This is a genomic window from Paraplanobispora takensis (assembly GCF_016863195.1).
Lineage (GTDB): Bacteria > Actinomycetota > Actinomycetes > Streptosporangiales > Streptosporangiaceae > Planobispora > Planobispora takensis.
Genome location: NZ_BOOK01000010.1, coordinates 171,546 through 285,299, shown reverse-complemented (window position 1 = coordinate 285,299; position 113,754 = coordinate 171,546). Strand labels below are relative to the sequence as shown.

Here is a 113,754-nt window from a genome sequence, read left to right as displayed (position 1 = left end):
GTCGAAGCGGAGCGGCGGCCCGGGCAGCTCGATGGGGCCCAGCACGGGATGGTCGACCTCGACCAGCAGCCCCTGGGAGCGGGTCTGCTCCCAGGCGTAGACCTCGTCGATGGAGCGGATCGCCCCGGCGGGCACGCCGAGCCCGCCGAGCACGGTCAGCCAGTGCGCGCGGTCGTGTTTGGCGAGCGCCTGTTCCATGTCGGCGATCAGCTCATCCCGGTGTACGAATCTTTCCCTGTTGGTCGCATATTTCGTAATTTCCGGATCGATGTCCAGAAGGGTGGCCACCTTCCGCCACTGTCCCTCGTTGGCCACCGCGATCTGGATCATCCCGTCGGCGCAGCGGAACGCGCCGTAGGGGGCGATCGAGGCGTGGTGGTTGCCGTTGGCCGCGGGCACCTTGCCGCCGACCGTCCAGGCGGTGCCGTGGTAGGAGTGCACGCCGGTCACCGCGGCCAGCAGCGAGGTCCGCACGACCTTCCCCCGCCCGGTCCGCTCGCGCTCGTAGAGGGCGGCGGCCACGCCGTACGCCCCGTGGATGCCCGCCAGCAGGTCGGCGATCGAGGCGCCCACCCGGTACGGCTCCTGCGCCGAGGGGCCGGTCAGGCTCATCAGCCCCGCCTCGCCCTGGGCGATCTGGTCGTAGCCGGGCCGTCCCCCCTCCGGCCCGTCGTGGCCGAACCCGGTGATCGACAGCACGACCAGGCGGGGGTTGAGCTCGTGCAGCCGTTCCACGGAGAAGCCCAGGCGGTCCAGGACCCCGGTCCTGAAGTTCTCGATCAGCACGTCGCTCTGCCGTACCAGGCGCTCGATGAGGACCTTGCCCTCCGCGGACTTGAGGTCCACGGTGATCGAGAGCTTGTTGCGGTTGGCGGCCAGGAAGTAGGTGGAGATGTCATGATCGGGACCGGCGAAGGGCGGGCCCCAGCCCCGCGACTCGTCGCCTCCGCCGGGATGCTCCACCTTGATCACCCGCGCGCCCAGGTCTCCGAGCATCTGCGCGGCGTGCGGCCCGGCCAGCGCGCGGGACAGGTCGAGGACGACGATGTCGCCAAGGGCTCCCTGCAAGATCAACCTCCGGGTGAGAGTCGCCGATCCTAGCCCAAGCCGGCCGGAACGGCACGGGGGCGCACGGCAAGCGTGCCAGGTCCGGGCCCGGAACGATACCCAGGGGTAACCCTGATCCCCCCGGCCGGTGACCCGGAGCCGGGACGCCGTGCCGCGCCGGATGACACGCCGTGCCGGATGCCATGCTGGAGACGTGGCGGACGTGATCTCCTTTCCGGACCTGGCCGCGGCGGTCCGGGCGCTGCCGCCCTCGTGCGGGCCGGTGCGGGTCGTCGCGGTGGACGGGCCGGCCGGGTCGGGCAAGACCACCTTCGCCGGGCGGCTCGCCAGCGCGCTGGGCTGCCGGGTGGTCCACGGCGACGACTTCCCCGTGCCGTGGGACGAGCCGCCGCAGGCGTGGTTCGAGCAGGTGGAGGACCGGGTGCTCGGCCCGCTGTCGGCGGGCGCGCCGGGCGGCTACCGGCGCTACGACTGGAAGCGCGGCGCCTTCGCCGAGTGGGTGGAGGTGCCGGTCGCGCCGGTTCTGGTGCTGGAGGGGGTGAGTACGGCCCGGCGCGGCGCCCCGACGGCCTTCGCCGTGTGGGTGGAGGCGCCCAGGCGGCTGCGGCTGGCCCGGGTCCTGGCCAGGGACGGCGCGGCGCTCGAACCGCGGTGGCACGCCTGGATGCGCGCCGAGGACGAGTGGTTCGCCGCCGACGAGACCCGCTCCCGCGCCGGCCTCCTGGTGGACGGGGCCGCGGTCCCGGGCGAGTTCGCCGTGCTCTGACGGCCCGGTTCCCACCGGCGGGGGTCACCCCATCGCGCCGCCGTACAGCACCAGCGCCCAGGCCAGGCAGGCGAGCGCGGCTGTGGAGAGCAGCGTGCGCACGAGGTTCCAGCGGACCCAGCGGGCCTCGAAGGCGGCGCGCACCGCCGCGTGGTCGGCGATGGCCGCCGGGTCACCGGCCGCGTCGAGGGCGTTGTTGAGCGGTACGTTGATCGCGGCGGTGATCACGAAGGTCACGCCGTACAGGACGAACCCGGCCGCGGTCCAGGGGAGCGCGGGCCGCCCGCCCCCTCCCAGGAGCTGGAGCACCCCGGCCAGCAGGGTCAGCACCGGCGCGCCCCCGAAGCTCAGGGCGAACCAGCCGTTGAGGATCCTCCGGTTGATCCGCTGCATCACCTCGACGAAGGTCCGGTCGTCCGTCTCGGACAGCCCCGGCATGACCGAGACGGAGAAGGTGTAGAACAGCCCCGCCGCGAGCCCCATGGCCACGGTGGCCGCGACCAGCGTGATCGTCTGGAACAACTCAAGCATCGTCTCTCCGCCTCCGGATCCTCGCGGGCGCCGCCGGTTCCCGGCCGTTTCCCGGTGATCCGAGTCAAGTGGGCCGGGGCGGGAAAGGCCATGCGCGAGGCTCTCGACCAGATCTTCGGGCGTCCAGCGCCCGCCGGCCTCAGGGTGCGGGGTCGGCGACGCAGGGGGCGTCGCCGCAGACGTTCACGACCAGGCCGTGCCGCAGGAAGTACGCCTTCTGCGTGCGGGCCTCGGGGTCGTGGCGCGGATCCTCGTGGGAGTCGCGGCCGTACTCCGGGCCGAGCGGCGGGGTGTTGGTCGTGGGCGGCGGGGGGGTGCCGCTGTCCCACACGACGATCGCCGAACCGGGGTAGGGCCAGTCCGGCAGCGGCCGGATGCCCCAGAAGGGCGTCACGTCGGGGCTGCGTCCCGCGGCCAGGGCGGGCCGGTGGATGCGGGCCCCGACCGTGCGGGCCTCCACCTCGGCGGTCACCGTGGAGACCTGGTGGTCGCCGAAGGCGACGTGCAGCAGCACCCGGTGGCGGGGCGAGCCGGGCAGCGGGTCGCCGGTCATGTGCTCGGCGTACCCGTTCGCCTCGGCGCGGTCCCAGAGCATCTGCAGCAGCGCGAAGCAGACCTGCTGGGTCAGCTTGTCGGGATAGCTCTGGTCCATGAGCTGCTGGAACGGCTGGAAGTCGACGCTGCGGTTGAGCAGCGTGCTGTAGTTCATGCCCGGCACGCCCAGTACGGCGTTGCGGACGTCGGGTGAGACGGCGACCAGCGCGCCGCCGGCGATGCCGCCCTGGCTGTTGCCGTCGAAGGCAAGGCCTGCCCGCCGGTCGAGCAGCGGCCTGCCCCGGTCGTCCCTGAAGGCCTCGTGGCTCGTCAGGCCGTCCTTCTCGATCATGGCGCGGCCGAGGAAGACGAAGTTGAGCAGACTCTGCTGGAGCCGGTCGGTGACGGTGCCGAAGCGGGAGAAGTCACTGAAGACGCTCACGACGTTCTGCACGTCCTCGTCGGACATGCCGATCCACTTGGTGGCGCAGAAGACGAAGTTGTGCTCCCCGGCCATCGCGCGGACGTTGCCGGCCCGGACCTCGGTGTGCCGGCCCAGCAGGCCGTGGCCGTACAGGGAGGGGTGGGCCGGCCGGGTGAAGGCCGAGCGCGGGATCTCGCACTGGTACTGGGCCCTGACCACGTCGCCGAGCGGCCGGGGCAGCCCGTCGGGTCCCCGGTTGAGGTTCGAGCCGGGCGGGCCGCCGGGCCGGTCGAGGTAGTTGGGGACCTCGATCTCGCCGGTGACCTCGCGAGCTACGTTCGGGTCCTGCTCGGGGGTGAAGTCCGTGACGCCGGTGACCGTGAACTCCGGCGAGTGCCCGCGCAGGCCGCGCAGCGCCTGGTCGCGCATGCTCAGCACCGGCCCGGCGATGCCCCGCTCGCCGGCGACGGTGAACTCCCAGGCGAGGTGGAGGCCCCGGGTGTCCACTCCGGCCCGGGACAGGTCGCCGAGGGTACGGCGCAGCGCGCGCTGGCGGTCGGCGAGCGGGTCGCCCGCCGGGAGCCGCTCGCCCAGGAGCCGGGCGAAGGTCTCGGAGGCGGCGATCTCCTGCCCGTCGGCGTCCTTCAGCCGCCGCAGGGCGACGGCGTAGCGGTGGCCCTGCCTGAAGTTCTTCGCCGGCCTGACGATCAGCGCCCTGCGGTCCGGGTCGGCGGCGTTCGCGTCGAGCTCGGCCCAGTACGGCCAGCGCTCCCCCGTCCGGGTGTCGACGATCACGATCGGGGCGTCGCGGCGCAGCGACCAGCCGATGTCGGTGACGGGCGCGGCCCCGGTCTCGGCGAGGTCGACGCCGGGCACGTGGGCCAGGAGCATCGAGCCCGGGGAGAATCCGTCGGCGGCGTTCCACTGTTGCGGGTCGATCGGCTTGCCGGCCGCGTTCTTCGGCATCGCCCCGGCCGCGAAGTCCACCCGCAGGCCGGTCGCGGTGCGCGCGGAAACGGTGAACCAGTCGTTGGGGAAGGGCAGCAGGCACTCGGTCCCGGCGATCGGGTCGCACCCGGCCACCGCGGGCGCGGCGGAGGCCGCCGGGGCGGGATCGGCCGCGACGGGAGCCGTGGGATCCGCCGCGGTGGCGCTGCCGGCCGCGGCCTCGGACAGGGCGGCCGTGACGGGAGCCGTGGGGTCGGCCCAGACGGGCGGGGCGACCGCCGAGGTGACGGCCAGCGTGAGACTCGCCACGATCACGCGCAGACGCATGCGTCTCCTCCTCGGACCTCCCCCGACGAAGATTCCCACAGCAGACCGCAGAACCCGGCGTTCGTCAATAAAGCATGCGGAATCGTGTTCTGAGCAGTGCTGTTCCGTGTTCTCCCCAGCCCCGTGGAGTCCTCGTGGAGTCCTCGTGGCCGGTCCGCATTGGACCCGCCGGGGGCGCCGTCATTGGACCTGTCGGCCGGGCCGGAGGGACGGCAGGGTGGACGGCGTGAGCATCGCGCTCCGGTGACCGCGCTCCGGCGGCCACCCCGCCGGTCGTCGCGTCCTCCGCCGGCCGCGCTCGTCGACCGCGCTCGTCGGCCGCGCCGACCGGCCGTGCTCACCGACCGGCAGACCCCATTCGTGACAGAGGATCCCGCCATGTACTTCCAGCACTCCGACGCCCTCTGGTCGGACCACCCCGGACTCGTCGCCGGCGCCGTCTTCGCCACGGGGATCACCCCGGCCGTCTCCGCCGGCGCCCGGGTCGCGGAGTTCTCCGCGGTCGCCGGGTCGCGGCTCGCGGCGGGCCCGGAGGCCGAGTTCCCCGAGATCCGGGCGTGGCGGCGCGCCTTCTCGGCGATGGGGCTCAAGCCCACCCAGTACCGGTGCGCCGCCGAGTCGCTGCTGCGGCGTTTCAGGAAGGAGCACGCCCTTGCGCGGCTCCACCCGCTCATCGACCTGTGCAACGCGATCTCGCTCGCGTACGCGATCCCGGTGGCCGTCTTCGACGTCGACCGGGTCGACGGGGGCCTCGAGGTACGGCACGCCGCCGGCGACGAGAGCTACCTGACCTTCTCCGGCGAGACGGAGAACCCCGAGCCGGGTGAGGTGATCTTCGCCGACGCCGCCGGGCGGGCCCACGCCCGGCGCTGGACGAACCGGCAGAGCGGCCACTCGGCCGTACGCGACACCACGGGCACCGTCCTGATCGTCGCCGAGGCGATGCACGAGGCAGCGGCCTCGGACGTCCCGAAGCTCGTCAGCGTGATCGCCGGTGAACTGAACGCCCTCTGGGCGGCCGTCCCGCAGACCGCGACGCTGAGCCGCTCCGCGCCGCGCTTCGAGTTCCCGGCGTAGGCCGTGGACCCGGCATAGCCCGGCGCCGGGCCACCGGGGCTTGACTTTCCGGGGGATCATCCTTCACCCTTTCACTACTTAATTAGTGAAAGGGTGAAGGGTGATCGAATTCCGCCTCGACCGAGGCTCGGGAGTGGCGACCTACCTCCAGCTCGTCCACCAGGTCAGGCACGCGCTCCGGCTCGGCACGCTGCGCCCCGGCGACCGGCTGCCGACCGCCAAGGAAGTCGTGTCCCGGCTCGCGATCAACCCGAACACCGTGCTGAAGGCCTATCGGGAACTGGAGCGCGAAGGTCTGGTCACCGGCCGGCCGGGGCTGGGCACGTTCGTGGAGCGGTCGCTCGGCCGGACTCCGCCGGGCGAGCGGGCGCGGCTGCACGGGGAACTGGTCCGGTGGCTGCGCGGCGCCCGGCTGACCGGCCTGGACGAGGAGGACCTGCGGGCGCTGTTCGCCTCGGCCCTGGCGGAGGCCTCTCAGGAGGAGATCGCATGATGTCCCTCTTCCGGTCCGGCCCGCCCTCCGGCGAGGAGGACGACGCGCCGTTCCCGGCGGGAACGGGACTCCCGGCCGAACACGATCCGCACGACCCGTGGCCGGGGCGCCGGGCCCCCGCGCTGGAGACGACCGGTCTCGGCAGGCGCTACCGCGGGGCCTGGGCGCTGCGTGACTGCTCGCTGGCCGTACCCGCCGGACGGGTGGCGGCGGTGGTCGGGCCGAACGGGGCGGGCAAGACGACCCTGCTGCGCACGGCCGTGGGGCTGCTCGCACCGACCACCGGCCAGGTGCGGGTCTTCGGCCGCCCCGCCGGGGAGAGCCCGGCCGGGATCGCGTTCCTGGCCCAGGGCAAGCCCCTCTACCCCGGCTTCCGGGTCCGGGAGATGCTGAGGTTCGGGCGCGGGCTCAACCCCCGGTGGGACGAGGAGGCCGCCCGGCGGCGGCTGGCCGGGCTGGGCATCCCGCTGGAGCGCAGGGTCGGCTCACTCTCCGGAGGCCAGCGGACCCAGGTGGCGCTGACCCTCGCGCTGGCCAAGCAGCCCGACCTGCTGGTGCTCGACGAGCCCCTGGCCGACCTCGATCCGCTGGCCCGCCACGACGTGATGCGCAGCCTGATGGAGGCGGTGGCCGAGACCGGCCTGAGCGTGCTGCTCTCCTCGCATGTGGTCTCCGAACTGGAGGGCGCCTGCGACTGGCTGCTGGTGGTCAACGGGGGCCGGGTCCAGGTCAGCGGCGACATCGACGATCTCCTGACCGGGCACCGTGTGCTGACCGGCCCCGCCGAGGCGGCGGACGCGCTGGCCGCCCGGCTGCCGGTGATCTCACGGGAGGAGACGGGACGGCAGGCGACCCTGCTGGTCAGAGCCGCCGCATCCCCGCCCGACCCGCGCTGGAGCTCCCGCCCGGCGCCGCTGGAGGAGATCGTCCTGGCCTACCTGCGGTCCCCCGGCCTGTCCTCCCTGCCCCGCCCGTCCCTGACCCCGGCCCGCTGACCCCGGTGTCTGTCGGCCCCGGTGTCTGTCCATCCGCAACCCCGTCCCTCGGCCCCGGCCTCCGGCCCGCCCGGCGGCCGGGGCCCCGTCTCCTGTGAAAGGACCCTTCCCGTGCTCTGGCTCACCTGGCGGCAGCACCGCGCGCAGATCCTGGTGACCGGCGGGCTGCTGCTCGCCCTGGGCCTGCTGCTGCTCGTCTCCGGCCTGCGGGCGGGCGCCTACGCCGCCGAGCACGCCCCGCCCGGCTGCCCGGGTCCCGCCGCCGCCTGCCTGGAGGTGAACACGGCGCTCTACGAGGACTTCTACAACCCGGTCTATCTGGTCTTCGGCCTGCTGCCCTTCCTCGGCTCGGGCCTGATCGGCGCGTTCTGGGGCGCCCCGGTGCTGGCCGCGGAGTTCGAGCGCGGCACCGCCACGCTGGCCTGGACCCAGTCGGTCTCCGTCGGGCGCTGGCTGGCGGTCAAGCTCGCCGTACTCGGCGCCGTGGTCGTGACCGCGGCGCTGGCCCTGTCGGCGATGATCGGCCTGTGGCTGACCGTGTTCAGGGACGCGCTCGGCGACCGGAGGTTCCACGACGGCGTGTTCTCCATGGTCGGGGTCGTCCCGGCCGCGTGGTGGCTGTTCGCGTTCATGCTGGGCGCCGCCGCCGGGACCTTCTTCCGCCGGACCCTCGCCGCCATGGCGGTGACCGTCGCGGTGATCGCCCTGACCGTCCCGGTGGTCTTCTTCTCCCGCGACGCCTACGCCGAGCCGGACAGGACCGTCACCGCCGAGTGGTCGGCGCTGTTCAACGGCGACGGCAAGGTGGTCGGCCAGGCGTGGGTCGACCCCGCCGGCCGCGAGAGGCCGGACCGGCCCTCCGGCGTCTGCCCGCCGCCCTCCGGCGTGCCCGCGCAGTCGGAACGCGCCCAGACGCTCGTGGAGGAATGCCTGATCGGCAAGGGCTACCGGATGGCCGTCTACCACCATCCGCCCTCCCGCTTCTGGCGCTTCCAGTGGACCGAGACCGGCATCCTCCTCACCGCCGCCCTGGTGCTCGGCGGCCTGACCGCCGTGCGCACCCTCCGCCGCCGGAGCTGAAGCCCACCGGCCCGGCGGGCGGTCAGACGATGTCCACCTCCGCGTGCGGCAGGCCGCCCGACAGGGACGGGAACCCGGGACCGCGGTCGAAGAACGGGCGTTCTTCGGGCAGGAGGGCACGCAGCTCGGCGCGGCGGAGCTCGGTGGCCTCGGCGTCCACCCGCAGGTCGTCGCGCGGGCCGTACAGCACGACCCCGTAGTCGTCGCGCGCGCCCTCCGCCGACACCTTGCCGTCGCGCACGTCGGCGGCCACCGCCTCCGGCGCGCGATCCAGCGGGTCGCCCCATCCGCCGCCGCCGGTGGTGCGCACCCGGATCACCTCGCCCGCGCGGACCGGGGAGTCGTCGACCAGGCCCTCCATCTCCCGGCCCTCGATCTCGACGGTGAACGGCCGCCCGGCCCGGCCGCCGTTCACTCCCCAGCACGACAGGATCGAGCGGTCGGCGATGGACATGAACGAGGCGTCGCGGAGCATCCGGATGTGCTTGTCGTAGCCGAGACCGCCCCGGTACAGGCCCGGCCCGCCGGAGTCGGCGGCCAGGCCCAGGCGCTCGACCCGGAACGGCCAGCGGGACTCGGCGAACTCGACGGGGATGTTGCGCGAGTCGGGCACGACGTGGATCGTGTCCTCCCCGTCGGCGTACCAGCGCCCGCCGGAACCGCCGCCCAGGACCTCCCGCATCAGGTACGGCGCGCCCTCGGCGTCCTCGCCGTAGACGCCGGTGTAGCGGATCGTCTCCTGGTCGGCGGGCATCCGGCCGCCGGTCGCCTTGGCCAGCACCCCGGCCAGCACGCCCAGCAGCCGCAGGATGACGAACGTGCGGGCGTTGGTCGGCGCCGGGAAGATCGGGGTGAGCAGCGTGCCCTTGCCCGGGAAGCGCATCTCGATCAGCGGGACGACGCCCTCGTTGACGTCGAGCTCGGCCATGCGCTCGGGGGTGTCGGCGAGGTTGCGCAGGATCGGGGCGAGCCACTTCTTCAGGAACACCCCGCCCGCGTAGTCGCCCGCGTGGTTGATCGGCCCCTTGGCCTGCGGCGAGGTTCCGGTGAAGTCGACGACCAGCGGGACCTCGGCGGAGTGGTCGACGGTCAGGGTGATGCGCTGGGTGTGCAGGCGGGGCTCGTCCACGCCGTCGTGCTCGGCGTAGTCCTCCCACACGTGCGTGCCCTCGGGGATCTTGGCCAGCAGCTCCCGGCGGAACGTGTCGGTGGTCTTGGAGATGATCGCATCGAAGCACGCCTCCACCGCCGCGCGCCCGTACCGGTCGAACAGCTCGCCCAGCCGCCGCGCGCCCATCAGGCAGGCCGAGCACTCGGCGTCCAGGTCACCGGCCAGCGAGTCGGGCATCCGGGAGTTCCGCGTCATGATCGTCAACGCGGCGCGGTTGGGCGTCCCCCGGTCCCAGAGCTTGATCGGCGGGACCATCAGCCCCTCCTCGAACACGCTGCGCGCGTGCGAGGGCATCGAGCCGGGGACCGCCCCGCCGATGTCGTCGTGGTGCCCGAACGCCTGCACGAACGCGACCACCGCGCCGTCGTGGAAGACCGGGACCGTGACGCACAGGTCCGGCAGGTGGCCGATGCCGCCCTCGGACAGATAGACGTCGTTGTGGAAGAACACGTCGCCGGGGTTCATCTCCTCGATCGGGAAGTCCCGGACGATCGGCTGGACCAGCGCCGAGTAGGACCGGCCGGTCAGCTTGCGCAGCCGTACGTCGTGGATGCCCGCCCGGAAGTCGTGCGCGTCGCGGATCATCGGCGAGCGGGCCGTGCGCGCGATGGCGGTCTCGACCTCCTTCTCCACCGACGCGAGCGTCCCCTCGACGATCTCCACCAGCACCGGGTCAGCGGTCATCGCGGCGCACCTCCAGATTGCCGAACTCGTCCATGGTCGCCGTGAAGCCCGGGTGGACCGGGAGGGTGGAGCCGTACTCCTCGATGACCGCGGGCCCGCGGACCACCGCGCCGGGGCCGAGATCGGCGCGGCGGTGGATGGGGGCCGGGGCCCACTCGTCGTAGAAGACCTCGCGGGTCCGCGCCGGTCCGGGGTCGGCCGTCCCGTACGGCCTGCGCCGGATCGCCGGGCGGGTGATCGGGCCGATCCCGGAGACGCGGAGGTTGACCCACTCGACGCCGTGCCGGGGGTCGTCGCGGTAGCCGTACCCGTAGAGCTTGTCGTGCTCGCGGTGGAAGCGGTCCAGCACCTCATCGCGCCAGGCCTCGTCCAGCGGCCCGGCCGGGGCGGGGACGCGCACCTCGTAGGCCTGGCCGTAGTAGCGCAGGTCCGCGCTGCGGGCGAAGACGTGGTCGGTGAAGCCCTCGCGGTCGAGGGCGTCGGCCGCCTGTGACTCCAGCTCGCCGAAGATCTCGGCGGCGGCGGCGAGGGACAGGTCGCGGGTGACGAAGGTGCGCACGTAGTCGTTCTTGACGTCCACGGTGAGCAGGCCGAACGCCGAGACGTTTCCCGGGTCGGGTGGGACGAGCACCGCGGGCAGGCCCAGGATGTCGATCAGGCGGCAGACCAGCAGCGGTCCCGAGCCCCCGAAGGCCACCATCGGGAAGTCGCGCACGTCCAGGCCGCGCTTCACGGTGATCTGGCGGATGGCGTTGGACTGGTTGAACGCGCTGATCTCCAGGATGCCGGTGGCGGTGCGCTCGGGGGTCAGTCCCAGCTTGCCCGCCAGCGCCTCGACGCCCTGCCGGGCGGCGTCGGCGTCGAGCGGGATCTCCCCGCCGAGCAGGTGCGGCGGGACCCGGCCGAGGAAGACGTGCGCGTCGGTGACGGTGACCTCGGTGCCGCCCCGGCCGTAGCAGAGCGGTCCCGGGTCGGCCCCGGCGGACTTCGGCCCGACCTTGAGCGTGCCCTCCGGCGAGACCCACGCGACGGAACCGCCGCCCGCGCCGACGGTCACGATGTCGATCATCGGGATCTTGCAGGGATAGCGGCCGATGCCGCCCTCGGTGGTCAGTGAGGGCTCGCCGTCGACGACCACCGCGACGTCGGTGGAGGTGCCGCCGCCGTCCAGGGTGATCACCGAAGGGTGCCCGGCGGTGGAGGCGATCAGCGCGGCGCCGAGCGCGCCCGCGGCCGGGCCGGACAGCACGGTGGTGATCGGCTGGTGCACGACCTCGGCCGCCGACAGCACGCCGCCGTTGCTCTTCATCACCGAGAACGGCATGCCGAGGCGCTCGGAGAGGTTGGCGATGTAGCGGCGCATGGTCGGCTTGACCGCCGCGTCCACCAGCGTGGTCACCGACCGCTCGTACTCCCGGTACTCGCGCAGCACGTCGCCGGAGATCGAGACGACCGCCCCGGGATGCTCGCGCGCCAGCACCTCGCGCATGCGCAGCTCGTGGTCCGGGTTGGCGTAGGAGTGCAGGAAGCACACCCCGATCGCGGTGATCCCCCGCTCGCGGAACCAGCGGGCGACCTCGACCGCCTGCGCCTCGTCGAACGGCCTGACCTCGGCGCCGGTGTGGTCCATCCGCCCGCCGACCGTCCTGACCCGGTGCACCGGGACGATGCGGGGCGGCTTGACCCAGAAGTAGGAGTTGCCGTAGCCGTCGGGCACGCTCTGCCGGGCGATCTCCAGGATGAACTCGAAGCCCTCGGTGGTGACGAAGCCGAGGTCGGCGACGCGGTCCTCCAGGAGCTGGTTGGTGGCGACCGTGGTGCCGTGCACCACCGCCGACACCCTGACACCGGACGGGACGCCGGACGGGACGCCGGAGGTGATGCCGGACGGCGCGGTCTCCGGGCCGTCCGCGCCGAGGACCTTCGCGATGCCCGCCATGAAGCCGTCGGCCGGGTTGGCGGGGGTCGAGGGGGTCTTGGTGGTGGTGATCTCACCGGTCTGCTCGTCCACCGCGACCACGTCGGTGAACGTGCCTCCGGTGTCGACGCCGATACGGACGCTGCGCATGACCCCGTGTCTACCCAGTCGCGCCGATCGGGCAAATCGGCGGACTCTGCCGAAGCTCGCCTTGATCCTTGGCAACCTCGGCGATCCCCGGCGATCTCCGGCGGCGCCTTGAGGAACTCCCGTCCCGCCGCGCGCGTCTTTGATGGTGCGACGTCCCGCATGGTGCGACGTCCCCACCGACCCCGAAAGGCAGCCTCCGTGCTCAGCTCGTTCTTCGGAAACCTGGACCAGGGCCAGGCTCCCGGCCACTTCGCCCAGCAGAACAACAAGATGCTGCGGGTCCAGCTCAACGGGGAGGTGCTCGCCCGGCAGGGGTCGATGGTCGCGTTCCAGGGCCAGATGGACTTCGACTACGAGGGCTCCGGCGGGATGGGCCGGTTCCTGAAGAAGATGGTCACCGGCGAGGGCACGCCGCTGATGCGCGTGCGCGGCCAGGGCATGCTCTTCCTCGCCGACAAGGCCCAGGACGTGCACCTGTTCTATCTGCAGAACGAGGCACTCACCGTCAACGGGAGCAACCTGCTGGCCTTCGACCCGCAGCTCACCTGGGACATCCAGCGGGTGCAGGGCGCCGGTGTCGCCGCCGGCGGCCTGTTCAACACCACGATCACCGGCACCGGCTGGGTGGCGGTCACCGCGTACGGCGCGCCGGTGCTGCTGGACACCTCCCAGGCGCCGACCTTCGCCGACGGCCAGTCCGCGGTGTGCTGGAGCGCCGGGCTGCAGGTGGGCGTCAACCGCACCTTCAAGGCGGGCGCGCTCATCGGCCGCGGGAGCGGCGAGGCCGTACAGCTCGCCTTCCGGGGCCAGGGCTTCGTCCTGGTCCAGGCCAGCGAGGGCCCGATCGTCCCGCAGACGGCCTGACCGTCCCGGCCGGGCTCTCGGAGGACATGGACGAGCAGGGTGACGAGCCGGGTCTCAGGGCTCAGGGCTCAGAGTGAGAGGCTCTGCGCCTCCCAGGTGAACCTCGCCGTCAGGGTCCGTCCCGCGGCGGCGTTGTCGTCCTGCAGCTGCCAGGAGAACCGGTAGGACCGCTGGTCATTGGGGGCCGCGTTCCAGGAGCCGGCGCCGGTGGCGTAGTCGTGCGCGACAGCGCTGAAGCCGGCCACGGTCTTGGCGGTGTCGCTCATGCCGGCGGTGTTGTAGACGGTACCGGTGCGGACGAAGTCACCGCAGTCGGCGCTGCCGCCGGTGCCCTCGTCGATCCGCAGGGTGACATGGGAGGCCAGGCCGTCCCCGCCCAGGTCGGCGCCCTTGAGATAGAGGCGTACCTGGGCGGGGAGGCTGCCGGTGGAGGTGACCCGTGTGCAGGTGCTGCCGAAGCTGCCGGGGATGGCGCCCTCGATCGACAGCTGCAGCGAGGCCGGCGCCACGCTGAGGTCGACGGTCCCGGCCGTCCAGGTGTTCGGCTCGGTGGCGGTCAGCACCTCGAAGCCGGCGTAGGACCCGCGCGCCGACAGCATGGCCGCGGCCAGCGCCACGGCGACGGCGATCCTGCCCGCGGCCCTTCGCCCTGCCCGTGGTTTCCGGTGCGCACCGGTCGGCTGCCTCATAACGAGATTCCATCGGCCGGGGAAGACCCGACGTGAGAGTTCGCTTCAGTTCGGCGACGTCACGGCCGATGGGACACCGCCGCCCACCCGACAAGAACGGTGAGATCGTGACGACACACGCAGCATTCCCCGCGACCGGCCGTCCGGACGTGCGCGCGCTGGTCGGGGCGGCGTGGCCGGCGGCCGCTCTCGCCGTGCGGACGGTGCGCGGTGTGATTGTGATCCTGATGCTGGCGTCGCTCGTCCCGATGCTGTTCGGGTGGCACAGCCAGGTGATCCTGTCGGGCTCGATGACGCCGAAGCTGCACCCCGGGGACGTGGTGCTCGTCCAGCCGGCGGACGCCTCAGCGGTCAGGCCCGGGCAGATCGTGCTGGTGGACGATCCGGCCCGTCCCGGCACCACACTGATCCACCGGGTGGTCGCCCTGGAGCCGGGGGGCTCCCTGACGACCAAGGGGGACGCCAATCCCGGCCCCGACTCCACACCGGTGCCGGCCTCCTCGGTCATCGGCCTGCCCCGGCTGCTGATCCCCTACGTCGGGCTGCCTTCCTTGTGGCTGCACGAGGGCGCCCTCGGAAAGCTCGCCCTGGCGGCGCTGCTGGCGCTGGCTCTGGCGTCCTTGCCCACACCGGCGGACGATTCCCGCCCCGGTGCCTTCAGCCGGGGCCGGCGCCGCCGATAACAGAGGTATGGACACCGACTCCGGTCGCGAGAAGAACCCACTGCCCGACGAGCCCCGCCGCCGCCGATCCCGCAGCGCCGTGGTGGCCCTGAGCGTGCTGATCAGCACCGGCCTGGGCGGATGGGACGGCGCCACGCGGAACACCGCCAAGTGATACCGGCTGTCGTGGCTGCTACCCGCCGATGTCAGCGACGACGCCCAGGGCCAGGTCGCGCAGGCGATCTTCACCTGGGAGGCCCGGCGCGCCGCCTGAGGCCTTCCCCCGCTGGGGAACCGGCCGGCGCCATCTCATCCCGGGCTCAGGAGATCCCAACTGGAGGCAGGAGCATGTCCACATTCGCCGGTCGGCACCGCAGGCCCGTACGTCCGTCGGGTGCGCGGGCTCGTCGTGCGCCACTCGCCGCAGTGGTCGCCGTCGTCCTGCTGACGGGACTGCTGATCGGCCTGCGCGGCACGCACGCGTCCTTCACCGCCACGGCCGGCGCCACCTCGGCCGGCGACCGGGCGACGGCGTCGTTCCCCACCTACCCCACCCTGGTGAGCGGCGACGGGCCGGACCTCCACCACCGCAGCGGGGAGGGCCCCTCGGGCGCCTCCGCCTCCACCGCCGACGACGCCGGCGCCGCCGACCGGCCCGGCACCTACAACGGCCCCACCAACGGGCCGATGACCTGGTGGCAGTTCGACGAGTCCGCCGGCGCCACCGCCGCCGATTCCTCCGGCGGGGCCAACGCCGGCACCCTGATGAACGGGACGGCCACCGCCTCGCCCCCGGCCACCGGTCCCGCCTGGACCGCCCCCGGCCGGCGCGGAGCCGGCGCGATCAGTCTGGACGGCGCCGACGACGTCGTGGTCGGCACCGACCCGGCGGTGCGCACCGACCGGAGCTTCACCGTCTCCGCCTGGGTGTACCTGGAGGACAAGGCCGAGGACCGCTACGCGGTCAGCCAGGACGGCGAGCGCCAGAGCGGCTTCGCCCTGCAATACTCCGCCTCCCTCGACCGCTGGGCGCTGCGCATGACCAGCGTCGACGCCGACACCGTGACCGCGATCCGCGCCTACTCCTCCAGCGTCCCGCGGGTGGGGATCTGGACGCACCTGGTCGCCGTGCGCGACCGGGAGAACGGCAAGCTCTCCCTGTACGTCAACGGCGTCCAGGAGCACACCGTCGACCACACCGCGTCCTGGAACGCCGCCGGGCCGCTGACCGTGGGACGGGTGCTGAGCGGCGGCGCCTACGCCCGGTACTGGAAGGGCATGGTCGACGAGGTCCGCGTGTACAGCCGCGCGATAGGCTCCAGCGAGATAACCGGGATCCACCGGGACTCGATGAAGACCCGATGGGAGTTCGACGAGTCCGCCGGCGCCGCCACCACGGCCGACTCCTCCGGCTACGGCAGCACCGGCACCCTCACCGGCGGCACGTTCGCCGCGGGCCGCAACGGCAACGCGATCTCCCTCAACGGCACGGGCGACCGCGTCTCCGGTGCCTCGCCGGTGCGCACCGATGAGGACTTCACAGCCGCCGCCTGGGTCAACCTGGCCGACATCACCACCGACCACCACGCGCTGGCCCAGCAGGGCACCCAGAACAGCGTGTTCGCCTTCCAGGCCGTCGCCGCCACGAAGAAGTGGCGGCTGCGCATGGCCACCTCCGACACCGGCACCGGTGTCAGCGCCGCCGAGTCCACCACCACCATTCAGACCGGCACCTGGGTCCACCTAGCGGGGGTGTTCGAGGCGACCGCCAAACGGATGTCGCTGTACGTCAACGGCACGCTGGAGAGGACCGCCACCTTCGGCGGCACCCCCTGGAACGCCGCGAACGGCCTGGTCGTCGGCTACCGGCTGATCGGCGGGAGCCCGACCGGCTACTGGCAGGGCCTGGTCGACCGGGTCCGGCTGTATCAGGCGGCGCTGCCCGCCGTCCAGATCCGCGACCTGTACCAGGATCGGGAACCCGCCGGCGAGGTCGTCCCCATGGGCGCCCGGGCGATCGGCGCGCTGCAGGGAGCGCAGCAGGGGCTGGGCACCGGCACCGCGATGGCCTTCACCGGCGTCCACAACGCCTACGCCGCCTACAATCCCACCCCCTTCGCCGGCCCGGCCGCCTTCACTCTGGAGTGCTGGGTCAAAGCCGCCGGGGGCTCGGGCGGGCAGGTGATCGGGTTCAACACCGCCATGAAGCCCCTGCCGGACGGCACCAGCGACCGGGTGCTCTACGTCGACAACGCCGGACGGCTCAGCTTCGGCGCCGGCAGCGCCTACACGACGATCCGCAGCCCCGCCGCGATCACCACCGGTGCCTGGACGCACGTGGCGGCCAGCCTTGGCACCGGCGGCATGAAGCTGTACGTCAACGGCGTCCTGGTCGCCTCCCGGGCCGCGGTCACGCCCGTGTCCGTTCCCACCGGCTACTGGCGGTGGGGCGGCGCCTCCCTGGCCGGCTGGCCGAACCGCCCGGCAGGCGACTATCTGACCGGGAGCATGGACGAGGTGGCCGTGTATCCCACCCAGCTGAGCGACCAGCAGATCTCGTGGCATTACCACGCCGACCACTGATCCGGCCGCCGCGGCCCGGAAGACGCCTTCTCGATCAGGAGGTCAGCGGCGGCGGACACCCATGGTGGAGTTGATCACCGCGTCGGCGTCGTGCGCGTGGATCTTGGCGGCGAGCCGGATGGCCATCTCGTTGGCGCGGCGCAGCTCGGCCTCGACGCGGGCCTTGCCGGACTGCCCGACCTGGACCCCGAAGTAGGCGCCGATGATCGCACCGGAGACGCCGACCAGGCCGGCGAACGGGGCGCTTCCCTCGCCGCCCTGCATCGCGATCACTACGAAGCCGACCAGGATGACGATCAATCCGGTCAGCACCACGTAGAACCCGTACCGCCAGCGGGCCGCCTCCGCCTGGGCGGCGACAGCCTCGTCCTCGGTCATCATCGCGGCGAGTGCGGCGGGCATCTCCGTGCTCTCATGGGAGGACGCGGGCGCCGGGGCGGGCGGGACCGCGGCGGGCACCGCCCCCGACGGGACGGGCTTTGCGGCGGCGGATGCGGCGGCGGGGGCGGAGGTCTTGGTAGTCGTCACGGGTTCTCCCAGGTTCGGTCGGGCAAAAAGAATCTCCCACGCTTTACGGAAACAAGCCACGCTGAACCTTGACCGGCGTGGGAACTGTGATTCCTACCAAGGGCACACGTGCTCAAACACCTGCGGCGGACCCGCTAAGCTGGCGCCCCGTGACCGAATTGTCTGCGCTGTCCGCTGTCCCCGCCGGAACCCGGCACGGGGTGCTGCGCTTCTACTTCGGCCCGATGGACTGCGGCAAGTCCACCCTGGCCCTGCAGATGAACTACAACCACGGCCGCCAGGGCAGGCGCGGGCTCGTACTGACCAAGCACGACCGCTCGGGCGGGGCCCGGGTCACCAGCCGGATCGGCCTGGGCAGCGAGGCCGTGGAGGTCGAGGACGGCCTCGACCTGGTGGGGCTGGTGCTGGCGCACAAGCCCATCGACTACGTCATCTGCGACGAGGCCTGCTTCTACGGCGTCGAGCAGATCGAGCAGCTGGCCGACCTCGCCGACGAGCACGGCATCGACGTCTACGCCTTCGGTCTGGCCTCGGACTTCCGCTCGCAGATGTTCCCCGCGGCCCAGCGCCTGTTCGAGCTGGCCGACGAGATCAGCCGCCTGCAGGTCGAGGTCCTGTGCTGGTGCGGCCGTCCCGGCCGGCTGAACGCCCGGGTGGTCGAGGGCAGGATGGTCCGCACCGGCGAGCAGGTCGTCATCGGCGACACCGGCGCCGACCCGATCCGCTATCAGGTGCTGTGCCGGCGCCACTATCGCGCGGGCGACCTCGGCGACGCCTGACCCGGTCCCGCCTGGCCCCGCGGGAGCCGTACCCCCTCGCGGCGGGCCGCCCAGATCCCCAGCGCGGCCACCACCGCGACCTCGGTGACGGCCAGTCCCCGCTCCACCAGCCCGAGCGGCATCACCTGCCACCAGGCCAGCCCGCTGCGCTCGGCGAACACGATCGCCCCGGCGATGCCCAGCAGCCAGAGCACCGAGCCCAGCCCCAGCGCGGACACCGCCAGGGAGGGCAGGCGCCATTCGGGATGGCGCCGCCAGGGCCTGGCGATGATCAACGCCGCGATGGGCAGGCTGAGGAACGCCACGATGCTGCCCGCCCGGTGGATGCTCCCGCTGAGGCTCGGCCCGACGGACCAGTCGTGCTTGGGGAACCAGGCCGTCACCAGCAGCCCGGCGCTCCACGCGAGCAACCCGAGGCTCCCCAGCGACCGGATCGCCGTCAGCCTGCGGCCCACCAGCGACGCTCCGATCGCCAGCGAACCCGCGGCCAGCAGGCCGACGCCCAGGGAGAAGAGCCAGCCGTGCTCGCCGAGCCCGTGCTCGCTGATCGTCCGCCGCATCGGGTTGACCTCGGCCAGGTAGGCCAGGTCCAGGCCGAGGACGATCATCGCCCCGGCCCCCACGGCTGTCAGCCCTGCCTGCGCGGCTCGCTGCACGGTCGTCCTTCCCCTCGTCGCTTTCCGCTCATCACAACGGGAGGGGCCCGCCGGCGATTCCGGCGGGCCCCGGGCAGGGAGGCATCCCGGTCCGGGCCTTACACGTCCCGGGACCGGGCCCGGGTCCGGGGGGCGTCCCGGGCGGGCGTCCGCGCGGCTCAGACCGCGCAGTGATCGTCGTCGCAGCCGTCCCCGGCCTGCGCGGCCGGGGTCTGCCCCGTCCGCTCGGCGACCTCCTCCAGCGCGGCCAGCAGGACGTCCTCGGGCTGGGCGCCGGAGACGGCGAACCGGCCCTCGAACAGGAACAGCGGGACGGAGGTGACGCCGATGGCGCGGGCCCCGGCCAGGTCCTCCCTGACGTCCGCCGCGCCGTCCCGTCCGTCCCCCGCGCCGGAACCGGAAGCGGAGCCGGTCCGGACGCCGAGCTCGCCGGCCAGTTTCTCCAGTACCTCGGCCGAGCCGATGTCGAGCCCGTCGGTGAAGTGGGCGCGGAAGAGGCGTTCGAGCATCTCCTCTCCCCGGCCCTGCTCGGCGGCGAGCCGGATGAGCCGGTGCGCCTCGAAGGTGTTGGCGTGCACCGCCCGGTCGAAGTTCAGCTCCAGGCCGTCCTCGGCCCCGGCGGAGACGACCCGCGTCATCATCTGCCCGGCCCGCTCCGGCCCGCCGAACTTGGCGGCCAGCCAATCGATCAGCGGCTCTCCCCTGGACTCGGCGTCCGGCGCGAGCTGGAACGGCCGCAGCACCACCTCGACCTGCCCGCCCTTGGCCCGGTAGCGCTCGGCGGCGCGGGCGAATCGGGTGTGGCCGATGTAGCACCAGGGGCACACGACATCGGAATAGATCTCAACCTTCACGTAGGCGTGCAACCGCGGCGGGGGCCCGCTCATTCCGGGCCCCCGCAGGTCACCGGCCGGAAAGCTCAGGCCTTCAGCTTCCTGAACGTGCGCGCGGACAGCGGGAGGAAGACGGCGGTGATCAGCACCGGCCACACGATCGCCATGAGCACCGCGTTCTGCTCGACCCAGGAGTCCGCACCCATGCCGGGGTTGGCGAACAGCTCGCGGGTCGCCGACGCCGTCGCCGTCAGCGGGTTCCACTCGGCGATCGCGCCGAGCCAGGCGGGCATGGTGTCGGCGTCCACGAAGATGCCGGACAGGAACCCGACCGGCCAGACCAGGATCTGGACCGCGCTGACCGTCTCCGGTCCCCCGGCGGCCAGGCCGACGAAGATGCCGACCCACAACAGGGCGAAGCGCAGCAGGAGCAGCAGCCCGACGGCGGCCAGGGCCGCACCGGCCCCGCCGTGCCAGCTCCAGCCCAGCAGCAGTCCGGCGGCCGTCATCACCGCGAGGCCGACGACGGAGTTGAGCATGTCGGCGGCGCACCGGCCCAGTACGACGGCCGAGGAGCTCATCGGCAGCGAGCGGAACCGGTCGGTCACCCCCCGGGCGGCGTCCGTGGTCACCGCCATCATGGTGGTCTCCAGGCCGAAGAGCATGGTCATCGTGAACATGCCGGGCATCAGGAACTCGAAGTAGTCGCCCCCGCCCGGCACCTCGATCGCCCCGCCGAACAGGCCGCCGAAGATCAGCACGATCATGACGGGGAAGACCCAGCCGACCACGACCGTGCCGGGCCGCCGGGCCCAGTGGGTCAGGTCGCGCAGAGTGATCGTCCAGGAGTCCGCCAGCGCCCGGGCGAACCTGAGCGGCGGCGAGTCATCGGACCGGGCCGGGAGCGGGCCTGCGGACCGGGGCTGAACGGCCGCGTTCATACGCGCGCCTCCGTCCTGTCGTCCCCCGTCAGGCGGAGGAAGACCTCGTCGAGGGTGGGACGCCGGAGCGTGATGTCCTCCGGCTCGATGCCCGCCTCGTTCAGGGCGGTCGCGACCCGGACCAGAGCCCTGGTCCGCTCGGCGACGGGAACGCCGACGCGGTACGCGGCCGTCTCGACGCTCAGCTCGCCGGACGCGGCCCGCGCCAGGACGGGCAGGGCCGCCTGCGTGTCCGCGGGGCCCGAGAACACGATCTCGATCCGGTCCCCGCCGACGGCGGACTTGAGCTCCTCCGGGGTGCCCTCCGCGGCGACCCTGCCCGCAGCGAGCATGCAGACGCGGTCGGCCAGCCGGTCGGCCTCCTCCAGGTACTGCGTGGTCAGCAGCACCGTGGTGCCCGCGTCCACCAGCTCGCGGACGGCCGTCCACACCTCCTGGCGGGCCGCGGGGTCCAGGCCGGTGGTCGGCTCGTCGACGAACAGCACCGGCGGTGAGACGACCAGGCTCGCCGCCAGGTCGAGCCTGCGGCGCATGCCGCCGGAATAGCCGCCGACCGGCCTCGTCCCCGCGCCGGTGAGGGCGAACCGCTCCAGGAGCTCGTCCGCCCTGCGCCGGGCGGCGGGAGCGGGCAGGCGGTTCAGCCTGCCGAACATCACCAGGTTCTGCCGTCCGGTGAGGATCTCGTCGACCGCGGCGTACTGGCCCACCAGCCCGATGCGCTCGCGGACCCTGCGTCCCTGCGTCCGCACGTCGAACCCGGCGACGCTCGCCCGGCCCCCGTCCATCTCCAGCAGCGTGGACAGGATCCGGATCGCCGTGGTCTTGCCCGCGCCGTTCGGCCCCAGCAGCCCGCAGACCGACCCCGCGGCGACCCGCAGGTCGAACCCGTTCAGTCCCGCCTCCGGCGGGGCGCCGGGATAGCTCTTGCGCACGTCCCGCGCAGTGATCGCACTCTCCTCGTCTTCCACCTTCGCCCTTCCTTCCACCGGCCGCCCCGTCGGCGCGCGCCGTACGGCCGGCATCGGCACGACTCCACCGTACTCTGTACGGTACATCGTACGGAACACGATACGATACGTATGACGCCGAGGGTGGGGAGTTTGTTCCGGTGGACGGGAAGAAGAGTTCGGGCGGCGACCCGGCGCGCAGCGTGGCGCTGCTGTGGGGCTCGCACACCAAGGCGGGGCGTTCGGGCCTGACGGTGCGCGCGATCGTCGAGGCCGCCCTCGGGATCGCCGGCGCCGAGGGCCTGGACGCCCTGTCCATGCGCCGCGTCGCCGAGCGGCTGGGAGTGGGCACGATGTCCCTCTACACGCACGTTCCGGGCAAGACCGAGCTGACCGATCTGATGATCGACACCGCCTACGGGCAGCTCTACGACGACGTGGACGCCCCGGCCTCACAGCCCGGCGGGTGGCGCGGGGCGATGGAGTTCGTCGCCGCACGCAACTGGGACCTCTACCTGCGCCACCCCTGGATGCTGCAGATCGTCACCGCCCGGCCGGTGGTGGGCCCGAACGCGTCCCTCAAATACGAGGCCGAGCTGCGCCCGCTGGAGGGCATCGGCCTGTCCGACATCGAGATGGACTCCGTACTGACCCTGATCCTCACCCACGTCGAGGGCACCGCCCGGGTCCGGGCGAGCCTGGAGCAGGTCCAGCAGAACACCGGGATGAGCGAGACCGAGTGGTGGCTGGCCAGCGCGCCCGCCCTGGAGAAGGTCATGGACGCCTCCCGCTTCCCGGTGGCCTCCCGGGTCGGCCAGGCCGCCGGCCAGGCCCACAACGGGGCCACCGACCCGGCGCACGCCCTCGACTTCGGCCTGGCCCGCATCCTCGACGGCGTCGCGGCCCTGATCGCCCGCCGCTAGACCGGCCCCTCAGGACGCCGCGGCGATCTCCTCTAGGCGGGCGGCGAGCTGGAGGGGGTCGCCGTCGACCAGCGCGGCGACCCCGCGCCACCAGGCGAACCACTCGCCGCTGCGCCACATCCAGTCGACCCGCTCGATCGCGGCGACGACGTCGCCCTTGACCCGCCACTCCCGCCCGGTCTGCTCGGCGGTGGCGCCGTGCCGCAGGGCCCAGACGCGCAGGGCGTCGGCCGCGGCGGGGTCCACCGGCTGCGCGTACGGGTCGGGGTCCTCCCGAAGGGGGTGCGGGCCCAGGCCCGCGGCCACGCCCCAGCTCCACTGGGCCTCGGCGGGCGGGGAGTAGCGCAGCGAGTTGAAGTCCAGGTTCGAACCGAGGTCCTCGTCGGGGCGGCGGATCACCACGGCGTCGAGCCGCCCGCCCGCGTCGAAGGCGACCACGATCCGCTGGCCGGGTACGGAACCGGCCGGAAGCGCGATCTGGTCCTCGGCCTGCCAGGAGTTCAGGTCGGTGACCGCGCCCGGCCTGCCCCAGGTCTCGTCCGCGGAGTCGTCGGCGATCCAGGCGGCCAGCATCTCCAGCACGGTCAGGTCGGCCCAGGGATCGACGGCGGTGGCGGCGCGCAGGACCTCGTCGGGCGCGGGCCGCTTGCCGTCCCTGGCCTGCCGCCACCACTGCTCCCCCAGCTCGCGGGTGCCGACCAGCAGCCCGGCCAGCGAGGCGAGCTCGGCGGACCGACGGGTCAGCGGGGCACCGCGGGCGAGCTCGGCGCAGCGCTCGACGCGGTCCGCGCCCAACTCGGTCGCGGCCTCACGCAGCAGGACGCCGGCCGATGGCCGTTCCTCTCCCAGAAGATCACGAATCAGTCGTCTGGCCTCGTTCCGGGCATCCTCAGCACGTGCCTCGCGCATACCCGTCACGTTACGCCGGAAGATCCCCAATCGCGAGGGCCGGTCCCGAGGTCAGCGCCTCCGGCCGGCGCGGCCCAGCAGCCAGCCGATCACCGCGCTGCCGAGTGCGATGCCCGCGCCCATCCCGAACGCCGTCACGACCGTCCAGGCCGGCACGCCCTGGCGCGCGGGCGGGGCGGGGCGCTCGAAGACCCGCACCTGCTCCGCGGGCGCCTCGGGCGCGGCGGCCGCGCGGGCCGCTCCGGGTACGGCGAGGGCCGTCTCGGGCACCGGGGCCTGCCCACCGGAGACGCCCGAGACGTCGGAGGTGCCGGAGACGCCGGAGACGCCGGAGACGCCGGAGACCAGGTGGCTCTCGACGGCGGAGAAGAACTCCCCCGCCGTCTTCTTCGCCACCGTGCTGAGCATCCGCTGGCCCACGCCGCCGATCATGCCGCCGACCACCGCGTCGGCGTCGTAGTCGATCCGGGTGCCGCCGTCGACCTCGCTGAGGCGCACCTCCACGGTGGCGTCCACGGTGCCGGGCGCGCCCTGGCCCCTGGCCCGGAGCACGAAGCGCCGGGGGGCCTCGGGCTCCGACAGGGCGACCTCGCCCTGGTAGACGCCCTTGATCGAGGCCACTCCCGCGGTGACCGTCATCCGGTAGGTGTCGGGCCCCGTCTCCTCCAGGCGCTCGCACCCCGGGATCGTGCGCACCAGCACGTCGGGGTTCTGGAGCGCGGACCACACACGATCCCTGTCGATGCCGAGCACGGCGCTGCCTGCGACCTTCACGCCCAGCACTCTAGAGAGTTCCCGGCCACGGGGATAAGAGCAACATCTGCCCTCCGGCGTGTCCGGGGATTGTCAGCCCTGGGGTGTGTCCGTCGGATCTTCCCGCCCGTCCCTGCCGCCCGGACGGCGCTCCCGGACCGCCGGGCTCACCGCTTGCGGCCGACTCCGGCGTACACCGCGGTGGGGAAATCGGGGATCTCCTCCTCGGGACGCCACCGGTAGACCTCCACCACGCCGGGGTCGACGATCTCGAAGCCGTCGAAGAGCCGGCTGATCTCCCCGTGGGTGCGCATGGTCATCGTGGCCGAGGCGCGGTTGTAGACCTGGAGGGTGCGCCGGACCGCCTCGGGGCTGAGCAGGTCCTGGCTGACGTGCGAGACGACCAGGTAGCTTCCCGCGGGAACCGCGTCGGTGATGCGCTTGACCAGGCCGATCGGGTCCTCGGAGTCCTTGATGAACATCAGGACGGCCACGAGCAGGATGCCCACCGGCCGGTCGAAGTCGATGGTGGAGCGCACCTCGGGGTGATCGATGATGCTCTCGGGGTGGCGCAGGTCGGCCTGGACGTAGGTGGACCTGCCCTCCGGTGTGCTCGTCATCAGCGCCCGTGCGTGGGCCAGGACCATGGGGTCGTTGTCGACGTAGGCGACGCGCGCCCCGGGCAGGGCCCGCTGGGCCACCTCGTGGGTGTTGCCCTGCGTGGGGATGCCGGTGCCGATGTCGAGGAACTGCGTGATCCCGTTCTCGACGAGGTGGCGCACGGCCCGTCCCAGGAAGGCGCGGTTCTCCCTGGCGGTGTCGCGGACCTCGGGGACGGCGGCGATGACCTGCTCCGCCGCCACCCGGTCGGCCTCGAAGTGGTCCTTGCCGCCGAGCCAGTAGTCGTAGATCCGCGCCGGATGCGGCACGGTGGAGTCGATCTTGGGGATCTCCCCCTCCGGCGGGGTCCAGGGCAGGGGGTTCGTCTCGGCCATGAAGGCTCCGTCTCGGGGGAAGTGCGGGCGGCCAGGCGTGATCATAACCAGACGGGCGGCGTCCGCGGGCGGAAACCGAGAGAACGCCGTTCGGTTACCCCGGTCCGGCCCGGCCTGCCCCGTCCCGCCTCGATCCGGCCGATGCGCCGGGCGGTTCAGCCCGCCGCGATCCGGCCCCCGCCCGCCTCAGCGCTCCGCGACGATCTGGGCGTAGACGGACAGCGCGATCTCACCGGGCGTGCGGGCGCCCAGGTCGAGCCCGGCCGGGGCGTGCACCCGCTCGCCCCCCTCCACCTCCGCGAGCACGGCCGCGGCGCGGCGCCGGCTGGCGATCAGGCCGACGTACGGCACGCCCGCGCGCAGGGCCGCCGTCAGCACCGGGATCTCCCCCACCCCGTGCGAGGCCACCACCACGGCCGCGGTGTCCGGCGCCGGCGGGCCGCCGGCCGGTTCGGCCTGGTAGCCGAGGGCGGCGCCGACCCGCCGCAGCGCCAGCGCGATCGGGCCCTCCCCGTGCACCCGGACGAGCGGTGGCGGCAGCACCGCCTCCAGGAAGATCTCCAGAGTCCCGCCGGACAGGCAGGGCTGGCCGACCGCGACCAGCCCCTCCTCCTCGTACGGCTCCGCCGCCGCAGGAGTGATCCGCAGCAGGGTCGAGCTCCCGTCCTCCAGCAGCCGCAGGCTCTGGGCGCGAACGGTGGAGGTGGCGCAGTGCCCGCCCACGAAGCCCTCGATGGTCCCGTCGGCCAGCACCAGCGCCCGGTCACCCGGCTTGGCGCTGGTGGGCCGCGCGGCGCGCACGACCGTCGCCATCACGTACGGCTCCCGCCCGGCGCGCAGCGAGTCCGCCCGCTCCACCAGGCCGGACGGCCCGAGCGGTCCGGTGGAGGAGGACGCGCCGGACGGAACGTCGCGCCGGCCGTTCTCCCCGCCGGGCGCGGCGTCCCGGTGGGCGTGCCCGGCCGTGCGGGCGCGCGGCTCCGGCATGCCCAGGAACTCGCTCACGGGTCCTCCTCCGTCGGTCGCGTCCGCGAAGCCGTCGCGCCCCCGATCAGGTGATCGCCAGGTCGGTGCGGAGCGGGCTGCCCCGCAGAGCGCTCCACACGTTGGCCGGGGTGAGCGGCATGTCCGCGTGGCGCACGCCGTACGGCCGCAGCGCGTCGAGCACCGCGTTGACCACCGCGGCGGGCGAGCCGACCGTGGCCGACTCCCCCACGCCCTTGGCGCCGATCGGATGGTGCGGGGACGGCGTGACGGTCTCGCCCAGCTCCCACGACGGGCACTCCAGCGCGGTCGGCAGCAGGTAGTCCATGAAGGACGCGCCCAGGTGGTTGCCGTCCTCGTCGAAGGCCATCAGCTGCATCAGCGCCATCCCGACCCCGTCGGCGAGACCGCCGTGGATCTGTCCTTCGACGATCATCGGGTTGATCCGCACGCCGCAGTCGTCCACGGCCACGAAGCGGCGGACCTTGACCTGCCCGGTCCGCGGGTCGACCTCCACCACGCAGACGTAGGCACCGAAGGGATAGGTCAGGTTGGGCGGGTTGTAGACGGTCACGGCGTCCAGGTGGCCCTCGACGCCCTCGGGCAGCTCCAGGTTGGAGTGCGCGGCCATCGCGATCTCCTGGATGCTCCTGCCGTGCCCGGCCGAGCCCTGGACCGACCAGCGGCCCCCGGTCTCGGAGACCGACCACTCCAGGTCCTGCGGGGAGGCCTCCAGCATCGCCGCGGCGACCAGCCGGGCCCGCTCCCTGACCTTCCTGGCCACGATCGCGGTCGCGGCGCCGGAGACCGGGGTGGAGCGGGAGCCGTACGTCCCCAGCCCGAAGGGGGTCTGGTCGGTGTCGCCGTGGACCACCTCGACGTCGTCCGGCGGGATGCCCAGCTCGGCGGCCACGATCTGGGCGAAGGTGGTCTCGTGCCCCTGGCCCTGCGACTGGCAGGAGACGCGCAGCACGGCCTTGCCGGTCGGGTGCACGCGCAGCTCGGCGCCGTCGGCCATGCCCAGGCCGAGGATGTCCATGTGCCTGCGCGGGCCGGCGCCGACGGCCTCGGTGAAGAAGCTGATCCCGATGCCCAGCTGCGGCCCGTCCCCGCGGCGGCGCTCGGCCTGCTCGGCTCGGAGCTTGTCGTAGCCGGCCATGTCCAGGGCCAGGCGCAGGGCCCGGGGATAGTCGCCGGAGTCGTACTCCCAGCCGGTGGGCGAGGTGTAGGGGAAGCGCTCGGGGCGGATCAGGTTCCTCATCCGCAGCTCGGCCGGGTCGGCGTCCAGCTCGCAGGCGAGCACGTCGATCATGCGCTCGACCAGGTAGACGGCCTCGGTGATGCGGAAGGAGCAGGCGTAGGCGACCCCGCCGGGGGCCTTGTTGGTGTAGACGCCGGTGACCTCGCAGTGCGCGGCCTCGATGTCGTAGGAACCGGTGAAGACGCCGAAGAAGCCCGCGGGGAATTTGGTCGGCTGGGCGGTTCCGTTGAACGCGCCGTGGTCGGCGACGACCTTGACCCGCAGGGCCAGGATCCGGCCGTCCCGGGTCGCGGCGATCTCCCCGCGCATGTGATAGTCGCGGGCGAAGGCGGTGCTCATCAGGTTCTCGGAGCGGTCCTCCATCCACTTGACCGGCCTGCCGGTGACGATGGAGCCGACGATCGCGCAGACATAGCCCGGATATATCCCGACTTTTCCGCCGAAGCCGCCGCCGATGTCCGGGGAGATCACCCGGATCTTGTGCTCGGGCAGCCCGGCCACCAGCGCGTACAGCGTGCGGTGGGCGTGCGGGGCCTGCGTCGGGCACCAGACGGTGAGCTTTCCGGTGACCTTGTCGAAGTCGGCGACCGCCCCGCAGGTCTCCAGCGGCGCGGGGTGCACGCGCGGGTAGAGCATGTCCTGCGCGACCGTCACCTCGGCCCGCTCGAAGATCGCGTCGGTCTGCGCGCGGTCGCCCGCCTCCCAGTCGAAGATGTGGTTGCCGGTCCTGCCCTCCAGGTCGTCGCGGATCACCGGGGCGTCCGCGTCCAGGGCCCGGCGCGCGTCGACGACCGGCTCCAGCGGCTCGTACCCGACGTCGATCAGCTCCACCGCGTCGCGCGCCGTGTAGGGGTCCTCGGCCACCACGAACGCGACCTCCTGCCCCTGGAAGCGCACCTTGTCGGTGGCCAGTACGGCCTGCACGTCGGCCGAGAGGGTCGGCATCCAGGCCAGGTTCAGCGTCTCCAGGGTCGCACCGGTGATCACCGCCCTGACCCCGGGGTAGGCCTCGGCGGCCGAGGCGTCGACCGACAGGATCCGGGCGTGGGCGTGCGGGCTGCGCAGGATCGCGCCGTGCAGCATGCCGGGCAGCCGGACGTCGTCGACGTAGGTGCCGCGGCCCCGGATGAAGCGCGCGTCCTCCTTGCGGTGCATCCGGCCGAAGCCCATGGGGGTCGTGGTCCCGCTCGTGTCCTGGGTCATGTCCTCGTCCCCTCGCGCGCGCCCTCGCCCGCCGCGGCGCGTCCCGCCTCGTGCCCGGCCGCCCAGCGGACGGCGCGGACGATGTTCTCGTAGCCGGTGCACCGGCACAGCTGGCCGGAGATCGTCTCCCGGATGCGGCCCTCGTCCGGGTCGGGATCGTTGTCCAGCAGCCAGCGGGCGGTCAGCATCATGCCCGGCGTGCAGAAGCCGCACTGCAGGCCGTGGCACTCGGCGAAGCCCTTCTGCACGGCGTCGAGCTCGCCGTCGCGCTCCAGCCCCTCGACGGTGGTGACCTCGTGCCCGTCGCACATCACGGCGAGCACGGTGCACGACTTGACGGGTGTCGCGTCCAGATGGACCACGCACGCGCCGCAGTTGGAGGTGTCGCAGCCCCAGTGGGTACCGGTCAGCGCCAGGTGGTCGCGCAGGAAGTGCACCAGCAGCAGCCGGGGCTCGACGTCCCGGGTGTACGGCTGCCCGTTCACGGTCACGGTGATCTGCATGCTCACTCCCCTGCCTGCCGGTCCCCGGCCCGTCCGGCGGCCCGTCCGGCGGCCCGGGTCAGGACGCGGCGGACGAGCTCCCCGGCCAGGTGCCGCTTGTAGGCCACCGGCCCGCGCTGGTCGGCCTGCGGGTTGCAGTCCTCGGCGGCGATGCGGCCCGCCTCGGCGAACGCCTCCTCGCCGGGGGCCCGGCCGGTCAGGTACTCCTCGGCCCCGGGCGCGGCGAAGTGCTCGGCGCCGACGGCGGTCAGCCCGATCCCGGCCTCGGCGATCACCCCGCCGTCGAGCCGGAGCTGCGCCCCGGCCGCGGCGACCGGCCAGTCCCCCACCCGGCGCTCGACCTTCTCGTAGGCGCTCCCCGCACCGGGGCGCAGCGGCACCCGCAGCCGGGTGAGCAGCTCACCGGGCTCCACCGCCGTCTCGTACGGCCCGCGGTGGAACTCCCGGATCGGCACCTCGCGCTCGCCGTCCGGCCCCTGGATCACGGCCGTGGCCCGGACCGCGGCGAAGGCCGCCGACAGGTCCTCCGAGGGGTCGGCCTGGCAGAGCGAACCGCCGACCGTGCCCCGGTTGCGGACCACGGGATCGGCGATCACCCGCTCTGCATCATGAAATATCGGGAAAAATCGCCCCACTGTGGGGTCGGCGAGGAGCTGCGCGTGCCGTACCAGCGCGCCGACGACCAACTCGTCCCCCTCGACCCCGAGGAAGGACAGCTCGGCCAGGTCGTTGATGTCGATCAGCACCTCGGGGCGGGCCAGCCGGAGCTTCATCATCGGGAGCAGGCTGTGCCCGCCGGCGATCACCCGGGACTCGGGGCCGTGCCTGTCCAGGAGGGCGAGCGCGTGGGAGACGCTCTGCGCCCTTTCGTACTCGAACCGTGCGGGAACTTGCATCGAGGCCTCCCGGGACGCGTTGTGCCCATCCTCATCCGCCGGGCCCCTGCGGACAATCCACAATCAAGCATTTGCTCGATCAGAGGTCGCCGCGCCGGACTTCCCCCGCGTCCCGTCACCGCCGCAGCAGGCGCGGCGGGGTGTGGATGTCGAAGTGGATGCGCTCCTGGGCCAGGATCGAGTGCGGCGTCGAGGAGGGGGTGGTCAGGCCGAGCTCCTCGAAGAGGCGGAACCCGGCCGACGCGGCGGCCAGGTGGCGCGGGCGCATCGGCGGGTGCCAGATGCTGTAGGTGCCCACGCGGCCGTCGCGGCGGCGGTACCAGCCGACGGTCGGGTGGGTGAGCATGGCCATCCAGTGGCTCTCGCCGGTGAACCCGTCCAGGCTCCCGGGCGGCGCGTCGAGCTCGGCGGCCTCGCAGTGCGCCCCGTCGCCGGACAGCCGCCAGCGGGCGGGCGGGGCGTCCCACTGCGCGGAGATCCGGATGCGGGCGCGGCGCCACGGCATCCCCCACACCCGCCGCGGCACGGCGACCAGGGGGTGGTCCAGGCTCGTGCCGAAGAACCACACGCCCTCCCGGCCGCCGGCCGTGACGTAGGCCCGGTAGTTGATCTGGCCGCAGTCGATCGCCGCCGGCGGGAAGAAGCGGAAGTGGAAGTCCCGGTCGCGGAAGGCGACCGCGGAGACCATGGCCGCCGTCTCCCCGTCGGCGAAGGCGAACTCCACCGGGGCGAACCCCTCGGGCAGCAGCCGGGCGAGCGCGCCGGTCGGCACCCGGTAGCTGACGATCGCGAAGTCGTCGAGGTCGGTCTCGGCGTGGTACCAGCGCAAAGGCGGTCTCGGAGTGCCGCTGAAGCTCATGGCAGCGAGGATACGAGCGCCGGAGGGATGCCGGACCAGTGTTCCGTTCCTGGCAGGATGGTCGCCCGTGGCTGGGGAGAAATCATGGCAAATCGGGCTGGCGGCCGTACTCGTGGCCCTGTCGTCGGCCGGGTGCGCGATCGGCGCGGAGCGCGGCTCCGGGGCGGCCGTCGAGAGGTCGCCGCAGGCCGCCGGAGGTTCCGGCCGGCCGTCCGCCTCGCCGTCCGGGCCCGCGGGCCCGCCCGGCGCGCTGCCGCAACCGGGTGAGGTGGGGCGGATCCCCCGGCCCGCCGACGGGCTGCCGCCGGTGATCAGTTCCATCCCGACCGAGCGGAAGGTCGTCTTCCTCACCATCGACGACGGGTGGGAGCAGGATCCCGGCTTCGTCAGGCAGGTCCGCGACGGGCGGATCCCCGTCGCCGCCTTCGTCACCCGGGACGCCGTCGAGGCGCGGGGCGCGGCCGACCCGACCGCGCAGGGCGGCAGATACCTGGGCGCCGGGAAGTGGGACTACGTACGGGGCCTGCGCGAGGCGGGCGCGACGGTGGAGAACCACACGCTGACCCATCCCGACCTGCACGCCCTCGGCTACGAGGGGCAGCGGGCCGAGATCTGCGGCGCCTCCAGGCTGATCCGCGGGCAGACCGGGACCGCGCCGCAGCTGCTGCGCCCGCCGTTCGGCAACCACAACGCGCTGACCCGGCGGGCGGCCAAGGCCTGCGGCCTCAAGGCGCTGCTGCTGTGGACGGCGACCGTGCAGCCGGGCGGCAAGATCGCCTATCAGGTCCCCGACAAGAGGCTCCGCCCCGGCGACGTGCTGCTGCTGCACTTCCGGCCGAACCTGTCGCGGGACTTCCGCGTCCTCGTCAACAAGATCAAGCGCCGGGGCTTCGAGATCGGCAACCTCGACGCCTATCTCAAGGCGGCCGGCGTCATCCGCTGACGATGCCGCCCGCGGAAATGGGCCGCGGCCCGTTCCCCCCTCCCTGGGAACGGACCGCGGCCGGGATCTGTGTGATCACTCGCTCTCGGCGGTGTAGAGGTACTCCCAGTCGCCGCAGCGGGTCGGGTACTTGCTGTACAGGCCGATCTGGCAGACCTTCGCCCGGACGCCGTCGACGTCGTGGCTGGAGAAGTGGAACTTCTTGTAGCCGCCGGCGCCGCAGTACTTGTAGTACTCGCTCTCGGCCCAGTAGCCGTGGTGGTCGTCGAAGCGGTGCGCCTGGATCTTCACGTAGGCGCACTTGCCACCCTGCCCGTAGGTGCGGTGGTCGAGGTCGTACAGCTTGCCCCGGACGTGCACCTCGTTGGACTCCTGGTGGTGGTCCCACTCGACGCCGATCCAGCCCTTGGCCTTGGCCTTGTAGTTGTGCGAGTAGACGGGGCCCCAGTAGTCGTCGTAGTCGTAGCCGGACGAGCTGGCCGTGGCGGACGCCGTGGCGGGCGTGGCCGCCTGGGCGGAGGCCGGCATCGCGAGCGCGAAGGTCGCGGCGGTGGCGGTGGCGGCCAGCAGGCCCATGGTCAGTCGCTTCATTGTCGTTCTCTCCCTCACGCCCCTCGGACCGGCTCCCTGCCGGATCCCCCCTGGGCGTGACTCATTGATAACGGGGTGTGCTTGCAACCCCCTTGTCGGTCCTTTATCCGCGCTTTATGGGCGCTTACAGCGCTCCGTAACCGCACTTGCAAGCCGAGTGATCATGTCCGCCGTCCGGCCTACCCCGGAATCACCCGAGCGGCGGACGCGCCGCCCGTACCGTCTGCACCACCATGAAGTCACGCGCTTCCGGGAGCCTGGCGGACCCGGAAGCGCCCTCCCGGCAGGCGGAGCCGCCAGCTCTTTTCGCCGGGACGGCCGGGGCGCGCCCCCGGCCCAGGGAAGAAGGACCGGTGCCGCGAGCCGGAGGGGACGATCTGGCCCGCCAGAGAAGTGCGGTCTCGAAACGGGCCGTGTGACAAAGATCGCATCAGCTCGCGGCACCGCTCCCGCCCATTGCTCTACAAGCCGTAGTACTACTAGGAGTAGAACTACGGCTTGTAGAGCTTCAGACCCGCGGGGGTAAGCATGGAGGCGCTTGACCTGGCACGGTGGCAGTTCGGGGTCACCACCGTGTACCACTTCCTGTTCGTACCGCTGACGATCGGCCTCGGTGTCTTCGTGGCCGGACTGCAGACCGCCTGGCACCGTACGGGCAAGGAGCAGTATCTGAGACTGACGAAGTTCTTCGGGAAGATCTTCCTGATCAACTTCGCGATGGGCGTGGTCACCGGCATCGTGCAGGAGTTCCAGTTCGGGATGAACTGGAGTGAGTACTCGGTCTTCGTCGGCGACGTCTTCGGCGCCCCGCTGGCCCTGGAGGCGCTGCTCGCGTTCTTCCTGGAGTCGACCTTCCTCGGTCTGTGGATCTTCGGCTGGGACAAGCTGCCCAAGCGCGTGCACCTGGCCACGATCTGGGCCGCGGTGATCGGTTCCAACCTCTCGGCCTACTTCATCCTGGCCGCCAACGCCTGGATGAAGCATCCGGTGGGGTACGAGGTGACGGGCGGCCCAGGAGGCGACAGAGCCCGGATGACGGATCTGTGGGCCGTACTGACCAACTCCACCGCGCTGGCCCAGGTGCCGCACGTGGTGGCGGGGGCGTTCGTGATCGCGGGCACGTTCGTGCTGGCGGTCTGCGGCTACCGGGTGCTGAAGGAGCGCCGGACCGCCGACCCCGACCGGACCGTCCCGATGCGGCGCGGCGCCGATCTCACCGTGAGCATGTGGCGCACGCCGATGCGGGCGGCCCTGGTCATGACGGCGCTCGCGGGCGTGGTCGTCGCCGGCAGCGGCGACCTGTCGGGCAAGCTCCTGTACGAGCAGCAGCCCATGAAGCTGGCCGCCGCCGAGGGCCTGGAGCGCGACACGGCGGGCGCCGCCTTCTCCCCGGTCCCGGGGGTCGAGGTGCCGATGCTGCTCAGCTTCCTGGCCACCAACGACCCGAACGCGGTCGTCCGCGGCATCGAGGACCTCCAGGAGGAGTACACCGAGCGGTTCGGCCCCGAGGACTACCGGCCCAACCTGCCGGTGGTCTACCTGTCCTTCCGCGTGATGATCGTCTTCGGCATGACCGCGGTGGGCCTGTCGGTCCTCGGCCTGTGGCTCACCCGCCGCCGCTCCTCCACCTCCTCCGATGGGCACCCCGCCCCGCGCGGGCGGGCACTGCGACGCCGCGCCGCGGGGCCGCCGCGCGAGGTCCCGGCCTGGTTCGCCCGGGCCTGCCTGCTGGCCCTCCCGCTGCCGTTCATCGCGATGATCGCGGGCTGGCTGCTCAGCGAGATCGGCCGCCAGCCGTGGACCGTCCAGGGCGAACTGCTCACCGCGGCGAGCGTCTCCCCCGGCGTCAGCCTGACCGAGGTGGCCGTCTCGCTGGCGGTCTTCACCCTCCTGTACGGCCTGCTCGCGGTGGCCGAGGCCGTACTGATCGTCCGCCACGTCAAGGCGGGCCCCGAGCGCGCCCCCTCCGTCCCGCCCGCCTCCCCCACCGGGACCGGCGGTACCGGTGACGGCGACAGGACGGCCGTCATGCTCCAGCCGACCCTGATGTACTGAGGCGGTAACGATGGAACTCACCACTTTCTGGTTCGCGGTCATCGCGTTCCTGTGGACCGGCTTCTTCGTCCTGGAGGGCTTCGACTTCGGCGTCGGCATGCTCGCGCCGGCGCTCTCCCGCGACGAGGCCGAGCGCAGGCAGGTCCTCGGCACGATCGGGCCGGTCTGGGACGGCAACGAGGTCTGGCTGATCACCGCGGTGGGCGCGATGTTCGCCGCGTTCCCCGCCTGGTACGCCGGGCTGCTCAGCGAGTTCTACCTGCCGGTCGTCCTGGTCCTGGCAGGACTGATCATGCGCGGCGTCGGGCTGGAGTGGCGGGGCAAGGTGCACCACGCCTCCGACCGGGCCTGGTGCGACCTGGGCATCCTGGCCGGCAGCGCCCTCCCGGCCTTCCTGTGGGGGGCGGTCTTCGCCGACCTGCTCCGCGCCAGCGCGCCGGCCGCGCTGGCCGGCGGGGTCTTCTCGCTGTCGGTGTGCCTGCTGCACGGCGCGGTCTTCGTCGCGCTCAAGACCTCCGGCCCGGTGCGCGCCCGCGCCCGCCGTACCGCCATGATCGTCTCGGTGGTGGCGCTGCCCGCCGGGGTGGTGGCACTGTCCGGCATCCCCTCGGCCGGTACGGCCGTCGCCGAGGGGGGCGCCTCCCCCTGGCTGTGGGGCTGCGCCCTGGCCGCGATGGCCTTCCTGGCCGCCGCCGTGGCCCTGACCTGGCGCGGCCGGGAGGGCTGGGCGTTCACCGCCACCGCCTCGTCCATCGCACTGACCGGCGCCGCCCTGTTCGGCGCCCTGTGGCCCGCGCCGCTACCCGGCCTCACCGTCGCCGAGGCCGCCTCGGGACCGTACACGCTGGGCATGCTCACCTGGATCGGCCTGATCGCGCTGCCGTTCGTGCTGGGCTACCAGGCCTGGTCCTACTGGGTGTTCCGCAAGCGGCTGGTCGCCGAGGTCTCCTGAGTCCCGCCGCCGATCCCTTCTTCCGCGAGCCCTCTGGGCCCGTTTCGCGAGGCGATATCGCCCGTCTCCGCCGATACCGCCTCGTCGGCGGATGCTCTGAAGCCGTTGCCCTTGTCGGCGTGACCTGCCATGTCTAGCGTGTCGGGTGGTGTTTTCTCCGAGCAGGGGGTCCGGGAGGGAGCGGAGGCCGCCATGACCGAGCCGATGGTGCCCAACCCGCGCCATCTGCGACTGCGGGAACTCCTGGCGGAGGCCGAGCAGCGGGCGGCCGAGGTCCGCACGGCCTACCGGCGCGTCGTCCAGGCGATGCAGTCGGGGAAGGTGTGGACGGGCCCCGCGGCCACCGCGTGGACGGAGCAGGCGGACGACCGGCACCGCCGGCTGGCCCGCCTGGCGCAGCGGGTGGTGGACGCCGTCGAGGACGAACTGCGCCGCCACCCTCCCCTGGTGACCCGGGCCCAGGCCGACGCCGCGCGGCGGGAGCTGGCCGGGCGTCTGTGAGCACGCGACCGTCGAAGGAGGTCCTCACCGTGGCGCCGACCGACGAGTTCTGCGGCATCGACCCCGGTGAGATGAGCCGGATGGCCGCGGACCTGCGGGACGCCTCCGCCGGGCTGACCGCCTTCTGCGCCGAGTTCGAACGCAGGCTCGGCGCGAACGGGGTCGGCACCGCGGCGCTGCGGGAGATCTCCGAGATCGCCGAGTGGGGCCGCGGCCAGGTCTCCGCGCTCCGCGACCGGGCCGACCTGATCCAGGCCCTGAACGGCGGGGACGACCGGGCGTTCGTCAGCCTCCCCGGCGATCTGGAGTCCTTCGAGACCGCCCGGGGCCTGGCCCGGATGTACGGCCACGACATCTTCGTGAACTTCAGCGGCGAACTGCAGGCGGGGCTCATCCACGAGCACGCCGACGAGGTCGCCCGGCTGGCCGGCCACCCCCAGGCCGCCGCGGCCTTCTTCGCCCTGCTGCCCCCGCATGTCCGCGACTCGCTGGCCACCCGGATCGCCCGCACGGGCAGCCAGACCGCCAAGGCCGACCTGTCGGCCTTCGGCAGGGCCCTCGGCGCCGCCCTGAGCGCTCCCCCTGCCGTCCCCGCCTTCGCCGAGGTCAGGAACGACCTGCTGAAACCAGCAGACAGGGCCACCGCGTGGAACCGGCTCGCCCTGCTGCAGGGCGTGAGCCTCCCCGCGGCCGTCCGCAGCGCGGCGGCCCGGTCCCTGGCGCTGGACGGGTTCACCGGGGCGCCCCGGCAGGACTGGCGGGCCGCCGGGCCCGTCGAGACGAGGGCCTACGACCTCTCCCCCGACCTGGTGGCGCTGGGCCTGGGACTGCTCGCCGGGGACGGGACGGCCGCGCGGGAGGCGTTCACGAAGATGGGCGGGGCCGACGTCAGGCTCGGCCGGGCCGACAAGATGAAGCAGATCCTGGACTACGCCCTGACGATCGACACCGGAGACGACGTCGCCGCCGCCTTCGGCCGGGCCGTGGAGGCCGGCACCGGCGTCACGACCGAACGCCCGGGCGATCACCGCCCGGCCGCCGCGGCCTTCGCACTGGACACGATCCTGGCGGCGGGCTCCCTCGGCGAGAAACTGCCGGAGGCGGCCCGGGGCTCCATGAGCACGATCGCGAAGTCGTACGTCCACGAACTCGCCTCGGGCGGCCGCTTCGACAAGGCGGTCTACCGCACCTCCGGCATGGACCTCCCCGACAACTGGATCGCCGTCCCCGGCGTGACCCCCGCCTTCTACCTCAGCCCCCGCGACACGTTCGGCTTCCTGCGGACCTTCGCCGGAGACAAACGCCTGACCGACGACTTCGACACCACCATGGCCCGCTTCCGCTACGACACCCTGACCACCGCAGCCCGCCTCGACGCCCAGGGAACAACCAGACACTTCGAGGACGCAGCGAGGATGTTCGGTGACATCGGCGGTCTCGAGTTCAAGGCGGCACTGGAAGTACGGGGCGATAAGGATGCCACGGACGACCTGATCCGCGACGTCATCAAGAACAGTGCGTCACTCGGGATCGACGGCATTCCCCTCGCCGACCCGTTGGCCCAAGTGGGTTGGGAGATCGCCAAGGCCTACGGAGTCAGTTCCTTCCTCGACGGCTGGGCCGACAGCTTCGAGACGCGGGTCGAGGAGCTCACGGCCGCCCGGTCGGACTTCGTCCTACGTCAGAAGTATGACCTGGCCCATCTGCTCCACAGCGCCGGCTATCCAACCGCGGACATACCTGCGGAACTCATCAGCGAGAAAACCGGTGACCTCAAGACCTATGACGAGCTCGTCGCCGAGGCCAGACGCGAGGCCGCAGGTAAAAATAAGCGTTGGGAGCAGATTCTCAGTGAGAATCTGACACCTTACGAGCGCTGGATGGACAGCGACGACAGGCTGGACAAAAAGATCGAGTACTCTTCCCGCTTCCAAAGCAACGAGCAGGCGAGAGAACTCATGAAGATCTGGGGCTGACCTGGTTCGATTTCAGCCCGGCAGGCATCTCGTCTCCGCGCGCAGCCGCCACGTAGGAGGTTCCGGCATCACGTCCACAGCGATGGTGATGCCAAAATTCTCCTTCGCTCCCCGAACCAACCGTCCGCTCTCACTATCCGCCTGGCTGAAATCGTGCTCCAGTTTGTAACCGAAAAATTGAGAAAGAGTGTTCTCCATCACCCCCTGAGCCCGGTCCAGGTGAGCGTCTAGCGGTTCATCCGCGCGTTCGTCATCAGCGGTAGCCCTCAACACTCGTTTGAACGTGCCGTCGCCACAGGGGATGTCCTTGGCCGGACGCTCCAAAATCTGGAGTTTACTGAGTGGATTCTTGAAAAGCTCGTCGGTCTCCAGGCGTTGGGTGTCCTTCTGCAGCTCCGCCGCCGCGTCCTCCAGCGACGGTCCCGAAGCGCAGCCCGTCATCACCGCCAGCGCCGAGACGACGGCCAGCATCCGGGCGACGCGCATGCCGTACCTCCGGATCGGTGTGAACACCGGGACCCACCAATCTTGACCCACCGCCGTCTCCCCGTCAGAGCTTTCCCGTACGGGCTCCCGCTCCTTGCCGCGGCGGCGGCGGAGTTCCGGCCTGATGGTCCGGCGGATGGGGGTTGCGGGAAGACTGCGATCATCGCCACGATACCCGGATGACTTCCGCCAGCCTGTTCCGGCACCGGAACTTCATGCTCCTGTTCGGTGCCGACACGATCAGTCAGATCGGCACGCAGATCAGCCTGCTGGCCCTCCCGCTCGTGGCCGTGGTGGCGCTGAAGGCGAGCCCGTTGGAGACGGGGCTCCTGGTGGCGGCGGAGACCGCGGCCTTCCTGCTGGTGGGGCTGCCCGCGGGGGTGTGGGTGGACCGGATGGCGCGACGCCGGATCCTCCTCGCCGCCGACCTGGTCCGGGGGGTGCTGCTGGCGTCGGTCCCGGTCTCCTGGTGGCTGGGGGGCCTGAGCATGCCGCAGCTGTACGGCGTGGCGCTCGGAACGGGCCTGGCCACGGTCTTCTTCGACATCGCCTACCAGAGCTACCTGCCGAGCCTGGTCAGCCGTGACCGGCTGGTGGACGGCAACGCCAAGCTGGAGATCGTGCGCACGACGGCGGGGGTGGCCGGCCCGGCCGTGGGCGGCGGGCTGGTGCAGTTGCTCACCGCGCCGGTCGCGGTGCTGGTGGACGCGATCAGCTTCCTCGGCTCGGCGCTGTTCCTGGGGCGGATCGACGCCACCGAGCAGGTGCCGGACCGCGCCGGGCGCCGCGGGCTGCTCAAGGAGATCGGGGAGGGCCTGCGGTTCGTGGCCGCGCACCGGATCCTGCGGATGGTCGCCGCCTCCACCGCCACCGGGAACTTCGCCAACGGCGTCTTCGTGGCCGTGGAGATGATCTTCCTCGTCCGGGAGCTCCGTCTCGTCCCGGGGCTCGTCGGCCTGCTGTTCTCGGCGGCCGCCGTCGGCGGCCTGGTCGGCGCGGTCGTCGTGAGCCGGGCCGCCCGCCTGGTCGGCTCGGCGCGGCTCATCTGGCTGTCCATCCTGGTGACCCAGCCGTTCATGTTCCTGGTGCCGCTCACCGAACCCGGATGGCGGCTGGGGCTCTTCGTCGTCGGCAGCTTCATGAACTCCATCGGCGTGGTGCTCTACAACGTCAGCCAGGTCAGCTTCCGCCAGGCCGTCACCCCCGAACGCATGCTCGGGCGGATGAACGCCACCATGCGCTTCGTGGTGTGGGGCACCCTCCCCCTCGGCGGCCTCGCCGGAGGGCTCCTGGGCGAGGCGTTCGGCGCCCGCACCACGCTGTGGATCAGCGCGGCGCTCACGTCGCTGTCGGCGGTGCCGCTCCTGCTCTCCCCTCTGCGCGGCATGCGCGATCTCCCCGACCCCGAGACCGCCGAGACCTGACCCGCGGACCCCGGCGCGCCGCGGACGCCGCCGGACCGGCGGAACACGGTCACCGTTTGCCCCTGACCCTTCGCCGGTTGTTATCGTTGCAGGTTGAGGCGCCTGCTACCGGGGGGAGCGATGGCGGATCAGAAGGCCGCGCCGGAGGAGGGCACCGGACACGCCGCGCGGCAGATGGCACTGGTTTTCGTCATGGGGGTGGCCCTGACCCTGGCTGGACTGCTGATAGCGCCGCCCGGGGATCGAGGGGCGGTCATAGTGATCGCGGCCGCCCTCCTGGCCCTGGCCGCGGGGACGTGGCTGTTCCCCTGGGAGCGGTTCGATCCCCGGCTTCCCCTGGTGCTGTGCCTGCCGGTGCTGGGGATCCTGGGCTATTGCACGCTGGCCTTCGAGGGGAGTTCGGTCGGCACGGCGCCGTTCTTCATGCTGTTGTTCGTCTGGGTGGGCCTGCACTTCCCGACGACGGCAGTCCTGGCCATGGGGCCGCTCACGGCGCTCGCCTACGTGGTCCCGCTGGCCGTCGACGACCGGGGGGCGGTGGTGGTGATCGGTGCGACCCTGTTCGTCCCCACGGCGATGGCGGTGGGCGCGCTGATCTCCCGGCAGGTCAACCGCCAGCACCGTGCCCGCGAGACCATCCAGCGCATGGAACGGTGGCGCGCGGCGCTGACGGCCACGCTGGCCCACGACGTGCGCTCCCCGCTGACCTCGGTCCAGTTCGCATTGGAGACCCTGGACGAGGACGGCGACGTCCTGCCTCCGGAGCAGCGGCACGCCATCATCGCCTCGGCGCTGCGTCAGACCAACCGGATCCGCCGGCTGGCCACCAGCCTGCTGGACGCCGAACGCATCGACAGCCGTGGCCTCCATCTCGATCTGCGGCCCATCCGGCTGCACGCCGCGGTCGAGGACGCCGTCAGCTATCTGACCGCCCCGGTGGGGATGGCGGTCGACCCCGACCTGACGGTGCGGGCCGATCCGCAGCGGCTGGAGCAGATCCTGGTCAACCTCACCGCCAACGCCATCCGCCACGGCGCCCCGCCCATCATCGTCAGCGCCGAGCCCACCACCGGGGGCATGGTGGCCGTCCACGTGCGCGACCACGGTCCCGGTGTGCCCGAGGAGAAACGCGAGGCCCTGTTCTCCCGGTTCAGCAGCGCCGACACCAGCCCCGAGTCGGTCGGGCTGGGACTGTGGATCACCCGGGAACTGGTCCGCGCGCACGGCGGCGACGTGCAGCACAGCCCCGCCGACCCCGGCACCCGCTTCACCTTCACCATCCCCGCCGCCTGACCCCGCGAGCCGATCCCGCGGCGCCGTTTTCCGCTCGCCCGCAGACAACGGAATCTCCTTCGGCTAGCCTGAGTTCAAAAATCGAACACAGGGAGCCCGAATGGACTGGAAGCCCACCGCCTGTGTGCTCTGCGCGTGCAACTGCGGGATCGAGATCCGCCTCGACGGGCGGAGGTTCGACCGGATCCGGGGCGACAGGCGGCACCCCTCGTCCCGGGGATACACCTGCGAGAAGCCGCTCCGGCTCGACCACTACCAGAACGGCGCCGACCGGCTGACCCACCCGCTGCGCCGCCGTCCGGACGGCACCTTCGAGACCGTCTCCTGGGAGATCGCGATCACCGAGGTCGCCGGGCGGTTCGCGGCCGTGCGCGACGCCCACGGCGGGGAGTCGATCTTCTACTACGGCGGCGGCGGGCAGGGCAACCACCTGGGCGGGTCCTACGCGGGGTCCTTCATGCGCGCCCTCGGCGCCCGCTACCGCTCCAACGCCCTGGCGCAGGAGAAGACCGGCCAGTTCTGGGTCGGGGACCGGATGTTCGGCAACGTGGCCTTCGGCGACGTCGAGCACTGCGAGGTGGCGCTGTTCATCGGCAAGAACCCCTGGCAGTCGCACGGCATCCCGCGGGCCCGTCCCGCGCTGCGCGAGATCGCCCGCGACCCGGACCGCTGCCTGATCGTGGTCGACCCCCGGCGCACCGAGACCGCGGAACTGGCCGACATCCACCTGCGGGTACGGCCCGGCACCGACGCCTGGCTGCTGACCGCCCTGGCGGCCGTCCTCGTCCAGGAGGAGCTGGTCGCCACCGAGTGGCTGGCCCGGCACGCCGTGGGGCTCGACGAGGTCACGACGGTCCTTTCGAAGGTCCCGGTGGCGGAGTACGCGGCCGGCTGCGGCGTCCCTGAGCAACTGGTCCGCGGCGCCGCCCGGCGGATCGCCGCCGCCGACGGCGTCGCCGTCCACGAGGACCTGGGCGTGCAGATGTCCCCGCACTCCACCCTGAACAGCTATCTCGACAACCTGATCTACCTGCTCACCGGGAACTTCGGCCGCACGGGGACGAACAACCCGCCCATCCCGTTCGCCCCGATGGTCTCCTTCTCCCACTGGGGTCCCCGGCGCGACCGCCTCAGCCCGGTGGCCGGGGCCCGCATCATCTCCGGCCTGGTCCCGGGCAACGTGATCGCCGAGGAGATCCTCACCGACCATCCCGCCCGCTACCGGGCGATGTTCGTGGAGACGGCCAACCCCGTGCACTCGCTGGCCGACTCGGCGCGGATGCGCGAGGCCCTGCAGGCGCTGGACCTGCTGGTGGTGGTCGACGTCGCGATGACCGAGACCGCCCGGCTGGCGGACTACGTGCTCCCCGCGCCCACCCAGTTCGAGAAGTGGGAGGCGACGTTCTTCAACTTCGAGACCCCGTCGAACTACTTCCACCTGCGCGCCCCGGTGCTGGACCCGCCGCCGGGCTCGGACCTGCTGCCCGAACCCGAGATCCACGCCCGGCTCTGCGAGGCGCTCGGCGCGGTCCCGGACCTCGTCCCGCTGCGCGAGGCGCTGTCTGCGGGCCGGGCCGCGTTCGCCGAGGCGTTCCTGGCCGCGGTGTCGGCCGACCCGGCGCTGGCCACGGTCGCCCCGGTCGCGCTGTACCGCACCCTCGGTCCGTCCCTGCCCGACGGCGCCGCGGCGGCGGCGTCCCTGTGGGCGCTGGCGCACAAGGTCGCGTTGGCCCATCCGCAGGCCGTACGGCGGGCCGGGATCCCGGGCGAGGGCCTGGAGCTGGGCGACAACCTCTTCGACGCCGTCCTGAACGGCCGCTCGGGCGTGGTGTTCGCGGTCGACGAGCCGGGCGACGCGCTCGCCCGCGTCGGCACGCCGGACGGGAAGATCCATCTGGAGATCCCCGAGCTGCTGGAGGAGATCTCCCGGCTCGGCGGGGTCCCGCGCTCCGACCCCGCGTTCCCGTTCGTGCTCTCCGCCGGGGAGCGCCGCGCGTTCACGGCCAACACCATCGTGCGCGACCCCGCCTGGCGCCGCCGCGACGGCGCGGGCGTGCTGCGCGTCAACCCGGACGACGCCGCCGATCTCGGCCTGGCCGACGGCGGGGCGGCCCGGCTGACCACCCGCCGGGGCAGCGCCGAGGTCACCGTGGAGCTGACCGACAGCCTGCAGCGCGGTCACGTCTCGCTGCCCAACGGCCTCGGCCTGGACTACGGGGGCACGGTGACCGGTGTCGCCCCCAACGAGCTGACCTCCGCCGAGGACCGCGACCCCTATGCCGGCACGCCGTGGCACAAGCACGTCCCGGCCCGCGTGGAGGCGCTGCGCTGACCCCTCGGGACCGTCTCCGGGTCCGGGAGACCGGTCAGGGCTTCATCGTCCGCCAGGACGCGTAGTGGTGGACCGCGATGCCGGCGAAGGCCGGGTGGGCCCGGGCAGCCGAGTCGACGCCGGCCAGGACCGTGGCCATGCGCGCGGCGCCCTCCTCGTGGAAGGTGCAGTGCGGGCAGTCGGACAGCGGGCCGGTCTCGGCGGACAGCCGGACCGGCTTGCCGGCCTTCGTGCCGCGGGCGAGGATGTCGGCGCTGACGTCCGTCATCGAGTTCGGCCCGGTGGCGGTGTCGCGGTAGCTCATGACGGTGACCGCGTCCACCCGCGCCAGCACCCCGTCGGCCAGCGTGGCGCCCGAACCGGTGGGGATCGTGTGATACCAGAACGGGATGTCGGCCTCCAGCGGGCGCGAGTCGTCGGCCTGCAGCAGCCGCAGCATCTCCACCAGGCCCGCGGCCAGCGCGGCCTGGTCGGTCTGCCAGGCGGGCAGGGCGTACGGCTCCACGTCGACGTGGCTGCCGGCGAACAACCCGGTGCCGAGGACGGCCCGCTGCCAGGCCCGCGCCGCGGCGTGGTCGGTGGCCCACGCCGGGTCGCCGCCCAGCGCGCTCAGCCGGATGCGGGCCTTGTCCGCACCGCGCTTCAGCTCCCGCAGCCTCGTCATCCGGGCGGTGTCGGAGGGCAGCCCCGCCGCGGCGTGGACGAAGATCTCCTTCACGCCCCGGGCCTTCGCCCAGGCCAGCACGTCCGCCGGCTGCGCCGTACCGATGTCCCACAGCCACATCGCCCGCGTCCCCGCCGCCGCGGGCTTCAGCCCGGTCGCGGCCGAGGCGGGGGCGGGGAGGATCACGCCCGTCAGCAGTGCGACGGCGAAGAGGAGGAAGAGGGACCAGCCGGTCCTGACCGCCGCGCTACTCGATCCACTGCTCATCACGCCCTGCCCTTCCCCGGGTTCCGGCCGCCGATCCGTGGCGGCAGCCGAACCCATCGGGCCCGGTGGGCGTGACCTGAGGTTTTCCGCACCCCTTCCGCAACAATTCGCCACCCGGGGCGCAACCTCCCGGGCGGCCCGGCCCGGCGGACCCGGGAGGCCGCGCGGTACGGCGGGCTCAGGAGGCGGCGCGGCGCAGGTCGAACAGCTCCGACGGGGAGATGGGCATCTTGTCGATCGCGATGCCCTCGGCGTCCTCGACCGCCGAGGCGATCACCGCCGAGACCGGGATGACCCCCGCCTCGCCCGCGCCCTTGATGCCCAGCGGATTGAGCGGGGACGGGGTCTGCAGGTGCGCCGTCTCCACGTGCGGGACCTCCGTGGCGTACGGCATCAAAAAGTCCATGAACGAGGCGTTGAGCAGCTGGCCGTGGCCGTCGTAGACCATCCGCTCGTACAGCGCGCCCCCGACGCCCTGGGCGACGCCGCCGTGGATCTGCCCCTCGACGATCATCGGGTTGATGAGGTTGCCGCAGTCGTGCACGACGGCGTAGCGCAGGATGCGGATCTCGGCGGTGAGCGGGTCGGTCTCGACGATCGCCGCGTGCATGCCGGAGGCGAAGGTCGAGCGGATCGGCGAGTAGTAGTCGCGCCCCTCCAGGCCCGGCTCGTCGCCCTCCGGCACCGGCGGTTTGTCGAAGGAGGACGCCCCCGCGAACTGCGTGGCGCGGGCCGCCTCCTCGTCGAAGGCATAGCGCAGCGGGTTGGACAGCACGGCCACGGTGGCCAGCGGGATGGCGGCGCCGGGCGTGCCGGCCACGTGGACCATCCCGTCGGTGATCTCCAGGTCGCGGGGGTCGGCCTCCAGCGCGTCGGCGGCGATCCGCAGCGCCTTCTCCCTGACCTTGCGGCAGGCCAGCGCGATCGCGTTGCCGCTCATCACCGCGGCGCGCGAGGCGAAGGTGCCGACCGCGTAGCCGAACCTGCGGGTGTCGCCGGTGACGACCGAGACCCTCTCCAGCGGCACGCCCAGCTCCGCCGCGGCGATCTGCGCGAACGCGGTCTCGTGGCCCTGGCCCTGCGAGGTCAGCCCGGTCGAGACGTGCACCCGGCCGTCGGAGGTGACCTGGACGTGCCCGCCCTCGTACGGCCCGACGCCGGTGCCCTCGACGTAGCAGCCGATCCCGATGCCGATGCGCCTGCCCTCGGCCGCGGCCCGCTCCTTCTCGGCGGGGAAGGAGTCCCAGCCGATCAGCTCCTTCAGCATGCGCAGCGACTCGGGGTAGTCGCCGCTGTCGTAGATCAGCGGGCGGCCGTCCTGGAAGATCAGCCCCTGGTCGTAGGGGAACTCCTCGGGCTGGATGAAGTTGACGGCGCGCACCGCCGTACGGTCCAGCCCGAGATGGTCGGCGATGCGGTCCATCGTGCGCTCCATGCAGAACACCGCCTGCGGGCGGCCCGCCCCCCGGTACGGCGTGACCTGCACGGTGTTGGTGTAGACGGAGGAGAACTCGACCCGGTAGGACCCGATCTTGTACGGCCCCGGCAGCTGGGTGGAGGTGATGATCGGCACGATGATCCCGTACGGCGTGTAGGCGCCGTGGTCGTGCAGGATGCTCACCTCCAGGCCGAGCACCCGCCCGTCGTCGTCGAAGCCGACCCGGACGAACTGCACCTGGGCCCGCTCGTGCGCCGAGGAGACGAAGTGCTCGCGCCGGTCCTCGGTCCACTTCACCTCGCGGTCCAGCAGCATGGCCGCCCACGGGAGCAGGACCTCCTCCGGCCACGGGTGCACGATCTTCACGCCGAACCCGCCGCCGACGTCCGGCGCGATCACCTCGACCTTGGGCAGCGGCAGGCCGAGCTTGGCGGCCACGGCCATGCGGACGCTGGTGGAGGTCTGGGTGCTGGAGTAGACCCGCAGGGAGGAGTCGTCGGCGTCCCAGCGGGCGTACACCCCGCGCCCCTCCAGCGGCGTGGACGCGCTGCGCTCGATGTCCAGCCGGAAGGCCAGCGTGTGCGGCGCGTCCTCGATGACCTCGCGCACGTCGAGCCCGCCGGCCGAGGGCACCTCCTGGACCATGTGCGCGCCGACGTTGCCCGGCACGTCGTCGTGGACGAGCTGCGCCGACTGGGCGGCCTCCTCCACCCCGACCACCGGCTTGAGGAGCTCGTAGTCCACCCGGATCAGCGCGCAGGCGTCCTCGGCGACATAGCGGTCGCGGGCGACGACCATGACGACCGGCTCGCCCACGTGCCGCACGCGGTCGCGCGCCAGCGGGTAGGCCGTGCGGCCGTGGGTCAGGGCCGGGTGCGGGATGAGCAGCGGCAGCGGCTCGGCGAGCCGGTCCGGCAGGTCCTCCCAGGTGTAGATCGCCACCAGCCCGTCCACGTCGAGCGCGGCCGACACGTCGATGTCGCGGATCACGGCGTGCGCGTGCGGCGACCTGACGAACGCCGCGGCCAGCGCGTCGCGGCCGAGGTCGTCGAGATAGCGGCCGCGGCCGGTGAGCAGGCGCGGGTCCTCCCGGCGCCGGACGGGCTCTCCGAACAGCTTCGTCGTCACCGCTCCGCCTTCCGCGCGCCCGGTCGACTCCGGAGGACCGCCGCGGTGCGCGGCCGCCGCCCGGTCACGACTCCTCCGCCATGATCTCGGCCGCCCGGTGGACGGCCTTGACGATGTTCTGGTAGCCCGTGCACCGGCACAGGTTGCCGGAGATCCCCTCCAGCACCTCCTCCTCGGTGGGCACGGGGTTGTCCCGCAGCATGGCGGTGACCGTGCACAGGAAGCCGGGGGTGCAGAAGCCGCACTGCAGGCCGTGGCACTCGGCGAAGGCCCGCTGCACCGGGGACATCCGCTCGCCGTCGGCCAGGCCCTCGACCGTGGTGATCTCGTGCCCGTCCACGGTGACCGCGAACGTCAGGCACGAGCGGACCGGCTCGCCGTCCAGCAGCACCGTGCAGCACCCGCACACCCCGTGCTCGCATCCCACGTGCGTGCCGGTCAGGCCCAGGTCGTGCCGGAGGCAGTCCGACAGCAGGCGCCGCCCGGGGACCGCGGCCCGCCTGACCGTCCCGTTGACCACCAGCGTGATGTCGTGCGTCCGCTCAGCCATTCAGGGCCTCCCTCGCCGCGTCGCGCAGCGCCCGCTCGGCGAGCACCCCGACGAGGTGCCGCCGGTAGCCCGCGGTCGCGTGGATGTCGTCCTCCGGCTCGGCGCGGTCCTGTACGGCGCGCGCGGCCCCGGCCCAGCCGGCGGAGGCGGGCGGGCGGTGCCCGCACTCGCCGGTGACCTCGACGAGCAGCGGGACGGGACCGGCGCTCACGCACGCCACCGCGGCCGAGGTGATCCGCAGGTCGTCGTCCAGGACGACCAGGGCGGCGACGCCGGCCAGCGCGTAGTCGCCGTGCCGCCTGGCCACCTCGCGGAAGGCGGTGCCCGAGCGCGGGGGCAGGGCGGGGAAGAAGGCGGAGACGGCCAGCTCGCCGGGACCGGCCGCCGACTCCAGCGGGCCGGTGAAGAAATCGCCCGCCGGAACGTCCCGCACGGTGAGAGAACCGCCCGCCGGGACCTCCGGTGAGACGGAGACGCCCGCGGCCGGGGTGCCGGGCCCGCCGCGCCGCGCCAGCCGTACCGAGCCGCCGAGCAGGGTGAGCACCGCGGGGAGCTCGGCGGCCGGGTCGGCGTGCACGAGGCTGCCCACGACGGTGCCCCGGTTGCGGACCACCGGATGGGCCACCAGCCGCAGCGCCTGGCGGAGCAGGGGCTGGGCGGCGGCGGCCGGTTCGGAACGCTCCACCTCGGCGTGCCGGGCCAGCGCCCCGATCCGGACCCCGTCCGGCTCCGCCTCGACGCCCGCCAGCTCGGTCAGGCGGTTGATGTCCACCAGGTGCCCGGGAGCGGCCAGCCGCATGTTCAGCAGCGGGATCAGGCTCTGGCCGCCCGCGAGCACCTTGGCCCGCTCCCCCTCCGCCGCCAGGACGTCGAGCGCCTCGGCGACGGAGCGGGGGGCGTGATAGTCGAAGGGGGGTGGCTTCAACCGGTTGCCTCTCGTTCGGGGTGGTCGTCGCGCGGCCCGGGGTAAGCGTCGCGGCGGGAGAGGGCCCGGAGCAGGTGATAGCCGCCGAGCACCACGATGGTGCCCAGCGCGATGCCCGAGAGCGTGAAGTCTTCGGTGATCACCATGTCGACCGGGCCGATCGCCATAATGATGCCCGCGCCGATGGGCACCATGTTGACCGGATCGGAGAAGTCGACCCGGTTCTCGATCCAGATCTTGGCGCCGAGCAGGCCGATCATCCCGTAGAGGATGACGGTGACGCCGCCGAGCACGCCGTTGGGCGTGGCCGCGACCAGCGCCCCGAACTTCGGGCACAGGCCGAACAGGATCGCGATGACTCCGGCGATGTAGTAGGCGAGGGTCGAGTAGACCCGGGTGGCCGCCATGACGCCGATGTTCTCCGCGTAGGTGGTGGTGGGCGAGCCGCCCGCGGCGCTGGCGACCATGGTGCCGACGCCGTCGCCGATCAGCGCCCGGCCGACGTAGGGGTCGGCGTCGACGCCGGTCATCTCGCCCACGGCCTTGACGTGCCCGATGTTCTCCGCGATGAGCGCGATGACGGCGGGCAGCACCAGCAGGATCGCCGAGGCCTTGAAGTCGGTGGGCAGGTGGAAGTCCGGAAGGCCGATCCAGGGGGCGTCGGCCACCGCGTCGAGGCTGACCCTCGGGTGGGTGTCCACCTGGCCGGTGGCGGCGTTGTAGGCGGTGATGTTCCCGAAGATCCGGTCCGCCGCCCAGGACAGGATGAAGCCCGCCACCAGGCCGATCAGGATGCCGATCCGGCCGATGAAGCCCTTGAACAGCACGATCACCACGAAGGTGACGAGCATGGTGATGAGGGCGATCCACTGGTCGGCGGGCCAGTAGAAGCGGGCCACCACGTAGGCCAGGCCGAAGCCGATCAGCATGACCACCGCGCCGGTGACCACCGGCGGGAAGATCCGGTGGATGATCTGCACGCCCAGCCGGTGGATGAGGTATCCGCACAGGGCCAGTACGGCTCCCGCCACCAGGATCGCGCTGGTGACCGTCACGCTGTCGCCGCCGCCCGCGCGGATGGCGGCCACCGCTCCGACGAAGGACGCCGAGGTGCCGAGATAGCTGGGGATCTTCCCGTTCACGATGAGCAGGAAGAGGATCGTCGCGATGCCCGACATCATGATCGCGACGTTGGGGTCGAGTCCCATGACGACGGGGAAGACGAACGTCGCGCCGAACATCGCGATGACGTGCTGGGCCCCGAACCCGACCATGCGCGGCCAGGACAGGCGTTCCTCAGGCTTGACGACCTCCCCCGGCGCCAGGGTGCGTCCGTCTCCGTGTTTGGTCCATCCTGCAACCATCAAGCCCACCTTTCCCGGGCCGTCGGTCGGTGGCCGCCCCGCAGGCTCCCTCCGGCGGATCTTTCACTGCTGCCGTTGCGGGCACATTAGGACCGTGAACCCGCCCTCACATCGTCATGATCTGCCAAATCTGAGCCGCCGACCAGAGGACGGCTTACGCACAACCGGCGGGGACACCCGGTGAGGGACCCGGTCAGCCTCCTGCAGCGACCACTTCGATCTCGAAACCGTCACCGGTGACGACCTGACCGGCGCGGATCTTGCAGGTCTTGCGGAGCTCGACCTCGCCGTCCACCATGACGTTCCCCTCGGCGATGAAGTGCTTGGCCTGGCCGCCGGTGTCGGTGACGGCGCAGTACTTCAGCAGGTCGCACAGCGGGATGTAGTCGGTCGTCAGTTCAAAGGTCTCTCGCACGCCCACAGCTTAGGACCCGGCCCCCCTGCCGGGCCTCAGGCACCGCGTGTCAGCGGTGGTCAGATGCCGCGCATCCGCAGGACGTGCAGCGCGAGGGTCAGGTTGAGCCGCAGGTGGGCGTCCTCGGTGAAGTTGCCGAGCATGCGCTCCAGCTTGCCGATCCGGTAGCGCAGCGTGTTGTAGTGGAAGTGCAGCCGCCGGGCCGTCTCGGCGACGTTGAGGTTGGTCTCCAGCAGCACCTGGAGGGTGCGGCGCAGGTCGGCGTTCTCCGCGTCGTCGTCGGAGGCGAGCTGGCCGAGGGTCTCGCGGACGAAGGCGTGCAGCTCGGCGGTGTCGCTGACCAGGGAGAGCAGCCGATAGACGCCGAGCTGGTCGAAGTGGGCCACCGCGCCGGGCCCGTGGAGCTGACGGCCCACCCGGGCGGCCTTCAGCGCCTGGCCGTACGCCTCGGGAAGCGTCTCGGCCCCGGTGGCGGTACGGCTGGCGCCGGTGGAGAAGGTCGCCGGCAGGCACTCGGAGAAGGCGGCTGCCGCGTCCTTGGCCAGCCGTACGGAGTCGGCCGCGGCGTCCACGACGGCGACCACCTCGTGGGAGAAGCCGGCCACCGCGCCGCGCGGGTCGTGGCGGCGCAGCGCGGCGCTCCAGCAGGAGATCAGGCGGTCCTGGGCGGTCCGCTCGTCGCTCTCGGGGTCGAGCTCGGCCACCAGGACGACGACCGGGCGCTCCAGGTCCCAGCCGAAGGCCGCGGCCCTGGAGGCGACCCGCTCGGAGGTGCCGGCCCTGCCGGTGAGCACGTCGCGCAGGAAGTCGGCGCGGTACTTGCTCTCGACGGCGTTGACCGCCTCCTGCCGGGTGACCACGAGCGCCGCGACCGTGGCGGCGCGTTCCAGGATGCCGACGTCGTTGTCGTCGATCGCCCCGGCGGGGCCGTAGGCGACGATGCGGCCGTGGTGGTGCCCGCCCGCCACGACGGGCACGACGGTGCGGCGCTCGTCGGGGACCCCGCGCATGGCGGCCACGTACTCGGGCGGCCCGGCGGCGGCCAGCGTCTGACCGGCGCCGTCGACCACGGCCACGGCCACGTCGAGCAGCCCGGCCACCTCGGCGGTCACCTCGCGCAGCCCGCCCCCGGCCAGCACCACCTGCACCAGCGCCCGGTGCGCCTCCTCGGCCCGTGCGAGCACGGCGGCCTGCCGGTTGAGGATGTCGGTCAGGACCTGGTTGAGGATGTCGTCGAAGCCGACGTCGTCGGGGAGCTGGATCAGCGGGAAGCCCAGCCGGTCGGCCTGCTCCACCATCTCGTCGGGCAGCTCGTCCAGATAGCGGCCGAGCTTGATGGCCAGCGCGGCCAGGCCCCGGTCGTCCAGGTCGGTCACGAGCCGGTCGAGCGACTGGGGCGTGTTGCGCAGCGGGTAGCCGGTGGTGAGCAGCAGCTCGTGCGGCTTGACCCAGGCGAGGATGTCGGGGACCTCCATCACGTTGAGCCGTTGCACGATGCGGTCCAGGCCCCGCTCCCCCGCGATCAGCCGGGCCCCGGCCAGGGTCGAGACGCCGAGGACCTCGCCGACGGCGACGCCGTGAGTGATCGTTCCGGTGCTGGCCAGGCGCACGGGGGGTTCCATGGAGCGATTGTTACCGACGGAACCGTCTGTCAGGAAGAGCCAACCTTTGGGCGGACTGTTGGCAGCTTTCTCCGTACGGGGCTGATCGCGTGCCGTTCTACCGTCGGGCCATGGATGGTGAGGGCCGGTGACGGTCGGAACGCGCCCGCGAACACACCGGGCGCACACACGGGCACAGGCGACCGGTGCGGCCAGCGCGATCCTGCGCCCCGTGCTGGAGTCGCCCCGCCGTCCCGCGCGGGTGCTGGCGGCCTTTCCCGCCGGGGTCTACCTGGAGGTCCGCGCGGAGCTGGAACCCCACGTGGTGGCGGTGGTCACCGGGGAGGCCACCCGGCTGCCCAACGCGGTGGTCCTCAACGCCCCGCTGCCCCGGGTCACCGTGGGCGACGAGGCCTCGGTCGGAGACGGCTCGATCGAGGTCGGGCACCTCAGCCTGCGGGCCCACCGCTGGTGGGACCCGGCCCCGCCGCTCGGCCCGGTCGACCCGGTACGGCTGGCGCACGCGCTGCCCCAGCTGACCGAGCTGTGCGACAGGTCGGCCAGGCGCCCCGGGCTGGAGGGCAACGGCGCCGTCGCCCTGCTGGCCGAGGCGTGCGCCGAGGCCTCGCTGCTGAACGGCATCATGGCCTCCGAGCAGCTCGTCGGCCTGGGGCCCGGCCTGACGCCGAGCGGTGACGACGTGCTGGCCGGGCTGCTGGTGGCGCTGCGCCACCTGGGCGCGGCGGCCGGGGTGGACCGCGCGGTCTGGCTGGCCGACTGGCTGGCCGCCGCGGTGACCTTCGACGCCCGCGGCAGGACCACCCCCATCTCGGCGACGCTGCTGCACTGCGCGGCCCGGGGCGAGGCCAGCGGCGAGGTCCTCGCGGTCCTGCGCGGCCTGGCCGGACGGCAGGCCCTGGAGCCCGCGCTGCACCGGCTGCTCGGGCTCGGCCACACCTCCGGCGCCGACCTGGCGTGCGGGATGCGCATCGGCCTGGCCGCCGTGGCCGGTCTCGCGGGGCAGAACGGCGGCGGGTCCTCCCGCGCGGGATCTCCCCGCGGCGGCCGCCGCGACAAGGGCGATCGCGGAGGTGGGGGCAGGTGAGCAGCGATCTGGTCCAGGTCCGCACCGGGGTGTACCACGACTCGGTGAGCCTGATGCGGGTCAGCCAGGCGGTCACCGCACTGCCCGGGGTGGAGGTCGCGGTGGTCGCCATGGCCACCGGGCTCAACCTCGGCATCACCGCCGAGCTGGGCTTCGAGCTTCCCCCGGCGGGCCCGGCCGACCTGCTGGTCGCGGTGCGCGCCGCCGATCCCGGCGCCGCCGATCTGGCCGCCGCCGAGCTCGACCGGCTGCTGTCCGGTCTCGCGGCCCGCACCCGGGGCCCGGCCGCGGCCGAACATCCGCCCCGCACCGTCCGCGCCGCCGCCCGGCTCGTCGACGCACCCGGCGCCGCGGGGACGGGGGGCGGGGCTCCGACGGACTCCGCGGGGACGGACGACGGGAGGCGGGGCGCTCCGGGAGGGGCGGCGCTGGTCCTGGTCTCGGTGCCGGGGCCGTACGCGTTCGCCGAGGCGATGGACGCGCTCGACGCGGGCCTGTCCGTGATGATCTTCAGTGACAACGTCCCGGTCGAGCAGGAGGTGCTGCTCAAGCGGCGCGCGGGCGAGCTCGGCCTGCTGGTCATGGGGCCCGACTGCGGCACCGCCGTGGTCGGCGGGGCGGGGCTCGGATTCGCCAACGTGCTGCGGCCGGGACCGGTCGGGGTGGTCGCGGCCTCCGGGACCGGGGCGCAGCAGGTGACGTGCCTGCTGGACCTGGCGGGCGTCGGGACCGGCCACGTCCTGGGCGTGGGCGGGCGGGACCTGTCGGCCGAGGTGGGCGGGCTGTCCACGCTCCGCGCCCTGGAGGCCCTGGACGCCGACCCCGCGACGGAGCTGATCGTCCTGATCTCCAAGCCGCCCGCCCCCGGGGTGGCCGACGCCGTACGGCAGGCCGCCGGCAAGCTCTCCACCCCGGTGGTGACCGCCTTCCTGGGCCCCGGCCGGGACGACCTGACCGCCGCGGCGGAGTCCGTCCTGCGGGCGCTGGGGATCGAGCCGCCCGCGTGGCCGTCCTGGCCCGCGGCCGGAGAGGCCGACGAGACCGGCGAGGCCGGCTGGACCGGTGCCGCCGTGAACGCGGGGGGACCCGGCGCGAACGGGAACGCGGGCCCGCCGGGGGCGCACGGAGGCGGCGGCGCGGTCGTCCCGGAATCCGGTGACGCCGTGAGCGCGAGGGGACTGCGCGGGATCTACTCGGGCGGGACGCTCTGCACCGAGGCTCGGCTGGTGGCCGGGACCGGGGAGTTCACCGACTACGGCGACGACGAGTACACCCGGGGCCGCGCCCATCCCATGATCGACCCGGCGCTCCGGCTGGAGGCCCTGGCCGCGGTGCCCCCCGGCGACGTGGCGCTGCTCGACGTCGTCCTCGGCCACGGCGCCGACCCCGACCCGTCCGCCCGGCTCGCGCCCGCGATCACCGCGGCCGTCTCCCGGGGCGTGCCGGTGGTCGTCGCGCTGGTCGGCACCGAGGGCGACCCCCAGGGGCTGGCCGCGCAGGGGCGGGCGCTGAGCGCGGCCGGAGCCCGCGTGTTCGCCTCCAACGCGCAGGCCGCCCGGTACGCCGCGCGCCTGGCAGGCGCGCCCGTCCCCGTCAGGAGCACCCGTTGACGCTGCCCATGCTCTCCGGCGAACCCCAGGTGATCACGGCCGGGGCGGACCTGCTCGGCGAGGCGCTGGACGCGCAGGCCGTACCGCGGGTGCGGGTGGACTGGCGCCCGCCGATGCCCGGCACCGAGGATCACCTGGCGCGGGTGCTGGCCGATCCGCGCCGGGCCGCCGCCAACGCCCGGGCCGCCGGGAGGCTGACCTCCGCGCGTCCCCGGCTGGTCGCGGTGCGGCCCGCGCACGAGGTGCTGGACCTGCCCCCGGGCACGTTCCTGCACGCCGGGCCGCCGATCGAATGGGAGCGCGCGTCCGGGCCGATGCGCGGCGCGCTGATCGGCGCCATGCTGCTGGAGGGACTGGCCTCCGACGCGCAGGAGGCCGAGAGGCTGCTGGCCGCCGGCCGCGCCCGGCTGGACTCCTGCCACCACCACCGGACGGTGGGACCGATGGCGGGTGTGGTGAGCCCGTCGATGTGGATGTTCGAGGTGCACGACGCCGAGCACGGCGGCACCGCCTACTGCTCCCTCAACGAGGGGCTCGGCAAGGTGCTGCGTTACGGCGCCTACGGGCCCGAGGTGATCGGGCGGCTGCGCTGGATGGGCGAGGTGCTCGGCCCGGTGCTGCGGGCCACGCTGGAGCTGACCGGGCCGCTGGACCTGCGGTCGCTGATCGCGCAGGCCCTGCAGATGGGCGACGAGCTGCACAACCGCAACCGGGCCGCGACCTCGCTGCTGGTGCGCGAGCTGGCCCCGGCCGTGGTGGAGGCCGCCCCGGGGCACGCGGCCGAGGTGCTGCGCTTCGCGGGCGGCAACGACCACTTCTTCCTCAACCCGGGCATGGCCGCCTGCAAGGTGAGCGCCGACGCGGCCCGCGGCATCCCCGGCTCCACCATGATCGTGGCGATGGCGCGCAACGGCACCGACTTCGGCGTCCAGGTCTCCGGCCTGGGCGACCGCTGGTTCACCGGTCCCGCGGGCGTGCCCGACGGGCTCTATCTCGGCGCGTACGGCCCCGCGGACGCCAACCCCGACATCGGCGACTCGACGATCACCGAGACGGCGGGCCTGGGCGGTTTCGCGATGGCGGCGGCCCCGGCGATCGTCAGGTTCGTCGGCGGCGACGTCTCCGAAGCGGTGGCGGCCACCCGCTCGATGTACGAGATCACCCTCGCCGAGCACCCGGCCTACCAGATCCCGGGGCTCGGCTTCCGCGGCACGCCGGTCGGCGTGGACGTGACGCTGGTGGCCAGGACCGGCCTGCTGCCCACGGTGAACACCGGCATCGCGGGCCGGGTGGCCGGGACCGGGCAGGTCGGCGCGGGGCTGGTCAGCCCGCCCGCCTCGGCCTTCACCGCCGCCCTGGCCGCGCTGGCGGACGCCGCGCCAATGGGATAAGTGATCGTTTTTAATGAATCCCGGCGGAGTGAGCGCTCCCACGGGCACTACGTGTCCCCGCACGTCAAAGCTCATCTATCATGCAAGTCACACAAAGCACATCAGCATCTGACAAATATCACGGAACGCTTTCTTGGTGACCCAGCTTCCATTGCTGATTGTGGTCCCGATATCGTGTTCAACCTCACAAATAGGGCTTGGGCTGGGGGAGCGGGGTATGTCAGCGGATCGTTTGGTCGGCAGAGTGCCCCCTGGACCGGAGGGTGCGAACATCACCGGGAGTGCGCCGGAAGGCCAGGGACGACTGGTGGGCAGGCGTTACCGCCTGATGTCACCGGTCGGCCGCGGCGGCATGGGCATGGTCTGGCACGCGCACGACGTGCTGCTCGACCGGGACGTCGCGGTCAAGGAGCTGATCCTCCCCTACGGGCTGGACCACGCGGGCAAGCAGGTGGCCCACCGCCGGATGATGCGCGAGGCGCGCTCGGCCGCGCGGATAAGCCACCCGGGCATCGTGACCGTCCACGACGTCGTCGAGGAGGACGGCCGCCCCTGGATCGTGATGGAGCTGGTGCGCGCCTGGTCCCTGGAGCAGGCCGTACGGCAGAGCGGGCCGCTGCCGGTGAGCCAGGCCGCCGAGATCGGCATCCGCGTCCTGGACGCGCTGCGCCACGCGCACGCCGCCGGGATCCTGCACCGTGACATCAAGCCCGGCAACGTGCTGCTGACCGCCGACCGGGTGGTGCTCACCGACTTCGGCATAGCCGCCATCGAGGGCGACGTCACGATCACCCAGACCGGCCTGCTGATGGGCTCGCCCGCCTACATCCCGCCGGAGCGGCTGTCCGGGCAGCCGATCACGCAGGCGGCCGACCTGTGGTCCTTCGGTGCCACGCTGTACGCCGCCGTCGAGGGGCGGCCGCCGTACGAGGGGCCCGACGCGATGGCCGTCCTCGGCTCGATCCTCACCCAGGAGCCCGCCCGGCCGCAGCGCGCCGGGGCGCTGACCGGCGTCATCGACGGCCTGCTCCGCAAGAACCCGGCCGACCGCATGCCCGCCGCCCAGGTGTCGGACCTGCTGGAGCAGGTGCTGCGCAGCCACGGCTCCAACACCCCCAACCGGGGGCCCAACTCCCAGGTCCCGGCGGTGATGCCGGTCCCCGGCAACTCCCTGCCGATGCACCTCATGCCGCCGCTGGACGCGCCGTCGGGACCGATGCCCTCGCGGATCATCGAGACCCCCTCGGGCCCGGTGCGCGTGCCCTACGACCCGCAGAGCGGCCAGTCGGGCGGGTACCCGGCCGGCTACGACGCGCTGTCCGGCCCCTCGGGGGCGCACCGCACCGACATGCCGGCCTCCCCCGCGCCCTCAGCCGACCCGTTCGCCGCTCCGGGCAGCCCGCCCGGCGGCCCCCGGCGCGGCTACGACGCCCTGCGCAGCACCTCCGCGGAGCTGAACCGGCCCTCCGGCGACCTGCTCGACTCCGACCCGTTCGACTCGCTGCGCAGCGCCTCCGGCGAGTTCGCCCGGGGCGCGGCGGCCCGGCCCGCCCCCGGTACGGGCGCGCCCGTCCCGCCGATCCTGCCGGTGCAGGCCTCCGCCCGCGAGGCCCTGGACACCGCTCCGGCCCGGACGGGACGGGGGCGCGAGAGCGCCCGTTCCGAGGGCCGCAGGAGCACCCGCCGCCGGGACTCCTCCGGCGAGGACTGGATGCGCGACGGGCGCCCGACCACGCGCCTGATGCTGGTCGCCGGAGTCGGGGCGGTGGGCGTGGTGATCGCCACGGTGCTGCTCCTGACGCAGGGCGACTCCTCCGACGTCGAGACGCCCTCCTCCGCGTCCGCGATCTCCGCGCCCGCCGACCCGGCCGCATCGTCCCGCGCGCAGGCCGAGATCCCCAAGGGCTTCAAGAAGCTCAGCGGGGGCGGCGTCTCCGCCGCGGTGCCCGGCAACTGGACGGTGAAGGCGGGCGAGAACGGCACCGTCACCTTCTCCGGGCCGAAGAACAGCGGCCGGACCTTCGTCGTGACCGAGGTCCCCGTGGCCGACCCGGTCTCCGCGCTGGGCAAGGTCGACAAGACCGGCCTGGACGAGTACATCGAGGTCGGGGTGACGCCGGTCACCTATGGCGGCTGGAAGGCCGCCGACTGGGAGTACACCTACGTCCAGCCCGGCGGCATCGTCCCGATGCACGGCCTGACCCGCTACGTGGTGGTCAGCGGCGACAGCGCCTACCAGATCTCGATCCTGGTCAAGGACCTCGACTGGGAGAAGAGCCGGACGACGATCGACACCTTCTTCTCCACCTTCGACCCCGGGATCTGACCTCCGGACTCCGGAATGTGGGCGCGGGGCGGGGCTTGCGGTGTTTATCCACGGGAGAAGCGTCACGAGTGATGGCAGACTTCACTCGTGACCACAGCCCGTACACCCACCGGTTCACCCCCCGCGCACGTCGCCGCGGTGCAGCGGCGGACGCTCGGCGTCCTGACCGCCGCGCAGATCACCAGCGGGATGGGGGTCGCCGTAGGCTTCACCCTCAGCTCGGTGGTGGTCACCGACCTGTCCGGCTCCAAGGCGGTGGGCGGGCTGGCGGGCACCGCCACCGTGCTCGGCGCCGCGCTGCTCGCCCTGCCCACGGCCAAGGCCGCCGGCAGGGGCGGGCGGCGGACGGGCCTGACCCTGGCCTACGGCTGCGCGATCCTCGGCTGCCTGCTCGCGGTGCTGTCCATCACCATCGGGTCCTGGCCGCTGCTCCTGGCCGGGCTGGTGCTGTTCGGCAGCGGCAGCGCGGGCAACCTGGCCTCGCGTTACTCGGCCACCGACCTGTCCCCTCCGGGACACGCCGCCCGGCACCTGTCGTGGGTGGTGTGGGCCGCCACCATCGGTTCGGTCGCCGGCCCCAACCTCGCCCAGCCCGCCGAGGACCTCGGCCGGCGGCTGGGCCTGGCCCCCTACACCGGCCCGTTCGTGCTGGCCCTGCTGGCCTTCACCCTCGCAGTGATCATCATCTCCGCCGGTCTCCGCCCCGACCCCCTGGTCCTGGCCCGCTCCCTGGCCGCGCCGCAGGCGGAGGAGACGGCGGCGGGCAAGCCCAGGGGCACGCTGGGCACGGCCTGGCGGTCGCTGCGCGAGTCGCCGGCCGCTCTGCGGGCGCTGGCCGCGATCGCGGTCGGTCACACCTCGATGGTGTCGATCATGTCCATGACCCCGATCCACCTCCACCAGCACGGCGCCGGCTTCTCGATCATCGGGATGGTGATCAGCCTGCACGTCGTGGGCATGTACGTCCTGTCCCCGCTGGTGGGATGGCTCGCCGACCGGATCGGCCGGGTCCGGGTGCTGGTCCTGGGCATGGCGCTGCTGCTCGTCTCCGCAGTCCTGGCCGGTACGGCGGGCGAGCACGGCGTGGCCCAGGTGACCGCGGGGCTGATACTGCTCGGCCTGGGCTGGTCGTGCTGCCTGGTCTCGGGCTCGGCCATGCTCACCGAGGCCGTGCCCCTGGAGCGGCGTCCCTCGGTGCAGGGCCTGTCGGACCTGGTGATGAACGGCTGCGGCGCCGCCGGCACGGTCATCGCCGGGGTGATCGTGGAGGTCCTGTCCTACGGCACGCTCGGCGCGGCCGTGGCGGTCCTGGTCACGGCCACCGGCCTCTGGCTGGCCCTCGACCGCCGATGACCGCCGCCCTCCGGCCCGGTCCCGGGAAGCGCCACGGCTCCCCGGCTCGGCGGGGCCTGCGGTGCGGGCGCTGCCGGGGTGTGAGGGCCCTGCCGCGAGGGCTCTATTTCGCGTCGGCGTAACAGCGCACGGCGACGGCCCCCATCGGGAAGCGGACGGGGGTGGCGCCGAACAGCAGGCGGGTCGCCTCCTCGGCGGCCCGGCCGACCGCGGCGACCACCTCGTCCGCCAGCTCGGCCGGGCAGTGCACCATCACCTCGTCGTGCTGGAAGAACACCAGCCGGGCGGGATCGGGCAGCAGGCCGCGCAGGACGGCCATCAGCGCCAGCGCCCACTCCGCCGCGGTCGCCTGCACCACGAAGTTGCGGGTGAAACGGCCCCGGTCGCGGGCCGCCCGCATGCCTTCGGGGCCGGAGACCAGCTCCCGCCAGCGGGCCGAGGGCGGCGGGCAGGTGCGGCCCAGCCAGGAGCGGACCAGCCGGCCCTCCTCCCCCGCCCGCGCGGCGTCCTCCACGAACCGGTAGGCGGCCGGGAAGCGCTGCCGCATCACGGCCAGCAGCTTGGGGGCGTCACCGCTGGTCCCGCCGTACATCGCCGAGAGCATGGCGATCTTGGCGTGGTCGCGCTCGCCGCCGAACGCCTGGGCGAGCGCCTGGTAGAGGTCGATCTGCCCGGCCGCCCGGGCCAGCCCGCCGTCGCCGGCCATCGCGGCCAGCACCCGGGGTTCGAGCTGGGCGGCGTCGGCGACGACGAGCGTCCAGCCCTCGTCGGCGATCACGGCCCTGCGCATGGTCTTGTGGAGCTGCAGCGCGCCGCCGCCGCTGGTGGCCCACCGGCCGGTCACCACCCCGGCCACCACGAACTCCGGCCGGAAGCGGTCGTCGCGGACCCACTGGTCGGCCCAGGCCCAGCCGTGGAAGCTGTAGAACCTGGCCAGTTCCTTGTAGGCGAGCAGCGGCTCGACGCCGGGGTGGTCGATCCGCCGCAGCTCGTGCGCCCTGGCCGAGGAGACGGTCGTCCCCGCGGCCTTGAAGGCCTTGACGATCTGCTGGGAGGAGTCGGGGTTGAACGCCGTGCCGAACACGGCCGCGACCCGGTCGGCCAGCACCTGGAGCTTGGCCGGGCGCATGCCGTGCACCGGGCGCGGTCCGAGCATCTCCAGCAGCAGCGCGTCGTGCTCGGCCCGCCGCCACGGCATGCCGTCGTGGCCCATCTCCGCGGCGATCAGCGCCCCGGCCGACTCGGCCGCCACCAGCAGCCGGAACCGGTGCGGGTCGGGCAGCGCCTCGATCCGCCGGAGCTGGTCGGCGTGGACCTCGGCGACCATCTCGGCGTCGAGCGGGGGCGGCTCCTCGTCGAACAGCGTGGCCTGCCGCGCCTCGGGCGCGGTGTGGTCGTCGGGGACCGGCAGGCCGTGCAGCCGGGCGTGGGCGGCGCGGGCCGAGCGGGGCTCGCCGTAGCGGCCCTCGTGAGCCAGCAGCAGCCCCTCGGTCAGCGCCAGGTCGTGACAGCGCGACAGCCGTACGCCCCGCCGGAGCAGGGCGGGGTAGACCTCGCGGGTGTCGGCCCAGACCCAGCGCGGCGCACCGGCGCCGCCCTCCGCGCGCCCGGCGCCGCCGCCCTCCGCGGAGCGCCGCTGTCCACACCCGGTCTCCAGCTCCCGCACCGCGGCCGCCAGGTCCGGCACCGCCACGGCCGGCCGGCCCTCGGGACGCAGCAGGCCGCCGCCCTCGTTTCCCGGCACGACCACGACGTTCACGCCTCCAGCGTGCCACGCGCCACCGACGGTTTCGATCAGGCGAGCGGGATGCAGACCTCGTCCTCGAGCGGGGGTTCGAGCTCCTGGGGCAGGCAGCCGGTGGCGGCGAAGCAGCGGATCCGCAGGGTCTCCGGGGTGACCGAGACGTGCAGGAAGCTCTTGAAGAACGGCGGATCGTCCCAGTCGGACAGCTCCGACACGTATCGGTGGAAGACCTTGTCCACCGGCAGCCGGAGCGGGACCGGCAGCGGCATGGCGCCGAGCCAGCGCGCCGCCCACCGCATCCGCCGGGTGATCCTCACCCCGTCGATCGGCCGCGGCGGGGTGTTGCCGATGTAGCGGGACATCAGGCACATCGCCTCGTCCGGCGTGAGATAGAGCCAGCGCATGCCCAGCCGCTCGCTGTAGAGCTTGCTGTAGAACGACAGCGAGTCGCCGCGCAGCGGGTAGCACTTGTAGTCGTCCTCGTGCACGCCGCCGACCGTGATCCTGGGCGTCGTGTGAGTGGCGTGGGTGAAGGCCCCGGACCCGCCCGCCACGATGTACTGGATCGTCCGCTCGCCGACCTCGACCGGGAAGCGCTGGTAGTTGTGCACGTCGCCGCCGATGACCGCGACGTAGCCGTGCCGGGGATCGCGCACGATGTCGTCGATCGTGCCGCCGCCCTCCAGCTTCGACGGTTTGTACTCGTTGCGGGTGTAGATCGGCTTGCCGGTGATCAGCATCTTGGGCCGGGGGTCGCGCGAGACCTCCCTGAGCCAGTGGGCCTGCTCGCGGTCCAGTTCGCCGCGGATGCCGGTGTCGACCCCCACGATGAGCAGCGTCGGGGTCTCCATCGCCCAGTACGGCCCCGGCTGCGTGGCCTGCTGCTCGGGCAGCGCCCGGCGCTCGCGCGCCCTGGCCAGCCGTTCCTCGTCGATCTTCTCCGGTCTGCGCCAGAGCAGCCCGCGCAGCCCGGAGGGCGACAACTTGAAGCCCTCGCGCCGGGCCTGGAGGGCGTGGGCGTCGCAGAAGACCCGCATGAAGCCGCCGAGCCCGTCGTACCAGTCGTGGTTGCCGGGCACGGCGTAGATCGGCGCCCGGTAGTTCTGGTAGGGGCGGAAGAACTTGTCCTCGTACTCGTTGCCGGAGCCGGTGGGATAGATCACGTCGCTGGCGATGACCGCGAAGTCCGTCCCCTCGCCGATTCTGAGCATCCCGGGGACCACGGCGTACTGCGAGGCGTCGCCCTCGCCGGTGTCCCCCAGGACCAGGAAGGAGAACTCGGAGCCGACGTCCGCCGGGATCCGGAGGGACGGGTCGACGCCCCGGTCGCGCTGCGAGCCCACCCAGCGCGCCCTGACCTGGCCCGACGGATCACCGAACAGCGCGGCGAGGATCTCGTTGCGCGACCTCCAGAGCGTGCGCGGGTTGAGCCAGGAGAAGGACTCCGTGTTGGGCCGCAGGTCCTTGAACGTGCCCATCTCGACGCAGTCCCAGCCGGCCCCCTCCTGCGAGACCCGGGAGGAGACCTCACGCCCGCGTTCCGCGGCCTGCCCGACATCCACCATGGTCATATTCTGGCCGTGATCGGGCGATCACGCGGCCGTTCGGGAAGCGCCGGGGTAAAGATCCTCAGGGCAGGCGGCCGATCCGGAAGTCGTCGAAGTTCACGCGGACCTCCGTCTCGTCCTTGGGCCACTTGCCGGCAGCGAGCCCGTACTTGGGCTTGCCCCTGGCCTCGGCCGCGTCCTCGTCCACGACCTCGGCCACTTGCTCGTCGCCCGCCCACAGGCTCACCCTCACCCGGCCCTCCGCCCGCTCGCACTCCACCCGCAGCACCGCCCCGGCCTTCTTGAACCCCGGCACCGCGATGTCGGGCGTCAGGTTCACGGAGGTCGTGGAGGTGGACTTGCGGACGCTCGCACGCCCGTCGGGACGGACCTGCGCGATGTAGTAGGAGAACCGCTCGTCGTCGAGCCTGTACTCGCAGAAGACCCCGCCCCACGCGTTGTACGGGACCCCCGCGGCGAGGTCGGCCTTGACGCTGACCAGGGCGTGCTCGGGGAGCTCGGCGTTGACCGGCGCGGCGGCGTACCGGGAGTTGTTCGAGTAGTCGGAGGCGATCGTGTAGCGGCCGTCCCCGGTGTATCCGTGCACCACGTCCGCACGGGTGCCGTCGCTGTACCAGCCGGACTTGTCGTTGCCGAAGTCGTCCTGGTAGAGCACGTCGGTGATCTCCGGCGGCCCCTGCGGCAGCGCCCGCACGGCGAACACCCCGGCCGCCGCCAGCAGCAGCACCCCGGCCGCCGCACCGCCCACCAGGTACGGCCGCCGCGGAGAGCGGGCCCTCCCGGCCGGCTCCCCGGCGGACGCCGGCCGGGCGGTCTGCGGGACCAGGCCGGAGAGGTTGAGCCGGATCGTGCCCGCCACCCTGGCGGTGTCCTGCGCCTCCTGCTGCCCCACCATCCCGGACAGCAGGTCCCTGGCCGAGGGCCGGGCCCCGGGATCCTTGTCCAGGGCCGCCCCGACCAGTTCGCGCAGGCCGGAGTCGAGCTCCTTCAGGTCCGGGATGTCGTGGACGACCCGGTACAGCGCCTCCGGCACGGTCTTGGAGGCGAACGGAGAGGCGCCGCTCGCGGCGGCGGCCACCACGCAGCCCCAGGCGAAGACGTCGGCGGGCGGGCCCGACCTGCCCTCGGAGATCAGCTCGGGCGCCATGTACTCCGGGGTGCCGAGGATCTTGCCGGTGACGGTCTGCCCCCGTCCCGCGTCCAGGGCGCGGGCGATGCCGAAGTCGATCACCCGCGGGCCGAGCGGGGACAGCAGCACGTTGGCGGGCTTGAGGTCGCGGTGCACGACCCCGGCGCCGTGGATCGCGGTCAGCGCGGTCGCCACCCCGACGGCCAGCGCCTCCAGGTTCGACCCCGTCAGCGGCCCCTGCTCGCGCAGGACGCGGGCGAGGTCGGGACCGGCGACGTACTCGGTGACCACCCAGAGCGGCTCCCCCTCCATCCGCGCGTCCAGCACCGGGGCCGTGCAGAAGCGGCTGACCCTGCGGGCCGCGGCCACCTCGCCGCGAAAGCGCGCCACGAACTCGGGATCGGCCGCCAGGTGCGGGTTGATCACCTTGAGCGCCACCGGGCCCGCCGGGCCCTCGGCGAGATATACCGTGCCCATGCCGCCCTTGCCGAGGCGACCGGCGACGCGGTAGGGGCCGAGCTCGACCGGGTCGGCGGGATCCAGCGCGATCACGGGGGGGAAGTCCGTATGCGGTCACAGCGGACGATCATAAGTTGGGCTGATCACACCGGAGCGGAGATTTCCTCCAAAAGTGACACAGGTGTAAGCAAACGGCCTCCACTCGCCCGTCCGCCGGAAGATCGGCCGCCGCGGGCCGGGGGAGCCCGCCGTACGGCTCTGGAATATAGTTCTGTCCGTGTACGCGCACTGGGAGACCGTCCCCACACGGTGGAAGGACAACGACGTCTACGGCCACATGAACAACGCGGTCCACTACTCGCTGATGGACACGGTGATCAACACGTGGCTGATCAGGACCGCGGGCCTGGACATCCACGGCGGTGACGTCATCGGCCTGTGCGTGGAGTCGCACTGCCTCTACAAGGCCTCGATCTCCTTCCCCGAGGCCGTCAGGGTCGGGCTCAGGATCGGGAGGCTGGGCCGCTCCAGCGTCCGCTACGAGCTGGGCCTGTTCCGCGAGGACGGCGAGACGGTCGTGGCCGAGGGCCACTTCGTCCACGTCTTCGTGGACCGGGAGAGCCGCAGGCCCGCCGAGATCCCGGCGCCGCTGCGCGCCGCCATGCAGAAACTGGTGATCGACGAATGAGCACGTCCACCCGGGCCGCGGTCCTGGTCGAGTCGGGCCGCCCGGCCCCCTACGCGGACTCCCGCCCCCTGGAGGTCGTGCCGCTGACGCTCGACCCGCCCGGCCCCGGCGAGCTGCTGATCCGGGTGCGCGCGGCGGGGCTGTGCCACTCGGACCTGTCGGTGATCAACGGTTCCCGGCTGCGCCCGCTGCCCATGGCCCTGGGGCACGAGGCCGCGGGCGAGGTCGTGGCCACCGGCGAGGGCACCGAGTTCGCCCCGGGCGACCACGTGGTGCTGGCGTTCGTCCCGGCCTGCGGGCACTGCGCGCCCTGCTCCGGGGGCCGCCCCGCGCTGTGCGAGCCGGGCGCGGCGGCCAACGGCAGCGGCACCCTGCTCGGCGGCGGGCTGCGCTTCAGCGACGCCTCCGGCGGCCGCCCCCGGCACCATCTCGGCGTGTCGGCCTTCTCCGAGTACACGGTCGTGTCGGCGCGCTCGGCGGTCAAGGTCGACCCGGAGCTGCCCCCCGAGATCGCCGCACTGTTCGGCTGCGCCGTCCTGACCGGCGCGGGCGCCGCGTTCTACAGCGCCCGGGTCGAGCCCGGCGACGGCGTCGCGGTGTTCGGCCTGGGCGGGGTCGGGCTGGCCGCGCTGCTGGCGGCCAAGGCGGCCGGGGCGGCGACGCTGGTCGCGATCGACGTGGTGGAGTCCAAGCTGGAGCTGGCGCGCGAGCTGGGCGCGACGCACACCGTCGCGGGCGGCCCGGACGCCGTCGAGGCGGTCAGGGAGATCACCCGCGGCGGCGCCGGGAAGGTGATCGACACCACCGGGGTGGTCCCGGTCCTGGAGCAGGCCTACCGGGCCACGGCCCGGGGCGGCACGACGGTGACCGTGGGCCTGCCCGACCCCTCCCGCGAGCTGGTCCTGCCCGCGCTGAGCCTGGTCGCCGAGGAGCGCACGCTCAAGGGCAGCTATCTCGGCTCGTGCGTCCCGCGCAGGGACGTGCCGCGCTTCGTCGAGATGTACAGGGCGGGGATCCTGCCGGTGGACGCGCTGCTGTCGCACCGGCTCACCCTGGAGGAGGTCAACGAGGGCTTCGACCGCCTGCACACCGGCGAGGCCGTCCGCCAGGTGATCGTCTTCTGAGCTCCCCGGCGGATGACCGTCTTGCGGGGTCCCCGGCCCGCCCGCCCCGGACCGTTCCGGCGGGCGCCCGGCCCTCCGCCCGCTCCGCCCCGTGGAATCCGGCCCGCCGCCGGTCCGGGGCGGGCGGACATTTGACCCCGCGCCCAGGGGCGCTTTCCCTGCGGCCCGCGTGCCCGGCGCCCGGGCGGGTACGCCTGGCACGGCCGGCGGACCCACCCCGGCGCGGCGTCCCGGGGCCCGTCCGGGCGCGCCGTACCCGCGCCCCTGACCCGAGGACGGCGATGCAGACCTTCCTCCCCTATCCCGACTTCGCCGCCACCGCGGCGGTCCTCGACCCGCTGCGGCTCGGCAAGCAGCGGGTCGAGACGCTCCAGGTGCTGCGCGCGCTGACCGTGCCGGGGTACGGCTGGCGCAACCACCCGGCGGTGCGGATGTGGACCGGCTACGAGGAGGCCCTGGTCAGGTACGGCCTGGAGATCTGCGGGCACTGGTGCTCCGCGGGCCGGGCCGACACCTGCTCGGAGACGATGGCGCGGGAGCTGACCGAGCGGCGCGGCGTCGAGGCCCCGCGCTCCCAGGAGCTGCTCGGGCAGGCGGGCGAGCTGCCGCCCTGGCTGGGCGACCCCGCCTTCCACCTCAGCCACCGCTCGTCCCTGCTGCGCAAGCTCCCGGACCACTACCGTCCGCTCTTCGGCGACGAGCCGGACGACCTGCCCTACGTCTGGCCGGCCTCCGACCGCACTCCCCCTCCCCCGCCGCCCGGATGACCGGCCGGCGGGGACCCGGGTGGCGGGGCCCGGGCTGCGGGGGCCCGGGCTGCGGGAAGTCCGCCCTCAGGGGATCAGCACCCCGGGGTTGAGGATCCCCTCGGGGTCGAGGCGTTCCTTGATCCCGCGCAGGATCTCCACGCCCAGCTCGCCGATCTCGGCGGCGTACGGCCCGCGGTGGTCGCGGCCGACGCCGTGGTGGTGGGAGATGGTGCCGCCCGCGGCGACGATCGCCTCGTTCGCCGCGCGCTTGGCCGCCTCCCACTGCGCGATCGGGTCCTCGCTCTGGGCCGTGACGACCGTGAAGTAGAGCGAGGCGCCGGTGCCGTACACGTGCGAGATGTGGCACATCACCAGCGGCGAGCCGAGCGCGCCGTGCAGCGCCAGCCGTACGGCGTCGTACAGGCGCGGCAGGTCGGCCCAGAACCCGGCCGTCTCCAGGGTCTCCACCGTGGCCCCGGCCGCGAGCAGGGAGTCGCGCAGGTAGGGGGCCGCGTAGCGGCCGTGCGCCCAGGCCTGGCCGGGCCCGGTGCCCAGGAAGGTCCCGCCGAGCCCGGCCAGCACCGCGGCGGCCCGCTCACGCCGCGCGGGCACCTCCTCGGCGGCGCCCTCGTAGCCGGCCACGACCAGGCAGCCCGCCCCGGAGGCCATGCCGCCCAGCTCACCGAGCTCCGCGGGCTTGGCCAGGCCGATCATCGTCTCGGTCTCGTCCGACAGGCGCAGCACGGTGGGCACCGGGCCGTCCTGGGCGAGCTTGCGCAGCGCGGCCGACCCGGCCGCGAACGACTCGAACCGCCAGCCCTCGTAGACCCGGACCTGCGGGACCGGCCGCACCCGGAGCCGGAGCGAGGTGATCACGCCGAAGGCGCCCTCGGAGCCGAGGATCACCTGGCGCAGGTCGGGCCCGGCGGCGGACTTGGGCGCGCGGCCCAGATCGAGGGTGCCGCGCGGGGTGGCCACGGTCATGCCGGCCACCATGTCGTCGAACCGGCCGTAACCGGCCGAGGCCTGGCCGCTGGAGCGGGCCGCGGCGAAGCCGCCCAGCGTGGCGTACTCGAACGACTGGGGGAAGTGCCCCAGGGTGAGACCGTGCGCGGCCAGGAGCTCCTCGGCCTGCGGCGCGCGCAGGCCCGGCTCCAGCTCCGCGATCATCGACTCGGTGTCCACCGAGACGAGCCGGTTCAGCCGGGCCAGGTCCAGGGCGACGACCCCGGTGAACCCCTCCCGCCGAGGGGTCAGCCCGCCGACGACCGAGGTGCCGCCGCCGAAGGGCACCACCGCGACCCGGTGCGCGGCGCAGACCCGCAGCACCCGCAGCACCTCCTCGTGCGAGCCGGGCAGCACCACGGCGTCGGGGGCGTCGGAGCCGTCACCGGCGCGCATGCGCATCAGGTCGGGGGTGGACTTGCCCCGGGTGTGGCGGACCCGGTCCTCGTCACCGGAGCACACGTACCCCTCGCCGACCACGCCGGTCAGTTCGGTCAGCGCCTCGGGGGGCAGGGCCGTGACGGGCAGCCGCACCTCCTCCCAGCTTCCGGCCGGGCTCGCCGGCGGGCGCACGCCCAGCACCTCCCGCAGCAGCTTCGCGACCGGCTCGGGCAGGTCCGCGGCCTCGGCGGGATCGCCCCAGCCGGACCAGAGCATCGGTTCGGCGGCACTCGCCGGGGCCGCCGGGGTCTCTACTTCCGCACGGTGAGTTTCCACCTCTACACTGTGACATATGACGTCCATTCGTCACAATAAGGGCAGGGAGCAGCCCGAGGACTCCGAGGAGTCCCGGAGCGGCAGGCACGGCGAGGTCGTCCTCGACGCCGCGCGCGAGATGGTGCTGGCCGTCGGGGTGCGCCGCACCACGCTCACCGACGTGGCGCGGCGGGCCGGGGTGTCCCGGATGACCGTCTACCGGCACTGGCCCGACGTACGGAGCCTGGTCGCCGACCTGATGACCAGGGAGTGGGTGCGCGTGGCCGGGCGCTTCGCCACCGGCGACCCGGTCACCGCGGCCGTCGGGGTGGTCGGGGAGCTGCGCGGCCACCCGCTCTGGCGGAAGATCGTCGAGGTCGATCCAGAGCTGCTCCTGCCCTACCTGCTCGACCGCCGGGGCTCCAGCCACGAGGCCATGCTCGCCCTCGTCGAGCAGGCCGTCGCCCGGGGCCAGGAGCGGGGCACCGTACGGCCCGGCGACCCCGTGGCGATGGCCAGGGCCGTGCTGCTGACCGCCCAGTCCTTCCTGCTGTCCGGCCCCACCATGCTCGGCCCCGTCACCCGGGACGAGCTGGACGCCGAGCTGACCGCACTCCTGGAGAGGTACCTGTCGCCGTGAAGTCCTCCCTCAACGCCGCCCGCCGCTCCCGCGAGCTCGCCGAGCTGGCCGGCGGCCGGACCGTCGACGTGCTGGTGGTCGGGCTGGGCGCCACCGGCGCCGGGGCCGCGCTCGACGCCGCCTCGCGCGGCCTGTCGGTGGCCGCGATCGACGCCTGCGACCTGGCCTTCGGCACCTCGCGGTGGAGCTCCAAGATGATCCACGGCGGCCTGCGCTATCTCGCCAAGGGGCAGATCGGGGTGGCGCACGAGAGCGCGGTGGAGCGCGGCGTCCTGCTCGCCCGCACCGCCCCGCACCTGGTGCGGGCGCAGCCGTACCTGCTGCCGCTGACCCCGCGGGTCTCCGGCGCCCAGGCGGCGACCCTGATGACCGGCTACCGGCTGGGCGACGGGCTGCGCGCCGCCGCCCGCACCCCGCGCCGGCTGCTGCCCGGCCCCTCGCGGGTCTCGGCCGGGCGGGCGCGCGAGCTGGCCGCGCCGCTGAGCCCGCGAGGGCTGCGCGGGGCGCTGCTGTCGTGGGACGGGCGGCTGGTCGACGACGCCCGGCTGGTGGTCGCGCTGGCCAGGACCGCCGCCGCGCACGGGGCCCGGGTCCTGACCCGGTGCCGGGCGCTGGAGCTGGGCGGGCGGGAGGCGCGGGTGCGCGACGAGCTCACCGGCGAGACCTTCACGATCCGGGCGCGGGCCGTGATCAACGCCGCGGGGGTCTGGGCCGCGCGGCTCGACCCGGCCATCCGGCTGCGGCCCTCGCGCGGCACCCACCTGGTGCTGCGGCCGGAGACCCTGCCGGGGCTGCGCACCGGGCTGCACGTGCCGATCCCCGGCGAGGGCAACCGCTTCGCGCTGGTGCTGCCCCAGGCCGACGGGCGCGTCTACGTGGGCCTGACCGACGAGCCGGTGGAGGGGCCGGTCCCCGACGTCCCCGAGGCGCCGGAGGAGGACGTGAGGTTCCTGCTCGGCGTGCTCAACTCGGTGCTGGAGACCGAGGTGCGGCGCGAGGAGGTGGCCGGCGCCTTCGCCGGGCTGCGCCCGCTGCTGGCGGCCGAGGGGCGCACCGCCGACCTGTCCAGGAGGCACGCGCTGCTGACCTCCTCCGACGGGGTGATCACGGTCGTGGGCGGCAAGCTCACCACCTACCGGCGGATGGCCGAGGACGCGGTCGACCTGGCGGTCCGGACCCGCCGCCTGGGCGCGGGCGCGAGCCGTACGGCGCGCCTGCCCCTGGTCGGCGCCGTGCACGCCGGCCTCGCGCACCCGGGCGTCACGGCGCCGGCGCGACTGCTGGAGAGGTACGGCGGCGAGGCGGGGGCCGTGCACGAGCTGGCCGAGCGGGACCCGGCGCTGGCCGAGCGGCTGCCCACCGGCGTCACGATGGCCGAACTCCTCTGGGCGGTCCGGCACGAGGGGGCGCTGGACGCCGGCGACCTGCTGGACCGGCGGACCCGGATCGGCCTGGTCGCGGAGGACAGGCGGGCGGCGCTGCCCGCGGCACAGGCGGCACTGGATTATCGGGAGTAGATATTTTTCCCAGCTTTGGGCAGTTCTACACCCACAACGATTCCCCTGATCCGTTAGGTTAGTCTTACCTAACAACGGATAGGGGGAGTGTGTGACCACGGCAGGCGTTCCGGGCAAGGCGGCCAAGGGGTGCGAGCATCCCCCCGGCTGCCACACCGGCGAGCTGCCGGTGCACGCCAGTGCGACGGTCGGGGCCCGTTTCTGGTTGCTCATCGAGCATTCCGGGCCCTGGGCCTCTCATCTGGAGGACTGCGACCTTCCGGAAGAGATTCACACTCTTATCAAACGGGCGACGAGCCTCGGCATCCGCCCCCAGCTCATCCGCCGGCCGGGACGCAGAACCCCCGGCGGGGACGGCATTCACGTCATGGTCGCGGACTCCACGGCGGCCGAACCCTGGCTCGCCGAGGGCGTCGTCGACGACCCGGATGATCTTGACCTGGAGGCTCTCCGGGCCGGAGTGGTCCCCAAGTCCTGCATACTTGTGAGTGAGCCGGTTTTTCTGGTCTGTACGCACGCCAAGCGCAACGCGTGCTGCGCCCGCATTGGACTTCCCCTCGCTCGTTCCCTGGCCGATGTTTGGCCGGACAGAGTATGGGAAACATCACATGTTGGCGGCGATCGATACGCCGCCAATCTGGTGTGCTTGCCACACGGGCTCTACTACGGCAGCATGTCTCAAGCTGCTGCGCTCGCAGCAGTCGACGCGTACCGGTCCGGCGAGGTCATCCTCGACCGTTTCCGGGGACGCGCAGGCATCCCTGAGCCACTGCAAGCCGCCGAGCATTTCGTCCGTGCCCACACGGGCGAGCTCTCGGTCGGCGGAGTGGCCGCGGAGTCCTCCAGGTCGGAGGGAGCCGCCACCGAAGCCATCGTGCGCGGTAGCGGCACCCGTTTTCGGGTAGTGGTTGAACCCATGACGTTGCCAACGCCATGTGGTACGGCTTGCGCCGACACGATCACCACCTATCGGCTGGTCACGCTGGACAGGCTCACGCCTGTGCGGTACGCCACGCCTGCTCTGACCTGACTAGAGGGAACATCGCGGCCTGTCCAGGCGTTGGCACCAGGGACGTCAAATGCGTCCAATGCGGTAGTAACCCGAAATACTTCTCACTAGAAGGTGGTTTTCTCATGTCTCAGGTACGTCGGCAGACCGCCCGCCCTCGGCCCAGCTGGGGCTGGCAGGATGACGCCGCGTGCCGGGGTGAGGACCTTGTGCTCTTCTTCGGTCCCGATGGCGAGCGTCAGCCCGAGCGTGATATCCGCGAGCGCAAGGCCAAGGCCATCTGCGGCCAGTGCCCCGTCCGCGCCGAGTGCCTTGACTACGCGCTGTCCCGTCCGGAGAAGTACGGCACGTGGGGCGGCCTGAACGAGGACGAGCGCGCCTCCGAGCGCCGTCGTCGCATGCGCCGTGCCGCCAGCGCCGGCATCAGCGCCGTCGCCTGAACGACCTCCACCCGGCTTTCCCCCGCGCGTGTGATCTCGCCGGCGTCCCTGCGAGATCACACGTTGTTCCGCGCGCGGACCCAGGTGTCGAGCAGGCCGAGAACGTCGTCGTCGTCGAGCTGGTCGAACCTCCGGTACCACTGCCCCACGGCGTGGAACCCCGGCGGTGCGGCGAGCACCACGATCTCGTCCGCCTCCCCCCGCATGGCCCGGACCGTCTCCGGCGCCGCCACGGGAGCGGCGAGCACCAGACGTGCCGGGGCCCGCGACCTGACCGCGCGCAAGGCGGCCCTGGCCGTGACGCCGGTGGCGATGCCGTCGTCGACCACGACCACGTCCCTGCCCTCCGGCTCCGGCGTCCGTCTGCTCCCCCGGTAGACCGCGACCCGCCGGGCCAGCTCGGCCCGCTCGGCCTCGACCACCCGGCGCAGATCCTCCCCCGAGGGCATCAACCGCCGCAGCATGTCCGGATCGAGCACCGGTTCGCCGCCCTCGGCGATCGCCCCCACCCCGAACTCGCGGTTGACCGGATGGCCTATCTTCCGGCTGACCAGCACGTCGAGCACGCCCCCGAGCCGTGCCGCGATCGGGACGGCCACCGCCACTCCCCCGCGTGGCAGCGCCAGCACGACCGGAGCCCGCAGGCCCAGGCCGGCCAGCCGACCGGCCAGGAGCCCGCCCGCCTCGGCCCGGTCGGCGAAGGGCAGGCGCACTCCCGCGTCACCGCTCACGGGCACGGCGTTCCCCGTCCACCGGCCGGAGGAACCTTCCCATAACTCACATAGCGGTCATACCCCTATCCGAGTGACGGTCCCCCGGCCGGAGCCGGACCGCGCCGCCGGACCCGTCGCGGAGCACCGGCGGTCACGGATCACCGGCGGTCACGGATCACCGATGGTCGCAAGTCACCGGCGCTCGCGGGTCAGGGACGGTTGCGTCCCGCCCTCCGCATCTCCTTGTGGATCACCTTCCACCGGTCCTGCCGCTCCTTGCGCAGCCGCGCGTCGGTCCGCGAGGCCATCCACGCCGCCTCCCGCTGGAGCTTCTTCCAGCTGGTCAGCCGGCGCTCGGGGAGCGTGCCGTCCTCGATCGCCTCGACGACGGCGCAGCCGGGCTCGCTGTCGTGGGCGCAGTCGGCGAACCTGCACCGCCCCGCGAGCTCCTCGATGTCGGAGAAGACCATGTCCACACCCTCGCCCATGTCGTACAGGCCGACGCGGCGGATGCCCGGGGTGTCGATGACGAGGCCCCCGGCGGACAGCGGGATGAGCTCCCGGTGCACGGTGGTGTGCCGGCCCCGGCCGTCCCCGGCGCGGACCTGCTGGGTCTCCATCACCGCCTCCCCGGCCAGGGCGTTGACGAGCGTGGACTTGCCGGCGCCCGAGGCGCCCAGCACCACGGCGGTGCGGGTGCCGGCCAGGTAGCCGCGGACGATGTCCACGCCCTGCCCGGTGAGGGAGCAGACCGCGTGCACGTCCACGCCGGGCGCGGCGGCGGCGACCTCCTCCATCAGGAAGTCGAGGCTCTCCTCGACGAGGTCGGCCTTGGTGACGAGCACCACCGGCTGCCCGCCGCTCTCCCAGGCCAGGGCGAGCAGCCGCTCGATCCTGCCCAGGTCGGCGGTGTCGGTGGCGTGCAGGGCCGGCTCGGCGACGAACACCACGTCGACGTTGGCGGCCAGCACCTGACCCTGGGAGTCGTCGGACAGGCCGCCCCGCGAGGTGCGGCCCACCCCGCCCCGGACGAAGGCGGTACGGCGCGGCAGCAGCCCGTCGAGCTCGAAGCGCCCCTCGGGCAGCCGCCGCAGCACGGCCCAGTCGCCCACGCAGGGCAGGGCCACCGGGTCGGCGGCGGCGGCCCGCCGTACCCGGGCTCCGTAGTGGACCTGGAGATGACCCTCGGCGCCGATCACCTCGGCGGCGCCGCGGTCGACGCGGGCCACCCGGGCGGGGACCGCACCGTCGGGGAGCTCGGCGGCGAGGGAGTCGTTCCAGCCGAGCGAGGAGAGATCGAAGGAACCAGACAGAACTGGTGAGGACAACGTGGACACACCCTTTGTGAGGCTTACGGAGAAGAAGCCGGGTGTCCCGTGTCGGCTGATCGGCCGGACACGGCTCGCGATGAGCGCGCTCTGGCTAGGCGGACACCCGGAGGCTGACGGACGGCATGGTCGTCAGAAAGACCCGCATAGTCCTCACCTCCGAATGTCATGGCCGCCCTGCTGACAGAGCGGCGGAGCCGGGCCCACTATAACGCGGACCCGGCCCGTGATCACAATGGTTTATCGCGGGGAGCTCCCACCGGGCCCGCGGACCGGCCCGGGCGGCGCCCTACAGGCCGGGGGCCGGGAAGCGGGAGGTCAGCTCGCGCACCTCGCCCAGGACGCGGGTGACGGCGTGCTCGGCCTCGTCCTCGCCCTTGGCCAGCGCGGTGACGACCTGGTCGATCCACGCGCCGATCTGCCGCATCTCGCCCTCGCCCATGCCACGGCTGGTCACACCGGCGGTGCCGATCCGGATGCCCGAGGGGTCGAACGGCTTGCGGGTGTCGAACGGCACGGTGTTGTAGTTGGTCTCCAGGCCCGCCCGGTCCAGCGCCTGGGCGGCGGGCTTGCCGCCGATGCCCTTGGGCGTCAGGTCCATCAGGATCAGGTGGTTGTCGGTGCCGCCGGAGACGAGGTCGAACCCGCGGGCGGCGAGTTCCTCGGCCAGCGCCCGGGCGTTGGCGACCACCTGGTGGGCGTAGGCCTTGAACTCCTCGGTGTCCGCCTCCTTGAGCGCCACCGCGATGGCCGCGGTGGTGTGGTTGTGCGGGCCGCCCTGCAGGCCGGGGAAGACGGCCTTGTTCAGCGCCGTGGCGTGCTCGTCGGAGGTGGCCATCAGCATGGCGCCGCGGGGGCCGCGCAGCGTCTTGTGCGTCGTGGTGGAGATGACGTCGGCGTGGCCGACCGGCGACGGGTGGGCGCCGCCGGCGACGAGACCGGCGATGTGCGCGATGTCGGCCGCCAGGACGGCGCCGACCTCACGGGCGATCTCGGCGAAGGCCGGGAAGTCGATGGTGCGCGGGATGGCGGTGCCGCCGCAGAAGATCAGCTTCGGGCGCTCGCGCAGGGCGATCTCGCGGACCTCGTCCATGTCGACGCGGCCGGTGTCCTTGCGCACGCCGTACCGGACCGGGGTGAACCACTTGCCGGTGGCCGAGACCGACCAGCCGTGGGTCAGGTGGCCGCCGAAGGGCAGGCCCATGCCCATCACGGTGTCGCCGGGGCTGAGGAAGGCCATGTAGACGGCGAGGTTGGCGGGCGAGCCCGAGTAGGGCTGGACGTTGGCGTGGTTGACCCCGAACAGCGACTTGGCCCGCTCGATGGCGACGGTCTCGATCTGGTCGATGACCTGCTGACCCTCGTAGTAGCGCTTGCCGGGGTAGCCCTCGGAGTACTTGTTGGTGAGGACGGTCCCCGTCGCCTCCAGCACCGCCTTGGAGACGTAGTTCTCCGAGGCGATCAGCTTGACGGTGTCGGCCTGGCGGCGCTCCTCGGCCTTGACCAGCTCGGCGATCTGCGGGTCGACACTGGAAAGAGAACTCATGGCGCCTTCACTCCCTAGTCATCTTTGACGGGCATCGTTGACAACGCACGAAGACCCAGGCGCGCGGCCTCCGCCATTCCGCTCCCCGGTGGTTACCCACCCAATGCGCCAGTCGCGGCTTAGACGATAGCGGACTGGCCGGTCTTGCCGAGGCGCCCGGTGCCGTCGGCCGGCCACAGGCGGTCCACCTCGGCGTTGAGGATGGCGCCGATGAGTACGGCGAGCGCGGTGATGTAGAGCCACAGGAGCACCGCGATGGGGGCGGCCAGCGATCCGTAGATGGACACCGGCGAGAACCACGCGGCGAGCACCTCGCGCAGCACGGCGGCGCAGGCGATCCAGATGATGAGGGCCAGCACGGCCCCGGGCATCTCCCGCCACCAGCGCGTGCGCACCGGGACGCTCACGTGGTACAGGAGCGTGAGGAAGAAGACCGAGCCGACGACGACCACCGGCCAGTAGAGGACGTCCACCAGCATCGCGTAGTCCGGCGGCAGCGCGCCCTGCAGCGCCGCGGGGCCCAGCACCAGGACGGGCATGACGAACAGCCCGCTCAGCAGGCCCGCGAGATAGAGCCCGAAGGACATCAGGCGGGTGCGGATGATCCCGCGTTCCTCGCCGAGGCCGTACGCCACCGATATCAGGTCCACGTAGACGAACAGCGCCCGCGAGCCCGACCACAGCGCGAGCAGGAAGCCCACCGAGATCAGCGAGACCTGGTTGCGCGGGTTCAGCACGTCGTCGATGAGCGGGGTGACGACGCTGTCCACCGCGTTGTCGGTGAACAGCAGGTGCGCCTGGAGCTCGATCCAGACGGTGATGTCCTGCACGGTCTCCGGGCCGAACACCGAGGTGAGCTGGCCGACCACGCCGATCAGGCCGAGCACGAACGGCGGCAGCGACAGCAGCGCGAAGAACGCCGCCTCACCGGCCAGCCCGGTGACCCGGTAGGCGATGCCCGCGTTGACGGTCGCGACGAGCAACGACCACGTGTCGGTGCCCCGCACCCACGACAGTCCGGCCTGCAGCCTGGCGCTGTGCCGGCGCAGCCTGGAGTGGGCCCACCGCGGCCTGCGCCGCTTGGGCCCGGGCCGCCGCGTCGAGGCCTCAGTGGACGTCATGCCACACAACGGTATGCCCTGCGGTGCGCTATAACGAGCCCGGTCATCGGCCGTCCGGGGCCCCGGTCGTCCGCGGCGGGACGTGCGGAGAGCGGCAACGCGCTGATTCGCCCGTCTGCGTGGGGAAAGCGGGTGATGAGCGCACAATGGGAGGCATGATCTGCGACAAGTGCAAAGACAGCCGCCACGAGGAGTGCCCGGGCGGGTCGTGGTGCGACTGCCAGCACCAGCCCGCCGAGACGCCCCGCGAGTCGCCGCTCGACTGGCCGCGCCAGGGCTGATCCCTCCCCCGCTCTCCGCCGCCGGTCCGGCCGCCCCGCACGTCCGCGGTGCGTCCGCCCGTGTCCACGATGCGTTCGCGTGCGTCCAGAGTGTGGACCCGATATTGGACATCTCGGGCCGCCAAGGTATCGTCGGGGACATGCCAGCGGACCCCATGCTCGTCGTGCGACGCCACGTCGACCTTTTGCGTGTCCGTAGCGCCATCTGTTGTGACGTCCGTTGACCGTCGCCCTCCGCCGCTGACCTGACGCAGCCCGGGGCACCCGCACAGGCGTCACTCTCTCTGAGCGATCTTCCCCCGCACTCGACGATGAGGCGGGAGGTGCCTGCGCGTGCCCGGAAAACACCCCACCTCCGAATAAGGACGCGCACATGACGACCCCGGCCCGTTCGGCCAACCGCCACCACAAGCGCCCGCGCGGCGAAGGTCAGTGGGCTCTCGGTTATCGCGAGCCGCTGAACAAGAACGAGGAGAACAAGAAGAACGACGACGGGCTCAACGTCCGTCAGCGGATCATCGACATCTACTCCAAGGCCGGCTTCGACTCCATCGACCCGGCCGACCTGCGCGGCAGGATGCGCTGGTACGGGCTCTACACCCAGCGCAAGCCCGGGATCGACGGCGGCAAGACCGCGGTCCTGGAGCCGGAGGAGCTCGACGACCGCTACTTCATGCTCCGCGTCCGCATCGACGGCGGCCAGCTCACGGTGGAGCAGCTGCGCGTCATCGCCGACATCTCCAACGAGTACGGCCGCGGCACCGCCGACGTCACCGACCGGCAGAACATCCAGCTGCACTGGATCGAGATCGAGTCCGTGCCGGACATCTGGGAGCGGCTGGAGGCGGTGGGCCTGTCCACCACCGAGGCCTGCGGCGACACCCCGCGCGTCATCATCGGCTGCCCGCTGGCCGGGATCGACACCGACGAGGTCCTCGACGGCACCGCGGAGATCCGCCGGATCCACGACGACTTCATCGGCAACCCCGAGTACTCCAACCTGCCGCGCAAGTTCAAGACGGCGGTCTCCGGCTGCCCGGCGCACTGCACGGTGCACGAGATCAACGACGTGGCCTTCGTCGGCGTCGTCGACGAGAACGGCGAGCGCGGCTACGACCTGTGGGTCGGCGGCGGGTTGTCGACCAACCCGATGCTGGCCAAGCGGCTGGGCGTCTTCGTCACCCCCGAGCAGGCCTCCGAGGTCTACGGCGGCGTGATCGGCATCTTCCGCGACTACGGCTACCGCCGCCTGCGCCACCGGGCGCGGATCAAGTTCCTGGTCAACGACTGGGGCCCGGAGAAGTTCCGCGAGATCCTGGAGAAGGAGTACCTCGGCTACACCCTGCCCGACGGCCCCGCGCCCGAGCTGCCGCGCGACGGCCGCCGCGATCACGTGGGCGTCCGCCCGCAGAAGGACGGCAACTTCTACGTCGGCTTCGCGCCGCGGGTCGGCCGCCTCGACGGCGACAAGCTGCACCTGATCGCCGACATCGCCGAGCGGCACGGCTCCGGCCGGATCCGCACCACGGTCGAGCAGAAGATGGTCATCCTCGACGTCGCCCCCGACCGGGTCGACAGCCTCGTCGCCGAGCTGGAGGCCAACGACCTGCGGGTCAACCCCTCCACCTTCCGCCGCCAGACCATGGCCTGCACCGGCATCGAGTACTGCAAGCTGGCGATCGTCGAGACCAAGGCCACCGCCTCGAACCTGATCGACGAGCTGGAGGCCCGCCTGCCGGACTTCGCCGAGCCGCTGACCATCAACGTCAACGGCTGCCCGAACTCCTGCGCGCGCATCCAGACCGCCGACATCGGCCTCAAGGGCCAGCTCGTGGTCAACGAGGCCGGCGAGCAGGTCGAGGGCTTCCAGATCCACCTGGGCGGCTCGCTGGGCGTCAACGCCGGCTTCGGCCGCAAGGTCCGCGGCCTGAAGGCCACCGCCGAGGAACTGCCCGACTACGTCGAGCGGGTCCTGCGCAATTTCGACAAGCAGAAGAACGAGGGCGAGACCTTCGCCGAGTGGGTCCAGCGCGCCGACGAGGCGGACCTCAAGTGAGCGAGCGTGCGGTCCCGTTCCACTGCCCCTACTGCGGTGAAGAGGACCTGGAGCCCTACGAGGGCGACGGCGGCTGGTACTGCCGCTCGTGCGCCCGCGCCTTCAAGCTGAAATTCCTTGGAATCGGAGTGCGAACCTCATGAGCATCGTGGACGTTGAAATCGGGTTACGTCAGCAGCGCGGCGCGCTCGACATGCAGGACATCGTCGAGTCGGCCGCGCGCTTCCTGGAGGACGCCCCGGCCATCGAGATCATCCGCTGGGCGGCGGCGACCTTCGGCGACCGGCTCTGCCTGACCGCGTCGATGAGCGACGCGCTGATGATCGACCTGGTCAGCCGGGTGAAGCCGGGCGTGGACGTGCTCTTCATCGACACCGGCTACCACTTCGCCGAGACGATCGGCACCCGTGACGCGGTCCAGCAGGTCTACGACGTCAACGTGATCAACGTGCAACCGTCCCGGACCGTGGCCGAGCAGGAGCGCGACCTGGGCCCGCGGCTGTTCGGCCGCAACCCCGACCTGTGCTGCTACCTGCGCAAGGTGGAGCCGCTCAACCGCGCGCTGGAGCCGTACCTCGCCTGGGTCTCCGGCATCCGCCGGGACGAGGCGACCACCCGCGCCGGCATCAAGGTCGTGGAGTGGGACGCCAAGCGGCAGATGGTCAAGGTCAACCCGATCGCCCGCTGGACGCAGGACGACGTCGACAACTACATGGCCGACAACGGCGTGCTGATCAACCCTCTGCACTACGACAACTACCCCTCGATCGGCTGCGCCCCCTGCACCCGCCAGGTGGCCCCCGGCGAGGACCCGCGCAGCGGCCGCTGGGCCGGGATGGGCAAGACCGAGTGCGGCATCCACACGTGAGCCGGAGCTCCTTCGCACGGCCGGTCCCCCTGGTGGCGGTGGCGCACGGGTCGCGTGACCCGCGCGCCGCCGCGACGGTGGAGGAGCTGCTGGAGGCGGTACGGCGCTCGCGGCCGGAGATCCGCGTGCGCGCCGCCTACCTCGACCACTCCGCCCCGACGCTCGCCGGCGCCCTGTCCGGGCTGACCGAGGCGGCGGTGCTGCCCCTGCTGCTCACCGAGGCCTACCACAGCCGGGTCGACATCCCCGGCGCGCTGGCCGAGGTCGCGACCAGGCAGCCGCGGCTGCGCGTGCACCGGGGCACGACGCTCGGCCCGCACCCGCTGCTGACCGACGCCCTGGAGCGGCGCCTGACCGAGGCGGGCGTAGCGGCCGGCGACCCGGAGACCGCCGTGGTCCTGTTCTCGGCCGGCTCCAGCGACCGCCGGGCCAACGCCACCGTCGCCGCGATCGCCGCGGACTGGTCCGCGCGGCGCGGCTGGTGGTCGGTGAGCGCGGCCTACGCCTCGGCCGCCGAGCCCGCCCCCGAGCAGGAGGTGCGGCGGCTGCTGGAGGCCGGAGCCCCCCGCGTGGTGGTCTCCCCCTATCTGCTGGCCCCCGGCTACTTCGCCGACCGGACGCGCGAGCGCACCCTGGCCGCGGGCGCGCAGATCGTCGCCGACGTGCTCGGCGCCGCCCCGGAGGTCGCCTCCGTGCTGCTCGAACGCTACGAGCAGGCCCTGGGAGCGGACGACCGCCAGGCCAGCGCCTGACCTTCGCCCCCCGCCCCGCCGGTCGTGGCACTCCCCGGGGAACGGAGCCCGGCGACCTGGTCCCGATGCGCCTCAGTCCTGATCCGGGCCCGGTACCCGCGGCACGACGGTCTGCACGGGCTCGTCCGCGAACCGGCAGTCCGGTCCGCTGTCACACGGTTCCACCCGCATCGCGGTGATCCGGATCCGGAAGTCGGCGCGGCTCTTTCCTGCGGCGTCGACGACCCGCTGCGCGTCCCGTTCGTCGATCGGGGAACGGCCCAGCCGCTCGACGGCCTCTTCGGGGACCATCGCGACCTCCACCCGGTTGAGACCGCCGTGCAGCAACGCGAAGGAGGCGAAGGTGCCCTCTCCGCCGGAGTCCGGAGCGACCTCCTCGCACCGGGGACCGTGGCGGTACCTCCCGTTCTCCCAGAACAGGACGCGGGTGCCGCGCGGGCAGAAGACCTGGGCCCACACCGTCCCGGACGACAGCCGGGGCAGGTCGAAGGCGACCCGCTCCCCCATGGCGGAGAACCGCTTGTCCATGACGACGTCGAAGACGGGACGAGCGCCGTACCGCTTCGACGGCTGGGCAATGACGCCGCTCCAGACCTCCTGCGGAGCCACGCCCGCGCTCCCGGAGGGGAGCACGAACACCGCCGCGACCGCCAGTCCCACGGCCGCCGCACCGGCGGCCAGCCCGGCGCGGCGGCGTCTGATCCGGCGCACGCGCCGGTCCACCTCGGCGACGGTCACGCCCCTGCCGGGACCGTCACCGCTCTCCCGGTCGAACAACTCACGCAGGTCGGATTCAGTGATCATCGGTTCGGCTCCCCGAGGTGATCGCGGCCCGGGCCGCGGGGTCGACGCGCAACTTGGCCAGGGCCCTTCCGGCCTGGCTGCGCACGGTGGCCACCGAACAGCCGAGGATCTCGGCGATCTGCGCGTCGGGCAGGTCCGCGAAATAGCGCAGCACCAGCACGGCCCGCTGCCGGGCGGGCAGCGCCGCCAGGATGACGCGGACCTCGTCCCGGCCCCCCATCTCGGCGGCCGGATCACCGCCGCCGGAGTCCGGGAGCGTCTCCGTCGGCACCTCGCCCCGCCACCTCCTGCGCCACCAGTTGGCGTGGGTGTTGGCCAGGATCCGGTACACGTACGGGTCGGGGTGCTCCCCGACCCGCTGCCAGGCCAGCCAGGCCCTGGCCAGCGCCGTCTGCAGCAGGTCCTCCGCGGTGCCCCAGTCGCGGCACAGGAGGTAGGCGGTGCGCAGCAGGCGGCCCGAGCGTTGCCGGACGTAGCGCTCGAAGTCGGCCCGATCACGCATGCGGTGATCCTCACTGTTCGGTGATTGTCACCGGGTACTACCGATCAGGCCGGGCCGGACGTTGCACGCTCCGGGAAAATCGCGATCAGTGCCCGTGCGTCCACCCGGACCCGTGGCCCCGCTCGCCGTACGGGCCGGGGTGGGAGTGGAGGCCGTGCCCGGGCGCCTGCGGCGGGTGGGGAGCACCGGGGGGCAGCGGCCGGTACGGCTCGCCGGTCAGTTCCCCGCGCAGCTCGCGCCACTGCTCCCGCCAGGCCGCCCAGGCCTTCTTGACGGGCTCGGCCCGGGAGTCGCCGATCACCTTGATGTCGCCCATCAGGGCGAAGGCCTTGATCCGGACGACCGGCACGTTCATCCCCGGGGGCGCCTCGATCACCTGGACCTTCTTGTCCCCCATGATCGCGATGCCCTCGAGCTCGACGTCCACCCCGTCCGGGACGATGATCTTGACATCGCCCATGACCGCGGTGGCGGAGATGTCGACCACGCCGGTGCGCACCTCGGCCTCGCGCAGGTCCAGCACGACGTCGCCCATCACGGCCACCGCGCCGAGCTCCTGGTCGATCCGCCACTTGCCGCGACGCTTGGAGTCGCCCATCACCGCCACGAACCAGCGCCGCGACCGGCCCTCCTTGTGCGGGACGGGCGCGGGGGCCGGGGTGTATCCCAGCCCCGGCAGGTCGGAGGTGATGACGGCCAGCTCGGCCTGGGTGACGGCGGTGTAGGCCGCCTCCGTGCGTTCGGTGAGCTCACCCAGGGTGAGCCGTCCCTCGACCGAGGCGACACGTAGTTGCTCGACGACGGCTTCGCGCTCGGCGTCCGACGCGCGGATTCCACCCGGATCATTCACAACTCACAACATATCGCGAGTCGTCGGGGAAAAGATCCTCCCGAAGGAGGAAAGCCCATACATCGACCGGCGCAGCGCGCGTCCGCCGCGATCGCCGGACACCTATGATCCGGAGACATGTACGAAGAGCTTCTGGACGCCGTGGGCGAGAACGACGCCGAGCGGATCGGACGTCTGCTCCGGACGGGTACGCCCGCGGATCCGGCGGATGAGAAGGACCCGACCGCCCTCTACCGGGCGGCGGACGGCGGCCGGGCCGACCTGGTGCGGATGCTGCTGGCCGCCGGGGCCGACCCCGACCGGCGCAGCGGCGGTCAGGACGAGGGGCTGCCGCTGTGCGCCGCCGCGGCCCTGAACCGCGGCGAGGCGGCCCAGGCCCTGATGGACGCCGGGGCGGACCCGGCCGGGCGCGAGGACCACGGCTGGTCCCCGGTGCTCTGGGCCGCCGCCAACGGGCACGCCGACATGCTCCGGCTGCTGCTGGAGGCCGGAGCCTCGGCCGAGGACGCCAACGACGACGGCGAGACCGCGCTGACCCTGGCCGCCCGGCGCGGCGCGCCGGGCGCGGTGCGGGCGCTGCTGGAGGCCGGGGCAGATCCCGGGCGGCCGGACGGCGACGGCGACACGCCGCTGGCCATCGCCTACGACTGGCTCGGCGTCCAGCTGGAGAACGCGCTGCTGGAGCAGATCTCCGACCGGGTGCCGCAGGACGCCGGGATCGTCGTGGGCCGCACGCGCGCCGAGGACGGCACCGACCTGGTGACCGTCAGGGCCCTGGACGCCGAGGGCGCGGTCCTGGCCGAGGTGCAGAGCCAGCGTGGGCACGCGGCGGTGGCGACCCTGCTGGAGGAGGCGACGGGCGAGCTGACGCCCTTCGAGGAGATGGTCGAGCGGGCGCTGCCGTACCGGGACCTCGACGAGGAGGCCGAGACCTGGTGGGCCGTGGCGGGCGCGCTGAGCCGGCGCGGCGACCGGCACACCTTCGAGGACGCCGTCGGGCTGTGCGCCAGCGACGACCCGCGCAAGCGCGAGTTCGCCGTCGACGTGCTGTCGCAGTTCGGCTTCACCGAGGACGACAAGCCCTTCGTCGAGGAGTCGCTGCCCGTCCTGCGGCGCATGGCGGTCACCGAGGGCGACGAGCGGGTGCTGCGCTCGGTGCTCGGGGCGCTCGGCCACCACGCCGACCCCCGCGCCCTGCCCGAGGTGCTGAGGATCGTCACGACCGAGGGCTGGACCCGCACCGAGGCCGATCCCGCCGCGCTGGCCGCGGTCCTGCCGCCCGGCCACGACGAGGGGCTCGCCCTGCTCATCGCGATGACCGAGGACCCCGACGACGACGTCCGCGACTGGGCGACCATGGGCCTGGCCGGCCTCGACCAGGACGGACCGCAGATCCGCGACGCGCTGGCCGCCCGGCTCGCCGACGAGGACCTGAACACGGTGGCCGAGGCCGCGCGGGGCCTGGCCGAGCGGGGCGACCCGCGGGCCAGGACGGGCGTCGAGCGGGTGCTGGCCGAAAGCGACGACGACTACGCCAGGGATCTCGTCAGCGGTCTGTGACCTCCGGCCCCTCCCGGGCACATGCCGTCACACGCGGACGGCGTATGTTCGCTCATGAACACCTAACCAATCGAAAGGGACATCGCCATGGCGACGACACGCATCGCGACCACCAACTGGAAGGGCGCGCTGCTCGACGGCTCCGGCACCGTGTCGCTGGACTCCTCCGGCGTCGGCACGTTCGACGTGTCCTGGCCCTCCCGCGCCGAGCAGGCCAACGGCAAGACCTCCCCCGAGGAGCTCATCGCGGCCGCGCACTCCTCCTGCTTCTCGATGGCGCTGTCGCACGGGCTCGCCCAGGCGGGCACCCCGCCGCAGTCCGTGGAGACGAAGGCCGAGGTGACCTTCCAGCCGGGTGAGGGCATCACCGGGATCGTCTTGTCTGTGCGCGCCCAGGTTCCGGGACTCACCGCCGAGCAGTTCCAGACCGCGGCCGAGACGGCCAAGGCCAACTGCCCGGTGAGCAAGGCGCTGGGGGGCACCACGATCACGCTCAACGCCGAGCTGCTGAGCTGATCGTCGCACTCCGCGGTCATGCGCGCCCCCACCGGGGCGCGCATGACCGGCCCCGGCGCATCGGCTGGTCTGTCCGGACTTGCGATGGGGCATGCCAGGTCCGCCCTGAAAGCCACGTTTCCCGTGACCGGTGAAGGTGACAAAAGAGTCAACACCCTGCGACGAATCCCGGACTGGAGGAGAATAGGGTCATATGCGCGAAATCTGGCCGGGAGAGCCGTATCCGCTGGGTGGTACCTGGGACGGCGCGGGCACCAGTTTCTCGGTGTTCTCCGAGGTGGCCGAGCGGGTCGAGCTGTGCCTGTTCGACGACGAGGGACATGAGGAGAGGCTCGACCTTCCCGAGGTGGACGGGTTCGTCTGGCACGGCTACCTGCCCGGGATCACGCCCGGGCAGCGGTACGGCTACCGCGTGCACGGCCCCTTCGACCCCTCCCGGGGACATCGCTGCAACCCCTCGAAGCTGCTCCTGGATCCCTACGCCAAGGCGATCGAGGGGGAGGTGAAGTGGAACGAGTCGATGTTCTCCTACCGTTTCACCGACCCGAGCGCGCTCAACGACGACGACAGCGCGGCCTTCATGCCGAAGAACGTGGTGATCAACCCGTTCTTCGAATGGGGTAACGACCGGCCGCCCCGCACGCCGTACCACCAGACCGTCATCTACGAGACGCACGTGCGCGGGCTCACCATGCGCCACCCCGCGGTCCCGGCGGAGCAGCGCGGCACCTACGCCGGGCTGGCCCACCCGGCGGTCATCGAGCACCTGCTGAGCCTGGGTGTGACGGCGGTGGAGCTGATGCCGGTGCACCAGTTCATCCCCGAGCACGCGATGGTGGCGCGCGGGCTGACCAACTACTGGGGCTACAACACCATCGCCTATCTCGCCCCGCACAACGCCTACTCCGGCTCCGGGCAGCGCGGCGGGCAGGTGCTGGAGTTCAAGGCGATGGTCCGGGCGCTGCACGAGGCGGGCATCGAGGTCATCCTCGACGTGGTCTACAACCACACCGCCGAGGGCGACCACATGGGCCCCACCCTGGGCTTCCGGGGGATCGACAACTCCGCCTACTACCGCCTGCACGACGGCGACCGGCGGTACCACCTCGACTACACCGGCTGCGGCAACTCCCTCAACGTCCGCTCCCCGCACGCGCTGCAGCTCATCATGGACTCGCTGCGCTACTGGGTGCTGGACATGCACGTGGACGGCTTCCGCTTCGACCTGGCCTCCGCGCTCGCCCGCGAGCTGCACGACGTCGACCGGCTCAGCGCCTTCTTCGACCTGATCCAGCAGGACCCGATCATCTCGCAGGTCAAGCTCATCGCCGAGCCCTGGGACGTGGGCCCGGGCGGCTACCAGGTGGGCAACTTCCCCCCGTTGTGGACCGAGTGGAACGGCAAGTACCGCGACACCGTCCGCGACTTCTGGCGGGGCAACGGCTCGGCGCTGCCGGAGTTCGCCTCCCGGCTGACGGGCTCGGCCGACCTGTACGCCACCTCCGGACGCCGGCCGGTGGCCTCGATCAACTTCGTCACCTGCCACGACGGCTTCACCCTGACCGACCTGGTCTCCTACAACCGCAAGCACAACGACGCCAACGGCGAGAACAACCGCGACGGCACCGACGACAACCGGTCGTGGAACTGCGGCGCCGAGGGACCGGTGGAGGATCCCGCGATCGTACGGCTGCGCCGCCGGCAGCGGCGCAACCTCCTGACCACCCTGTTCCTGTCCCAGGGCGTGCCCATGCTCTCCCAGGGCGACGAGATCGGCCGCACCCAGGGGGGCAACAACAACGCCTACTGCCAGGACAACGAGGTCTCCTGGGTCGACTGGTCGCAGGCGCAGAACGAGAAGGAGCTGCTGGACTTCGTCAAGATGATGTCCGAGCTGCGCCGCAACCACCCCGTCTTCCAGCGGCGCAGGTTCTTCCACGGGCGCAAGGCCGAGGACGGCACCCGCGACATCGTCTGGTTCACCCCCTCGGGGGAGGAGATGTCGGCGGCCGACTGGCACACCGGCTACGCCAAGTCGCTGGCCGTCTTCCTCAACGGCGAGGCCATCACCGAACCCGGCCCGCGCGGCGAGCGGATCGTGGACGACTCGTTCCTGCTGCTCATCAACGGCCACCACGAGGACATGACCTTCGCGCTGCCCGAGTCGCGCTACGGCGCCGGGTGGCGCACGGTGCTGGACACCGCCGACGAGTTCGTCAGGGACGATCCGTTCCCCGACGAGTACTGGCCGGCCGAGTCCGTGATCGCGGTGACCTCGCGCTCCATGCAGCTGCTGTGCTGTCCCCGGGCGACCTAGCGGGGACGTGTCACGCCCCCGTGGCGACGGCGGCGGTCAGCAGGACCAGGACGAACGTCGTCAGCGCGGCCACGCCGTGCAGCAGCACCGCGATCAGGGGGAAGCCGTTCTCGGCGCCGCGGGCGTGGCGGCCGCCGCCGAGCCAGCGGGTGAACATGGCGAAGCCCAGAACGGCGGCCAGCGTGAGCACGGCGAAGGACACCCAGGCGAAGACCCGCTCGGAGGTCAGGACGTAGGCGATCCAGCAGCCCAGCGCGGAGACCGCCAGGATCGGATGCGAGAAGACCAGGGTCGCGGGGAAGCGGGTGACCTTGGCCGCCTGCCGGCGCAGGCCGCCGCCCGACAGCCACAGGTACAGCAGATAGATCCCCACCGTCGCAGTGATCAACCATGTCACGATCGCGGCCAACCCCACACGGCCCTCCCTGATCTCCTGTGAGGAATGATGTAACGGCGGGCGCCGGAAGTCACCACCGGCGTCGAATCCGTTATCGCCGGGCCTGTGACAAGGTGGGGGAATGCGCCTCATCCATCCGGAGACCACCGATGACGTCGACCTTGCCCGGGTCTACGCCTACCCCGGCGGCCCCTGCACCCGGCTCAACATGGTGGCCAGCACCGACGGCGGGACCTGGCTCAAGGGCCTGTCCGGCGGCCTGTCCGGGGCGGGTGACAAGCGCGTCTTCGGGGTGCTGCGCGGGCTGGCCGACGTGATCGTGGCGGGCGCCTCGACCGTCCGCGACGAGGGGTACGGCCCCGCCCGGCCGAGGGCGTCGTGGCTGCCGCTGCGCGAGGGCCGTCCGGCCGCCCCGCCGGTGGCGGTGGTCACCCGGCGGCTGGAGCTGGACCTGGCCTCCGCGCTCTTCACCGAGGCCGCGCCGGACGCGCGCACGATCGTCGTCACCTGCGGGGCGGCGCCGGCGGACCGGCGTGCCGAGGCCGCCCGGCACGCCGACGTGATCGTGGCCGGGGACGAGCGGGTGGACCTGGCGGCGGCGCTCGGGGAACTGCACGACCGGGGCCTGACCCGGGTGCTGTGCGAGGGCGGGGCGCGGATCAACGGGCAGCTGGCGGAGGCCGGGCTGGTCGACGAGGTCTGCCTGACGGTCAGCCCGATGCTGATCGGCGGGGCCGCCTCGCGGATCCTGCACGGCGCCGACGTCCTGGCCCGGCTGCGGCTGGCCCACGTCCTGGAGGAGGAGGGCTTCCTGTTCACCCGGTACGTCCGCGAGCCCGGCTGACCCGCCGAGGCCCGCCGGCCGGAGGACACCCATTCAGAAATCCTCTGTTGGTGGACAGAACCCCAACAAAACGATATATCTCGACCATGACGTCATCCTCCCCCGGATCCCCCTCCGCCGGAAACGAGCTGCGCGCCACGGTCGCGGCCCGCCGCGACCTCGGTCCCGAATTCGAGGACTCCCTGATCGAGGGCTTCCTGGAGAAGGTGGACCTGGAGATCGACCGCAGGGTCGACGAGCGGATCGCCCGCCAGGCCGGCAAGCTGGCCCCGGCGATCCGCCCCTCGGTGGCCGCGGGCCAGCGGCTCGCCCTGTCGATCGTCTCCATCGTCCTGGGCGTGCTCTCGACGGTCGCGCTGACCTTCACCGACCGGTCCCTGGTCGTGATCGCGATCATCTGGGGCGGCATCGCCGCGGTGAACTTCGCCTTCAGCAGGAGCCAGCGGCAGTAGCCGGCCCGCGTCCTTCCCCTCCCGCCTCAAGCAAGCGTACGCTTGGTTACGTTTCCGTACGGCTGACGCGGGAGTTGAAGCGTGAACGAGTACCGCAACCTGATCGGCGGACGGCTGGTGCCCGCCGCCGACGGCCGCACCCTGGACTCGGTCAACCCGGCGACCGGCGAGGTGTGGGCCCGCGTCCCGGCGAGCGGGAGGGCCGACGCCGAGGCGGCGGTGGCGGCGGCGCGCGCCGCGTTCCCGGCGTGGTCGGGCATGCCCGCCCTCGGCAGGGCGCACTTCCTGCGCAAGGTGGCGGAGGTGTTCGCCGGGCACGCCGAGGAACTGGCCAGGATCGAGACCACCGACAACGGCCGCATCCTGCGCGACACCCTGAAGAAGGACCTGCCCGGCATGACCCACCTGTGGCAGATCGCCGCAGGCCAGGTGCTGGAGGCGGTCAAGGGCGAGACGGTGATCCTCGGACCGGACAGCATGGGCCTGACCCGGCGGGAGCCGTACGGCGTGGCGGTGTGCATCATCCCGTGGAACTCCCCCGTCTCGACCTTCTCCGCCAAGGCGGCCTACGCGCTCGCGGCGGGCAACACCGTCATCGTCAAGCCCGCCGAGCAGGCCTGCGCCTCCGTGCTGCGGCTGGGCGAGCTGCTGGCCGAGGTGCTGCCGCCCGGCGTGCTCAACATCGTCAGCGGCCTGGGCGAGGACGTGGGCGACCCGCTGGTGCGGCACCGGGGGGTGAACAAGGTCAGCCTCACCGGCTCCACCCAGACCGGCCAGGCCATCACCCGGGCCAGCGCCGACGCGCTCAAGCCGCTCACCTTCGAGCTGGGCGGCAAGTCGCCGAACATCGTCTTCTCCGACGCCGACCTCGACGCGGCGGCCCGGGGCGTGACGGTCGACTCGGTCTACACCGGCAACGCCGGCCAGGTCTGCGTGGCCGGGTCGCGCATCCTGATCCACCGCCCGGTCTGGGAGGAGATGATCGAGCGCATCACCGCGATCGCCTCGGAGATCAAGCTGGCCGACCCCCTCGACATGGCCACCACGATGGGCCCGATCGTCTCCGCCGGGCAGTACGAGCGGGTCACCTCCTACCTGGAGATCGCCGGGAAGGAGGGCGCCGAGCTGGTGTTCGGCGGCGCCACGGGAGCGGACGTCGTCCCGTCCATGCCGGGCGGGTACTGGGTCGCCCCGACGCTGCTGACCACGACCGACAACTCCCTGCGGGTCTGCCAGGAGGAGATCTTCGGCCCGGTGGCCGTGGCCATCCCCTTCGACACCGACGACGAGGCGCTGGCGATCTCCAACGACTCCGCCTACGGACTGGCGGCGGGCCTGTGGACCCGCGACCTCGGGCGCGCCCAGCGCTTCCTGCGCGACCTGCAGACCGGGACGGTCTGGGTGAACACCTTCCGGCAGATGCCGCCCGGCCTGCCCTTCGGCGGCGTCAAGGACTCCGGCTACGGCCACGACGCGGTGCTGGAGTACACCAGGGAGAAGGCGGCCATCATCAAGACCTGAGAGCGGCTCCCGGGGTCTCACCGCGGACTCCCGGGGTCTTACCGGGAACCGAATATGGTTCTAGAGTCGGCCCATGGGCATCGGGATCACTGAGGAACACCGGTCGCTGGCCGACTCCGTCCGCGGCTTCGCCGCGCGGAACATCGCACCGCGCGGCATGGAGCACGAACCCTTCCGCGCCGCACTCGCCGCGCAGGGGCTGCCCGGACTGCACCTGCCCGAGGAGTACGGCGGGCAGGGCGGCGGCCTGGCGGAGCTGGCCGTGGCACTGGAGGCGCTCGGCGAACGCTGCGCGCCCGGCTCCTTCCTCCCCACGGTCCTGGCCTCCGCCGTCATCGCCCGCGCCGTGCCCGGCCTCACCCGGGAGGCGGCCTCATCCGCCCAGGAGCCCCGCCGCGCCGTGCCGGGCCCCGCCGGGGAGACGCCCTCCGGCGCCCCGGGCACGGCCCCGTCCGCTGAAGGATCCCGCCGCCCCGCCTCCGCCGTACCGGCGCTGCTGGCCGCGCTGGCGGACGGCTCCCTGACCGCCGCCGTCGTCCTGCCCGCGGGCTCCCGCGCCGCCCTGCCCGCTCCGCCGGACGGCCGGGCCGGGAACGGGGAGGCCGCCACGGGCGGTACCGGGAACGGTGGAGGCGGGGGCGGCGCTACCGGGAACGGTGGAGGCGGGGGCGGCGCTACCGGGAACGGTGGAGGCGGGGGCGGCGCTACCGAGAGCGGTGAGCCCGAGACCGACGGGACCGGGAGCGGCGGGGCCGGGAGTGACGGAACCGGGGGCGGTGTCCCGTTCGCGACCGCGCTGGGTTCCTCCGACGCGGACCTCTTCGTCCTGCCGCTGCCCGACGGCCGGTGGGCCGCTCTGGACCGCGCGGACTGCGTGACCGCCCCACTGGAGGGCGTCGACCTCACCCGGCCGCTGGCGGCGGTGACGGTGGCGGCAGCGCGTGCCGTACCGCAGGAGCGGGTGCTGCCCGGCGTGACCGGGGACCTGGTGGAGGTCCTGGCCGCCGTCCTGCTCGGCGCCGAGGCGTGCGGCGTGGCCGCCTGGGCGGTGAGCGCCGCCGCGGACTACGCCAAGGTCCGCGAGCAGTTCGGCCGCCCGATCGGCCAGTTCCAGGGAGTCAAGCACCGCTGCGCCGCCATGCTGGTCGCTCTGGAGCAGGCCCGCGCCGCCGTGTGGGACGCCGCCCGCGCCCTCGACGGACGGGGCTCCCCGACGGTGAGCCCCGCGGCGGCGACTCCCCGGGGCGGCGGCTCCTCCACCGCGCCTCCGGACGGGGACTCCCCTGCCGCGCCTCCGGACGGGGACCCCTCCGCCGGCGCGGCCGCTTCGGGGCCGCCGGACCAGGAGACCCTCCTGGCGGTGGCCGTGGCCGGGGTGCTGGCCGCCGACGCGGCGGTGCGGTGCGCGGCGGACGCCATCCAGGTGCTGGGCGGCATCGGCTACACCTACGAGCACGACGCCCACCTGTACTACCGGCGGGCGCTGGCGCTGCGGGCGCTGAGCGGCGACCCCGGCGGGTGGGCCGAGCGGGTGGCCGTCCTGGCCTCCGGCGGGGTCCGCAGGGACATGAGCCCGGACCTGCCGCGGGAGGCCGGGGAGTTCCGGCGGGAGGTCAGGGCCGCCGTCGCCTCACTGGCCGCCGGGGAACCGCTCGCCCGGCTGGCCCGCCTCGCCTCCGAGGGCTGGATCATGCCGTACCTGCCCGAACCCTGGGGCCGCGCGGCCTCCCCGCTGGAGCAGGTCGTCATCCACCAGGAGTTCCGCGCCGGGGGCGTCCGCCGGCCCAACCTGGGCATCGGCGCCTGGGCCGTGCCCTCGATCGTCCGGTACGGCACTCCGGAGCAGCGGGAACGCTTCCTGCCCAAGACCTTCACCACCGAGATCGCCTGGTGCCAGCTGTTCAGCGAGCCCGGCGCCGGCTCCGACCTGGCGTCCCTGTCCACCAAGGCCGTCCGGGTCGAGGGCGGCTGGTCGCTGAGCGGCCAGAAGATCTGGACCTCCCTGGCCCAGTACGCGCACTGGGGCATCTGCCTGGCCAGGACCGACCCCGAGGCCCACAAGCACGAGGGCATCACCTACTTCCTGGTCGACATGTCCTCCCCCGGGGTCACGGTCCGCCCGTTGAAGGAGATCAACGGGGACGAGATCTTCAACGAGGTCTTCCTCGACGACGTCTTCGTCCCCGACGACCTGGTCGTCGGGGAGGTCGACCGGGGGTGGAAGGTCGCCCGCGACACCCTCTCCCACGAGCGCGTCGCCCTGGGCGACTCCTGGGGTCCCGGTTCCCAGCACACCGACATGGTCGAGCTGATCGGCACGCTCGGCGGCCCCGGCGCCCTGCGCCCCGCCGATCTGGAGCGGGCCGGGCGCATGTGGGCCGAGGGGCAGGCCGTCTCGGCTCTCGGCCTGCGCGTGACGCTCTCCCAGCTGTCCGGCGGCGGCTCCGGGACCGCCTCCAGCGTCCGCAAGCTCCTCGGGATGCGCCATTCCCAGGCGATCTCGGAGTTCTGCTGGTCCCTCGCGCCCGCCTCGCCGTACTGGAACCGGATGATCCTCACCACCCGCGCCTTCACCATCGGCGGCGGCACCACCGAGATCCAGCTCAACATCATCGCCGAACGCGCCCTCGGCCTGCCCAGGGATCCCTGACCTCCCCGTCCGCCGAGGGCGCGCCCGGCCGTCTCCGAACGCCTCAGGCCGTCTCAGAACGGCGTGAGCGTGATCCCGGCGGACTTCGGCGAGCCGTCGTGGACCAGGGACTCGAAGTGGCCGACGTCGTCGAAGGCGAACCCGTAGGCCTTGCCGTCCACCGAGTGCGCGTGCAGCTTCCTGGAGTAGTGGTCGGTGACGGTCCCGGTGTAGAACTGCGCGGGGTCCCCGGTCGGCTGGGTGTGCAGATGGCCGAGCGTCGAGCGGTGCAGCGCGGCGCACAGGGTGCGCGCGATCGGCCCGACCACGGGGTCGTTGGGCGCGTGCAGCCGCCCGTCGCAGCCGAAGACGTCCTTGGTCGAGGGCCGCGGGAAGGACGCCACCCGGGCGCCGGAGGCGTCGGTGAAGTGCATCACGCCGGAGGCGTCGGTCCGGCCGAGGAACTTCCTGCCGGGCTCGTTCTCGAACGGCACGACGGTCAGCGTCCTGCTCCGGTAGGTCTCCCAGGCCGAGCGGATGTAGCCGTCCATGTAGGAGGGGCTGAACACGCCGGTGTCGATGCCCTTGTGGGGCGAGATCACCCGCAGCCGCGTCCCGTCGGCGCGGCGGTGGATCAGCTTCGCCCAGTCCCCCGGCTGGTTCCTCACGGCGTCGAAGATGCGCTCACGGCCGTTGGCCACCAGGTCCCCGGTCCGTTTGCGGGCGCCGTCGGCGCCGGTCACCTCGACCGCCTGCGGGACGCTGAACATGTCCACCATCGAGGTGTTCAGCCACAGGCCGCTGCCGTTGTAGGTGAACTCGGTCCAGTCGAACAGGATGTCCCGGTTGGGGTCGCCCGGCGCCCAGGGCGCGGGCTGCACGAAACCGTCCGGGGTGAGGGAGAACTTCAGCTTCGCCCCGAAGGAGACGTACACCCGGCCGGACATGTTCAGCGGCAGCCGGAGCGTCTTGGCCGCGCCCTTGGCCGGTCCGGGGATCGCGACGTCGGGGGCGGGGCTGGGCGGGATCGAGCCGGCCGGCCAGGGGGTGAACGCGCCGCTCGCGTCGGCGTACCCGAGCCGGCCGGTGGCGAGGTTCGTGCCGAGCACGTAGATGTGGACCCGCTCCCCTCGTCCGGACCGGTTCGTGACGGTCAGCGGCAGCAGGCTCGGCGGCGCGGTCCGCGCCGCCGTCCCGGCCGTCCCCGTTCCCGAGACCGCCGTCGCCGGGGCCGGGGCGGCGGCCAGGAGGGCGGGCACGGTCAGGGCCACGGCGGCGAGCCGGCGGAGTGTCGTGCGTGGGGTGGGCATAAGCGACTCCTCGATCGTCTACCAGCGCGTGGCAGCCTATGAGAGCGCTCTCCAGACGAATAGCCGATTAAGCTACATTTAAGTCGTCTCTAAGAGAGCGCTCTCGGATCACGCGCCGGTCGCCGCGGCGTCGTCAGCGGAGCAGGAGGCGGTCCATGGCGTCGACCATCCAGTCGACGTATTCGACCGGCGCCCATCCCCGGCCGAGCAGCGCCTCGGTGGTCTGCTCGTCGAACACCGCCCAGAAGACGTCGGCGGCGCGCTCGACGGTCAGGCCGGGGCGCAGCAGGTGGGCGAAGGACTCCACGAGGACCCTCATGCCAGCGTAGCGGCGCCGCCGGTACTCCTCCCACGCCCCGGCGATCTCGGGATCACCCGGCGCCGCCTCCCGGAACGACCGCATGATCTCTCCGGACATGGGCGGCCGGTCCAGTGCGATCTCGCGCAGCAGGCGCAGCTTCTCCTTCTTGTCGCGCTCCTCCAGCAGCCGCCGGAACCGGTCCCGCTCCCGCACCGCCTCGGGCCCGGCGTCCCCGACGAGGCTCCGCTCGACCGCGGCGAGCAGCAGCTCGGCCTTGGCCCCCTGCGCGTAGACGGTCGGCGCGGAGACGCCCGCCCGGGCGGCGATGTCCTTCATCGTCGTCTCGGCGTAGCCCTTCTCGACGAAGCACTCCGCCGCCGCGGCGATCACGACCTCCGGGGACGCGCCGGAGGGTCATCCGGGCGGATGGTAGGCCCGGACGAGGTGGGCGTAGACGATCGTGTTGCCCCGGTAGCTGTGCGCCCCGCGGTCGAAGACGCCGCCGCAGGTGACCAGGCGCAGGCCGGGATAGTCCACCTCGCCGTAGACCCGGGCCGTGGGGAAGTCCTCCTTGTCGACGTGCTCGCGCCGGTCGGCCACGAAGACGGCCACGGAGCCGTCGGAGCGCATGACGTGGATCTGGTCGCCGCGCCTGACCTCGTCGAGCCGGGCGAAGACCGCGGGGCCGGTACGGGTGTCGAGGTGACCGGTGATGACGGCGGGACCGCTCTGGCCGGGGGCCGGACCGTGGCGGTACCAACCGGCGATGTTGGCCGGGGACAGGGGCGGGTTCTCGATGGCGCCCCGGGTGTCGAGACCCAGCTGCATCAGCGGGGCGGCCACCCCGATCCTGGAGATGTAGACGGCCTGCGGGACGGACCTGTCCATCGGCCGGGCGAAGGTCCGGGCCAGCACCTCGGCGGGCTCGGTCAGAGCGGGCGGGTGACGCGGGACGTGGGTCGGCACCGGATCGGCGGCCGTTCCCGGACCGTCTCCGGAGACCATCCCGGCGACGCCGAACGCGATCAACGCGATGCCGGCCATCGCGGCCGCGACGGCTCCGCAGAGGGCGAGCAGCTGAGTCCGGGACGGGGTCGGGGGCACCGCTCAGGCCTCACCCGCCCGCCGGCGCCGTACGGCGTAACCGGCCAGCCCGGCACCGATCAGCAGCGCCCCGCCTCCGGCGGCGAAGGGCCAGGTGGCGGGCTCGGCGGCGAGACCGCCGGCCCCTGTCTGCGGCGCGCCCCTGGGGACCTTGTGCTCGCCGGCGGGCTTCCACGGCGAGGGGGGCAGGGAGGCCGGGCCGCTGGAGAACGTCTCGCCGGGGGCGGCCGACCAGCTCTCGCCCGGGGAGCGCGGCAGCGGGATGCTCGCGAAGGTCTCGTCCGAGCCCGCCTCCGGCTCCGGCCAGTCGCCCTGCCCGGACTGCCCGGCCTCCGGATCGCCGGAGAAGCTCTCGCCCGGCTCGGAGCCGCCGAGGCTCGGGCCGGATCCGTGCCCCTCGGCCCACGGGTCACCCTCCGAGGGCGGGCTTCCCGGCTGCGACTCGCACACGGCCACGCCCTCCTCGCAGGTGGCCGCCACGGCGGGCCCGCGCGCCGCGGCGGTCTGGGCGGTGGCCGTACCCACCCCGGCCGCCATGCCGACGCCGCCGACCGTGAAGGCCACCGCCGCGCCCGCGGCCGCGAGACGTCGTGTTCCTGCGACTGCCACAGCTTCACTCCCGGTGCCGACGAGATTCCCGAGCCCCGATGTACGGCTGAGCTTCGCGAACTATTGGACCTGGAGTCAAGTAATGTAATGGAAGCGCAACAGATGTCCGTCCCGGCCCGGCGGCCCCTCCCCCGTGATCGGGCGCCGGGGATCCCGGAGGGCGGGTCCGTCCCGGAGTCACCGCGGCGGCGGGACCGGGCTCTCGACGGGACGGACCACATGACCACCCGTCCCGCTCTCCGGTCCCGGGCGCTGGCGCGCCACCCGGCCGGCGGCATCTCGACCGTCCCCACAGAACTCCTGGACGGCGGACGGATGGTCTCATCCCTCATCTGGAAGGTGAAAACCCCCCACGTCAGCAAAGACGCCAAATCCCGTGCGAAAGGATGCTTCGCTCCCAAGATTTTCTTTTCCCCCCGGACCCTCACGTAGAGTCGGGGGTATGGACAAGGTGGTCAAGAGCGACGCCGAGTGGCGCGTCCAGCTTTCTCCCGAAGAGTTCCACGTGCTTCGCGAGGCGGGCACAGAGCGCCCCTTCACCGGGGAGTACGTCGACACCAAGACCGTGGGCGTCTACAGCTGCCGCGCCTGCGGGACGGAGCTGTTCCGGTCGGAGACCAAGTTCGACAGCCACTGCGGCTGGCCCAGCTTCTACGAACCGTCCTCCTCGGACGCGGTCACCCTGATCGAGGACCGCTCCCTGGGGATGGTCCGCGTCGAGGTCCGCTGCGCCCGCTGCGACTCCCACCTCGGTCACGTCTTCCACGGCGAGGGCTACGCCACTCCCACCGACGACCGCTACTGCATCAACTCGGTGTCGCTGAGGCTGGAGCCCGCCGGCTGACCGCCGGACAGCGTCCCGCCGGTCCCACCGGTCCCCGGCGGGACGCCCGCATCCGCGACCACGGGGACATTCCGCGACCTCCGCGACGGGGAAGCCCTCGCGAGTAGAGTTCATCACATACGGTGCGCGATCCCCTCCGCAACGTGATCTTTCTTTCGAGGAGTCCCCGTGCATCTCCGGCACCGGTGGGAGATCATCGAGACCATCGGCAGGGTGATCACTCAGCGCTGCACGTTGTGCGGGAAGACCCGCGTCCGCGTGAGGTGAACTCCCGGAACGCTCCACAGGACCGTCCGCTCCGGCAGCCCGCCGGGAGCGGCCGCTTTCCCGGGGAGCCGGTCACTCTCCCGGCTCGGGGTGGGTGACCTTGCAGGTGGAGTCGTCGGGACCCAGCACGTTGGCCAGGATGGGGTTGCCGTTCTCGCCGAACTCCGCCTGAACGAAGATCACGGGGTTCTCCACGCCGAGTTCCTCGACGAGATATTCGCGGCCGGTCTCGCACAGCTCCAGCGCCTGCTCGGAGTTGTCCGCCGACTCCGGCATGTCCGTATATATCCGGAGATAGCCGCCGACCGTGCGGATGTCCTTGATCCGCTTGGCCGACCTGTTGCGCTGGAAGTAGGCCACCGCCTTGGCGTCGGTGTGCCGGGACGGCCCCGACGCCTTGCTCTCCCGGGCCGACTGGCCCTCCCGCCGCTCGTCGCCGCCGGCGGCTCCGCCCGTGGGCGCGTCGCCGCCGGACACCTCGGACGCGGTGTCGCCGGAGGCCGTGGGGACTCCCCCGGCCGCTCCGGAGGGACCGGCGGGCCCCTGCGCCGGGCCGTCCTGCCGGGGGGAGGCCCCCACGGCCACGGTGCCGCCCGTCACCGGATCGGCGCCGAACACCGACCCGCCGACGAGTGCCGCGACCGCCACCGCCGCGGCCCCCACCGACGCCTCGAACACCCACGGCCGCGTCTTCTTGCGCCGGGTGCCCCTGTGCCGCCTGGAACGCGCCAAACCTTCGCCCCTCGTCACCGCTCGCCTCGCAGACAGGTGATTTTCCCTGAGTATGGCAAACATTTGACGCGGCGCCGGGGTTTTCGCGCAGGTCGTCACGGCAGAACGGCGACGAGCTCCCGTACGGGCTTGCGGATTCCGGTGTAGAAGGGAATCTCCTCCCGGGTGTGTCGCCGGGCCTCGGCCCCGCGCAGGGTGCGCATGAGGTCGACGATGCGGTGCAGCTCGTCGGCCTCGAAGGCGAGCATCCACTCATAGTCGTTCAGAGCGAAGCAGGCGACCGTGTTGGCCCGCACGTCGGGGTAGTCGCGGGCCATCATGCCGTGCTCGGCGAGCATCCGGCGGCGGTCGGCGTCGTCCAGGAGGTACCACTCCAGGGAGCGGACGAACGGGTAGACGCTCACGTAGCCGCGGGGCTCCTCCTCGGCCAGGAAGGCCGGGATGTGCGACTTGTTGAACTCCGCCGGGCGGTGCAGCGCCATCGCCGACCAGACCGGCTCGGTCAGCCGGCCCAGGCCGGTGCGGCGGAAGCGGGAGTAGGCCTCCTGGAGGTCCTCCGCCGTCGGCGCGTGCCACCAGAGCATGAAGTCGGCGTCGGCGCGGAAGCCGGCCACGTCGTACAGGCCGCGGGTGACGACGTCCTTCTCGGCCAGCTGGGTCAGGAGGTCCTCGACCTCGTCGGCCAGCCCCTCCCGGTTGCCCGGGCAGTTGTCACGCAGCTTGAAGACCGACCACATCGTGTAGCGGATGACCTGGTTCAGGTCACGCGCCTTGGGCCGCGGGTTCGCGTCCGTCGTCCTCACCCTTTCGCCAGCGAATCAGCTGAATCGGAATCGGCTTTCCTGTGCCATTGTCTCGCGGGATCCAGGTGGTCCAGGATCCGGGCCGCCGCCGTACGGGCGGTGGCGATGCAGGCGGGGACGCCCAGGCCGTCGTAGGCGGCGCCGCACACGGCCAGGCCCGGCTGGGCGGCGACCGCGGCGCGGACGCGGGCGATCCGGTCGAGGTGGCCCACGTTGTACTGCGGCAGGGAGCCTCCCCAGCGGGTCACCCGCGAGTCGCGGGGCAGCCCGCGCACGCCGGCCACCTCGGCCATCTCGGCCATGGCCAGGGCGACCAGCTCGGCGTCGTCGCGCTGGAGCAGCGTCTCCTCGCCGATCCGGCCGATCGAGCAGCGCAGCACGACCAGGTCGGGATCGGCCTCGGCCAGGTGCGGCCACTTGAGCGAGCTGAAGGTGGCGGCCTTGATCGCGCGCCCGTCGACGGGCGGGACCAGGTAGCCGCTGCCGGCCGGAAGCGCGGGGAAGGCCGCGCGCGGGTAGGCGAGCGTCACGACCGCCATGCTGGCGTACTCGATCCGGTTCAGCTCGGCCGCCGCCGCGGGCACCTCATCGGCCAGCAGCCGGCCGGCCGCGGGGGCGGGCACGGCGACGACCACCGCGTCCGCCTCGATGACCTCCGGCTCGGGCACCGGCCCGGCGATCAGCCGCCATCCGTGCTCGGTGCGGCGCATCTCGCGGACCATCACCCTGGTCCTGATCTCCGCGCCGGAGGCGGCGGCCACGGCCTCGGGCAGGCTCCCCATGCCGCGCCGCAGGGTGGCGAAGACGGGCCCGGCGTCCTTGGGCGCCTCCGCGGCGATCTTCCGGGCGGAGGAGAGCAGGGAGCGTTCGGCACGGGCCGCGGCGGCGATCCGCGGCATGGTCGCATCCAGGGAGAGCGCCTCGGCCCGGCCGGCGTAGACGCCGCCCAGCATCGGCTCGATCAGCCGGTCCACCACCTCGCCGCCCATCCGGGCGCGCACGTAGGCCGCCACCGAGACGTCGGTGGTGATGAGCGTGGCCGGGAGGATCTGGTCCAGCGGCACGCGCGACAGGCCGCCGGGGCTGAGGATGCCCGAGGAGGCCAGCGCGGCCAGGTCGGAGGGCACGCCCATGACCTGTCCCCTGGGCATGGGCCGCAGGGTGCCCCTGGTCAGGATGCTCGCCTGGGAGGCGCCGGGATGGCGCAGCTCCTCTCCCAGTCCCACCGCCCTGGCCAGGTCCTTGCCCTCGGGCCGCCGTGCGAGCATCGCCTCGGCTCCGGCGTCGGCGGGGACGCCCGCAACCTCACTGGCGTGGAGTTTGCCGCCGATCCGGCCGGCGCCGTCCAGGACGGTCACCCGGACGCTCTCATCGCCCTGCCGCAGGTACCAGGCGGCGGCCAGTCCGGCGATCCCGCCGCCGACGACCACGACGTGGCTGCGCTTGCCTTCCATGACTCCAGACCGTACCTCCCCCCGCGGGCGCCCGTGTTCCCGGCCGCCGCCGTGACCTCGCGGCGCGCAGAACGTGACGGCATCGTGACGGGACGCGTCAAACCGCACCCGCCGGAAGTCCGTCTTCAGGGCATGAGCAGATTTCGGTACGGCCCGCGCCTGGCGATCGCCATCGCGGGTCTGGCAGTCCTGGTGTCCGCCTGCGGGAGCGCGGACACCGAGAGCAGCTCGGACGCACCCGCCGCACCGGCCGCGGGGCGGGCCGAGTCCCAGGCGGGTGACGCGGGCGGCGCCGAGAACGCGAGGGAGGCCGAGCCGCAGGCGACCTCGGCCCCGAAGGACCAGTCCACCGGGCAGGTCGAGCGGGTGGACGCGGTCCCGACCGACCGGGCCATCGTCTACACCGCCGACATGACCGTCCGCGTCAAGGACGTCGTGTCCTCCGCCGACAAGGCCAAGCAGATCGTGGTCTCGGCGGGCGGCTATCTCGCCCAGGAGAAGTCGGACGCCTACGAGGGCGGCAGCGCCTCCTCCACGCTGGTCTTCAAGGTCCCGCCCACGGGCTACTCCGGCGTCGTGGGCAGGCTCGGCAAGGAGCTGGGCAAGCAGGAGTCGATCCAGCAGAGCACCCAGGACGTCACCGAGGAGGTCGCCGACGTCGAGAGCCGGCTGAAGTCGTCGCAGTCGGCGCTGGAGTCGCTGCGCACGCTGCTGAAACAGGCCAAGACGATCGGCCAGGTGCTCGAGGTCGAGCGGGAGATCTCCAACCGCGAGGCGGAGCTGGAGTCCCTGCAGGCCCGGCAGAAGAAGCTGGCCTCGCTGACCAGCATGGCGACGCTGACGCTGAACCTGATCGGGCCGGCGGCCGAGGTGCCCGCGCCTCCGGAGGAGGAGCCCGGCGGCTTCCTCGGCGGCCTGGCGGCGGGCTGGAAGGCCTTCGTCACCGCGCTCAAGGTCGCCCTGACGGTCCTCGGCGCGCTGCTGCCCTGGCTGCTGGTGATCGTGCCGGTCTGGCTGGTGCTGTACTGGGCGCTGCGCCGGCGCGGGCGCAACCGCCCGGTGCCGCCCGGCCCGGCCCGCGGCCCGCTGCCGCACCCGGGCCCGCCCCCCTCCGGGGATCAGGGTCCGGACGCGCCGGATCAGGCCGGGACCGGTGATCCCGCGCAGGCGGGCACGGGCCCCCGGGTCTCCCCGTAGGCTCCCGGGTCCCCGTGTGCCGAGGGGCCGCGCCGCCGGGCGCGGGCACGGGGCCCGGAGCCGCCGAGAAGATCAGAGGTCCATCCGGAGGTCAGCGGGCGGAGGAGTCGTGGACGAAGTCGGTGAGGCGGGCGAGCTGGTCGGGGTCGGTCCCGGGCAGCACCCCGTGGCCGAGGTTGAAGACGTGCCCCTCCGCCTTGGCGCCCCTGGCCAGGATGTCGGCCGCGCGGCGCTCGACGGCCTCCCAGGGGGCGAGCAGGATCGCCGGGTCGAGGTTGCCCTGCAGCGCCTTGCCCGGACCGATCCGGCGGGCGGCCTCGTCGAGGGGGACGCGCCAGTCGACGCCGACCACGTCGGCGCCCGCCTCGCCGAGCAGGCCGAGCAGCTCACCGGTGCCGACGCCGAAGTGGATGCGCGGGACGCCGAGGTCGGCCAGGCCGGCGAAGATCCGGCTGGTGTAGGGCATGACGAACTCGCGGTAGTCCTCGGGCGCGACGGCGCCGACCCAGGAGTCGAAGAGCTGGACCGCCGAGGCGCCGGCCGCGACCTGGATGCGCAGGAAGCCGAGGGTGATCTCGGTCAGCCGGTCCATCAGGGCGTGCCACAGGTGCGGCTCGCCGTACATCATGGCCTTGGTGTGGTCGTGGTTCTTGGACGGGCCGCCCTCGATGAGATAGGAGGCGAGCGTGAACGGCGCCCCCGCGAAGCCGATGAGCGGCGTCGGCCCCAGCTCCCCGGTGAGGGCCCCGATCGCCTCGGTGACGTAGGAGACGTCGTCGGGCTCGATCGGGCGCAGCGTCTCGACGGCGGCGGTGTCCCTGATCGGGGAGGCCACCACCGGGCCGACGCCGGGCTTGATGTCGAGGTCGATCCCGATCGCCTTGAGCGGCACCACGATGTCGCTGAAGAAGATGGCCGCGTCCACGCCGTAGCGGCGGACCGGCTGCATCGTGATCTCCACGATCAGGTCGGGGGTGGCGCAGGCGGTGAGCATCGGCACCCCGCCGCGCACGGCCCGGTACTCGGGCAGCGAGCGGCCGGCCTGTCGCATGAACCACACCGGCGTGCGGGAGACGGGCTGGCGGCGGCAGGCGCGCAGGAACGGGGAGTCGGCAAGCTCGGGATTCACCCTCCCAGGGTGCCATGCCGGGGTACCGGTCCGCGCATCACGGGCGCGAGTCCGCATCCCGCGCCCTCAGCCAGCGCGAGCTGTACGGAAATCACCGGTTATGAGGTGACACCGGCAAGGAGAAGCCATAGACCATGTCAAAGCAGGCCGTTGTTATGGTTCCTCCGGTTTGAGCACTTAGGTGGTGCCTGTCCGGCCCGATGCGAGCCGTCTCTCTGCTCGGAGCTCGGCGGATCGGACACGAAGCGATCATGTTTCCGGGTACAGTTTGTCCCATCCGCGGGCCCGGGCCGGCCCCCGGCTGGTCCAAATGTTCGCCAAATCACCGCGCGGCACCGATTCCGGCACCACTTTCGGGACACGCCGAGCACGTTGCGCGGAATTGTCGGCGCGACGTGCCAACGTCGGACCACGACCCGACGAAAGGCCGTGCGATGACCACGATGTGGAATTCACCCGAACACCGCGGTGAGCACTGTGTTTCCTGCGCCACTGAGCGGGTTTTCGAGCAGCCTCCCTGCCTGGACGGACACGAGGCCGGAGAGTGCCCCGAGTGGGCCTGCGCCGAGTGCGGTCACGCGCTGCTCCTCGGGGCCCCGGGCGGCGAGGGTGCGGCCTTCCGGTCGATGGCGTCGGTTTGATCGGCTCCGATGGCTTCTTCGCACACCCCAGTGGTCCCCATGCACTCGATTTCGACCTACCCTTCCGATATGACCCTCGGTGACGCGCCGCCTGCTCCCGCCGCCTTCCGGCGCGCGGTGGCCAGCCTGCGTCCGGCGGAGGTCAGGCCGGAGATCGAGCTGGAGGACATCCCCGCGCCGCAGCGTCTGGCCCCCTACTCGGCCGCCATCGGCGCCTCGGTCTACCGCGACGACGACGAGCTCGCGGTCGGCCGCCTCATCGTCCTGTTCGACCCGGACGGCCAGCGCGGCTGGGACGGCCAGTTCCGCCTGGTCGCCTACGTCCGGGCGGACATGGAACCCGAGATCACCGAGGACCCGCTGCTCGGGCCGGTCGCCTGGAGCTGGCTCACCGAGGCGCTCGAGGCCCACGAGGCCGGTTACGCCGCCGCGGGCGGCACCGTCACCAGGGCGGTGTCCGAGGGCTTCGGCAACAAGGCCGAGGACCCGGTGACCACGGAGCTGGAACTGCGCGCCTCCTGGTCGCCACTGCAAGAGGACCTGTCCGGGCACGTCTCCGCCTGGTGCGACCTGATGTGCCTCGCCGCGGGAATCCCGCCCCTGCCACCCGGCGTGGCGACCCTGCCGCCGCGCCGTCGCGAAGATCCGGAGCCCTTCAGAAAGTGACCGACGAGACGACCATCGTTCCACTGCTGGAACCTAGGGAGGGCATCCCGCCCGTCATCGGCGACCCGGCCGGCCTGGCAGAGGTCGTGCGGGCCTTCGCCGCGGGCACCGGCCCCGTCGCCGTGGACGCCGAGCGGGCCTCCGGCTACCGCTACAGCGGCCGGGCCTACCTCGTGCAGCTGCGGCGCGCCGGCGCGGGCAGCGCGCTGATCGACCCGATCCGCTGCCCCGACCTGTCGGAGCTGGACGCCGCGCTGGCCGACGCCGAAGTGGTGCTGCACGCCGCCTCCCAGGACCTGCCCTGCCTGGCGGAGCTGGGTTTCCGCCCGCGGGAGCTGTTCGACACCGAGCTGGCCGGCCGGCTGCTCGGCTACGAACGGGTGGGGCTCGGCATGATGGTCGAGAACGTTCTCGGGTTCCGGCTGGAGAAGGGCCACTCGGCCGCCGACTGGTCCACCCGGCCGCTGCCGGAGGACTGGCTCCGATACGCCGCGCTCGACGTCGAGGTCCTGGTCGAGCTGCGCGACAGGCTCCACGGGGAACTGGAGGCCGGCGGGAAGCTGCCGTGGGCGCGCGAGGAGTTCGCCTGGGTGCTGGCGCACCGGACGCCGCCTCCGCGCTCCGACCCGTGGCGGCGCACCTCCGGCATCCACAAGGTCCGCTCGGCGCGCGGGCTGGCCGTGGTGCGGGAGCTGTGGACGCTCCGCGACACCCTCGCCCGCGAGGCCGACCTGGCGCCGGGCCGGATGCTGCCCGACTCCGCGATCGTCGCCGCCGCCCTGGAGCTGCCCCGCACCACCAAGTCCCTGACCGAGATCGCCCCGTTCACCGGGCGCAGCGCCCGCCGCCACCTGCGCGAGTGGCTGGCCGCGGTCAACACCGCCCGCGCGCTGCCGGAGTCCCGGCTCCCCCAGCCCGGCGCCCCGGGCGAGGGCCCGCCGCCCGCCAACCGCTGGATGGACCGCGACCCGGTGGCCGCCCGGCGGCTCGCGGCGGCCAGGACCGTGGTGGCCGCCCTCGCCGACGAGCATCACATGCCGACCGAGAACCTCCTGCAGCCGGACGCCGTGCGCCGCCTGACCTGGGAGCCGCCCCCGGTCATCGACGACGAGACCGTCGCGGCCCGGCTGCGCGAGCTGGGCGCCCGCGAGTGGCAGATCGCCCTGACCGCCCACCCGGTGGCCAAGGCCCTGACCCGCCTGGAGACCAAGGGCGAGATCTGACGGCCACCGGCGGCGCGTGCCTCCGGAAGCCCCCGGTCTCTCGCCGGGCAGCCGCCCGCGGAACCGGCCCTCGCGGTCTATCCGATGCGGCGCAGGTGGGCGGCGAGCTCTCCCAGATGGGTGATCGACAGCTCACCGCTCAGGCCGCGCAGGGCGGCGACCGGCATGCCCGCCGCCCGGCCCGCGGCGATCCCCGGGGCGGAGTCCTCGACGGCCAGGCACGCGGCGGGGTCGACGCCGAGTTCCGCCGCCGCCATGAGATAGCCCTGCGGGTCGGGCTTGCCGACCGCGACGTCGTCCAGGGAGACGACGAAGGGCGCGGTGACGCCCGCGGCGGCGAGCCGGGCCTTGGCGAGCCCGGCTCCGGAGCCGGTGACGACCGCCCACGGGATGGCGCGCTCGGCCAGGACGGCCAGGAGCTCCCCGGCGCCCTGTGCGGCCACGACGCCGTCGAGGTCGGTGCACTCCAGGTCGAGCAGGACCTGCGCGGCGTCGGCGACCTCCTCCTCGGAGAGCCACGGGGCCAGGCGGCGGATCGAGGTGGGGGCGGGATATCCGTGGACGCCGGCCACCACCTCCTCCTCCGGCAGGCCGTAGCGCACGGCCCAGGTCCGCCAGGAGCGCTCGACCGCGCTGTCGGAGTCGACCAGGGTGCCGTCCATGTCGAGCAGGACGGCGCGCACGCCCTCCAGGACTCCGGGAACCGCCTCACTCCGGGCCGGCACGCTCATCGTCTCTCCACCTCGCGGGTCTTCCGTCTCCAGCACGCCCATCGCCCTCTCGTCTCGCGGATCTTCCATCTTCAGTGCGCCCGTCGCCTTCTCGCCCCGCGGACCCTCCGTCTCCGGCACGCCCTTCACCCTCCGGCCTCGCCCCGGTGACGCGTCTTGATCCCGATGAGCACCGCCAGGGCCGCGAACGTGGCCCCGTTGGCGGCCATGACGGCCGGGTCCCCCGTCGCGACGCCGTACACCAGCCACAGGCCCACGCCCGAGGTCAGCATCACGAGGTAGGACCACGACAGGTCGGCCGTCGAGCGGGTGCGCCAGGACCGATGGAGCTGCGGCCACCAGCACGCGGTGGTCAGAAGCGCGGCCAGCAGCCCGACAACGGTCACCATGACTTCTCCTTCGATTATGATCGCCTCACGAGCATAATCGCGGCGGGAAAGTTGACACAATCCCCTTTCATGAGAGCCGGTGAAGTCGGGCGGGCACGCGCACTCCAGGTGCGGGGGATGCTCGACGTGCTGCGGCACGTCCACCTCCACCCGGAGACGACCCGCGCCGAGCTCGCCCGCGACCTCGGCCTGAGCCGGGGCTCGGCGACGGAGATCCTCGCCCGGCTGCGCGCGCTCGACCTGGTCGAGGAGACCGCCGCCGAACCGACCGGGGCCCGCGGGCGCCCCACCCGCACGGTGCGCCGCCACGACCGGGGACCGGTGGTGGCGGCGGTGGACGTCTCCTACGAGTCCTGGCGGCTCGCGGTGTCCCACCTGGGCGGCGGGCTCGAACCCCTGCGGCGCGAACGGTACGGCGGGCAGCCCGCCGAGGACGTCCTGGGGCGCATCTCGCGGGCCCTGCGCGAGGTCCGGACCGCCTTCGGCGCCCGGCTGCGGGCGGTCGGGGTCTCCATGTCGGGCACGGTCAGCGGGGGCCGCCTGGTGGAGTCGGCCACCATCGGCTGGCGGGACGTCGAGGTCGCGGAGCGCCTGCGGATCGCCCCGATCCCCGTCGTGATCGGCAACGACGCCACGATGGCCGGGGTCGCCGAGGCCCGCCGGGGCGCCGCGACCGGGGCCGACGTGGCCCTCCACGTGGCCGTGGAGGTGGGGGTCGGCGGGGTGGTGCTCGAACACGGGCGCGCCACCACCGGCAGCACCGGAGCGGGCGGCGAGTTCGGGCACCTGCCCTTCGGCGACCCGGACCGCCCCTGCCCGTGCGGCGCGCACGGATGCTGGGACCTCGAAGTCGACGGGCGGGCGCTGGCGCGCATCCTCGGCGCCCCGCCCCCGGCCGCCCCGCGCAGCGCGGCCGACGCCGTCCTGCGGCGGGCCGGGGAGGGCGACCCCGCCGCCCTGGCGGCGGTCGAGCAGGTGGCGCGCAACCTCGGGCGCGGCATCGGCGGCCTGGTCAACGCGCTGGACCCGCGGATCGTGACGCTGTCCGGGGTGGCCGCCGCGCTCCTCGACCAGGCAGGAGACTCCGTCCGCGCCGCCTATCTGTCAGGGCTCATGCGGTTCCGCCGCCACGACCCGCCCCCGCTGATCCGCGCCGCCTTCCCCCGGGACGGCAGCCTCCGCGGGGCGGCCGAGCTCGCCTTCGACACCGTGCTGTCGGAGGCCGGGCTCGACTCCTGGAGAGCGGACGCACGGCCCGCGCCGGAGACCGTCTGAAAGCACGCGCCCGCGGGCGGGAGACCGGCCGGCTCAGGGCCGGGCGGCGGGAGCGGTCCCGGGTCGCGGCGTCCGCCGGCGCTGCAGGTGCTTGAGGACGACGAACGGGACGGTGGTCCCGGCCGCGATCGCCGCGCAGACCGCCGGCGACAGGGAGGTGACGAAGGCGAGGGCGATGAACATGACGGGCCCGAAGCCCAGGGCGTCGAGCAGGGGGTGCTCACGGCCCCAGAGCACGAACCGGTCCCACAGGAGCAGGCTGATCGCCAGCGAGCCGTACACGGCTCCCGCGAAGGCGCCCATCAGCGGACCGCGTTCGTCGCTCATCTGCAGGGTCACCAGCAGCGCGACCGGGATGCCGAGAGCGCGGAACCATACCGGCGGTTTCTCCCAGAACGAGCGCCGGGCCCGGGCTGCCGGCCGATCAGGATGCGTCATGGGGCCTCCTTCTGAGGGGAGCGGGCCCGCGACGGGCCGGAGTGACCCGTGACCCCGGTCCCGCTCGCCCAACAGATAGCGCACAGGCCTTGCGGAGCGCTTTCAGCCGCGTATCCCCGGCCGGTGCCGGGTCAGTCCGTTGCGCCCAGGGCCTTGACGATCTCCTCGGAGGTGAGGCGGCGCGAGCTGACGTAGTACAGCACGGCCCCCGGCGGGAGGGTGGACTGCCAGTCGGGGTTCACCAGCAGCTCGCCGCCGGCGCGGGCGGCGAGCACGGTGGCGCCGCACATCCGGCCGAGCGCGATCTGACAGCGCTCGACCCGGACCGGGCCCAGCGACCCGGGCAGCCGCGCCGAGTAGGTGTTCGCGCCGCCGTGGGTCATCAGGTCGGTGTAGACCTCGGTGATCCCGGGGTCCTTCAGCTCCTCGGTGATCATGTGAGGGCTGTGCCACTGGACGCAGCGCACCGCCTCGTCGACGTAGCGCAGGTGCGGGGCCCGGCCCAGGTCGCGCAGCGCGACGACCAGGTGGGCACCCTCGGCGACGTGGCCGGCGGTCAGCGCGACGGCCAGCGCCTCGTTGTCGTCGCGGGCGTCGACGAGCACGCTGTGCGCCCGCTGCACCCCGGCCCGGCGCAGCACCTCCTCCGCGGTCAGGTCGCCGCGCACGAACGTGACGTCGCGATCCGGCATGGGGTGGGCCGGGACGTCCTCCCAGGCGCACAGGACGATCTCGCACGGATCGTCGGCGATCAACTCGTCCACGATGCGCTCGGTCCGGCCCGGGGTGTATCCGAGCAGCACGATGTGGCCGGAGCCGTCGGCCGTGACGGAACCCTGCATCCGGCGTCCCTTCGATCGTTCCAGCACCGATGCGAGCTTGGTGAACAGCGTCGTCAGCGCCGCGATGCCGCCGACGATGACGTACACGCCGACGGCGTGGCCCGCCGCCGACTCCGGATAGAGGTCGCCGTAGCCGACGGTCGCGGCGGTGACCATGAAGTACCACCAGTAGTTGGCGGGTTCGACGAGCTCGCTGCCCGCGGGCTCGGCGAGCGCCATCAGCGGCCAGCTCGTCAGATAGACGAAGCCGAGCACGGCGACGGGCGACCACCACGTCCCCAGCAGCCTGAACCGGGCCAGCAGGCGGGCGATGAAGATCGGCACGTTTCCCCCCTGCGGTGCGGCGGCGTCCGGTTCCTCACCAGGTTGAACCGTATGGACAACCACGATACGGACCTCGCCCGCAGATCCGCATGACCCGCCGCGCGGGCATCTTCCCGGGACGCGCCGTACGGCTCCGCCACCCGCCTGGCCCGTTCCACGATCACCTGCCGGACGGGAGCTTGCCTGGTCGTCGCGGCTGCCGTACGGTAGGCAGGGAAAGCGCTTTCCAAAGGAGGCTCCGCATAATGTCCCCCCGAAGCATCGGCGTCGTGATGAACGGCGTCACCGGCCGCATGGGCTACCGGCAGCACCTGGTCCGGTCGGTCCTGGCCATCAACGAGCAGGGCGGCGTGGCCCTGTCCGACGGCGAGCGGGTCCTGCTCCGGCCGGTGCTCGTGGGCCGGAGCGCCGCGAAGCTGGAGAAGCTCGCCACCGACCACGGCATCGCCGACTGGACCACCGACCTCGACGCGGCCCTGGCCGACGACGACAACCTGATCTACTTCGACGCCCAGGTCACCCAGGCGCGGGTGAAGGCCGTGCTGAAGGCGATCGAAGCGGGCAAGCACATCTACGCCGAGAAGCCCACCGCCGAGACCGTCGAGGACGCACTGGCCCTGGCCGACGCCGCCGAGGCGAAGGGCATCAAGAACGGCGTCGTGCAGGACAAGCTCTTCCTCCCCGGCCTGCTCAAGCTCAAGCGCCTGATCGACGGCGGCTTCTTCGGCCGGATCCTGTCGGTGCGCGGCGAGTTCGGCTACTGGGTCTTCGAGGGCGACTGGCAGGCGGCCCAGCGCCCGTCGTGGAACTACCGCGCCGAGGACGGCGGCGGCATCGTGCTCGACATGTTCCCGCACTGGGCCTACGTGCTGGAGAACCTGTTCGGCCGCGTCAACTCGGTCTACGCCCAGGCCGTCACCCACATCCCCGAGCGGGTGGACGAGCAGGGCGAGACCTACACGGCCACCGCCGACGACGCCGCCTACGGCGTCTTCGAGCTGGAGGGCGGGATCATCGCGCAGATCAACTCCTCCTGGAGCGTCCGGGTGAACCGGGACGAGCTGGTGGAGTTCCAGGTGGACGGCACCCACGGCAGCGCCGTCGCGGGCCTGCGCAACTGCCGCTTCCAGCACCGCGCCGCCACCCCCAAGCCGGTCTGGAACCCGGACCTGCCGGTCACCGCGCGCTTCCGCGACGACTGGCAGGAGGTGCCCGACAACGCCGAGTTCGACAACGGCTTCAAGATCCAGTGGGAGATGTTCGTCCGGCACGTGCTGGAGGACGCCCCCTTCCCGCACGACTTCGCCTCCGGCGCGCGCGGCGTGCGCCTGGCCGAGCTGGGGCTGCAGTCCTCCGCCGAGGGCCGCCGCCTCGTGGTGGAGCCGTGACCGGCATCGCGCTCCCCGGCGGGGAGTACACCCTGCGCGAGCCGGTGACCTGGGAGCGTCCCGCCGGCCCGCCGCGCAGCCGGATCGTCTACGCCGCCGCGCACGTGGTGGCCGACCCGCTCGGCGACAACACCCCCGGCTCCCCCGCGGCCGTCGACTGGGAGGCGACGCTGCGCTTCCGCCGCCACCTGTGGTCGCACGGCCTGCGCGTGGCCGACGCCATGGACACCGCCCAGCGCAACATGGGCCTGGACTGGGCGGCGACGAGTGAGCTGATCCGGCGCAGCGCGGCCGAGGCCGCCGGCTTCGGCGACCCGGCCACGCTGGTGGCCTGCGGCGCGGGCACCGACCACGCGCCGGACGCCGCGACCCTCGACGAGGTCGTGGCCGCCTACACCGAGCAGATCGAGACCGTACGGCAGGCGGGCGCCGGGGTCATCGTCATGGCCAGCCGCCAGCTCGCCCGGATCGCCGAGGGCCCCGAGGACTACCACGCGGTCTACGGCAAGCTGCTCTCGGCGGCCGATCGGCCGGTGATCCTGCACTGGCTGGGCGAGATGTTCGATCCGCAGCTGGCGGGCTACTGGGGCTCACGGGACGTGGCCGAGGCCACCGAGTCGTTCCTGGCGCTGATCCGCGAGTACGCGCCTGCGGTGGACGGAGTCAAGGTCTCGCTGCTGGACGCCGAGCACGAGATCGGGCTGCGGTCGGCACTGCCGGAGGGGGTCAGGCTCTACACCGGCGACGACTTCAACTACCCGTCGCTGATCGCCTCGGGCAGCCACGCGCTGCTGGGCATCTTCGACGCGATCGCCCCGGCCGCCGCGGCCGCCCTGGCCGCCCTCGACGCCGGCGACCTCGACCGCTACGACGAGATCATGGCCCCGACGGTCCCGCTCTCGCGGAAGATCTTCGAGACGCCGACGTACAACTACAAGACCGGCATCGTCTTCCTGGCCTGGCTCAACGGCCACCAGGACGCCTTCGCCATGGTCAACGGCGCCCAGTCGGCCCGCTCGATCGCCCACCTGGCCGAGGTGTTCCGCCTGGCCGACCGGGCGGGGCTGCTGTCGGACCCCGAGCTGGCCGTCCACCGGATGCGGTCGCTGCTGGCGGTGAACGGGCTGTGAGCGAGCGTAGCGAGCGAGCCAACAGACACAGCAGCATGCTCACAGAGCCGACGAAGGAGGAGCTGTGAGCATGCGCCGGTTCTCGCTGAACCAGTGGACCACCAAGCGGTGGTCGGTGGCCGAGGCGATCGACGGGTGCGTACGGCACGGCGTGGAGGCCATCGGCCTGTGGCGCCAGGACGTCGCCCGGCAGGGCCTCGAACAGAGCGCGAAGCTGGTGCGGGACGCCGGGCTGCGGGTGTCGTCCCTGTGCAGGGGCGGCTTCCTGACCTCCGGGAGTCCCGAGTCGCTCGACGACAACCGCCGGGCGATCGACGAGGCCGCCGCGCTGGAGGCGGCGTGCCTGGTCATGGTGGTCGGCGGGCTGCCCGGCGTGGTGCCGGACGAGCCGCTGGGCGGCCCCGGCCAGGGGGTCGACCGGGACCTGGCGGGGGCCAGGGAGCGGGTCGCCGAGGCACTGGCCGTCCTCGCCCCCTACGCCGCCGAGCGCGGCGTGCGGCTGGCGCTGGAGCCGCTGCACCCGATGTACTGCGCCGACCGGGCCGTGCTGTCCACGCTCGGCCAGGCGCTCGACCTCGCCGAGCCGTACCCCGCCGGGCAGGTCGGCGTGGTCGTCGACACCTTCCACGTGTGGTGGGACCCGCAGGTCTTCGACCAGATCGCACGGGCCGGGGACCGGATCGCCTCCTACCAGGTGTGCGACTTCCTGCACCCGCTGCCCGCCAACGTGCTGCTCGGCCGGGGCGTGATGGGCGACGGCGTGATCGACTTCGCGCCGCTGACCGAGGCCGTGACCGCGGCGGGTTACACCGGGGACATCGAGGTGGAGATCTTCAACGCCGACGTGTGGGCCGCCGACCCGGACGAGGTCCTGGCCCGGGTGAAGGCGAGGTTCGGCGAACTCGTCGCCCGCTGACCCGCCGGGCGGGCCTGCCGTACGACGGTGTGCGGCGGGTTCCGGGTCCGGGGAACTCCGGGTCCGGGGAACTCCGGGTCCGGGGAACTCCGGGTCCGGTGGGCTCAGCGCACGGTGATGCTCCGGGTCGGGCAGTGCGACTGCGCCCTGCGTACGGCGTCGCGCAGCCCAGCGGGCGGGTCCGGATCCAGCAGGACCACGAGCCCGTCCTCCTCGCTCTGCGTGAAGACCGCGGGCGCGGCCAGCACGCACTGGCCGGCGCCGCAGCAGCTCTCCCGGTTCACGGTGACGACGGTGATGCCGGCGGTGGCCTCCACGGCGCTCACCAGGTCACCGGGAGACTGTGCAGGCCGTGGATGGCCGCGTTCTCCCTGACCGGGACCTCATCCAGCGGTACGGCCGCCCGCAACCCGGGGAAGCGCCGCAGCAGCGCCTGGAGGGCGATCTCCAGCTCCAGGCGGGCGAGATTCTGCCCGAGGCACTGGTGCGGGCCGAAGCCCAGCGCGACGTGCGCGGTCTTGGGCCGGGTGACGTCGAGCCGGTCGGGGTCCTCGCAGAGCGCGGGATCACGGTTGGCCGCCGAGAGCGAGGC

105 protein-coding genes and 1 riboswitch (2 of these 106 running past the window's edge) are annotated in these 113,754 nt (G+C 72.9%); of the genes, 51 read left to right on the top strand and 54 right to left on the bottom strand.

Features of this window, described 5'->3' with window-relative positions:
• On the bottom strand, positions 1-1,068 hold the 5' portion of the coding sequence (locus tag Pta02_RS08820; protein WP_203874192.1) for a CaiB/BaiF CoA transferase family protein. 90 nt of this gene lie to the left of the window's left edge; 1,068 of the gene's 1,158 nt are visible here — the first part of the coding sequence; its start codon is at positions 1,066-1,068; the stop codon falls past the left edge of the window.
• A 193-nt stretch (positions 1,069-1,261) separates the two neighbouring features.
• Here Pta02_RS08820 and Pta02_RS08815 point away from each other — a divergent pair, with 193 nt between their 5' ends.
• The gene (locus tag Pta02_RS08815; protein ID WP_203874191.1) at positions 1,262-1,834 is read left to right on the top strand and encodes a uridine kinase family protein; all 573 of its coding nucleotides are present in this window, start codon (positions 1,262-1,264) and stop codon (positions 1,832-1,834) included.
• A gap of 24 nt (positions 1,835-1,858) precedes the next feature.
• Here Pta02_RS08815 and Pta02_RS08810 read toward each other — a convergent pair whose 3' ends face one another.
• Together Pta02_RS08810 and Pta02_RS08805 are read right to left on the bottom strand one after the other, a co-directional pair.
• The gene (locus tag Pta02_RS08810; RefSeq protein WP_203874190.1) at positions 1,859-2,365 is read right to left on the bottom strand and encodes an anthrone oxygenase family protein; all 507 of its coding nucleotides are present in this window, start codon (positions 2,363-2,365) and stop codon (positions 1,859-1,861) included.
• Between the two features lie 139 nt (positions 2,366-2,504).
• On the bottom strand, positions 2,505-4,598 hold the full coding sequence (locus tag Pta02_RS08805) for a hypothetical protein (RefSeq protein ID WP_203874189.1): 2,094 nt from the start codon (positions 4,596-4,598) through the stop codon (positions 2,505-2,507).
• A 360-nt stretch (positions 4,599-4,958) separates the two neighbouring features.
• Here Pta02_RS08805 and Pta02_RS08800 point away from each other — a divergent pair, with 360 nt between their 5' ends.
• The 4 genes from Pta02_RS08800 to Pta02_RS08785 all read left to right on the top strand — a co-directional run bounded on the left by Pta02_RS08800 (position 4,959) and on the right by Pta02_RS08785 (position 8,243).
• A complete protein-coding gene (locus tag Pta02_RS08800) occupies positions 4,959-5,675 on the top strand; it encodes a B3/B4 domain-containing protein (RefSeq protein ID WP_239129949.1) in 717 nt (238 codons plus the stop codon).
• A gap of 100 nt (positions 5,676-5,775) precedes the next feature.
• Positions 5,776-6,168 carry a GntR family transcriptional regulator gene (locus tag Pta02_RS08795; RefSeq protein WP_203874188.1) on the top strand — a complete coding sequence of 131 codons (393 nt, stop codon included), beginning with the start codon at positions 5,776-5,778 and terminating at the stop codon, positions 6,166-6,168.
• On the top strand, positions 6,165-7,163 hold the full coding sequence (locus tag Pta02_RS08790) for an ABC transporter ATP-binding protein (protein ID WP_275423566.1): 999 nt from the start codon (positions 6,165-6,167) through the stop codon (positions 7,161-7,163). Before Pta02_RS08795 ends, Pta02_RS08790 begins: the two co-directional genes overlap by 4 nt.
• A gap of 111 nt (positions 7,164-7,274) precedes the next feature.
• Positions 7,275-8,243 (top strand): ABC-2 membrane transporter-related protein, encoded by a 969-nt coding sequence (locus tag Pta02_RS08785; RefSeq protein WP_203874187.1) that lies wholly within the window; start codon positions 7,275-7,277, stop codon positions 8,241-8,243.
• A 22-nt stretch (positions 8,244-8,265) separates the two neighbouring features.
• Here Pta02_RS08785 and Pta02_RS08780 read toward each other — a convergent pair whose 3' ends face one another.
• Complete coding sequence (locus tag Pta02_RS08780; RefSeq protein WP_203874186.1) at positions 8,266-10,098, bottom strand: hydantoinase B/oxoprolinase family protein; 1,833 nt, start codon at positions 10,096-10,098, stop codon at positions 8,266-8,268.
• Complete coding sequence (locus tag Pta02_RS08775) at positions 10,088-12,166, bottom strand: hydantoinase/oxoprolinase family protein (protein WP_203874185.1); 2,079 nt, start codon at positions 12,164-12,166, stop codon at positions 10,088-10,090. The genes Pta02_RS08780 and Pta02_RS08775 overlap by 11 nt, the downstream gene beginning before the upstream one ends.
• A gap of 198 nt (positions 12,167-12,364) precedes the next feature.
• On the opposite strand from Pta02_RS08775, the gene Pta02_RS08770 reads away from it, so the two are divergent.
• Positions 12,365-13,030 carry an AIM24 family protein gene (locus Pta02_RS08770; RefSeq protein ID WP_239129944.1) on the top strand — a complete coding sequence of 222 codons (666 nt, stop codon included), beginning with the start codon at positions 12,365-12,367 and terminating at the stop codon, positions 13,028-13,030.
• 68 nt (positions 13,031-13,098) lie between these two features.
• On the opposite strand, the gene Pta02_RS08765 is transcribed toward Pta02_RS08770, so the two are convergent.
• Positions 13,099-13,719, bottom strand: coding sequence for a hypothetical protein (locus tag Pta02_RS08765; RefSeq protein WP_203874183.1), 621 nt, complete (start codon positions 13,717-13,719; stop codon positions 13,099-13,101).
• A 107-nt stretch (positions 13,720-13,826) separates the two neighbouring features.
• Between Pta02_RS08765 and Pta02_RS08760 the strand changes: the two genes are divergently transcribed.
• The 3 genes from Pta02_RS08760 to Pta02_RS08750 all read left to right on the top strand — a co-directional run bounded on the left by Pta02_RS08760 (position 13,827) and on the right by Pta02_RS08750 (position 16,964).
• Entirely contained in the window at positions 13,827-14,402 is a 576-nt protein-coding gene (locus tag Pta02_RS08760) for a signal peptidase I (protein ID WP_203874182.1), read from the top strand.
• Between the two features lie 7 nt (positions 14,403-14,409).
• Positions 14,410-14,556 (top strand): hypothetical protein, encoded by a 147-nt coding sequence (locus Pta02_RS08755; RefSeq protein ID WP_203874181.1) that lies wholly within the window; start codon positions 14,410-14,412, stop codon positions 14,554-14,556.
• Between the two features lie 251 nt (positions 14,557-14,807).
• Positions 14,808-16,964, top strand: coding sequence for a LamG domain-containing protein (locus Pta02_RS08750; RefSeq protein WP_203874180.1), 2,157 nt, complete (start codon positions 14,808-14,810; stop codon positions 16,962-16,964).
• Positions 16,965-17,006: 42 nt separating this feature from the next.
• Here the strand turns inward: Pta02_RS08750 and Pta02_RS08745 are convergent, their stop codons facing one another.
• Positions 17,007-17,492 carry a hypothetical protein gene (locus tag Pta02_RS08745; RefSeq protein WP_239129942.1) on the bottom strand — a complete coding sequence of 162 codons (486 nt, stop codon included), beginning with the start codon at positions 17,490-17,492 and terminating at the stop codon, positions 17,007-17,009.
• 149 nt (positions 17,493-17,641) lie between these two features.
• On the opposite strand from Pta02_RS08745, the gene Pta02_RS08740 reads away from it, so the two are divergent.
• On the top strand, positions 17,642-18,271 hold the full coding sequence (locus Pta02_RS08740; RefSeq protein ID WP_239129939.1) for a thymidine kinase: 630 nt from the start codon (positions 17,642-17,644) through the stop codon (positions 18,269-18,271).
• On the opposite strand, the gene Pta02_RS08735 is transcribed toward Pta02_RS08740, so the two are convergent.
• From Pta02_RS08735 to Pta02_RS08720, 4 genes are all read right to left on the bottom strand, one after another.
• Entirely contained in the window at positions 18,241-18,927 is a 687-nt protein-coding gene (locus Pta02_RS08735) for a DUF998 domain-containing protein (RefSeq protein WP_203874179.1), read from the bottom strand. The two genes, Pta02_RS08740 and Pta02_RS08735, sit on opposite strands and share 31 nt — an antisense overlap.
• Positions 18,928-19,085: 158 nt before the next feature.
• Complete coding sequence (locus Pta02_RS08730; RefSeq protein ID WP_239129935.1) at positions 19,086-19,814, bottom strand: DsbA family oxidoreductase; 729 nt, start codon at positions 19,812-19,814, stop codon at positions 19,086-19,088.
• Between the two features lie 32 nt (positions 19,815-19,846).
• The gene (locus Pta02_RS08725; RefSeq protein WP_203874178.1) at positions 19,847-20,701 is read right to left on the bottom strand and encodes an ABC transporter permease; all 855 of its coding nucleotides are present in this window, start codon (positions 20,699-20,701) and stop codon (positions 19,847-19,849) included.
• A complete protein-coding gene (locus Pta02_RS08720; RefSeq protein WP_203874177.1) occupies positions 20,698-21,669 on the bottom strand; it encodes an ATP-binding cassette domain-containing protein in 972 nt (323 codons plus the stop codon). Before Pta02_RS08720 ends, Pta02_RS08725 begins: the two co-directional genes overlap by 4 nt.
• A 140-nt stretch (positions 21,670-21,809) precedes the next feature.
• Between Pta02_RS08720 and Pta02_RS08715 the strand changes: the two genes are divergently transcribed.
• Entirely contained in the window at positions 21,810-22,571 is a 762-nt protein-coding gene (locus Pta02_RS08715) for a TetR/AcrR family transcriptional regulator (protein WP_203874176.1), read from the top strand.
• A 9-nt stretch (positions 22,572-22,580) separates the two neighbouring features.
• Here the strand turns inward: Pta02_RS08715 and Pta02_RS08710 are convergent, their stop codons facing one another.
• The 8 genes from Pta02_RS08710 to Pta02_RS08675 all read right to left on the bottom strand — a co-directional run bounded on the left by Pta02_RS08710 (position 22,581) and on the right by Pta02_RS08675 (position 30,934).
• Positions 22,581-23,480: a hypothetical protein gene (locus Pta02_RS08710; RefSeq protein WP_203874175.1), complete on the bottom strand. Its 900-nt coding sequence runs from the start codon at positions 23,478-23,480 to the stop codon at positions 22,581-22,583.
• Between the two features lie 51 nt (positions 23,481-23,531).
• Positions 23,532-24,254, bottom strand: coding sequence for an SRPBCC family protein (locus Pta02_RS08705; RefSeq protein ID WP_203874174.1), 723 nt, complete (start codon positions 24,252-24,254; stop codon positions 23,532-23,534).
• A gap of 146 nt (positions 24,255-24,400) precedes the next feature.
• Positions 24,401-25,228 (bottom strand): SAM-dependent methyltransferase, encoded by an 828-nt coding sequence (locus Pta02_RS08700; protein ID WP_203874173.1) that lies wholly within the window; start codon positions 25,226-25,228, stop codon positions 24,401-24,403.
• A gap of 186 nt (positions 25,229-25,414) precedes the next feature.
• Entirely contained in the window at positions 25,415-26,233 is an 819-nt protein-coding gene (locus Pta02_RS08695) for an XdhC family protein (protein WP_203874172.1), read from the bottom strand.
• A 46-nt stretch (positions 26,234-26,279) separates the two neighbouring features.
• Entirely contained in the window at positions 26,280-28,676 is a 2,397-nt protein-coding gene (locus Pta02_RS08690; protein WP_239129932.1) for an aerobic carbon-monoxide dehydrogenase large subunit, read from the bottom strand.
• Entirely contained in the window at positions 28,673-29,179 is a 507-nt protein-coding gene (locus tag Pta02_RS08685; protein WP_203874171.1) for a (2Fe-2S)-binding protein, read from the bottom strand. Before Pta02_RS08685 ends, Pta02_RS08690 begins: the two co-directional genes overlap by 4 nt.
• Before the next feature lie 2 nt (positions 29,180-29,181).
• Positions 29,182-30,075, bottom strand: a complete 894-nt coding sequence (locus Pta02_RS08680) for an FAD binding domain-containing protein (protein WP_203874170.1) — start codon at positions 30,073-30,075, stop codon at positions 29,182-29,184.
• Between the two features lie 115 nt (positions 30,076-30,190).
• On the bottom strand, positions 30,191-30,934 hold the full coding sequence (locus tag Pta02_RS08675) for a YqjF family protein (RefSeq protein ID WP_203874169.1): 744 nt from the start codon (positions 30,932-30,934) through the stop codon (positions 30,191-30,193).
• A gap of 67 nt (positions 30,935-31,001) precedes the next feature.
• Between Pta02_RS08675 and Pta02_RS08670 the strand changes: the two genes are divergently transcribed.
• Positions 31,002-31,877: a polysaccharide deacetylase family protein gene (locus Pta02_RS08670; RefSeq protein ID WP_239129929.1), complete on the top strand. Its 876-nt coding sequence runs from the start codon at positions 31,002-31,004 to the stop codon at positions 31,875-31,877.
• 75 nt (positions 31,878-31,952) lie between these two features.
• Here the strand turns inward: Pta02_RS08670 and Pta02_RS08665 are convergent, their stop codons facing one another.
• The gene (locus Pta02_RS08665) at positions 31,953-32,468 is read right to left on the bottom strand and encodes a hypothetical protein (protein ID WP_203874167.1); all 516 of its coding nucleotides are present in this window, start codon (positions 32,466-32,468) and stop codon (positions 31,953-31,955) included.
• A 528-nt stretch (positions 32,469-32,996) separates the two neighbouring features.
• On the opposite strand from Pta02_RS08665, the gene Pta02_RS08660 reads away from it, so the two are divergent.
• From Pta02_RS08660 to Pta02_RS08645, 4 genes are all read left to right on the top strand, one after another.
• Entirely contained in the window at positions 32,997-34,523 is a 1,527-nt protein-coding gene (locus Pta02_RS08660) for a cytochrome ubiquinol oxidase subunit I (RefSeq protein ID WP_203874166.1), read from the top strand.
• Positions 34,524-34,533: 10 nt separating this feature from the next.
• Complete coding sequence (cydB, locus tag Pta02_RS08655; RefSeq protein ID WP_203874165.1) at positions 34,534-35,475, top strand: cytochrome d ubiquinol oxidase subunit II; 942 nt, start codon at positions 34,534-34,536, stop codon at positions 35,473-35,475.
• 138 nt (positions 35,476-35,613) lie between these two features.
• A complete protein-coding gene (locus Pta02_RS08650; protein ID WP_203874164.1) occupies positions 35,614-35,976 on the top strand; it encodes a hypothetical protein in 363 nt (120 codons plus the stop codon).
• Between the two features lie 29 nt (positions 35,977-36,005).
• The gene (locus tag Pta02_RS08645) at positions 36,006-37,952 is read left to right on the top strand and encodes a hypothetical protein (RefSeq protein ID WP_203874163.1); all 1,947 of its coding nucleotides are present in this window, start codon (positions 36,006-36,008) and stop codon (positions 37,950-37,952) included.
• A gap of 12 nt (positions 37,953-37,964) precedes the next feature.
• Here the strand turns inward: Pta02_RS08645 and Pta02_RS08640 are convergent, their stop codons facing one another.
• On the bottom strand, positions 37,965-38,438 hold the full coding sequence (locus tag Pta02_RS08640) for a hypothetical protein (protein WP_203874162.1): 474 nt from the start codon (positions 38,436-38,438) through the stop codon (positions 37,965-37,967).
• Between the two features lie 179 nt (positions 38,439-38,617).
• Between Pta02_RS08640 and Pta02_RS08635 the strand changes: the two genes are divergently transcribed.
• The 3 genes from Pta02_RS08635 to Pta02_RS08625 all read left to right on the top strand — a co-directional run bounded on the left by Pta02_RS08635 (position 38,618) and on the right by Pta02_RS08625 (position 43,487).
• Positions 38,618-39,862, top strand: a complete 1,245-nt coding sequence (locus Pta02_RS08635) for an MFS transporter (protein WP_203874161.1) — start codon at positions 38,618-38,620, stop codon at positions 39,860-39,862.
• Positions 39,863-39,982: 120 nt separating this feature from the next.
• Positions 39,983-41,155 (top strand): sensor histidine kinase, encoded by a 1,173-nt coding sequence (locus Pta02_RS08630; RefSeq protein WP_203874160.1) that lies wholly within the window; start codon positions 39,983-39,985, stop codon positions 41,153-41,155.
• A 100-nt stretch (positions 41,156-41,255) separates the two neighbouring features.
• A complete protein-coding gene (locus Pta02_RS08625; RefSeq protein WP_203874159.1) occupies positions 41,256-43,487 on the top strand; it encodes a molybdopterin-dependent oxidoreductase in 2,232 nt (743 codons plus the stop codon).
• Between the two features lie 34 nt (positions 43,488-43,521).
• Here Pta02_RS08625 and Pta02_RS08620 read toward each other — a convergent pair whose 3' ends face one another.
• From Pta02_RS08620 to Pta02_RS08590, 7 genes are all read right to left on the bottom strand, one after another.
• Positions 43,522-44,418, bottom strand: a complete 897-nt coding sequence (locus Pta02_RS08620) for a hypothetical protein (protein ID WP_203874158.1) — start codon at positions 44,416-44,418, stop codon at positions 43,522-43,524.
• Positions 44,419-44,596: 178 nt separating this feature from the next.
• Entirely contained in the window at positions 44,597-46,984 is a 2,388-nt protein-coding gene (gene cutA, locus Pta02_RS08615) for an aerobic carbon-monoxide dehydrogenase large subunit (protein ID WP_203874157.1), read from the bottom strand.
• Between the two features lie 64 nt (positions 46,985-47,048).
• Positions 47,049-47,534 (bottom strand): (2Fe-2S)-binding protein, encoded by a 486-nt coding sequence (locus Pta02_RS08610; RefSeq protein ID WP_203874156.1) that lies wholly within the window; start codon positions 47,532-47,534, stop codon positions 47,049-47,051.
• On the bottom strand, positions 47,527-48,459 hold the full coding sequence (locus Pta02_RS08605; protein ID WP_203874155.1) for an FAD binding domain-containing protein: 933 nt from the start codon (positions 48,457-48,459) through the stop codon (positions 47,527-47,529). Before Pta02_RS08605 ends, Pta02_RS08610 begins: the two co-directional genes overlap by 8 nt.
• On the bottom strand, positions 48,456-49,823 hold the full coding sequence (locus Pta02_RS08600) for a uracil-xanthine permease family protein (protein WP_203874154.1): 1,368 nt from the start codon (positions 49,821-49,823) through the stop codon (positions 48,456-48,458). Before Pta02_RS08600 ends, Pta02_RS08605 begins: the two co-directional genes overlap by 4 nt.
• Positions 49,824-50,016: 193 nt before the next feature.
• Positions 50,017-50,238, bottom strand: coding sequence for an RNA-binding S4 domain-containing protein (locus Pta02_RS08595; RefSeq protein WP_203874153.1), 222 nt, complete (start codon positions 50,236-50,238; stop codon positions 50,017-50,019).
• 59 nt (positions 50,239-50,297) lie between these two features.
• The gene (locus Pta02_RS08590; protein ID WP_203874152.1) at positions 50,298-51,860 is read right to left on the bottom strand and encodes a PucR family transcriptional regulator; all 1,563 of its coding nucleotides are present in this window, start codon (positions 51,858-51,860) and stop codon (positions 50,298-50,300) included.
• Between the two features lie 211 nt (positions 51,861-52,071).
• On the opposite strand from Pta02_RS08590, the gene Pta02_RS08585 reads away from it, so the two are divergent.
• The 5 genes from Pta02_RS08585 to Pta02_RS08565 all read left to right on the top strand — a co-directional run bounded on the left by Pta02_RS08585 (position 52,072) and on the right by Pta02_RS08565 (position 59,624).
• Positions 52,072-52,944: an oxamate carbamoyltransferase subunit AllH family protein gene (locus Pta02_RS08585; protein ID WP_239129926.1), complete on the top strand. Its 873-nt coding sequence runs from the start codon at positions 52,072-52,074 to the stop codon at positions 52,942-52,944.
• The gene (locus Pta02_RS41855) at positions 52,941-54,554 is read left to right on the top strand and encodes an AllF/FdrA family protein (RefSeq protein WP_203874150.1); all 1,614 of its coding nucleotides are present in this window, start codon (positions 52,941-52,943) and stop codon (positions 54,552-54,554) included. The genes Pta02_RS08585 and Pta02_RS41855 overlap by 4 nt, the downstream gene beginning before the upstream one ends.
• Positions 54,551-55,945 (top strand): YlbE family protein, encoded by a 1,395-nt coding sequence (locus tag Pta02_RS08575; protein ID WP_239129924.1) that lies wholly within the window; start codon positions 54,551-54,553, stop codon positions 55,943-55,945. The genes Pta02_RS41855 and Pta02_RS08575 overlap by 4 nt, the downstream gene beginning before the upstream one ends.
• 307 nt (positions 55,946-56,252) lie before the next feature.
• Positions 56,253-58,271: a serine/threonine-protein kinase gene (locus tag Pta02_RS08570; protein WP_239129922.1), complete on the top strand. Its 2,019-nt coding sequence runs from the start codon at positions 56,253-56,255 to the stop codon at positions 58,269-58,271.
• An 87-nt stretch (positions 58,272-58,358) separates the two neighbouring features.
• The gene (locus tag Pta02_RS08565; protein ID WP_239129917.1) at positions 58,359-59,624 is read left to right on the top strand and encodes an MFS transporter; all 1,266 of its coding nucleotides are present in this window, start codon (positions 58,359-58,361) and stop codon (positions 59,622-59,624) included.
• Positions 59,625-59,727: 103 nt separating this feature from the next.
• On the opposite strand, the gene Pta02_RS08560 is transcribed toward Pta02_RS08565, so the two are convergent.
• From Pta02_RS08560 to Pta02_RS08550, 3 genes are all read right to left on the bottom strand, one after another.
• A complete protein-coding gene (locus Pta02_RS08560) occupies positions 59,728-61,383 on the bottom strand; it encodes a bifunctional 3'-5' exonuclease/DNA polymerase (protein ID WP_203874148.1) in 1,656 nt (551 codons plus the stop codon).
• A 35-nt stretch (positions 61,384-61,418) separates the two neighbouring features.
• Positions 61,419-62,933: a metallophosphoesterase family protein gene (locus tag Pta02_RS08555; protein WP_203874147.1), complete on the bottom strand. Its 1,515-nt coding sequence runs from the start codon at positions 62,931-62,933 to the stop codon at positions 61,419-61,421.
• A 64-nt stretch (positions 62,934-62,997) separates the two neighbouring features.
• A complete protein-coding gene (locus Pta02_RS08550; protein ID WP_203874146.1) occupies positions 62,998-64,617 on the bottom strand; it encodes a serine/threonine-protein kinase in 1,620 nt (539 codons plus the stop codon).
• 184 nt (positions 64,618-64,801) lie between these two features.
• On the opposite strand from Pta02_RS08550, the gene Pta02_RS08545 reads away from it, so the two are divergent.
• The 3 genes from Pta02_RS08545 to Pta02_RS08535 all read left to right on the top strand — a co-directional run bounded on the left by Pta02_RS08545 (position 64,802) and on the right by Pta02_RS08535 (position 67,103).
• On the top strand, positions 64,802-65,212 hold the full coding sequence (locus Pta02_RS08545; RefSeq protein ID WP_203874145.1) for an acyl-CoA thioesterase: 411 nt from the start codon (positions 64,802-64,804) through the stop codon (positions 65,210-65,212).
• Positions 65,209-66,336, top strand: coding sequence for a zinc-binding dehydrogenase (locus Pta02_RS08540; protein ID WP_203874144.1), 1,128 nt, complete (start codon positions 65,209-65,211; stop codon positions 66,334-66,336). The genes Pta02_RS08545 and Pta02_RS08540 overlap by 4 nt, the downstream gene beginning before the upstream one ends.
• 281 nt (positions 66,337-66,617) lie before the next feature.
• Entirely contained in the window at positions 66,618-67,103 is a 486-nt protein-coding gene (locus Pta02_RS08535; RefSeq protein ID WP_203874143.1) for an MSMEG_6728 family protein, read from the top strand.
• Between the two features lie 66 nt (positions 67,104-67,169).
• Here the strand turns inward: Pta02_RS08535 and Pta02_RS08530 are convergent, their stop codons facing one another.
• The gene (locus Pta02_RS08530; RefSeq protein ID WP_203874232.1) at positions 67,170-68,747 is read right to left on the bottom strand and encodes an FAD-binding oxidoreductase; all 1,578 of its coding nucleotides are present in this window, start codon (positions 68,745-68,747) and stop codon (positions 67,170-67,172) included.
• Between the two features lie 76 nt (positions 68,748-68,823).
• Here Pta02_RS08530 and Pta02_RS08525 point away from each other — a divergent pair, with 76 nt between their 5' ends.
• The 4 genes from Pta02_RS08525 to Pta02_RS08510 all read left to right on the top strand — a co-directional run bounded on the left by Pta02_RS08525 (position 68,824) and on the right by Pta02_RS08510 (position 72,392).
• Positions 68,824-69,426, top strand: coding sequence for a TetR/AcrR family transcriptional regulator (locus tag Pta02_RS08525; RefSeq protein ID WP_203874142.1), 603 nt, complete (start codon positions 68,824-68,826; stop codon positions 69,424-69,426).
• Positions 69,423-70,943, top strand: coding sequence for a glycerol-3-phosphate dehydrogenase/oxidase (locus tag Pta02_RS08520; RefSeq protein WP_203874141.1), 1,521 nt, complete (start codon positions 69,423-69,425; stop codon positions 70,941-70,943). Before Pta02_RS08525 ends, Pta02_RS08520 begins: the two co-directional genes overlap by 4 nt.
• 91 nt (positions 70,944-71,034) lie before the next feature.
• A complete protein-coding gene (locus Pta02_RS08515) occupies positions 71,035-71,973 on the top strand; it encodes a sucrase ferredoxin (protein WP_203874140.1) in 939 nt (312 codons plus the stop codon).
• Between the two features lie 104 nt (positions 71,974-72,077).
• Complete coding sequence (locus Pta02_RS08510) at positions 72,078-72,392, top strand: WhiB family transcriptional regulator (protein WP_184943121.1); 315 nt, start codon at positions 72,078-72,080, stop codon at positions 72,390-72,392.
• A gap of 56 nt (positions 72,393-72,448) precedes the next feature.
• Here the strand turns inward: Pta02_RS08510 and Pta02_RS08505 are convergent, their stop codons facing one another.
• From Pta02_RS08505 to Pta02_RS08490, 4 genes are all read right to left on the bottom strand, one after another.
• Positions 72,449-73,123 carry a phosphoribosyltransferase gene (locus Pta02_RS08505; protein ID WP_239129914.1) on the bottom strand — a complete coding sequence of 225 codons (675 nt, stop codon included), beginning with the start codon at positions 73,121-73,123 and terminating at the stop codon, positions 72,449-72,451.
• Between the two features lie 191 nt (positions 73,124-73,314).
• Complete coding sequence (rsgA, locus tag Pta02_RS08500; RefSeq protein ID WP_239129912.1) at positions 73,315-74,442, bottom strand: ribosome small subunit-dependent GTPase A; 1,128 nt, start codon at positions 74,440-74,442, stop codon at positions 73,315-73,317.
• Between the two features lie 280 nt (positions 74,443-74,722).
• Positions 74,723-75,979 (bottom strand): serine hydroxymethyltransferase, encoded by a 1,257-nt coding sequence (glyA, locus tag Pta02_RS08495; protein ID WP_203874138.1) that lies wholly within the window; start codon positions 75,977-75,979, stop codon positions 74,723-74,725.
• A 46-nt stretch (positions 75,980-76,025) separates the two neighbouring features.
• Positions 76,026-76,105, bottom strand: a riboswitch (ZMP/ZTP riboswitch).
• The gene (locus Pta02_RS08490) at positions 76,099-77,100 is read right to left on the bottom strand and encodes a YihY/virulence factor BrkB family protein (protein WP_239129903.1); all 1,002 of its coding nucleotides are present in this window, start codon (positions 77,098-77,100) and stop codon (positions 76,099-76,101) included. It overlaps the preceding riboswitch by 7 nt.
• Positions 77,101-77,255: 155 nt before the next feature.
• Between Pta02_RS08490 and Pta02_RS41850 the strand changes: the two genes are divergently transcribed.
• The 5 genes from Pta02_RS41850 to Pta02_RS08475 all read left to right on the top strand — a co-directional run bounded on the left by Pta02_RS41850 (position 77,256) and on the right by Pta02_RS08475 (position 81,057).
• Positions 77,256-77,381, top strand: a complete 126-nt coding sequence (locus Pta02_RS41850; RefSeq protein WP_275423565.1) for a hypothetical protein — start codon at positions 77,256-77,258, stop codon at positions 77,379-77,381.
• A 140-nt stretch (positions 77,382-77,521) separates the two neighbouring features.
• Positions 77,522-77,605, top strand: coding sequence for a putative leader peptide (locus Pta02_RS42290; protein ID WP_373872355.1), 84 nt, complete (start codon positions 77,522-77,524; stop codon positions 77,603-77,605).
• Between the two features lie 149 nt (positions 77,606-77,754).
• Positions 77,755-79,437 carry a nitrite/sulfite reductase gene (locus Pta02_RS08485; RefSeq protein ID WP_203874136.1) on the top strand — a complete coding sequence of 561 codons (1,683 nt, stop codon included), beginning with the start codon at positions 77,755-77,757 and terminating at the stop codon, positions 79,435-79,437.
• Positions 79,438-79,576: 139 nt separating this feature from the next.
• Positions 79,577-80,305, top strand: a complete 729-nt coding sequence (locus Pta02_RS08480) for a phosphoadenylyl-sulfate reductase (RefSeq protein ID WP_203874135.1) — start codon at positions 79,577-79,579, stop codon at positions 80,303-80,305.
• Positions 80,302-81,057, top strand: a complete 756-nt coding sequence (locus Pta02_RS08475) for a sirohydrochlorin chelatase (protein WP_239129902.1) — start codon at positions 80,302-80,304, stop codon at positions 81,055-81,057. The genes Pta02_RS08480 and Pta02_RS08475 overlap by 4 nt, the downstream gene beginning before the upstream one ends.
• A gap of 72 nt (positions 81,058-81,129) precedes the next feature.
• Here Pta02_RS08475 and Pta02_RS08470 read toward each other — a convergent pair whose 3' ends face one another.
• The 3 genes from Pta02_RS08470 to Pta02_RS08460 all read right to left on the bottom strand — a co-directional run bounded on the left by Pta02_RS08470 (position 81,130) and on the right by Pta02_RS08460 (position 83,213).
• Positions 81,130-81,861, bottom strand: a complete 732-nt coding sequence (locus Pta02_RS08470; protein WP_203874134.1) for a hypothetical protein — start codon at positions 81,859-81,861, stop codon at positions 81,130-81,132.
• Positions 81,851-82,363: a SigE family RNA polymerase sigma factor gene (locus Pta02_RS08465; RefSeq protein WP_203874133.1), complete on the bottom strand. Its 513-nt coding sequence runs from the start codon at positions 82,361-82,363 to the stop codon at positions 81,851-81,853. The genes Pta02_RS08470 and Pta02_RS08465 overlap by 11 nt, the downstream gene beginning before the upstream one ends.
• An 85-nt stretch (positions 82,364-82,448) precedes the next feature.
• Positions 82,449-83,213 (bottom strand): DUF1707 SHOCT-like domain-containing protein, encoded by a 765-nt coding sequence (locus Pta02_RS08460; protein WP_203874132.1) that lies wholly within the window; start codon positions 83,211-83,213, stop codon positions 82,449-82,451.
• Between the two features lie 117 nt (positions 83,214-83,330).
• On the opposite strand from Pta02_RS08460, the gene Pta02_RS08455 reads away from it, so the two are divergent.
• The 3 genes from Pta02_RS08455 (at position 83,331) to glgX (ending at position 87,606) form a co-directional block, all read left to right on the top strand.
• Positions 83,331-84,773, top strand: a complete 1,443-nt coding sequence (locus Pta02_RS08455) for an ankyrin repeat domain-containing protein (RefSeq protein ID WP_203874131.1) — start codon at positions 83,331-83,333, stop codon at positions 84,771-84,773.
• 87 nt (positions 84,774-84,860) lie between these two features.
• A complete protein-coding gene (locus Pta02_RS08450) occupies positions 84,861-85,289 on the top strand; it encodes an OsmC family protein (RefSeq protein ID WP_203874130.1) in 429 nt (142 codons plus the stop codon).
• Between the two features lie 193 nt (positions 85,290-85,482).
• Positions 85,483-87,606, top strand: coding sequence for a glycogen debranching protein GlgX (gene glgX / locus Pta02_RS08445; protein ID WP_203874129.1), 2,124 nt, complete (start codon positions 85,483-85,485; stop codon positions 87,604-87,606).
• Between the two features lie 10 nt (positions 87,607-87,616).
• On the opposite strand, the gene Pta02_RS08440 is transcribed toward glgX, so the two are convergent.
• Positions 87,617-88,003, bottom strand: a complete 387-nt coding sequence (locus Pta02_RS08440; protein WP_239129900.1) for a hypothetical protein — start codon at positions 88,001-88,003, stop codon at positions 87,617-87,619.
• 121 nt (positions 88,004-88,124) lie between these two features.
• Between Pta02_RS08440 and Pta02_RS08435 the strand changes: the two genes are divergently transcribed.
• The 4 genes from Pta02_RS08435 (at position 88,125) to Pta02_RS08420 (ending at position 93,470) form a co-directional block, all read left to right on the top strand.
• Entirely contained in the window at positions 88,125-88,847 is a 723-nt protein-coding gene (locus tag Pta02_RS08435) for a pyrimidine reductase family protein (protein ID WP_203874127.1), read from the top strand.
• A gap of 86 nt (positions 88,848-88,933) precedes the next feature.
• Entirely contained in the window at positions 88,934-89,299 is a 366-nt protein-coding gene (locus Pta02_RS08430) for a hypothetical protein (protein ID WP_203874126.1), read from the top strand.
• A gap of 81 nt (positions 89,300-89,380) precedes the next feature.
• Positions 89,381-90,820, top strand: coding sequence for an aldehyde dehydrogenase family protein (locus Pta02_RS08425; RefSeq protein WP_203874125.1), 1,440 nt, complete (start codon positions 89,381-89,383; stop codon positions 90,818-90,820).
• A gap of 73 nt (positions 90,821-90,893) precedes the next feature.
• The gene (locus tag Pta02_RS08420; RefSeq protein WP_203874124.1) at positions 90,894-93,470 is read left to right on the top strand and encodes an acyl-CoA dehydrogenase family protein; all 2,577 of its coding nucleotides are present in this window, start codon (positions 90,894-90,896) and stop codon (positions 93,468-93,470) included.
• Positions 93,471-93,523: 53 nt separating this feature from the next.
• Here the strand turns inward: Pta02_RS08420 and Pta02_RS08415 are convergent, their stop codons facing one another.
• The 4 genes from Pta02_RS08415 to Pta02_RS08400 all read right to left on the bottom strand — a co-directional run bounded on the left by Pta02_RS08415 (position 93,524) and on the right by Pta02_RS08400 (position 96,773).
• Positions 93,524-94,759 (bottom strand): beta-1,3-glucanase family protein, encoded by a 1,236-nt coding sequence (locus Pta02_RS08415; protein ID WP_203874123.1) that lies wholly within the window; start codon positions 94,757-94,759, stop codon positions 93,524-93,526.
• 133 nt (positions 94,760-94,892) lie between these two features.
• On the bottom strand, positions 94,893-95,450 hold the full coding sequence (locus Pta02_RS08410) for a TetR/AcrR family transcriptional regulator (protein WP_203874122.1): 558 nt from the start codon (positions 95,448-95,450) through the stop codon (positions 94,893-94,895).
• 24 nt (positions 95,451-95,474) lie between these two features.
• Positions 95,475-96,164 (bottom strand): class F sortase, encoded by a 690-nt coding sequence (locus tag Pta02_RS08405; RefSeq protein WP_203874121.1) that lies wholly within the window; start codon positions 96,162-96,164, stop codon positions 95,475-95,477.
• 3 nt (positions 96,165-96,167) lie between these two features.
• A complete protein-coding gene (locus tag Pta02_RS08400) occupies positions 96,168-96,773 on the bottom strand; it encodes a hypothetical protein (protein WP_203874120.1) in 606 nt (201 codons plus the stop codon).
• 442 nt (positions 96,774-97,215) lie between these two features.
• Between Pta02_RS08400 and msrB the strand changes: the two genes are divergently transcribed.
• Positions 97,216-97,617: a peptide-methionine (R)-S-oxide reductase MsrB gene (msrB, locus tag Pta02_RS08395; protein ID WP_203874119.1), complete on the top strand. Its 402-nt coding sequence runs from the start codon at positions 97,216-97,218 to the stop codon at positions 97,615-97,617.
• A 339-nt stretch (positions 97,618-97,956) separates the two neighbouring features.
• Here the strand turns inward: msrB and Pta02_RS08390 are convergent, their stop codons facing one another.
• The 3 genes from Pta02_RS08390 to hemG form a co-directional block, all read right to left on the bottom strand.
• Entirely contained in the window at positions 97,957-98,616 is a 660-nt protein-coding gene (locus tag Pta02_RS08390; RefSeq protein WP_203874118.1) for a hypothetical protein, read from the bottom strand.
• A gap of 95 nt (positions 98,617-98,711) precedes the next feature.
• On the bottom strand, positions 98,712-99,419 hold the full coding sequence (gene hemQ / locus Pta02_RS08385; RefSeq protein WP_373872352.1) for a hydrogen peroxide-dependent heme synthase: 708 nt from the start codon (positions 99,417-99,419) through the stop codon (positions 98,712-98,714).
• On the bottom strand, positions 99,416-100,873 hold the full coding sequence (gene hemG, locus Pta02_RS08380; RefSeq protein ID WP_203874117.1) for a protoporphyrinogen oxidase: 1,458 nt from the start codon (positions 100,871-100,873) through the stop codon (positions 99,416-99,418). The genes hemQ and hemG overlap by 4 nt, the downstream gene beginning before the upstream one ends.
• Positions 100,874-101,005: 132 nt before the next feature.
• Between hemG and Pta02_RS08375 the strand changes: the two genes are divergently transcribed.
• A complete protein-coding gene (locus Pta02_RS08375; RefSeq protein WP_203874116.1) occupies positions 101,006-102,070 on the top strand; it encodes a DUF4349 domain-containing protein in 1,065 nt (354 codons plus the stop codon).
• A gap of 91 nt (positions 102,071-102,161) precedes the next feature.
• Here Pta02_RS08375 and hemE read toward each other — a convergent pair whose 3' ends face one another.
• Positions 102,162-103,199: a uroporphyrinogen decarboxylase gene (hemE, locus tag Pta02_RS08370; protein WP_203874115.1), complete on the bottom strand. Its 1,038-nt coding sequence runs from the start codon at positions 103,197-103,199 to the stop codon at positions 102,162-102,164.
• Between the two features lie 710 nt (positions 103,200-103,909).
• Between hemE and Pta02_RS08365 the strand changes: the two genes are divergently transcribed.
• Positions 103,910-104,506, top strand: coding sequence for a DUF3000 domain-containing protein (locus Pta02_RS08365; protein WP_203874114.1), 597 nt, complete (start codon positions 103,910-103,912; stop codon positions 104,504-104,506).
• Positions 104,503-105,729, top strand: a complete 1,227-nt coding sequence (locus Pta02_RS08360) for an HRDC domain-containing protein (RefSeq protein WP_203874113.1) — start codon at positions 104,503-104,505, stop codon at positions 105,727-105,729. Before Pta02_RS08365 ends, Pta02_RS08360 begins: the two co-directional genes overlap by 4 nt.
• A gap of 77 nt (positions 105,730-105,806) precedes the next feature.
• Here the strand turns inward: Pta02_RS08360 and Pta02_RS08355 are convergent, their stop codons facing one another.
• Together Pta02_RS08355 and Pta02_RS08350 are read right to left on the bottom strand one after the other, a co-directional pair.
• The gene (locus Pta02_RS08355; RefSeq protein WP_203874112.1) at positions 105,807-106,460 is read right to left on the bottom strand and encodes an HAD family hydrolase; all 654 of its coding nucleotides are present in this window, start codon (positions 106,458-106,460) and stop codon (positions 105,807-105,809) included.
• A gap of 125 nt (positions 106,461-106,585) precedes the next feature.
• Complete coding sequence (locus tag Pta02_RS08350; RefSeq protein WP_203874111.1) at positions 106,586-106,849, bottom strand: SemiSWEET family sugar transporter; 264 nt, start codon at positions 106,847-106,849, stop codon at positions 106,586-106,588.
• A 69-nt stretch (positions 106,850-106,918) separates the two neighbouring features.
• On the opposite strand from Pta02_RS08350, the gene Pta02_RS08345 reads away from it, so the two are divergent.
• Entirely contained in the window at positions 106,919-108,124 is a 1,206-nt protein-coding gene (locus Pta02_RS08345) for an ROK family transcriptional regulator (protein WP_203874110.1), read from the top strand.
• Positions 108,125-108,157: 33 nt separating this feature from the next.
• Here the strand turns inward: Pta02_RS08345 and Pta02_RS08340 are convergent, their stop codons facing one another.
• Together Pta02_RS08340 and Pta02_RS08335 are read right to left on the bottom strand one after the other, a co-directional pair.
• Entirely contained in the window at positions 108,158-108,562 is a 405-nt protein-coding gene (locus Pta02_RS08340) for a hypothetical protein (protein WP_203874109.1), read from the bottom strand.
• 131 nt (positions 108,563-108,693) lie between these two features.
• On the bottom strand, positions 108,694-109,728 hold the full coding sequence (locus Pta02_RS08335) for an ion channel (protein ID WP_203874108.1): 1,035 nt from the start codon (positions 109,726-109,728) through the stop codon (positions 108,694-108,696).
• Positions 109,729-109,973: 245 nt separating this feature from the next.
• Here Pta02_RS08335 and Pta02_RS08330 point away from each other — a divergent pair, with 245 nt between their 5' ends.
• The 3 genes from Pta02_RS08330 to Pta02_RS08320 all read left to right on the top strand — a co-directional run bounded on the left by Pta02_RS08330 (position 109,974) and on the right by Pta02_RS08320 (position 113,162).
• On the top strand, positions 109,974-111,116 hold the full coding sequence (locus Pta02_RS08330) for a Gfo/Idh/MocA family protein (protein WP_203874107.1): 1,143 nt from the start codon (positions 109,974-109,976) through the stop codon (positions 111,114-111,116).
• Entirely contained in the window at positions 111,113-112,246 is a 1,134-nt protein-coding gene (locus tag Pta02_RS08325; RefSeq protein WP_203874106.1) for a dihydrodipicolinate synthase family protein, read from the top strand. The genes Pta02_RS08330 and Pta02_RS08325 overlap by 4 nt, the downstream gene beginning before the upstream one ends.
• Before the next feature lie 70 nt (positions 112,247-112,316).
• Entirely contained in the window at positions 112,317-113,162 is an 846-nt protein-coding gene (locus tag Pta02_RS08320; protein WP_203874228.1) for a sugar phosphate isomerase/epimerase family protein, read from the top strand.
• Positions 113,163-113,266: 104 nt separating this feature from the next.
• On the opposite strand, the gene Pta02_RS08315 is transcribed toward Pta02_RS08320, so the two are convergent.
• Positions 113,267-113,488, bottom strand: a complete 222-nt coding sequence (locus Pta02_RS08315) for a ferredoxin (protein WP_239129899.1) — start codon at positions 113,486-113,488, stop codon at positions 113,267-113,269.
• A protein-coding gene (locus Pta02_RS08310) for a cytochrome P450 (RefSeq protein ID WP_239129979.1) crosses the window boundary here: on the bottom strand, positions 113,485-113,754 show its final stretch. Its footprint extends 798 nt past the window's final position; only the last 270 of its 1,068 coding nucleotides appear in the window; its start codon lies off the right edge, out of view; it ends in the stop codon at positions 113,485-113,487. The genes Pta02_RS08315 and Pta02_RS08310 overlap by 4 nt, the downstream gene beginning before the upstream one ends.

Excerpts from the sequence above, each read along its gene's own strand:
- Pta02_RS08635 (WP_203874161.1), top strand. The coding sequence starts at position 38,618 with ATGACTTCCGCCAGCCTGTTCCGGCACCGGAACTTCATGCTCCTGTTC.
- Pta02_RS08640 (WP_203874162.1), bottom strand. The coding sequence starts at position 38,438 with ATGCGCGTCGCCCGGATGCTGGCCGTCGTCTCGGCGCTGGCGGTGATG.
- Pta02_RS08345 (WP_203874110.1), top strand. The coding sequence starts at position 106,919 with ATGAGAGCCGGTGAAGTCGGGCGGGCACGCGCACTCCAGGTGCGGGGG.
- Pta02_RS08480 (WP_203874135.1), top strand. The coding sequence starts at position 79,577 with ATGAGCATCGTGGACGTTGAAATCGGGTTACGTCAGCAGCGCGGCGCG.
- Pta02_RS08630 (WP_203874160.1), top strand. The coding sequence starts at position 39,983 with ATGGCGGATCAGAAGGCCGCGCCGGAGGAGGGCACCGGACACGCCGCG.
- Pta02_RS08600 (WP_203874154.1), bottom strand. The coding sequence starts at position 49,823 with ATGGTTGCAGGATGGACCAAACACGGAGACGGACGCACCCTGGCGCCG.
- Pta02_RS08810 (WP_203874190.1), bottom strand. The coding sequence starts at position 2,365 with ATGCTTGAGTTGTTCCAGACGATCACGCTGGTCGCGGCCACCGTGGCC.
- Pta02_RS08755 (WP_203874181.1), top strand. The coding sequence starts at position 14,410 with ATGGACACCGACTCCGGTCGCGAGAAGAACCCACTGCCCGACGAGCCC.
- Pta02_RS08710 (WP_203874175.1), bottom strand. The coding sequence starts at position 23,480 with ATGCGCGAGGCACGTGCTGAGGATGCCCGGAACGAGGCCAGACGACTG.
- Pta02_RS08805 (WP_203874189.1), bottom strand. The coding sequence starts at position 4,598 with ATGCGTCTGCGCGTGATCGTGGCGAGTCTCACGCTGGCCGTCACCTCG.
- glgX (WP_203874129.1), top strand. The coding sequence starts at position 85,483 with ATGCGCGAAATCTGGCCGGGAGAGCCGTATCCGCTGGGTGGTACCTGG.
- msrB (WP_203874119.1), top strand. The coding sequence starts at position 97,216 with ATGGACAAGGTGGTCAAGAGCGACGCCGAGTGGCGCGTCCAGCTTTCT.
- Pta02_RS08590 (WP_203874152.1), bottom strand. The coding sequence starts at position 51,860 with ATGGAACCCCCCGTGCGCCTGGCCAGCACCGGAACGATCACTCACGGC.
- Pta02_RS08510 (WP_184943121.1), top strand. The coding sequence starts at position 72,078 with ATGTCTCAGGTACGTCGGCAGACCGCCCGCCCTCGGCCCAGCTGGGGC.
- Pta02_RS08455 (WP_203874131.1), top strand. The coding sequence starts at position 83,331 with ATGTACGAAGAGCTTCTGGACGCCGTGGGCGAGAACGACGCCGAGCGG.
- Pta02_RS08525 (WP_203874142.1), top strand. The coding sequence starts at position 68,824 with ATGACGTCCATTCGTCACAATAAGGGCAGGGAGCAGCCCGAGGACTCC.
- Pta02_RS08625 (WP_203874159.1), top strand. The coding sequence starts at position 41,256 with ATGGACTGGAAGCCCACCGCCTGTGTGCTCTGCGCGTGCAACTGCGGG.
- Pta02_RS08530 (WP_203874232.1), bottom strand. The coding sequence starts at position 68,747 with ATGCTCTGGTCCGGCTGGGGCGATCCCGCCGAGGCCGCGGACCTGCCC.
- cydB (WP_203874165.1), top strand. The coding sequence starts at position 34,534 with ATGGAACTCACCACTTTCTGGTTCGCGGTCATCGCGTTCCTGTGGACC.
- Pta02_RS08320 (WP_203874228.1), top strand. The coding sequence starts at position 112,317 with ATGCGCCGGTTCTCGCTGAACCAGTGGACCACCAAGCGGTGGTCGGTG.
- Pta02_RS08620 (WP_203874158.1), bottom strand. The coding sequence starts at position 44,418 with ATGAGCAGTGGATCGAGTAGCGCGGCGGTCAGGACCGGCTGGTCCCTC.
- Pta02_RS08665 (WP_203874167.1), bottom strand. The coding sequence starts at position 32,468 with ATGAAGCGACTGACCATGGGCCTGCTGGCCGCCACCGCCACCGCCGCG.
- Pta02_RS08365 (WP_203874114.1), top strand. The coding sequence starts at position 103,910 with ATGACCCTCGGTGACGCGCCGCCTGCTCCCGCCGCCTTCCGGCGCGCG.
- Pta02_RS08430 (WP_203874126.1), top strand. The coding sequence starts at position 88,934 with ATGACGTCATCCTCCCCCGGATCCCCCTCCGCCGGAAACGAGCTGCGC.
- Pta02_RS08680 (WP_203874170.1), bottom strand. The coding sequence starts at position 30,075 with ATGCAAGTTCCCGCACGGTTCGAGTACGAAAGGGCGCAGAGCGTCTCC.
- Pta02_RS41850 (WP_275423565.1), top strand. The coding sequence starts at position 77,256 with ATGATCTGCGACAAGTGCAAAGACAGCCGCCACGAGGAGTGCCCGGGC.
- Pta02_RS08330 (WP_203874107.1), top strand. The coding sequence starts at position 109,974 with ATGTCCCCCCGAAGCATCGGCGTCGTGATGAACGGCGTCACCGGCCGC.
- Pta02_RS08435 (WP_203874127.1), top strand. The coding sequence starts at position 88,125 with ATGCGCCTCATCCATCCGGAGACCACCGATGACGTCGACCTTGCCCGG.
- Pta02_RS08780 (WP_203874186.1), bottom strand. The coding sequence starts at position 10,098 with ATGACCGCTGACCCGGTGCTGGTGGAGATCGTCGAGGGGACGCTCGCG.
- Pta02_RS08450 (WP_203874130.1), top strand. The coding sequence starts at position 84,861 with ATGGCGACGACACGCATCGCGACCACCAACTGGAAGGGCGCGCTGCTC.
- Pta02_RS08375 (WP_203874116.1), top strand. The coding sequence starts at position 101,006 with ATGAGCAGATTTCGGTACGGCCCGCGCCTGGCGATCGCCATCGCGGGT.
- Pta02_RS08725 (WP_203874178.1), bottom strand. The coding sequence starts at position 20,701 with ATGAACGCGGCCGTTCAGCCCCGGTCCGCAGGCCCGCTCCCGGCCCGG.
- Pta02_RS08660 (WP_203874166.1), top strand. The coding sequence starts at position 32,997 with ATGGAGGCGCTTGACCTGGCACGGTGGCAGTTCGGGGTCACCACCGTG.
- Pta02_RS08685 (WP_203874171.1), bottom strand. The coding sequence starts at position 29,179 with ATGCAGATCACCGTGACCGTGAACGGGCAGCCGTACACCCGGGACGTC.
- Pta02_RS08610 (WP_203874156.1), bottom strand. The coding sequence starts at position 47,534 with ATGGCTGAGCGGACGCACGACATCACGCTGGTGGTCAACGGGACGGTC.
- Pta02_RS08765 (WP_203874183.1), bottom strand. The coding sequence starts at position 13,719 with ATGAGGCAGCCGACCGGTGCGCACCGGAAACCACGGGCAGGGCGAAGG.
- Pta02_RS08535 (WP_203874143.1), top strand. The coding sequence starts at position 66,618 with ATGCAGACCTTCCTCCCCTATCCCGACTTCGCCGCCACCGCGGCGGTC.
- Pta02_RS08470 (WP_203874134.1), bottom strand. The coding sequence starts at position 81,861 with ATGATCACTGAATCCGACCTGCGTGAGTTGTTCGACCGGGAGAGCGGT.
- Pta02_RS08675 (WP_203874169.1), bottom strand. The coding sequence starts at position 30,934 with ATGAGCTTCAGCGGCACTCCGAGACCGCCTTTGCGCTGGTACCACGCC.
- Pta02_RS08690 (WP_239129932.1), bottom strand. The coding sequence starts at position 28,676 with ATGACCCAGGACACGAGCGGGACCACGACCCCCATGGGCTTCGGCCGG.
- Pta02_RS08555 (WP_203874147.1), bottom strand. The coding sequence starts at position 62,933 with ATGGTGGATGTCGGGCAGGCCGCGGAACGCGGGCGTGAGGTCTCCTCC.
- Pta02_RS08355 (WP_203874112.1), bottom strand. The coding sequence starts at position 106,460 with ATGAGCGTGCCGGCCCGGAGTGAGGCGGTTCCCGGAGTCCTGGAGGGC.
- Pta02_RS08340 (WP_203874109.1), bottom strand. The coding sequence starts at position 108,562 with ATGACGCATCCTGATCGGCCGGCAGCCCGGGCCCGGCGCTCGTTCTGG.
- Pta02_RS08700 (WP_203874173.1), bottom strand. The coding sequence starts at position 25,228 with ATGGCCGAGACGAACCCCCTGCCCTGGACCCCGCCGGAGGGGGAGATC.
- Pta02_RS08485 (WP_203874136.1), top strand. The coding sequence starts at position 77,755 with ATGACGACCCCGGCCCGTTCGGCCAACCGCCACCACAAGCGCCCGCGC.
- Pta02_RS08790 (WP_275423566.1), top strand. The coding sequence starts at position 6,165 with ATGATGTCCCTCTTCCGGTCCGGCCCGCCCTCCGGCGAGGAGGACGAC.
- Pta02_RS08415 (WP_203874123.1), bottom strand. The coding sequence starts at position 94,759 with ATGCCCACCCCACGCACGACACTCCGCCGGCTCGCCGCCGTGGCCCTG.
- Pta02_RS08490 (WP_239129903.1), bottom strand. The coding sequence starts at position 77,100 with ATGACGTCCACTGAGGCCTCGACGCGGCGGCCCGGGCCCAAGCGGCGC.
- Pta02_RS08540 (WP_203874144.1), top strand. The coding sequence starts at position 65,209 with ATGAGCACGTCCACCCGGGCCGCGGTCCTGGTCGAGTCGGGCCGCCCG.
- Pta02_RS42290 (WP_373872355.1), top strand. The coding sequence starts at position 77,522 with ATGCCAGCGGACCCCATGCTCGTCGTGCGACGCCACGTCGACCTTTTG.
- Pta02_RS08775 (WP_203874185.1), bottom strand. The coding sequence starts at position 12,166 with ATGCGCAGCGTCCGTATCGGCGTCGACACCGGAGGCACGTTCACCGAC.
- Pta02_RS08420 (WP_203874124.1), top strand. The coding sequence starts at position 90,894 with ATGGGCATCGGGATCACTGAGGAACACCGGTCGCTGGCCGACTCCGTC.
- glyA (WP_203874138.1), bottom strand. The coding sequence starts at position 75,979 with ATGAGTTCTCTTTCCAGTGTCGACCCGCAGATCGCCGAGCTGGTCAAG.
- Pta02_RS08730 (WP_239129935.1), bottom strand. The coding sequence starts at position 19,814 with ATGAGCGGGCCCCCGCCGCGGTTGCACGCCTACGTGAAGGTTGAGATC.
- Pta02_RS08350 (WP_203874111.1), bottom strand. The coding sequence starts at position 106,849 with ATGGTGACCGTTGTCGGGCTGCTGGCCGCGCTTCTGACCACCGCGTGC.
- Pta02_RS08465 (WP_203874133.1), bottom strand. The coding sequence starts at position 82,363 with ATGCGTGATCGGGCCGACTTCGAGCGCTACGTCCGGCAACGCTCGGGC.
- hemG (WP_203874117.1), bottom strand. The coding sequence starts at position 100,873 with ATGGAAGGCAAGCGCAGCCACGTCGTGGTCGTCGGCGGCGGGATCGCC.